Source organism: Segatella salivae F0493 (genome assembly GCF_000477535.1).
Classification (GTDB): domain Bacteria; phylum Bacteroidota; class Bacteroidia; order Bacteroidales; family Bacteroidaceae; genus Prevotella; species Prevotella salivae.
This window is the reverse complement of the sequence record NZ_AWGW01000030.1, coordinates 1-115,343: the sequence shown is the minus strand read 5'-3', so window position 1 is coordinate 115,343 and position 115,343 is coordinate 1. Positions and strand designations below refer to the sequence as shown.

General features: G+C 39.5%; 89 protein-coding genes, 2 tRNA genes and 1 pseudogene (1 of these 92 running past the window's edge). 46 read left to right on the top strand and 46 right to left on the bottom strand.

The window, feature by feature from the left end; translation table 11 throughout:
• The 4 genes in view from HMPREF9145_RS11160 to HMPREF9145_RS11145 are tightly spaced (at most 31 nt apart) and all read left to right on the top strand, a layout consistent with a single transcriptional unit that may run on beyond the window.
• Nucleotides 1-1,734 carry the final stretch of an efflux RND transporter permease subunit gene (locus HMPREF9145_RS11160; RefSeq protein WP_021826436.1) on the top strand. It extends 1,827 nt beyond the left edge of the window, so the window shows 1,734 of its 3,561 coding nt (coding positions 1,828-3,561); its start codon lies off the left edge, out of view; its stop codon occupies nucleotides 1,732-1,734.
• Nucleotides 1,724-2,998: a TolC family protein gene (locus HMPREF9145_RS11155; protein ID WP_021826409.1), complete on the top strand. Its 1,275-nt coding sequence runs from the start codon at nucleotides 1,724-1,726 to the stop codon at nucleotides 2,996-2,998. The genes HMPREF9145_RS11160 and HMPREF9145_RS11155 overlap by 11 nt, the downstream gene beginning before the upstream one ends.
• Nucleotides 2,999-3,026: 28 nt before the next feature.
• The gene (locus tag HMPREF9145_RS11150; RefSeq protein WP_036907640.1) at nucleotides 3,027-4,274 is read left to right on the top strand and encodes an efflux RND transporter periplasmic adaptor subunit; all 1,248 of its coding nucleotides are present in this window, start codon (nucleotides 3,027-3,029) and stop codon (nucleotides 4,272-4,274) included.
• A 31-nt stretch (nucleotides 4,275-4,305) separates the two neighbouring features.
• Nucleotides 4,306-4,635, top strand: coding sequence for a heavy-metal-associated domain-containing protein (locus HMPREF9145_RS11145; protein WP_021826579.1), 330 nt, complete (start codon nucleotides 4,306-4,308; stop codon nucleotides 4,633-4,635).
• Nucleotides 4,636-5,038: 403 nt separating this feature from the next.
• On the opposite strand, the gene HMPREF9145_RS11140 is transcribed toward HMPREF9145_RS11145, so the two are convergent.
• The 9 genes from HMPREF9145_RS11140 to HMPREF9145_RS11100 all read right to left on the bottom strand — a co-directional run bounded on the left by HMPREF9145_RS11140 (nucleotide 5,039) and on the right by HMPREF9145_RS11100 (nucleotide 18,656).
• A complete protein-coding gene (locus HMPREF9145_RS11140; RefSeq protein WP_021826510.1) occupies nucleotides 5,039-5,929 on the bottom strand; it encodes a 4-hydroxy-3-methylbut-2-enyl diphosphate reductase in 891 nt (296 codons plus the stop codon).
• Complete coding sequence (locus HMPREF9145_RS11135) at nucleotides 5,930-6,991, bottom strand: DUF1573 domain-containing protein (RefSeq protein WP_021826451.1); 1,062 nt, start codon at nucleotides 6,989-6,991, stop codon at nucleotides 5,930-5,932. It lies immediately after the preceding gene.
• Complete coding sequence (locus HMPREF9145_RS11130) at nucleotides 6,981-12,347, bottom strand: alpha-2-macroglobulin family protein (RefSeq protein ID WP_021826578.1); 5,367 nt, start codon at nucleotides 12,345-12,347, stop codon at nucleotides 6,981-6,983. Before HMPREF9145_RS11130 ends, HMPREF9145_RS11135 begins: the two co-directional genes overlap by 11 nt.
• Nucleotides 12,348-12,847: 500 nt before the next feature.
• Nucleotides 12,848-14,116 carry an NADH:ubiquinone reductase (Na(+)-transporting) subunit F gene (nqrF, locus tag HMPREF9145_RS11125; protein WP_021826472.1) on the bottom strand — a complete coding sequence of 423 codons (1,269 nt, stop codon included), beginning with the start codon at nucleotides 14,114-14,116 and terminating at the stop codon, nucleotides 12,848-12,850.
• Between the two features lie 8 nt (nucleotides 14,117-14,124).
• On the bottom strand, nucleotides 14,125-14,751 hold the full coding sequence (gene nqrE / locus HMPREF9145_RS11120) for an NADH:ubiquinone reductase (Na(+)-transporting) subunit E (RefSeq protein ID WP_021826561.1): 627 nt from the start codon (nucleotides 14,749-14,751) through the stop codon (nucleotides 14,125-14,127).
• A 14-nt stretch (nucleotides 14,752-14,765) separates the two neighbouring features.
• Nucleotides 14,766-15,389 (bottom strand): NADH:ubiquinone reductase (Na(+)-transporting) subunit D, encoded by a 624-nt coding sequence (locus HMPREF9145_RS11115; RefSeq protein ID WP_021826535.1) that lies wholly within the window; start codon nucleotides 15,387-15,389, stop codon nucleotides 14,766-14,768.
• A 20-nt stretch (nucleotides 15,390-15,409) separates the two neighbouring features.
• On the bottom strand, nucleotides 15,410-16,111 hold the full coding sequence (gene nqrC, locus HMPREF9145_RS11110; protein WP_021826439.1) for an NADH:ubiquinone reductase (Na(+)-transporting) subunit C: 702 nt from the start codon (nucleotides 16,109-16,111) through the stop codon (nucleotides 15,410-15,412).
• Nucleotides 16,112-16,125: 14 nt separating this feature from the next.
• The gene (locus HMPREF9145_RS11105) at nucleotides 16,126-17,286 is read right to left on the bottom strand and encodes an NADH:ubiquinone reductase (Na(+)-transporting) subunit B (RefSeq protein WP_021826468.1); all 1,161 of its coding nucleotides are present in this window, start codon (nucleotides 17,284-17,286) and stop codon (nucleotides 16,126-16,128) included.
• Nucleotides 17,287-17,306: 20 nt separating this feature from the next.
• On the bottom strand, nucleotides 17,307-18,656 hold the full coding sequence (locus HMPREF9145_RS11100) for a Na(+)-translocating NADH-quinone reductase subunit A (RefSeq protein WP_021826456.1): 1,350 nt from the start codon (nucleotides 18,654-18,656) through the stop codon (nucleotides 17,307-17,309).
• Between the two features lie 208 nt (nucleotides 18,657-18,864).
• Here HMPREF9145_RS11100 and HMPREF9145_RS11095 point away from each other — a divergent pair, with 208 nt between their 5' ends.
• A complete protein-coding gene (locus tag HMPREF9145_RS11095) occupies nucleotides 18,865-23,271 on the top strand; it encodes a translocation/assembly module TamB domain-containing protein (RefSeq protein WP_021826524.1) in 4,407 nt (1,468 codons plus the stop codon).
• Nucleotides 23,272-24,004: 733 nt separating this feature from the next.
• Here the strand turns inward: HMPREF9145_RS11095 and HMPREF9145_RS11090 are convergent.
• Both HMPREF9145_RS11090 and HMPREF9145_RS11085 read right to left on the bottom strand, forming a co-directional pair.
• On the bottom strand, nucleotides 24,005-24,865 hold the full coding sequence (locus HMPREF9145_RS11090; RefSeq protein WP_036907557.1) for a glycoside hydrolase family 25 protein: 861 nt from the start codon (nucleotides 24,863-24,865) through the stop codon (nucleotides 24,005-24,007).
• Between the two features lie 88 nt (nucleotides 24,866-24,953).
• Complete coding sequence (locus HMPREF9145_RS11085) at nucleotides 24,954-26,594, bottom strand: diphosphate--fructose-6-phosphate 1-phosphotransferase (RefSeq protein ID WP_007133749.1); 1,641 nt, start codon at nucleotides 26,592-26,594, stop codon at nucleotides 24,954-24,956.
• Nucleotides 26,595-26,787: 193 nt separating this feature from the next.
• Here HMPREF9145_RS11085 and HMPREF9145_RS11075 point away from each other — a divergent pair, with 193 nt between their 5' ends.
• From HMPREF9145_RS11075 to HMPREF9145_RS11015, 13 genes are all read left to right on the top strand, one after another.
• Nucleotides 26,788-27,057: a hypothetical protein gene (locus tag HMPREF9145_RS11075; protein ID WP_036907552.1), complete on the top strand. Its 270-nt coding sequence runs from the start codon at nucleotides 26,788-26,790 to the stop codon at nucleotides 27,055-27,057.
• A gap of 7 nt (nucleotides 27,058-27,064) precedes the next feature.
• Entirely contained in the window at nucleotides 27,065-27,610 is a 546-nt protein-coding gene (locus HMPREF9145_RS11070) for a 1-acyl-sn-glycerol-3-phosphate acyltransferase (RefSeq protein ID WP_021826526.1), read from the top strand.
• A gap of 12 nt (nucleotides 27,611-27,622) precedes the next feature.
• The gene (locus HMPREF9145_RS11065; protein WP_021826558.1) at nucleotides 27,623-30,514 is read left to right on the top strand and encodes a golvesin C-terminal-like domain-containing protein; all 2,892 of its coding nucleotides are present in this window, start codon (nucleotides 27,623-27,625) and stop codon (nucleotides 30,512-30,514) included.
• 28 nt (nucleotides 30,515-30,542) lie between these two features.
• Nucleotides 30,543-30,848 (top strand): hypothetical protein, encoded by a 306-nt coding sequence (locus tag HMPREF9145_RS11060; protein WP_021826508.1) that lies wholly within the window; start codon nucleotides 30,543-30,545, stop codon nucleotides 30,846-30,848.
• Between the two features lie 73 nt (nucleotides 30,849-30,921).
• The gene (locus tag HMPREF9145_RS11055; protein WP_021826552.1) at nucleotides 30,922-32,976 is read left to right on the top strand and encodes a YgiQ family radical SAM protein; all 2,055 of its coding nucleotides are present in this window, start codon (nucleotides 30,922-30,924) and stop codon (nucleotides 32,974-32,976) included.
• Between the two features lie 112 nt (nucleotides 32,977-33,088).
• Nucleotides 33,089-35,560 (top strand): ferrous iron transport protein B, encoded by a 2,472-nt coding sequence (gene feoB, locus HMPREF9145_RS11050; protein ID WP_021826480.1) that lies wholly within the window; start codon nucleotides 33,089-33,091, stop codon nucleotides 35,558-35,560.
• Between the two features lie 17 nt (nucleotides 35,561-35,577).
• Nucleotides 35,578-36,810: a type IX secretion system plug protein gene (locus HMPREF9145_RS11045; RefSeq protein ID WP_021826452.1), complete on the top strand. Its 1,233-nt coding sequence runs from the start codon at nucleotides 35,578-35,580 to the stop codon at nucleotides 36,808-36,810.
• A gap of 44 nt (nucleotides 36,811-36,854) precedes the next feature.
• Nucleotides 36,855-37,802: an alpha-hydroxy-acid oxidizing protein gene (locus tag HMPREF9145_RS11040; protein ID WP_036907637.1), complete on the top strand. Its 948-nt coding sequence runs from the start codon at nucleotides 36,855-36,857 to the stop codon at nucleotides 37,800-37,802.
• A 402-nt stretch (nucleotides 37,803-38,204) separates the two neighbouring features.
• The gene (lpxD, locus tag HMPREF9145_RS11035) at nucleotides 38,205-39,245 is read left to right on the top strand and encodes a UDP-3-O-(3-hydroxymyristoyl)glucosamine N-acyltransferase (RefSeq protein WP_021826425.1); all 1,041 of its coding nucleotides are present in this window, start codon (nucleotides 38,205-38,207) and stop codon (nucleotides 39,243-39,245) included.
• 7 nt (nucleotides 39,246-39,252) lie between these two features.
• Nucleotides 39,253-40,644 carry a bifunctional UDP-3-O-[3-hydroxymyristoyl] N-acetylglucosamine deacetylase/3-hydroxyacyl-ACP dehydratase gene (locus HMPREF9145_RS11030; RefSeq protein ID WP_007133759.1) on the top strand — a complete coding sequence of 464 codons (1,392 nt, stop codon included), beginning with the start codon at nucleotides 39,253-39,255 and terminating at the stop codon, nucleotides 40,642-40,644.
• A gap of 17 nt (nucleotides 40,645-40,661) precedes the next feature.
• Entirely contained in the window at nucleotides 40,662-41,432 is a 771-nt protein-coding gene (lpxA, locus tag HMPREF9145_RS11025; RefSeq protein ID WP_021826415.1) for an acyl-ACP--UDP-N-acetylglucosamine O-acyltransferase, read from the top strand.
• Complete coding sequence (miaA, locus tag HMPREF9145_RS11020) at nucleotides 41,432-42,331, top strand: tRNA (adenosine(37)-N6)-dimethylallyltransferase MiaA (RefSeq protein WP_021826507.1); 900 nt, start codon at nucleotides 41,432-41,434, stop codon at nucleotides 42,329-42,331. Before lpxA ends, miaA begins: the two co-directional genes overlap by 1 nt.
• 54 nt (nucleotides 42,332-42,385) lie before the next feature.
• Complete coding sequence (locus tag HMPREF9145_RS11015; protein ID WP_021826481.1) at nucleotides 42,386-44,938, top strand: transglycosylase domain-containing protein; 2,553 nt, start codon at nucleotides 42,386-42,388, stop codon at nucleotides 44,936-44,938.
• Between the two features lie 110 nt (nucleotides 44,939-45,048).
• Here the strand turns inward: HMPREF9145_RS11015 and HMPREF9145_RS11010 are convergent, their stop codons facing one another.
• Nucleotides 45,049-45,777 (bottom strand): YebC/PmpR family DNA-binding transcriptional regulator, encoded by a 729-nt coding sequence (locus HMPREF9145_RS11010; RefSeq protein ID WP_021826441.1) that lies wholly within the window; start codon nucleotides 45,775-45,777, stop codon nucleotides 45,049-45,051.
• A gap of 44 nt (nucleotides 45,778-45,821) precedes the next feature.
• Nucleotides 45,822-48,290, bottom strand: a complete 2,469-nt coding sequence (gene pheT, locus HMPREF9145_RS11005; protein WP_021826534.1) for a phenylalanine--tRNA ligase subunit beta — start codon at nucleotides 48,288-48,290, stop codon at nucleotides 45,822-45,824.
• Nucleotides 48,291-48,942: 652 nt separating this feature from the next.
• Here pheT and HMPREF9145_RS11000 point away from each other — a divergent pair.
• From HMPREF9145_RS11000 to HMPREF9145_RS10980, 5 genes are all read left to right on the top strand, one after another.
• Entirely contained in the window at nucleotides 48,943-50,214 is a 1,272-nt protein-coding gene (locus HMPREF9145_RS11000) for a DUF3078 domain-containing protein (RefSeq protein ID WP_036907545.1), read from the top strand.
• 67 nt (nucleotides 50,215-50,281) lie between these two features.
• Nucleotides 50,282-51,889, top strand: coding sequence for a CTP synthase (locus HMPREF9145_RS10995; RefSeq protein ID WP_021826490.1), 1,608 nt, complete (start codon nucleotides 50,282-50,284; stop codon nucleotides 51,887-51,889).
• The gene (gene yidC / locus HMPREF9145_RS10990; protein ID WP_021826559.1) at nucleotides 51,889-53,823 is read left to right on the top strand and encodes a membrane protein insertase YidC; all 1,935 of its coding nucleotides are present in this window, start codon (nucleotides 51,889-51,891) and stop codon (nucleotides 53,821-53,823) included. The genes HMPREF9145_RS10995 and yidC overlap by 1 nt, the downstream gene beginning before the upstream one ends.
• 124 nt (nucleotides 53,824-53,947) lie before the next feature.
• Complete coding sequence (locus HMPREF9145_RS10985; protein WP_021826515.1) at nucleotides 53,948-56,113, top strand: S9 family peptidase; 2,166 nt, start codon at nucleotides 53,948-53,950, stop codon at nucleotides 56,111-56,113.
• A gap of 20 nt (nucleotides 56,114-56,133) precedes the next feature.
• Nucleotides 56,134-57,501, top strand: coding sequence for an MFS transporter (locus HMPREF9145_RS10980; protein ID WP_021826502.1), 1,368 nt, complete (start codon nucleotides 56,134-56,136; stop codon nucleotides 57,499-57,501).
• 130 nt (nucleotides 57,502-57,631) lie between these two features.
• Here the strand turns inward: HMPREF9145_RS10980 and HMPREF9145_RS10975 are convergent, their stop codons facing one another.
• The 7 genes from HMPREF9145_RS10975 to HMPREF9145_RS10945 all read right to left on the bottom strand — a co-directional run bounded on the left by HMPREF9145_RS10975 (nucleotide 57,632) and on the right by HMPREF9145_RS10945 (nucleotide 65,340).
• A complete protein-coding gene (locus tag HMPREF9145_RS10975; RefSeq protein ID WP_021826464.1) occupies nucleotides 57,632-58,627 on the bottom strand; it encodes a rhamnogalacturonan acetylesterase in 996 nt (331 codons plus the stop codon).
• Nucleotides 58,628-58,703: 76 nt separating this feature from the next.
• Nucleotides 58,704-60,068, bottom strand: coding sequence for a histidine--tRNA ligase (hisS, locus tag HMPREF9145_RS10970; protein WP_021826501.1), 1,365 nt, complete (start codon nucleotides 60,066-60,068; stop codon nucleotides 58,704-58,706).
• Nucleotides 60,069-60,079: 11 nt separating this feature from the next.
• On the bottom strand, nucleotides 60,080-61,357 hold the full coding sequence (locus HMPREF9145_RS10965; protein WP_021826411.1) for an adenylosuccinate synthase: 1,278 nt from the start codon (nucleotides 61,355-61,357) through the stop codon (nucleotides 60,080-60,082).
• 5 nt (nucleotides 61,358-61,362) lie between these two features.
• Entirely contained in the window at nucleotides 61,363-61,857 is a 495-nt protein-coding gene (locus tag HMPREF9145_RS10960; RefSeq protein ID WP_021826447.1) for a Fur family transcriptional regulator, read from the bottom strand.
• A gap of 81 nt (nucleotides 61,858-61,938) precedes the next feature.
• Nucleotides 61,939-62,547: a DNA alkylation repair protein gene (locus tag HMPREF9145_RS10955; RefSeq protein WP_021826571.1), complete on the bottom strand. Its 609-nt coding sequence runs from the start codon at nucleotides 62,545-62,547 to the stop codon at nucleotides 61,939-61,941.
• 17 nt (nucleotides 62,548-62,564) lie between these two features.
• Nucleotides 62,565-64,499 (bottom strand): dipeptidyl-peptidase 3 family protein, encoded by a 1,935-nt coding sequence (locus HMPREF9145_RS10950; protein ID WP_021826467.1) that lies wholly within the window; start codon nucleotides 64,497-64,499, stop codon nucleotides 62,565-62,567.
• A 346-nt stretch (nucleotides 64,500-64,845) separates the two neighbouring features.
• Entirely contained in the window at nucleotides 64,846-65,340 is a 495-nt protein-coding gene (locus HMPREF9145_RS10945; protein ID WP_007133785.1) for a helix-turn-helix domain-containing protein, read from the bottom strand.
• Between the two features lie 136 nt (nucleotides 65,341-65,476).
• Between HMPREF9145_RS10945 and HMPREF9145_RS10940 the strand changes: the two genes are divergently transcribed.
• The 7 genes from HMPREF9145_RS10940 (at nucleotide 65,477) to HMPREF9145_RS10910 (ending at nucleotide 74,420) form a co-directional block, all read left to right on the top strand.
• Nucleotides 65,477-66,652 carry an alkaline phosphatase family protein gene (locus HMPREF9145_RS10940; RefSeq protein ID WP_021826489.1) on the top strand — a complete coding sequence of 392 codons (1,176 nt, stop codon included), beginning with the start codon at nucleotides 65,477-65,479 and terminating at the stop codon, nucleotides 66,650-66,652.
• Between the two features lie 577 nt (nucleotides 66,653-67,229).
• A complete protein-coding gene (locus tag HMPREF9145_RS10935; RefSeq protein WP_021826565.1) occupies nucleotides 67,230-67,967 on the top strand; it encodes a cell division ATP-binding protein FtsE in 738 nt (245 codons plus the stop codon).
• 20 nt (nucleotides 67,968-67,987) lie between these two features.
• Nucleotides 67,988-69,310 (top strand): aspartate kinase, encoded by a 1,323-nt coding sequence (locus HMPREF9145_RS10930; RefSeq protein ID WP_021826519.1) that lies wholly within the window; start codon nucleotides 67,988-67,990, stop codon nucleotides 69,308-69,310.
• A gap of 7 nt (nucleotides 69,311-69,317) precedes the next feature.
• Nucleotides 69,318-70,475 (top strand): diaminopimelate decarboxylase, encoded by a 1,158-nt coding sequence (gene lysA, locus HMPREF9145_RS10925; protein WP_021826421.1) that lies wholly within the window; start codon nucleotides 69,318-69,320, stop codon nucleotides 70,473-70,475.
• Entirely contained in the window at nucleotides 70,408-71,646 is a 1,239-nt protein-coding gene (locus HMPREF9145_RS10920; protein ID WP_231369796.1) for a glycosyltransferase family 2 protein, read from the top strand. The genes lysA and HMPREF9145_RS10920 overlap by 68 nt, the downstream gene beginning before the upstream one ends.
• Nucleotides 71,647-71,652: 6 nt before the next feature.
• Nucleotides 71,653-72,432, top strand: coding sequence for a hypothetical protein (locus HMPREF9145_RS10915; RefSeq protein WP_021826412.1), 780 nt, complete (start codon nucleotides 71,653-71,655; stop codon nucleotides 72,430-72,432).
• Nucleotides 72,429-74,420 carry a fructose-bisphosphatase class III gene (locus tag HMPREF9145_RS10910; protein WP_021826486.1) on the top strand — a complete coding sequence of 664 codons (1,992 nt, stop codon included), beginning with the start codon at nucleotides 72,429-72,431 and terminating at the stop codon, nucleotides 74,418-74,420. Before HMPREF9145_RS10915 ends, HMPREF9145_RS10910 begins: the two co-directional genes overlap by 4 nt.
• Nucleotides 74,421-74,549: 129 nt before the next feature.
• On the opposite strand, the gene HMPREF9145_RS10905 is transcribed toward HMPREF9145_RS10910, so the two are convergent.
• Nucleotides 74,550-75,743, bottom strand: a complete 1,194-nt coding sequence (locus tag HMPREF9145_RS10905; protein WP_036907631.1) for an MltF family protein — start codon at nucleotides 75,741-75,743, stop codon at nucleotides 74,550-74,552.
• 228 nt (nucleotides 75,744-75,971) lie between these two features.
• Here HMPREF9145_RS10905 and hisC point away from each other — a divergent pair, with 228 nt between their 5' ends.
• Nucleotides 75,972-77,009: a histidinol-phosphate transaminase gene (gene hisC / locus HMPREF9145_RS10900; protein ID WP_021826492.1), complete on the top strand. Its 1,038-nt coding sequence runs from the start codon at nucleotides 75,972-75,974 to the stop codon at nucleotides 77,007-77,009.
• 303 nt (nucleotides 77,010-77,312) lie between these two features.
• On the opposite strand, the gene HMPREF9145_RS14055 is transcribed toward hisC, so the two are convergent.
• The 8 genes and pseudogenes from HMPREF9145_RS14055 to HMPREF9145_RS13565 all read right to left on the bottom strand — a co-directional run bounded on the left by HMPREF9145_RS14055 (nucleotide 77,313) and on the right by HMPREF9145_RS13565 (nucleotide 83,930).
• Nucleotides 77,313-77,927: a hypothetical protein gene (locus HMPREF9145_RS14055; RefSeq protein WP_021826483.1), complete on the bottom strand. Its 615-nt coding sequence runs from the start codon at nucleotides 77,925-77,927 to the stop codon at nucleotides 77,313-77,315.
• Between the two features lie 566 nt (nucleotides 77,928-78,493).
• Nucleotides 78,494-79,854, bottom strand: a pseudogene (locus HMPREF9145_RS14365) (IS3 family transposase).
• Between the two features lie 333 nt (nucleotides 79,855-80,187).
• The gene (locus HMPREF9145_RS10880) at nucleotides 80,188-81,060 is read right to left on the bottom strand and encodes a helix-turn-helix transcriptional regulator (protein ID WP_231369795.1); all 873 of its coding nucleotides are present in this window, start codon (nucleotides 81,058-81,060) and stop codon (nucleotides 80,188-80,190) included.
• 43 nt (nucleotides 81,061-81,103) lie between these two features.
• Complete coding sequence (locus tag HMPREF9145_RS10875) at nucleotides 81,104-81,991, bottom strand: GIY-YIG nuclease family protein (protein ID WP_021826563.1); 888 nt, start codon at nucleotides 81,989-81,991, stop codon at nucleotides 81,104-81,106.
• 9 nt (nucleotides 81,992-82,000) lie between these two features.
• Nucleotides 82,001-82,747 carry a hypothetical protein gene (locus tag HMPREF9145_RS10870; protein ID WP_021826499.1) on the bottom strand — a complete coding sequence of 249 codons (747 nt, stop codon included), beginning with the start codon at nucleotides 82,745-82,747 and terminating at the stop codon, nucleotides 82,001-82,003.
• A 94-nt stretch (nucleotides 82,748-82,841) separates the two neighbouring features.
• Nucleotides 82,842-83,183: a hypothetical protein gene (locus tag HMPREF9145_RS10865; RefSeq protein ID WP_021826410.1), complete on the bottom strand. Its 342-nt coding sequence runs from the start codon at nucleotides 83,181-83,183 to the stop codon at nucleotides 82,842-82,844.
• Between the two features lie 63 nt (nucleotides 83,184-83,246).
• On the bottom strand, nucleotides 83,247-83,768 hold the full coding sequence (locus tag HMPREF9145_RS13240; RefSeq protein ID WP_081697766.1) for an integrase core domain-containing protein: 522 nt from the start codon (nucleotides 83,766-83,768) through the stop codon (nucleotides 83,247-83,249).
• 24 nt (nucleotides 83,769-83,792) lie between these two features.
• Nucleotides 83,793-83,930 carry a hypothetical protein gene (locus tag HMPREF9145_RS13565; RefSeq protein WP_155945312.1) on the bottom strand — a complete coding sequence of 46 codons (138 nt, stop codon included), beginning with the start codon at nucleotides 83,928-83,930 and terminating at the stop codon, nucleotides 83,793-83,795.
• A gap of 513 nt (nucleotides 83,931-84,443) precedes the next feature.
• Between HMPREF9145_RS13565 and HMPREF9145_RS10850 the strand changes: the two genes are divergently transcribed.
• Genes HMPREF9145_RS10850 through HMPREF9145_RS10845 form a run of 3 tightly spaced genes read left to right on the top strand, consistent with a single transcriptional unit; the run spans nucleotide 84,444 to nucleotide 86,627 of the window.
• A complete protein-coding gene (locus tag HMPREF9145_RS10850; protein WP_007133823.1) occupies nucleotides 84,444-86,009 on the top strand; it encodes an acyl-CoA carboxylase subunit beta in 1,566 nt (521 codons plus the stop codon).
• Nucleotides 86,010-86,045: 36 nt separating this feature from the next.
• Nucleotides 86,046-86,198 (top strand): hypothetical protein, encoded by a 153-nt coding sequence (locus HMPREF9145_RS13850; protein WP_007133824.1) that lies wholly within the window; start codon nucleotides 86,046-86,048, stop codon nucleotides 86,196-86,198.
• Nucleotides 86,199-86,201: 3 nt separating this feature from the next.
• On the top strand, nucleotides 86,202-86,627 hold the full coding sequence (locus HMPREF9145_RS10845) for an acetyl-CoA carboxylase biotin carboxyl carrier protein (RefSeq protein ID WP_021826523.1): 426 nt from the start codon (nucleotides 86,202-86,204) through the stop codon (nucleotides 86,625-86,627).
• Nucleotides 86,628-87,480: 853 nt separating this feature from the next.
• On the opposite strand, the gene HMPREF9145_RS10835 is transcribed toward HMPREF9145_RS10845, so the two are convergent.
• Entirely contained in the window at nucleotides 87,481-88,398 is a 918-nt protein-coding gene (locus HMPREF9145_RS10835; RefSeq protein ID WP_021826449.1) for a TIGR01212 family radical SAM protein, read from the bottom strand.
• 93 nt (nucleotides 88,399-88,491) lie between these two features.
• Between HMPREF9145_RS10835 and HMPREF9145_RS10830 the strand changes: the two genes are divergently transcribed.
• The 4 genes from HMPREF9145_RS10830 to HMPREF9145_RS10815 all read left to right on the top strand — a co-directional run bounded on the left by HMPREF9145_RS10830 (nucleotide 88,492) and on the right by HMPREF9145_RS10815 (nucleotide 92,429).
• Nucleotides 88,492-90,696 (top strand): S9 family peptidase, encoded by a 2,205-nt coding sequence (locus HMPREF9145_RS10830; RefSeq protein WP_036907620.1) that lies wholly within the window; start codon nucleotides 88,492-88,494, stop codon nucleotides 90,694-90,696.
• Between the two features lie 272 nt (nucleotides 90,697-90,968).
• Nucleotides 90,969-91,055: transfer RNA gene (locus tag HMPREF9145_RS10825), tRNA-Ser, on the top strand.
• Nucleotides 91,056-91,087: 32 nt separating this feature from the next.
• Nucleotides 91,088-91,159 (top strand) — tRNA-Glu (locus HMPREF9145_RS10820).
• A gap of 58 nt (nucleotides 91,160-91,217) precedes the next feature.
• On the top strand, nucleotides 91,218-92,429 hold the full coding sequence (locus tag HMPREF9145_RS10815) for an L-serine ammonia-lyase (RefSeq protein WP_036907537.1): 1,212 nt from the start codon (nucleotides 91,218-91,220) through the stop codon (nucleotides 92,427-92,429).
• Nucleotides 92,430-92,545: 116 nt separating this feature from the next.
• Here the strand turns inward: HMPREF9145_RS10815 and HMPREF9145_RS10810 are convergent, their stop codons facing one another.
• From HMPREF9145_RS10810 to HMPREF9145_RS10770, 9 genes are all read right to left on the bottom strand, one after another.
• Nucleotides 92,546-93,973 carry a hypothetical protein gene (locus tag HMPREF9145_RS10810; RefSeq protein ID WP_021826576.1) on the bottom strand — a complete coding sequence of 476 codons (1,428 nt, stop codon included), beginning with the start codon at nucleotides 93,971-93,973 and terminating at the stop codon, nucleotides 92,546-92,548.
• 17 nt (nucleotides 93,974-93,990) lie between these two features.
• Nucleotides 93,991-95,166 (bottom strand): MFS transporter, encoded by a 1,176-nt coding sequence (locus HMPREF9145_RS10805; RefSeq protein ID WP_021826450.1) that lies wholly within the window; start codon nucleotides 95,164-95,166, stop codon nucleotides 93,991-93,993.
• 4 nt (nucleotides 95,167-95,170) lie between these two features.
• The gene (panB, locus tag HMPREF9145_RS10800; RefSeq protein ID WP_021826555.1) at nucleotides 95,171-95,989 is read right to left on the bottom strand and encodes a 3-methyl-2-oxobutanoate hydroxymethyltransferase; all 819 of its coding nucleotides are present in this window, start codon (nucleotides 95,987-95,989) and stop codon (nucleotides 95,171-95,173) included.
• A gap of 53 nt (nucleotides 95,990-96,042) precedes the next feature.
• Nucleotides 96,043-96,696, bottom strand: coding sequence for an HAD family hydrolase (locus HMPREF9145_RS10795; protein WP_021826417.1), 654 nt, complete (start codon nucleotides 96,694-96,696; stop codon nucleotides 96,043-96,045).
• Between the two features lie 47 nt (nucleotides 96,697-96,743).
• Complete coding sequence (gene ruvC / locus HMPREF9145_RS10790) at nucleotides 96,744-97,355, bottom strand: crossover junction endodeoxyribonuclease RuvC (RefSeq protein ID WP_007133834.1); 612 nt, start codon at nucleotides 97,353-97,355, stop codon at nucleotides 96,744-96,746.
• A 3-nt stretch (nucleotides 97,356-97,358) separates the two neighbouring features.
• A complete protein-coding gene (locus HMPREF9145_RS10785) occupies nucleotides 97,359-98,003 on the bottom strand; it encodes an MBL fold metallo-hydrolase (protein ID WP_021826407.1) in 645 nt (214 codons plus the stop codon).
• Between the two features lies 1 nt (nucleotide 98,004).
• Nucleotides 98,005-98,634 carry a 16S rRNA (guanine(527)-N(7))-methyltransferase RsmG gene (gene rsmG, locus HMPREF9145_RS10780; protein ID WP_021826575.1) on the bottom strand — a complete coding sequence of 210 codons (630 nt, stop codon included), beginning with the start codon at nucleotides 98,632-98,634 and terminating at the stop codon, nucleotides 98,005-98,007.
• A gap of 804 nt (nucleotides 98,635-99,438) precedes the next feature.
• The gene (locus HMPREF9145_RS10775; RefSeq protein ID WP_007133839.1) at nucleotides 99,439-100,062 is read right to left on the bottom strand and encodes an HAD family hydrolase; all 624 of its coding nucleotides are present in this window, start codon (nucleotides 100,060-100,062) and stop codon (nucleotides 99,439-99,441) included.
• The gene (locus tag HMPREF9145_RS10770) at nucleotides 100,059-101,156 is read right to left on the bottom strand and encodes an FMN-binding protein (protein WP_021826572.1); all 1,098 of its coding nucleotides are present in this window, start codon (nucleotides 101,154-101,156) and stop codon (nucleotides 100,059-100,061) included. Before HMPREF9145_RS10770 ends, HMPREF9145_RS10775 begins: the two co-directional genes overlap by 4 nt.
• A gap of 95 nt (nucleotides 101,157-101,251) precedes the next feature.
• On the opposite strand from HMPREF9145_RS10770, the gene HMPREF9145_RS10765 reads away from it, so the two are divergent.
• Complete coding sequence (locus HMPREF9145_RS10765) at nucleotides 101,252-101,623, top strand: DUF488 domain-containing protein (protein ID WP_021826470.1); 372 nt, start codon at nucleotides 101,252-101,254, stop codon at nucleotides 101,621-101,623.
• On the opposite strand, the gene HMPREF9145_RS10760 is transcribed toward HMPREF9145_RS10765, so the two are convergent.
• The 7 genes from HMPREF9145_RS10760 to panC all read right to left on the bottom strand — a co-directional run bounded on the left by HMPREF9145_RS10760 (nucleotide 101,609) and on the right by panC (nucleotide 107,335).
• Complete coding sequence (locus tag HMPREF9145_RS10760) at nucleotides 101,609-102,235, bottom strand: LysO family transporter (RefSeq protein ID WP_021826533.1); 627 nt, start codon at nucleotides 102,233-102,235, stop codon at nucleotides 101,609-101,611. The two genes, HMPREF9145_RS10765 and HMPREF9145_RS10760, sit on opposite strands and share 15 nt — an antisense overlap.
• Entirely contained in the window at nucleotides 102,225-102,512 is a 288-nt protein-coding gene (locus HMPREF9145_RS10755; protein ID WP_021826550.1) for a LysO family transporter, read from the bottom strand. The genes HMPREF9145_RS10760 and HMPREF9145_RS10755 overlap by 11 nt, the downstream gene beginning before the upstream one ends.
• Nucleotides 102,513-102,832: 320 nt before the next feature.
• Nucleotides 102,833-104,191, bottom strand: a complete 1,359-nt coding sequence (locus HMPREF9145_RS10750) for a hypothetical protein (protein ID WP_021826482.1) — start codon at nucleotides 104,189-104,191, stop codon at nucleotides 102,833-102,835.
• A 7-nt stretch (nucleotides 104,192-104,198) separates the two neighbouring features.
• Entirely contained in the window at nucleotides 104,199-104,537 is a 339-nt protein-coding gene (locus HMPREF9145_RS10745; protein ID WP_007133845.1) for a hypothetical protein, read from the bottom strand.
• The gene (locus HMPREF9145_RS10740; RefSeq protein ID WP_021826573.1) at nucleotides 104,534-105,544 is read right to left on the bottom strand and encodes an SPFH domain-containing protein; all 1,011 of its coding nucleotides are present in this window, start codon (nucleotides 105,542-105,544) and stop codon (nucleotides 104,534-104,536) included. The genes HMPREF9145_RS10745 and HMPREF9145_RS10740 overlap by 4 nt, the downstream gene beginning before the upstream one ends.
• Nucleotides 105,545-106,131: 587 nt before the next feature.
• Nucleotides 106,132-106,476, bottom strand: coding sequence for an aspartate 1-decarboxylase (panD, locus tag HMPREF9145_RS10735; RefSeq protein ID WP_007133847.1), 345 nt, complete (start codon nucleotides 106,474-106,476; stop codon nucleotides 106,132-106,134).
• A 1-nt stretch (nucleotide 106,477) separates the two neighbouring features.
• Nucleotides 106,478-107,335 (bottom strand): pantoate--beta-alanine ligase, encoded by an 858-nt coding sequence (panC, locus tag HMPREF9145_RS10730; RefSeq protein WP_021826505.1) that lies wholly within the window; start codon nucleotides 107,333-107,335, stop codon nucleotides 106,478-106,480.
• A 166-nt stretch (nucleotides 107,336-107,501) separates the two neighbouring features.
• Here panC and HMPREF9145_RS10725 point away from each other — a divergent pair, with 166 nt between their 5' ends.
• The 7 genes from HMPREF9145_RS10725 (at nucleotide 107,502) to HMPREF9145_RS10695 (ending at nucleotide 114,699) form a co-directional block, all read left to right on the top strand.
• Nucleotides 107,502-108,317 (top strand): glycogen/starch synthase, encoded by an 816-nt coding sequence (locus HMPREF9145_RS10725; protein ID WP_036907531.1) that lies wholly within the window; start codon nucleotides 107,502-107,504, stop codon nucleotides 108,315-108,317.
• A gap of 19 nt (nucleotides 108,318-108,336) precedes the next feature.
• Nucleotides 108,337-109,758 (top strand): DUF4270 domain-containing protein, encoded by a 1,422-nt coding sequence (locus tag HMPREF9145_RS10720; protein WP_021826582.1) that lies wholly within the window; start codon nucleotides 108,337-108,339, stop codon nucleotides 109,756-109,758.
• A gap of 10 nt (nucleotides 109,759-109,768) precedes the next feature.
• Entirely contained in the window at nucleotides 109,769-109,900 is a 132-nt protein-coding gene (locus HMPREF9145_RS10715) for a hypothetical protein (RefSeq protein ID WP_021826476.1), read from the top strand.
• Nucleotides 109,901-109,968: 68 nt separating this feature from the next.
• On the top strand, nucleotides 109,969-111,720 hold the full coding sequence (locus tag HMPREF9145_RS10710; protein ID WP_021826497.1) for a bifunctional metallophosphatase/5'-nucleotidase: 1,752 nt from the start codon (nucleotides 109,969-109,971) through the stop codon (nucleotides 111,718-111,720).
• Nucleotides 111,720-112,493, top strand: coding sequence for an NAD(+) diphosphatase (gene nudC / locus HMPREF9145_RS10705; RefSeq protein ID WP_021826473.1), 774 nt, complete (start codon nucleotides 111,720-111,722; stop codon nucleotides 112,491-112,493). Before HMPREF9145_RS10710 ends, nudC begins: the two co-directional genes overlap by 1 nt.
• Nucleotides 112,494-112,866: 373 nt before the next feature.
• A complete protein-coding gene (locus HMPREF9145_RS10700; RefSeq protein WP_021826541.1) occupies nucleotides 112,867-113,067 on the top strand; it encodes a hypothetical protein in 201 nt (66 codons plus the stop codon).
• 33 nt (nucleotides 113,068-113,100) lie between these two features.
• Nucleotides 113,101-114,699, top strand: coding sequence for a hypothetical protein (locus tag HMPREF9145_RS10695; RefSeq protein ID WP_036907617.1), 1,599 nt, complete (start codon nucleotides 113,101-113,103; stop codon nucleotides 114,697-114,699).
• The last annotated feature ends 644 nt before the right edge of the window (nucleotides 114,700-115,343 follow it).

Here is a 115,343-nt window from a genome sequence, read left to right as displayed (position 1 = left end):
CAAATCCTTCGCTGGTGTTTAAACCACCGATGGAAGTTTATGTCCATCCCCATATTGACCCTGATTGCCGGCGGAATAATTTGGACGAAGACGGGAAGTGAGTTTATGCCCACCTTAGATGAAGGCACTTTCATGCTCATGCCCACAAGTATGCCGCACAGTGGCGTTGAAGAAAACATACAGAATTGCAAGATTTTGGACCAGCGTATAAAGGCCATTCCCGAAGTAGAATCGGTTGTTGGCAAATGGGGACGTGTGGAAAGTGCTCTCGACCCGGCACCAATTCAAATGTATGAGATAACCATCAACTACAAACCTGAATACCAATTGGACGATGATGGTAAACGCATTCGCGACAAGAATGGCGACTATATACGTCTGTGGAGAGACGAGATTAAAAACGAAGACGACATTTGGAAAGAGATTGTTAAGGCCGCTAATCTCCCGGGATTGACGGGAAGTCCGAAACTACAACCCATTGCAACCCGGCAAGTGATGCTGTCAACGGGGATGAAAGCCCCTATGGGATTAAAGATATATGGTCCTGATTTGGCTTCGATTGAGCAGGCAGGCTTGCAAATGGAGAAGGCTTTGAAAGCAATACCCGACATCAACTCATCCTCTGTGTATTACGATCGTGCTGAAGGAGCACCTTATATTGAGATTCATCTCGACAGAGAAAAACTCGGACGTTATGGCATTCAAGTGGGGACTGTGCAAAGCGTTATCGAAACAGCTATCGGTGGAATGGCAGAAGGAAGCACCGTTGAAGGGCGCGAACGTTTTCCCATTCGTGTGCGTTATGCACGTGAATTGCGAGACGACCCTGAGGTGTTAAACGGAATTCTCGTTCCAACAGCCGACGGAACACAAATTCCTTTGGGCGAACTGGCAACCTTTCATTTCGTCAAAGGTGCGACGATGATTCAGAGTGAAAACACGTTTTTAGTGGGCTATGTCACGTTTGATAAGGTGGGAAATAAGGCAGAAGTGGATGTTGTTCATGCGGCTCAAAAACACATTGACGAGCTTGTAGCTCATGGAAAGATTAAACTTTCTAAGGGTGTCACGTATAAATTTACGGGCACTTACGAGCAACAGATTCATGCTGCAGAACGCCTTCAGGTGGTCATTCCTATTGCGTTGATTCTCATTTTCTTGGTCCTTTTCTTCCAATTTAAAAGCGTCACGGCCTCAATGATACACTTCTCGGGTGTTTTTGTAGCCTTTGCGGGCGGCTTTATCCTGATTTGGCTCTACGGACAAGACTGGTTTTTAAACTTCGATATCGCGGGAGTGAATATGCGAACCCTCTTTGGTATGGGGCAAATCAACCTCAGTGTTGCCGTTTGGGTAGGCTTTATCGCACTCTTTGGAGTCGCTACAGACGATGGTGTTTTGATGGGAACCTACATCCATCAGGTGTTCTTAAAACGACAACCTCATAGTCCTTTAGAGATTCGCGAGGCTGTTGTTGAAGCCGGAATGAAGCGTATTCGCCCAGCAGCAATGACCACTGCGACAACACTTATTGCGCTATTGCCCGTGCTTTCATCCACAGGAAAGGGCTCAGATATTATGGTTCCGATGAGCATTCCTACCTTTGGCGGCATGTTAATACAGACCATGACAATGTTTGTTGTGCCAGTTTTCCAATGCTGGTGGCGTGAATCGGCCTTGAAACGTGAACAAAAGAAAAGTATGATTGCAAACAAAAATGAGCATGAAGAATAAGATTTTATATTTCCTATGCATAGGACTATTCGCCTGCTATGGCAGTGCTTATGCGACAGGAATAGACAATAAAGAAGATAGTTTGGCCGTGTATATTGCCGAAGCAATACGCAACAATCCCGGTCTGAGGAGTGAATATCAGGCCTATCAGGCGCAAATGGCCAATGCGCAAGGTGCGGGTGTCTTGAGCGATCCACAGCTAAGTGTCGCCCTTTTCCCACAAGCGATGCACCATGTCAATGGAAAACAGCTTGCAACTATAACCATTATGCAGATGTTTCCATGGTTTGGCACACTGAAAGCAGGTCGCGAACAAATGGAATATAAAGCGCAAGAGGCCTACCAGAAGTTTCGCGAAAAAAGCTTATCGACAGCTTTCGACGTTGAGAAACAATGGTATTCCATACTCGCAACGCAAGAAAAGGTGAAAGCTGTAAAACGGAAACGCGCGCTTTTAAACGATATTAAAAAGGTGGCTATCTATCTTTATAAGAACTATACTTCAGGGCGTGACACGAAAATGAGCGACCAATTACGCCTCGATGCAGAAGAGGAGCGATTGAAAGAACAAACGGAAAGTCTTGAAACCCAACTGACTTTACAAAAACAGCAGTTCAACATCACGATGCATCGGCAGCCAAATGCAGCTTTGTCCCTACCCGATTCCATCCCATTACGGCAGATGCCCACCTTTAATTGGACAGAGATTGAACAAAACAATCCCAAACTCGCACAGTATTCGGCTATCCAAAAGGCGTTTAAATCACAAGAAGAGCAGACTAGAGCAAAAGGTATGCCCATGATAGGTGTGGGACTTCAATATATGCTCAATGGGAAAGTTGACATGCCAATGATGCCCAACATGAACGGAAAAGACATGGTGATGCCCATGGTGAGCGTCACAATCCCCATTTATCGTAAAAAGATTACGTCGGCTATCCATAGTGCACAACTCATGGAACGTAGCGCAGCCTACAATTATCAAAGTCAGTTGGATGCACTTCAAAGCACATATCTCAGCATTGAACAGCGTGCTGACGATATAAAACGCAAATTGAATCTTTATGAGAGTGAGGTGAGTTTGCTCAACAGAACGCTCGAACTGATGCAAAAAGAATATGCTACGGGGGCGACATCGCTCACCGATATTCTTCAAACGACACGCGAAAGCATCGACTACGACCTCTTAAAAGCCGAAGCCAATGCGCAATATAACACCATCACGGCGGAGGCTATCCAGCTCCTTGCACGCGATGTGAAGTAAAAGAATGTATAACCAAAAGAAGCAAAAGATGATGAAAGATTTCATAAAAAAACATATCCAGCTATCGTTTGCCGCTGCGCTGACGATAGGACTCCTATTAGGGTGGCTCCTCTTCCGCACCACTCACACAACAGATGTACACCAACATTCGGAAGGAAAAACGATGTACACCTGCTCCATGCACCCACAAGTGAGACAAGATCACCCCGGGAAATGCCCCATTTGTGGAATGGGTCTTATCCCTGTCAACGATGAAAAGCAAAGCACAACAACAACCGATTCCAATGCTGTTGTGATGAGTGATGAGGCCGTTGCATTGGCAAATATCGAGACAGAGGTTGTTGGCAGCGGAGCAACCAACAAAGAAGTGCGCCTATTCGGAAAGATATTGCCCGATCAGCGCTTAGAACAAACGCAGTCATCTTACGTGGAAGGACGCATCGAGAAACTATTGATCAATGCGCCAGGCGACCGTGTTAGTCGTGGACAAACATTGGCTGTGATCTATTCTCCGACGCTATACGCCATTGAACAAGAACTGATTGCAGCGGTGAACTTCCCTGCATCGCCCCAAAAGAAACCGCTGATTGACGCAGCTATTGAGAAGCTTAGACTGCTGAATATCACGCAAGCACAGATCAATCAGCTGATTCACACACGTAAAGCATCCCCCTACACCACACTGAAGGCTAATACTTCGGGCACTGTGATTGAAAAGAATATCAATCCAGGCGATTATGTTAAACAAGGACAAGCGTTGCTGAAGATTGCAAATCTCGGTAAGGTTTGGGCCATGTTCCAAGCGTATGAGAGCGACTTACCATTTATTCATGTTGGTGAAAAGATTCACTTTACAGCCGAAGCGATGCCTGGAAAAGTGTTCACGGGCAGCGTAAGTTTCGTCGATCCCGTGATTGACTCTTCCAGTAGAACGGCCGGTGTGCGCGTCGAAATGAATAATGCCAGTGGATGGTTTAAGCCCGAAATGACCTTGACGGGCAACATTGTGGCCAACATGAAGCAATACCACGGTGAGATTGTCGTGCCGAAGAGTGCCGTGATGTGGACAGGAAAACGAAGTATCGTCTATGTAAAAGACACGGGAGAAACACAACCTACTTTCAGATTACGACGCGTAACATTAGGTCCTTCGCTATCCAATGGCTATGTCATCACAGATGGTTTGGCCGAAGGCGAAGAGATTGTGACGAATGGAACCTTTGCTGTTGATGCCAGTGCACAGCTGGCTGGCAAAGAAAGTATGATGGATCAATAACATTATTTTATTTATTTAATATAACAAGAAAATGAAAAAAGTGATTTTAACAATGCTTGCTGTTGCAGCCATGGGCGCAACCATGCAGGCCAAAACAGTGAAAACAGAAATCCCTGTAAACGGGAAATGTAACGAAATGTGTAAGCCACGCATAGAGAAAGCGGCTAAATCAGTTTCTGGAGTTCTATCAGCTACCTGGAACCTTAAAGCGCAAAAACTCACCCTTGTGTACGACAACACCAAGACTGACACAAAGAAAGTGCAGAAAGCGGTAGCTGCTTCAGGTCACGATAGTGGTAATATAAAAGCCTCACAAGCCACTTATAATAAACTTCCTGGATGCTGCAAATATCGTAAGTAAGCAGTAAATATCAGACCAACTGGCGCATAAAGGAACGATTATCATCGGCCTCTATCCGATGGTTGGTCTGTTCTTATACCAACATTTACTATAAAATAAACACGAAATTAATAGGAAAAACAACTGAGAATCAATGTTATGACAAGACATTCTACCAATTCCTCTACCCTATCAAAATGCAAACGACAAACTTTCATCATCCATTTCATAGTTTGAAATGAATAACATTAAATTATCGTTTGCTGCATTTTACCAAACAAAATGATTCAAATTATTCGGTAAAAAGGCTCCGTTTACCACGTAAAATAATGCAGTTTGCAAAACAATCTAACCAAAACTTAAAAACACACTGATTCACAATAACTTACCATGTGATTACAAATAACATCAAGCAGGGGTGTAATCAAACTTTATACCAACGCTTAATATAATCTCTACACTCTTCCATCAACCACTTTGGAGTGCTTGTTGCACCACAGATTCCTACGGTATTAGCTCCATGAAACCATTGCATATCAATCTCATCTGCACTTTCTATCTGATAACTATTGGAGTTTACAGTTAAACATTCCTTAAAAAGCACTTTCCCATTTGAGCTCTTTTTACCAGCAACGAAAATCACAACATCATGTCTACTTGCAAAACTTGCGATGTTAGGCATACGATTTGCCACCTGTCTGCATATCGTATCAAAGCTCTTAAACTCTGCATCTGGAGAAATATGTGATTGAATATAATCGATGATATGATGAAACTCATCCAAGCTTTTCGTAGTCTGCGAATAGAGATATATACTGCGATTGAAATCAAGCTTTTTCACATCATCGAACTTTTCGATTACAATCGCCTTGCTGTTGGTCTGCCCCACTAATCCCAGAACCTCTGCATGACCATTCTTTCCGAAAATAACAATCTGACGGTTAACATACGTTTGCTGTACTAATTCATCTTCAACATCTTCGTATTGCCTCTTGATTCGTCTCTGAAGTTGCAATACAACAGGACATGTTGCATCAATAATCTCAATGTTGTTCTTACGTGCTAATGCATAAGTTTCAGGCGGTTCACCATGTGCTCTCAGCAAAACCTTCACATTATGCAATTCTCTTAATTGCTCATGATTAATCGTAATAAGACCATTTTCATGGAGTCTTTCAACCTCCATGCTATTATGTACAATGTCGCCAAGGCAGTAAAGGGTTCCCCCTTTGGCTAACTCTTCTTCGGCTTTCTTTATTGCTGTCGTTACTCCAAAGCAGAAACCACTGCCATTATCAATTTCAATCTGTAGCATTTACTTAACATGTATTTTAATAACCACCTTTCCTTTGTCAGGATCATTAGTTATCATTAGGATTCTCAATGCCCGGTTTGGCTCTTTGATTTGATCGCGAACAGCCGTTATTTTAAGCTTCGCTTGCCCATTAGGAGCAATCTTTGTCTTATTCAAGGCTATTTCTAAACCATTAGAGAACATTTGTAAGTTGCGCACTTCAAGCGTTGAATGCCCTGTATTTGTAAGTTCAATTTCTCCCTTAATTTGCTTTCTTCCATTAAAGTTTCCAAGGTTAAGACTATCTGTCGACAGCTTTAACTTAGGAGCATTTGTTATTTGTTGGGGGGTCATTTGTTGGAAAGCAGGCAGCAAAATAGTTGAAACCTGAATCTGCTTTTGCTCAGAAACCTTATCACCAGGAGCAAAACCAAGATACACATTGGTTTGTGTTAGTCCAAAATCACGTAGCTTCCGAGAGTCAAGCGAAAGCGTTGCAGTTCCCGAATGATGAGGAGCGATACGTGAAGGAGACACTTCTGCTGTAAGATAATTAGGCAAATGCATGAACACAGGCTGTGCAATCTCGTTAGAATTATTAAAGATATGAATCTTCATCGAAGGTTGATCGCCACGATTAACATCATCAAATTCAACCTCATTCACGTCAACCTTCAAATCACCAAGACTATAAGTATAGTTTCCTATGAAATCTTTTATCTCATTGACAACCACACCCTTCATTGTCAACATAACAGGTTCTTTACTTGCATTGCTATAAATAGCCACCTGTTTATAGAAGTTTCCAAGTGTTTGTGCATTGTAAATAGCGCTCACAGTAAACTCCTTTCCAGCGTTAACAACCTCTGGGAATGACACTGTTGTACATCCGCAACTGGTCTTAACCTCCTTTATTCGTAAGGTTTTTAAGCTTTTATTCTTTAGTATAAACTCTGCTTTTACAGGCTGTTTGAAGAGCACTTGCCCTACATTTACAACCGGTTGATCAGTATTAATGCGTTGTGCTTGTGCAGAAAGTGTAGCACATAATAACATGCTTCCTATCAAGATATTACTTTTCATTATTCAATTTAATTGCTTTATCATGTCCACTAAACTCAGGACTATACGTGCATCGTGCAGTACAAATGCCACTCATATAAGCGCCTTCGCGGTCAATATAATATTCTGTTTCTATCACATGAGTTCCTTTTGAAAGACAATCGAAGTAGTAATTTGTAGTGTAATCTCCAGGAGAATAATAGTATTGCCAGTTGAAACCACTCATTTGATCAACAGGTTCAAGGCATGCCGGACGCTTATCTACTACTTCTACAAAGTCATAATCACGGTCTGCTTTAAGTGTAATGCGCACTCTTAGCTTGTCACCCACTTTGAATTTGTCTGTTGTTACAACCTTTCCATCGGCATCTATGAGCTGACGAGTTACACTAAGTTGGGTAGATTGTTGACTAACATCTTTGATATCCTGATCATATCCAGCATAAACAGCCCCCCAACTAATATTGTTTGAAGTCTTTTCGACTGTTAAAACACCAAATCTTTTACCTGTCTTTTCAGCCTCAACCATAGCACGTCCTACAGAAGTTTCTTTTGTTTTAAGCTCTGTACCATTAAGTTTCAACACCGTATTAGCACCATAGTTCGTAAGACTTTCCTTTGTTTGCCCTTGCATAAAGGCATAAATAGCATTGACAGCGTTAATCGGAGTGTCCCAACTTTGAGTGCGCTTGCTTTGCAACAACCATCGTTGCATTTCACTAACTGTCTTTTTATCTTCAGGAGTTACCATCTTTATAGCTTCTATTGCAGCCACTTCAGTCGGTATTCGATAATCAAACCAAGAATAAGAAGCACGTTTTGTATCAAAATAACGGCCCATTTCATCCGTATAAACCATATATTGCTTAAGACTTTCAAGGTGTTCTTTCGCCAACTTCACATTACCATTACGCGCCAAAATAACACTCATCATTGCCTTACCATATATAGTAAACAAGGTAGGACGTTTCTCTACAAGTCCTAAAAGATATTTATTATCAGGGTGATTTAGTCCTTCTTTGCGCATAGCACAAATGTAAAGATACTGCATATCTGCTTCAGAAGGTAGCAAATTATCACATTTCTTAGCCTCTAAATGCTCAAGAACTTCGACATGTTTACTTACCTCTCCTGCCATAAACTTCATGCTGCTGGTCAACAATTTCTTTGTAGATGTCTGCTCACCTAACATCATATTTAGACGTTGAAGCATTTCAGTTACTGCCACTGTTACATAGAAAGAACCTCGCATTCCAGGCCACCATGCAAACGAACCATCAGCAAGTTGTAATTGACGAAGCGCGAAAAGGGATTCTTCTTTATAGACATTCATCACAGATAAAGAATCATTCTGTCCTGCAATCTGCATCAAGTGAGCCGACAAACAGTTTGCATAATATTTGGCAGCAAGGCCGATAGCATCCTTTGTTGAAGCGTGAGCAATCGTTGGAAGAGCCTCAACCATCATCCAAGCAGGGTTATTTGTATAGGTAACCTTTAACTTATTGTCATTCTTCTTAACAGGGAACAGCTTATCAACAGCTATCGTTTCAGTTTCTAGTTCATATTGACTGAAAGCCAAAGTCGTTACGATATGTTCCTTATCTGAAAGGATTGGCAGCAAGTGTTGTTCTCCATCACTGAATGATTCTCCATTAACAGTCATGCGACAAACTACAGCATCAAGGTCATAACCCATCGAACGAAGTTGTGAAGGAACGAAAGTGAAGTCACAATTTGAAGTTGAATTAGCTGCAAGCGTTATCTTTTTAGATGAAGATAACAATTGTTTCTCAGTCTTAGGATCAAGTATTTGCATTTCAACTTGTGCTGTTTGAGCAACATTTGTAGTATTAACAATGCGATTGGATAACACAGATTCGTCTCCCATTCGAATAAAACGAGGCATATTCGGCATAATCATTACGCTCTTCTTTGCTACAGTTATAGCTTCAACCAGCGCATTATTCATGTGTTTATCATGTGCAAGCCCCATGAAACGCCATGTTGTTACACTCTCCGGTAACGTGAATTTTATACTCACATTGCCTTTATTGTCTGTCTGAAGTGCAGGGAAGAAGAACGCTGTTTCATTGAAATTCTTACGTAATGGGACCTGCTCCTGCTTCGGTTTTGGCACTTCTGTGCGAGTCTTTGACCCTGAATAAGATAATGTAACAACCTCATGGAGTTCGGGAATTCTTGACCCATACAGAGAGCTTTCAGCTGAATCATAAACCTTATTGCTTCCAGTTGCCATGCTCTTCTGTACCATTGCCACTGCTCCCTGTACCATACCAGCAAGTCGAATACCATCATTCAACACGTAATGTGTAAAGTCAAAGGGACGCACATAGAGTTGTTTCAGTGGCATTTCTCCATAAAGACTCTGCGTTGAAAACCTGTTTCCAGACCATTGAAAGTAAGGAAGTGACCAGCGAAAATCTACAAATAAGTTCCACCGATGACTATAAATGTCATCAAGACTCATGTCATACATTGTTGCCATGAGTTGCGAACGGGCTGGTTTTCCGTCTTTATCTGTAATCTGAAGTGTCCAAGTTTCTTGCTGACCCGGTGTGAGTTTATCACGGAAAGTAATCCACTTGGTATTTAGTTTCAACACTGGAATCGGCCGCTCTATCTTGACATTATGTACAAAGAGCTCACCATCTTTCACCCAAGCATAAGCTAATCTAATACCATCATGATACTCTTCTTTATATTTAAAAGTACGAGTTCTCAACTCATCATTAATGACAAAGCTTCCATTCTCAAGTATTTTGCTTCCTGAAAGAATAGTATAATATACCTTGACATCTTTCAAACTTGAACCTAACTGCACATAAATAGGCTTTCCATCTTCCTTGAAAGATTTACCGCTTACATAAAACCAATCTTTCATTTCGGCTGCAGGCTTCTTGTCTTTCAACGAGAAAACTGTGAATGAACGACGCAAAGTATCTTCATTACAAATGGCTTCCAAGAGATGAACTCCCGTCTTAAACTTCTGAAGATTCAATGCAATTGGCTCATTTGTATTGGCTTGATAGGTTGTATTATCTATCTTATAATTTACTTTTCCAGCAATATTTTCACTTTGAAGATTCTTATATTCAAAAGCAAAATGCAACATACTATCACGCTCTATGCGTTCTGGTATTTGACAATTAAAATAACTTGAGCGATTACTTAGTAATATATTTGTTATACCTTCATGACTTTCTCCCGCACCATCTGTTACAGTTGCACTCACTTCTACAAAGTAATAACGTGGTAGATTATTATTTGTTTCAGGCATAATAAGCTTTACAGGCACACTGAATTGTCCCGATTCATCTGTCTTAATCGTATCACTACCAAGCGTCATTTGCGACTCATTAGTAGCTCGCCACCATGTCCAAAGTGGACGACGCGTAACCGTATACACCACTTTTGCATGCTGAACAGGAGCGCCTACATAGGTTTTGGCTTTTCCCTCTACGTGGATAGTATCCCCATTCTGATATGCTTTTTTGTATGGAGTGAAATCAACCGTGAATGTAGGACGCTTATATTCTTCTACATGAAACGCTATTTCATCATCCTCATTGGCTTCAATTGAAAATGCACCAGTCTTGCATGATTTAGGAAGATCAAACGTTGCAGAAGCCGTTCCAAATTCATCGGTGACGACTTTCTTCGTTGCTATCTCATTATCATCAACGTCATTAAGAACCAAAGTAACACTATCAGCTACATTGACTGTAGCTTTCTTCGTACGACTATCGGTCTTATAGTTGATTAAACTCACTTTTACTTGCTGACCAGGTCGGTAAAGACTTCTATCAGTATAAAGCTGAATATGATCCTCTATGAAATCATCTTCATCTTCTTTTGTATATTCGTCTCCCGCAGAATAGTAAGAACCAGGACTTGTACTCAAACAAAACTTATCATCAGATGTGTAAGCTTGATAATAAATACCATAAGCATCTTTCACTTGTTTGAAAGTAACCTCACCCTGTTTATCAGTAAGAAGTGTAGTAGTATGTTTAGGTTCCTTAGATTTTAGAACACGATACTGCACATTAATCTTTGCATTCGGAATGGGCTTTCCTGTTGTAGCACTCAGCACTATAAGTTTACTTTTTTCTTCAGGAAGTTGCTCTTGCAACAAATATATATCTGAAATATGCAGCAAAGCACGTTTTGGCGTGATTTCTTTATTGTCAGTTGAGAACTCAATGAGATATACTCCTTTTTGTAAAGGAGCTATTCTCATCGAATCACTACTCACTTGATATGCAGGAAGTCCTACATAACGATGTGTCAACGATACAGCAGTTGGAGCCAATAATAACTTTCCTAATTTATCAAAATCATACGTTCCATTCTGATTAGGCAATACACATTCGCGTACATTCAAGCGTGTTACCGTCATCGTTAGACTTTGAATATTTGTCAGTTGACGAATTCTTACGATGATTTCTTTGTTTGGCAACTGCACAGAAGGACCGAAATCAGCAATAAAACTCGGTAGTGTTAGTCGGCTTTGCGCATTACGAAGGATGTTCATACGAGGCCAATTTCCCCACTTTGAGAGTGCATAGTTAAGGTAATTCATTTTCTCTACAGCCGTAACATCGTTGGCCTGATCCATAAATTCATAACGAGCGATGGCCAATTCTCCTGCAATTGGTAAGTCCTGATAACATGAAATAAGGGAGTCAAGACGCTGCAGATATTTCGAATGTTTCATCTCATTACGAGATGACTTGTGTTGTTCTTCAAGTAGTTTAAAGGCACAATAGCAGGCAGCACTACGATTATTATGTGAAGAATACCATTGATAAAGCGTGTGATAATCCCCTGCCACGATACCCAAAACATGCAAAAGATCATCATTAAAGATACGGCTATCAATGCCAGTAACCATCAACGGCGTATATTTATCAACTTTTACAGCAGCTAATAAGGCTGGCTCTTGCATCGAACGCTCAAAGAAACGTTTGCAAACAACGATTGAATCAGCATTATAAACGAAATGTGATTGATAGAGACGACCAAGCACATTGTTATAGATTGCATATACAACAGGTTCAGTTTTCTTTGTTTTTTCAGCAACAACACGTAGTCGTTCTAACTGAGGCTGCAATGAATCACCTGATAAATCCTGTAAGGTTGCAAGCTGTTCAAGTTCAGACTTAATGAGATTGCCATAGGATTTTCCTTCACGTGCCTTTGTTATAATCTCTTTAAGTACGTTTAATGCAGAACGCGGCTGATTCTTTTTTTGTAATTGTTCATAACGTTTCCACAAAGAACTATAGCTATCTGCCAACGTAACTATAGGTAAAGTGAAAAACAATACCAGTACAAATATTACCTTCTTCATAGTCTATATGATTATGGCGAGTGTAAAACGATAGTTATAAACACCACCTTTCATTTATTGCAAAGATAGTAATTTTTTTATCAGCTATACGGAAATCATCTGTTTTTTTAGCTTAAAAACATGACTACAATTAATAATTCAAAAAAGAAGTATAGGTAACTTGAGTTATGATTTGATGCAGATTACTTGATAAAATGGTACAAATGAGCGTATAAAATGACGCTCATTAAGAGATGAAATGACACAAATAACAATACGAATCCACGTTATCTTAAGTGATGATATAAATCAAACCTTTTACCAATTTGAATATCAAAACATTACAAAGCATGACTAAGCTGAATCATATTAATATTAATCAAAAGCGCTATCAGCTTCAAATTAAACATTTAAAATATTGGAATTAAAATAACAATCAAAAGAAATCAAAAGGTTTAATCATAAAAAAGGACATGCAAAATCATTATTAGCATGTCCTTTCTTTACAGATATCTTAAAACTTATCCAAAGTTATCATACATGATTGCATCTTGATCTACACCAAGACTATCAAGATAATCCGTAACAGTTTTAATGAGCATAGGAGGACCACAAAGGTAATATTCGCAGTCTTCTGGTGCATCATGATTTTTAAGATAAGTGTCACGGATGCAATTAACAGCAAAGCCTGCATAGTATTTCACACCAGCTGCATCAGCCTTTGGGTCCGGTTGATCAAGTGAAAGATGGAAATGGAAGTTAGGAAACTCCTTTTCTAACTCCCAGAAGTCCTCGAGGAAGAAGGCTTCTGACAAAGCACGTGCGCCATAGAAGAAATGCATTTCACGATCAGTGGTATGCAAAGTCTTTGTCATGTGCATGATTTGCGAACGTAAAGGAGCCATACCTGCACCACCACCAATCCATATCATCTCCTTACCCGAAGTGAAATTAGGGTGGAAATCGCCATAAGGGCCACTCATCATCACCTTATCTCCTGGTTTAAGAGAGAAGATATAAGAAGACCCTATACCTGTAGGAACATCTTGGAAACCTACTTGAGGACGTGGCAAGAAAGGCGTTGTTGCGATACGAACTGTAAGCATAATGATATCGCCTTCAGCCGGATAATTAGCCATTGAATAGGCACGAATGGTAGGTTCTGGGTTATGTGCCTTCAAAGAGAATAGGTTAAACTTCTCCCATCCACCAAGATACTCATCACCAATAAGTGCCTTATCAAAGTCTTTATTATAGTCGATACAATCATAAGCGGGGATTTTGATCTGCGCATATGAGCCAGGAATGAAGTCCATGTGCTCTCCTGGGGGCAATGCTACCTTAAATTCCTTGATAAAAGAACTAACATTTTGATTGGAAATAACAGTGCACTCCCATTCTTTAACACCCATAACACTCTCGGGAACCTTTATCTTTAAGTCTCCCTTTACCTTGCATTGGCATCCTAAACGCCAATGATCCTTTATCTGTTTTCGTGTGAAATGAGGCTTCTCTGAGTCAAGAATCTCACCACCACCCTCAAGTACTTGTAGTTTACATTGACCACAACTGGCCTTACCACCACAAGCAGAAGGTAAGAAGATTCCATTCTCATTGAGCGTTGTCATCACACTACTTCCCTGTGGTACTTCAAGGGTTTCATCTCCATTTATCTCTATTTTCACGTTACCACTTGGACTAAGATATTTCTTAGCAACAAGCAACATAACGACAAGGAGGAGTATAATGATGAGGAATACTCCAATACTTAATATAATGAATTGTTCCATATACCTTATTATATTTTAAGTCCACTGAAGACCATCATAGCCATAGCCATAAGTCCAACAGTGATAAACGTGATACCTAAACCTTGAAGGGGCTTTGGAACATCACTGTACTGAAGCTTCTCTCTAATAGCACCCATGAGCACAATCGCTAAGGTCCAGCCAAGTCCTGAACCCACAGCATAGACTATTGCATCTACAACATTGCCTATATATTGTGTGTTAGTAGGGTCCAAATTAATACGTTGCTGCATGAAAAGTGACGCTCCCATGATAGCACAGTTAACGGCAATCAAAGGCAAGAAGATACCCAAAGCAGAATAGAGCGAAGGAGAATACTTCTCAACTGTCATCTCAACAAGTTGTGTAATACCAGCAATAACTGCAATAAACAGAATAAAACTTAAATAGGAAAGGTCTACTCCATCTATCAAACAATTGAGACCAAGGACCTTTGTCTGTAATAAGTAGTCAATAGGAACCGTTACAAGCAACACGAAAGTAACCGCGATGCCAAGTCCAAAGGATGTTTTTACGTTCTTACTTACGGCAAGGAATGAGCACATGCCTAAGAAGAAAGCAAAGATCATGTTATCAACAAATATCGAACGGAAAAACAATGATATGATATGTTCCATCTTATTTCAATTTATTATTTCTCTTTATAAAAGTAAGAACGATGTATCCAAATGACACAACCCAATAGAATCAGAGCCATAGCAGGCATTGTCATCATGCCATTATTCATATATCCTGCGTCATAAACAGACTGAGGTATCAACTGGAATCCAAGCAGACTACCACGTCCTAAGAGTTCACGAACAGCACCGACAATAACTAATATCATAGCATATCCAAGTCCGTTACCTAATCCATCAAGGAAACTTGGCCATGGTTTATTCATCATTGCAAAGGCTTCGAGACGTCCCATGAGAATACAATTGGTAATAATCAGACCAACATAGACTGATAATTGAACACTGACATCATAGGCAACCGCTTTTAAAATCTGACTAACGATGGTCACTAAGGCTGCAACAACCACCAATTGAACAATGATTCGGATTCGCATTGGAATTGTTTTACGAATTAGAGCGATAATAACATTAGAGAAAGCAGTAATGATGGTTACAGCAAGTCCCATGACAATCGCCGGTTTTAGTTGTGAAGTTACAGCTAAAGCACTACATATACCAAGCACTTGAACCATGATGGGATTATCAAGATTCAATGGATTGATAAATGCTTCTTTATTTTGTTTACTAAACAAACTCATCTTTTATCTTTATTAATGAATTATTTTTGATTTATAAAAACAAGATACTTACCCAATGCTTCATGTAACATATCACGCACACCATTACTGGTTAACGTTGCACCTGTAACGGCATCAACCTGCGTAGTTGGGTCTTCAACCTTCTTTTCAACACTCAAAGCTATTGTCTTATCATCTCCGTTCTTAAACAATTTCTTGCCTTGGAACTTCTCTTGCCAAGCTTTATTGTCTTTGATTTCTGCTCCAAGACCTGCTGTTTCGCTTTCATGATTGAAATAAACTCCATATACAGTCGACTTATCTGCATTCAAAGCAATGTATCCACTAATTGGTCCCCAAAGCCCCATGCCGTATACAGGAACCACATACTTAGTCTCTCCATTAACTCTACATATATATAAAGCCAACTTACCTTCCTTATAATCCTTACTATCAAGCTTGAAACCAGCATTCTCTCCACCAGTAGTTCCCGAAAGAAGCACCTTTCCTTTTTCGTCTATTACTCTATCTGCTACAACGACTTCCTTATATTTAGCATCGGCTTGTGCATCATTTAAATCACGAATATTTAACGAATTAAGAATCTGTTTCTTCTTATCGAGTGCAACATTAGCATCTTGCATGGGCTTCAAAGCCTGGAATACAAAAGCTAAAAGGAATGCAACAATAACAACAATGATGACTGAATATATGATGGTATATGAATTTGAATTTGTCTTCATAATCTACTTCTTTATTATTGTACTTTCGAAATACGTTTCGCTCTGTGTGAAATGTTGCGTTGAACCACGCAATAATCAATCAATGGAGCTATCATATTTCCGAAGAATATAGCCAACATCATACCCTCAGGGAAGCCTGGATTCATCACACGAACAATCACTGCAAGCGCTCCAATGAAGAATCCATAGTAGTATTTTCCAGTCTCTGTGCGTGCTGATGTAACTGGATCGGTAGCCATAAATACAGCACCAAAGCAGAAACCTCCTAAGACAATATGCTCATACCATTGCATAGGCGTCAGTCCTAATGCGTGAAACAATACAGCCATTACTATTCCTCCCGCAAATACAGAGCCCATAGTTCTCCAACTTGCAATACCAGTCCACAATAGGATTACAGCCCCTATAGCTATGGCTATAACACTTGTTTCCCCAATAGATCCAGGTATAAGACCTATTATTATGTCTGCCATTGAAGCATTAGGAATAGTTCCTGATGCCAATTGTCCAAGAGGAGTAGCAGCTGTAAAAGCATCAGGCAGCGTGTTGCCCAAGCCACATATAGAACTGGTTGCTACCCACACGCGGTCTCCAGTCATCGCACTTGAATAAGAAAAGAACAAGAACATACGTGCAGCTATAGCCACATTAAAAACATTCATGCCTGTTCCACCAAAAATTTCCTTAACGAAAATAACTGAGAAAGCACACGCTAAAGCCAACATCCACAAAGGACAACCAACAGGAACTATCATTGGAATAATGATGCCTGAAACCAAATAGCCTTCTTGAATCTCTTCGCCCTTCCATTGAGCCCAAGCAAATTCAATCCCCAAACCAACTACATAGCTAACAACTATTTTGGGAAGAACAGCTAAAAAGCCAAAAAGAAACATGTCACAGAATGATGCTTCTGCCAACTTTCCAGCCGCTTCATAATTCTGATAGCCTATATTATACATTCCAAAAAGCAAAGCTGGGAGCAAAGCTATAACTACAAAACTCATGATTCGCTTTGAATCTATTGCATCATGAATGTTAGTTCCGCTCTGAGATGTTGCATTTGGAACATACAAGAACGTTTCCAAGCCTTCAAACACACTTTGAAACGCATGGAGTTTACCTCCCTTTTCAAAGTTAGGTTTAATTGTATCAAGATATCTTCTTAAACTCATAATTCTTTTATCCTTAATAATTAAGCATTCTCTTTGCGGAGCATGTCAAGACCATTGCGCACAATCTTTTGTAATTCTAACTTGGAAGAATCAACAAACTCGGCTACTGCAAAGTCGTCAGGACTTACTTCATAGATTCCCAATTGTTCCATTTTATCAATATCTTCAGCTATAATAGCTTTTATAAGATATTCACCATAGATATCCATTGGTAGCACTTTATCATATTCTCCACTCATAATCATATGACGTTCTCCCCCTTTTATTCGTGCATCGAGGTTATAAGTCTTCTTTCCCATGAGCCATGAGAAATAGCTTTTTGAAATGGAGAATAAATTCGTTCTGGGAAGAATCCATCCTAAGAACTCATTAACATCATCACCTTCTGGAATTACTGTTACCTCAGATGTATGCGCTCCAACAAAATCTTCAAGTGTTGTTTTGCGCCCTGTAAGAGGATTTCCATTAATAATTCGAACATGTTCAGTAGACTTCAACTGCCCATTGAGAACCTTAGATAAAGGGGTTCCAATAAGTATTTCAGCGTAAGAAGGATTCTTTACCTCACTACCAGCAACAGCAATCACCCTTCTTAAATCAACTTTTCCTGTATTAAATAATCGTCCAAAGAATATAACAGCAGCAGGATCTATAGTCCAAACCACCTCACCTTTATTGATTGGATCTATATGATTGACTTGAACACCCACATTACCTGCAGGACATTTGCCATCAAAAACATTGATTTCAACATCCTTTGCATTTACAAGTGCCGATGCAGTCTGATGCACAGAAAGTCCTAAATAAGTCTTTTGTATTTTAGATAATGCCGTTAATCCTGTTTGAAAATCCTTTTCATTACCCTTTAATTCCACTTCAAAGTCTGAAGCTAAAGGCATATCTCGAAAAGCAGAAACAAAGATTGCTTTCGGCATTGTATCAGGAGTCGTTGTCACAGCATAAGGCAATTGTTGGATAAAACTAAACAATCCACTCGCGAGTAAAGCTTCTTTGATTGCCCTACCATCCAACTTCTCTATATCTTTTATACCAAAATCAACGAATTGCTGCGTCTCATCAGCCTTTACCTTAACGTAAAGAACCTTACGACGATCACCTCTCACCACCGCTTTTACAGTTCCACTGATTGGTGAAGCAAATTTCATCTCTGGATATTTCTTATCCACAAACAAGGCATCCCCAGCCTTAACACAGTCGCCTTCACGCACAATAACCTTTGGCATAACACCTCCGAAACTATCAGGAACAAGTGCTATCTCAGAACTATCTATCCTTCTAATTGTTTCAAAATTGGCCTTACCTTTTAGGTTAATGTCTAAGCCCTTACGCAACTTAATTACATTTGCCATAATTATATTTATATATGAATATTCCTTTTACCTTAATATAACAGAGTAAAATAACCGATGCAAATTTAAGGAAAAATAAGCATAAAAGAAAGAAAAAAGTTCAAATAATTCTCCTATCAATCAAAATTACTGTATTTTTGCAATACAATTATATCACAGACACAAACTGAAGAAACTCAAACATATTGTCAATGCCTTAATATGGACCTTGACAGGACTATATTTTGCGCTTATAATATTGCTACATATACCAGCAATAAAGAGTTGTATTGGCACTGAAGTGAGCCATGTTCTGGCAGAGAAGATTGGCACAAAAGTTAATATTGGCTCTATAAATTTAGGTTTTTTGAATCGTGTTATCATTGATGACATCCTCATCTATGACCAAAATGGTCAAAAACTTCTAACCTCTTCACGTGCATCAGTCAAAATAGATTTGATACCACTACTTGAAGGTCGCGTCTCAATTTCATCCGCACAATTGTTTGGTGCCACAATAAAAGCCTACAAGCTTACAGCTGAATCAAACTCCAACTACCAATTTATCCTTGACTCGTTAGCATCAAAAGAATCTACTCAAAAAAGTGAACTTAACTTCCGAATTGGTTCACTTATCATTAGGAACGGACAACTAAAATACGACCAAAAAGATATAAAAGCTACTCCAAACAAATTGGACTTGAAGCATCTTAACGTATCAGATATCAGTGCGCACATTATTCTTAACGAACTAACAAACGACAGTCTTAATCTCGCAATCAAGAAACTCTCCTTCAAAGATGCTTGTGGTTTGAACCTTGTTTCACTCTCTTTGAAGTTTGAAGCAAACAGACAACAGGCACATTTGCGAAACTTTAACTTACAATTACCAGGAACCAAGCTCTATATTAAAGATGGAATAGCGAGTTATTCATTTGAATCAGATGAACTCCAACTACCTTCTTTACAGTATTCCTTAGCCCTTGAGCCCTCCGTTATACGTCCCGCAGATCTGTCTTTTATAATTCCTGAACTGCACAACTTTAAGAACAAGATTGATCTTTCGTTAGCTGTTAGTGGAACAAGTACTTCTACTCGCATCACCAATCTACGAGTTAGTGGACGCAGTATTTATCTTTCAGCAAATGGTTCTGTTAGTAATTGGCAGTCAAAAGCACGTTGGATTGCTGATATTAACAGCCTTACTATGCAGGCGGATGGCATCAAATTTATCAGTGAAAACTTAGGGCATAGAATGAACATCCCTATTGAAATTACGCGTTTAGGAAACATAAAGTTTAAGGGAAGCATTGGAGGTTATGGCAAAGATATAGCCATGAAAGGTGCACTCTATACTGATAACGGAGCTGCAAAACTAACGGTCGGCCTACATAAGAATAGTTTTAATGGACGTATTGAGACCTCCGGAATAAACTTAGGTAAGATTATAGATAACGCCCAATTAGGCATAATTGCTGCGAAACTCGATGCAAGTGGTAACGCTGAAACAGGAAATCTTAAGATAAAGGCAAACGGAAAGATTGATAGATTGGATTATAACCAATATAGTTATCACAATATCAACATCAATGGGGTTATTCAAAAACAAAACAAACAAATGAGTTTCAATGGTAAACTCAATATCAATGATCCCAATGGCAAACTACAACTTAATGGTGATTTCAGTAATATTGGACGCTATCCCAAAATGAATCTCACTGCAAGTATAGTTAAATTTAATCCTCATGCTTTAAAACTGACCAGCAAATATCCATCGACTACGTTTTCATTAGATGTCAAAGCTAACATCAGTGGACGAAACCTTAACACAGCAAATGGAATTATTGTGCTGAACAATTTTAAGATGTTGTCTCCTAACAACAATTATGAGCTCAAAGAATTAAAGCTTGAAGCTGGTCAGGAAAACCATAAACATGTTGTTACTTTGCAAAGCGATTTCGCACAAATGCAGCTCGTTGGGCACTATAGCTATGCCACTTTACCCAATAGTATTGCAAATATTATAGCCAGCAAACTCCCTACTCTTCCTGGACTTCCACACATGAAACCTACAAAAGATAATGAGTTTGTTTTGCAAGGAGAAATCAACAAAAGCGATTGGTTACAGAAATTATTTGGTGTATCATTAGATTTAGAGCAACCAGCAAAGCTTTCTGTATCTGTTAATGACCACCAACGACAGATGAATCTTAAAGCGGTTCTACCATCATTTACTTATGATGGCAATCATTTTGAACAAGGCTTTATCAGCCTTTCTTCACCTTCTGATACGCTAAAAGCAAACATTCGAGCACATAAAATCTCTGAAAATGGGAAAGGAATCTATTGGGATATACAAGCTAAAGCAGCTGACAACAAGCTGAATTCTGTGCTTACTTGGAATAATCTTAACGGCAAAAAGATTTATGGTTCCTTAGATACTGAGACCAACTTCTTTAAGAAAGAAGGTCATGATGCAGCACATATCAATGTACACTCTTCTAAGATTTTTATTGATGGAACGACATGGACTGTCCAACCTTCAGATATCATCTATCAAGCGAAAGACCTCACTATCGACCATTTTGCTATTACTCATGGTGATGAACATATTATCATTGGAGGACGTGCTACGCCGTATTTGAAAGACTCTGTTACAACAGAACTCAAGAATGTTGATATCGCATATATTCTTAATCTCGTTAATTTCCACTCAGTTGAATTTAGTGGGAAGGCAACAGGAAAAGCCAATATAGCGGCTGCTTTCGGTAAACTCGCTGCCTCAGCAAAGCTTGAAGTCAATGATTTTCGATTCGAAGAAGGTCGAATGGGCACGCTATTCGCTGATGCTAAATGGAATGAAAAGGAAGGTCAAATCGATATTGACGCGCTGGCAAAAGATACAACTTCAAACCTTCTTACAAACATATTGACGCCCATAGAGACAAAGATTACAGGCTATATATCCCCAAAGAAAGATTATATCGAACTGAATATAGGAGCTAATGGCACACGCGTTGAATTCTTAAAAACATTCTGTAGCAGCTTCATTGATCGTGCCGACGTGTTTGCAAATGGCAATATTCAAGTAGCAGGTCCACTCAGTTATATCAATCTTACGGGTGATGTTACGGCAAACGGGAGCCTACATCTCAGTGCATTAAATACCACATACACACTTAAAGACGTACATATTCACGCCATTCCCAATGAGATTCACCTTGTCAATGACACAGTAAATGACCGAGACGGCCATTTAGGAATTGTAAATGGAGTGTTATATCATCAGCATCTTACAAAGATGAGTTATGATATTCACATAGCAGCAAATAACTTATTAGCCTATGATACGCATTCATTTGGCGACAATACGTTTTATGGAACCGCTTATGCCACAGGAAAATGTGACATCCGTGGCAAAAGTGGTGAAGTCACAATAGACGTCAATGCAACAGCAAATGAAGGTAGTCAGATTGTCTATAATGTAGCCAGTCCGACTGCTATCACTAAACAAGAATTTATCCATTGGAATGATCGCGATAGCTTAATTATGCGTGCTCTTCATCCAAAAGAACAGCGACAAGAAGCACCTGAAGCTGATATTCCTTCCGACATGCACATTAATTTCTTGGTTAATGTCACCCCTGATGCCACACTGAAGCTGATTATGGATCCCTCAAGTGGCGATTATATAGCCCTAAATGGCAGTGGAGGTCTACGAGCTACCTACTATAATAAAGGCAACTTTGATCTCTATGGCAATTATCTCATCGATCATGGCATATATAAACTAACAATACAAAATGCCATAAAGAAAGACTTCCAATTTATCCCTGGAGGGTCAATTAGCTTTGGTGGTGATCCCTATGCAGCTGCTTTGAAACTCAAAGCACAATATACGGTACAAGGAGTAAGTTTGAGTGATCTCAATCTTGGACGCAGTTTCTCGAACAATAACATTCGAGTGAATTGCCTAATGGATATTACAGGAACTCCTGCTTCGCCTAAAATTGACTTTGGATTAGACCTACCAACAGTAAACAACGACGCTAAACAGATGATATTAAGTCTCATCAACAGCGAAGAAGAGATGAACCAACAAGTGATTTATCTCTTGGCTATTGGGCGATTCTATATGCAAGGTAATAACAACGCTGCAGCCGAAACAGGTCAAAGCCAAACAAGTTTAGCGATGCAAAGTTTGCTTAGTGGTACGGTAAGTCAACAGATAAACAATGTTCTCAGCAATGTTGTTAACAACTCAAACTGGAACTTTGGTGCCAATATTTCTACGGGAGATGAAGGTTGGAACAATGCAGAATATGAAGGAATACTTAGTGGTCGCCTGCTAAACAATCGCCTTTTGTTCAATGGTCAGTTTGGTTATCGGGACAATGCAAATGCAACAACAAGCTTTATTGGTGACTTTGACCTCCGTTATCTACTCTTCCCCAATGGTAACTTCGCTATACGCATGTATAATCAAACCAATGATCGCTACTTCACTCACAATAGTTTGAATACTCAAGGAATCGGACTGATTCTTAAAAAGGACTTTAATAACTTGAAAGACCTGTTTAGAAGAGAACGAAATAAGATTATCATTAATGAGACAAATAATCATAAACATCCCTAACTATAAGGTTATTGGCCATATAATTCTATAAAAATATCATGATTAAAAAACTATTCCTGACTCAACAAGACTCTTGATTGACTTGCAAATAACAGAGCAAATCATTGAAAACAACATTTTATTTGTGGTGCAAAATCTAATCAATAACAACTTAAAAAGAATGATGAAATATATCAACAAAGCACCTCTGCATTCACGACTAACTTATATTCTGTTCAGAATATGCCATAAAAAACAAGACATAGTAACTACATATATATCAAGAGTTTATGGATTTTATCAAAGAATATTGCACCGAATAGAGAATGAAACGCCCCATTTTGCTGCATAAAACCTATCAGATTATCTTCTAAAAGCAATGCTATCATTACCTCTTTTACATCAAATATAAGCATGATTAGGCAGTAATTAACTCAAAAAGCTTATGAACAAAGTAGATAAAAGCCCAAAATAAGAATCTAAACTATATTTCTCACGGCTTATATTCTCCTATATCAGACATTATTAGGAGTGTTTTTTTAAGAGATTTTCTTACAAGAATCAGTAATAATACAGCTTCGCTATACCGGACAGAAGGATACCAATACACATTCTATTATAAGTGAACGTTATCACATTTGACAGAAATACAAAAAGAAAATTATTGGAGATTACTTAGAACTCACATTTAATTCTAATGAGAAACACTTTATCTCACGCCTCAAACATGTAGGAAATAATACTGTCAAAAGACTTACCACTTGTTACGACCAATAGTCATTTGTTTAAGATCGTAATAGCTTCCGTTATATATATTGAAGTCAACATATCCTTTTATTCCAGGAAGTCGTCCTGCATCTGTATGCTGCCAAAACTTCCAAGGCCCTTTATACTCCACCTTATCTACATAATAATGTGCTATCCAATAAGGATAATCATTGAACACTGGCGCTGAAAGATAATTCTGTTTGAACTTATAGTATGTGTAGATAATAGGCTTTACATGATATTTATCCTCTACAATGTGAAGCCAAGTGAGTACATCACGCTGAAACTCTTCAACGCTCTTATCTTTTGGTTTATGCTCAATATCAAGCACAGGTGGTAAATCTCCATCATTGAGATGTACCTTATTTAAAAAGAAATGAGCTTGATCGCGCGCAGAAGACTTATTACTCCAGAAGTGATATGCACCTCGAATAAACCCATAATCGCCTGCACTTTGGTAGTTTTTATAAAAGTTTTTATCAAGCTTTCCAGCCCCTTCAGTACTTTTTATAATAATAAACCTGACGGGACATCCCTCTATCATTGCATTAGATAGACGTTCCCAATCAATATCAGCTTGGTAATGAGAGATATCGATACCATGATTTTCATAGCCATCCGGATATTTAGCATCACCATAAAGAGCTCTCCATCGGAAACCTGTTGGGCTTACAAAGAAATAATAGAAACACCAAACATAGAGTGCAACCATACCCACTGCCCCCAATATGACAGCCCATTTGGGATAACGTCGAAAGAAAGAACGACGCGAACGCCTACACCTCCGCTTACTTTTCGTATGCAAGGTTTGAGTAGTTTTCTTATTGGAGGTTCGCCTCGTACCCATGTTTATTAAGAAACATATAGGGGATAAAATCTATCTTTCAAAGATTTTATCACCCTATATGATTATTTTTGTTGTCAATCAGGATTGATTATTCCTGCTCAAGTTTCAATGTTTTGGTTGGCTGATCACACACTTCAGCTGGTCCCCAATATTGAATTGGACCAGGATAAACATATTCTGTATTCATAGCCCATTGGTCACGGTTTGCAGCAAAAGCCTTGAATGGCTTACCATCAAGTTCAACCAATGCCTTACGAATAACTGGTTTCATCTCACCATTGCGTCTTTCCATGTTCATCATCATAGTGATTGGCACACCACCAGCTCTCCATTCGTCAGTCTTTGCTGTGGTATTCTTGATGATTGCCATATAACCAGTCTTACCATTTGCAACAAGTTGAGCTGCACTTGTTCCCAAAGCATAGCAGTAATCTGCATCAAAATTAGAAGGCGCGGCACATCTACCTTCATAACCAAAGAAGTGATGTTGAGGTGCAAAAGAGCCTTTATACTTACCTTCTTTAGCCCACTTTTCAAGCTTAGCTCCTACCATTTCAGAGAGCAACTTCTCTGTTTCTATCAATGAAACCTGTACATTTCCATGAGGATCACGGTCAAGACTCAACTGACGAGCAACTCCTTCAGGAAGGGTTTCAAATGTAGCTGCATTCTCTTTTGAAAGATGTTCAAGGATATATGCCCGCTGTGCGTCTTTATCAAGGTCCTTATAATCAGAACCATGAGCAGCAAGAAGGTCGTTTAACTCTTGAATCAAGCGGCCAATAGCAGGGATAAACTCTATCAATCCCTCTGGAATTAGAACTACACCAAAGTTATTTCCTTGCTCTGCACGATGTGCAACAGCCTTAGCAATGTTTTCAACAACATCGTTTAATGTCAAGTCTTTAGCTTCTATTTCCTCAGAAATAAGACAAATATTTGGTTGGGTTTGGAGTGCACATTCAAGAGCAATATGAGATGCAGAACGTCCCATTAACTTAATGAAATGCCAATATTTGCGAGCAGAATTGCAATCGCGCTCAATGTTACCGATAAGCTCTGAATAAGTCTTTGTTGCGGTATCGAAACCAAAAGAAGTCTCAATTTGGTCATTCTTTAAGTCACCATCAATAGTCTTTGGACAACCGATAACTTGTACACCATATTTCTTTGCAGCATAATATTCTGCCAAAACACAAGCATTTGTGTTAGAGTCATCACCACCGATAATAACAATTGCCGAGATATCTAACTTGCGAATGATCTCAAGACCCTTTTCAAATTGGTCTTCCTTTTCTAACTTTGTACGACCTGAACCAATCATATCGAAGCCACCAGTATTGCGGTATTGATCAATAAAATCTGATGTTATTTCAATATATTCATGATCAACGAGACCACCAGGACCCATCAAAAAGCCATAAAGACGATTCTCTGGATTCAACTTCTTCAGTGTATCAAAGAGACCACTGATTACGTTGTGTCCACCAGGAGCTTGACCTCCTGAGAGAATAACACCCAGATTAAGTTTCTTGTTGTTGGCTTTTTCACCTGGTACGAACTCAATCAGAGGCATACCATAAGTGTTTGGGAATAACTTTTTAATTTCTTCTTGATTGTCAACACTCTTTGTTGGAGCACCCTCAACAATCTTTACTGCACCTTGAAGAGCTTTAGGTAGCTTTGGTTGATACGCAGCTCTTTCCTTTTGCAATGCACTAATTTCCATAATTTGTTAGTTTTTTATTTTTTGAATAACTAATTTTCTCCATTTGAACAGCTGCAAAAATACGGCTTTTCCATGAATTATGGAAATAAAAAAGCATAAAACGAGAATGGAACAAAACTTTTTCTGCATTATATGCACTACTTATCTTATTTTTAATTATCTTTGGCATGTAGAAATATCAAATAAGAGTAATATGGCAAATAAACGTACATTGAAAAGGTCTATCAATTATATTTGTGGAGACTTGTTTGCAGAAGTTGCAGCAACATCTTTGTATAATAAAGATGTAAAACAAGAAAATGTTGATGCATTACTAACATCTATCCTCAGAGTTCATAATGACTTTATACGCCGTGTATCTCATCCTGAGCCAGGATTAGCACCAAAAGCTTATTATAAAGCAATTATTGAAGACTTCAATAAACAAGCAATTGAGATTGTAGACCACATTCAGAATTTATAGAAAAAGAATGATTCAGGGATTCTGTAGATGGCTTTTATATAAGAAATTGGGATGGACTAAGTGTGTAACTGTGGCTCATCCTGATAAGTTTATCATCTGTTTAGCGCCACATACAAGCAATTGGGACTTTATTATCGGACAACTCTATGCTCAAGCTGAGGGTTTTAAAATTAACTTCCTAATGAAAAGAGAATGGTTTTTCTGGCCGTTGGGTGTCATTTTCAGAAGCTTAGGAGGCATTCCTGTGTGGAGATCGAAGCACACAAGCATGACAGATAACTTGGCAGAAACTGCTAAAACAAAGGACTCTTTCAAACTATGTATCACTCCAGAAGGTACGCGTTCACCAAATACTGAATGGAAAAAAGGGTTCTATTTTATTGCACTAAAGGCGGAGATTCCAATCCTCTTATATGGTGTTGACTATGAGAAAAAGAAGATAGTCTGTACAGATAGTTTCACTCCTTCAGGCAATATTGATGAAGAGATGCCTAAAATCAAAAGCTATTTCAAGGATTTTAAGGGGAAAAAGCCTGAGAATTTTGCATACTAAATAATCACTTTTATGAGAAGAATATTAGTTGCAATTGGTTTCTTTTTAACTCTATCACTGCCATCTTTGGCACAAACAACAAAGGATAATACATCTATCACAAATGCGATTGAAAGTTTTCTGTTTAATTATTGTATAGAAAAGAAACATTCTTCAGAGTCAATACACATTAATAAACTTCAGATAGATAACTCTAAAAAAACAATCAACATCTCTATAAGTAATAGCTTTGCTAATATAGAATTTACGTCCAAAGAGGTTAAAAAGATATTCAAAGGGATAAAGAAAAAACTTCCTTCATGGTATAAAGATTATCAGTTAGTTGTTCAAACGTGTGGTATTCCATTGCAATATCTTCCTGATGACAGCAAAATTCCTGATGATGAAGGGAATCGTTTTTGGGGAGATATAGAATACAATGGCCTACCTTGGACAAGCAATGTATCGCGTCCATTTAATATTTCGCATGGACTATATAACAAACATGTAACGATTTGGGCTAGTCATGGCAGCTATTATGATTCTGAAAAAGGGGTATGGAAGTGGCAACGACCAAATCTTTTCGGAACAACAGAAGACTTGTTTACTCAAACTATAGTAGTCCCCTACCTTATTCCCATGCTTCAAAATGCGGGAGCGGTTGTGTTTACACCACGTGAAAGAGACTGGCAAAACGAAGAACTAATTATAGATAATGATGTATCTAAACAACCTTCATATCTTGAAGTAAATGTAAAAGGCAATTGGGAAACAACACCCCAGAAAGGATTCTCATACCATTCTGGCACTTATGAAAATGGAGAGAATCCCTTTATTGCCGGTACTGCTCGCATGATTAAAGCGACAAAAAGTAACCGTTACTCTTTAGTTTCCTATCAACCACAATTCAACAAAGAAGGTAGATATGCCGTTTATGTCAGTTATCAAACATTAGAGAAAAGTGTTCCTGATGCTGAATATATCATATATCATAAAGGAGAAGCAACCCGCTTTAATGTTAATCAAACCATGGGTGGAGGCACATGGGTATATCTTGGAACTTTTGATTTCGCACAAGGTAATAGTCAAGACAACAGAGTTGTAATCACAAATCACTCTAAACACCATGGTATTGTCACGTCAGATGCTGTAAGATTCGGTGGCGGTATGGGCAACATTGAACGTGGAGGAATAGTTAGTGGTTATCCAAGATGCCTTGAAGGAGCACGCTATTATGCACAATGGGCGGGCGCACCTTCATCCGTTTATAATAGCAAATTGGGGCAAAATGACTATGCAGATGACATTAATTCGCGTCCTTATATGAGCAATTGGCTAGGTGGAGGATCATGTTTTGAGCCAAGCATTGAAGGCAAAAAGGTCCCTATCGAACTTTCACTTGCTGTTCATAGTGATGCTGGTTATGATAAAGATGGAGGCTTAATAGGTTCGTTAGCAATATGTACAACCAACTTTAATGAAGGCAAATTAAATGCTGGAATATCACGTTTGACATCAAAAGATTTAGCCAATCAACTCTTAAATGGATTTGATAGGGATTTACCTTCAATAGCAAATCATTGGATAAGACGATATCTATGGGATCGTAACTATTCTGAAACACGAAACCCAGAAGTACCCTCTGCTATCATCGAAACGCTTTCTCATCAAAATTTTCCAGATGTTCTTTTGGGGCAAGATCCTAACTTTAAGTTTACAATGGCACGCTCATTATATAAGACTATTACTCGTTTTATTAACGAAGGTCATGGGAATCCTACTATAATACAACCACTTGCACCTGGTAATTTCAAAATAGAATTCACGGGTATTGATAATATCAAGTTGTCATGGACACCCACTGAAGATAATTTAGAACCTTCTGCACACCCCACAGCTTATGTTGTTTACACGGCTATTGAAAACTCAGGATATGATAACGGCACTGTAGTAAAAGAACCATTCTACAATATTAAAACAGTACCTGGAGTGCAATATAGCTTTAAGATAACAGGAATCAATCGTGGAGGTGAAAGCTTTCCTACAGAAGAATTGTCTGCTTATCGCCAAGAAGGAGCATCTAAAACGATTCTTGTTGTTAATGGATTTGATCGTCTTTCAGGACCATCAGTTATAGATGATGACGAAAAACAAGGAATAGAATTAGATAAAGATCCAGGCGTTTCGTATGGATTAACTGCAGGATGGAATGGAAGACAGCTAAACTTTGACAAGGCTAAGATGGGTATTGAAGGTCCAGGAGGATTAGGATACAGTGGTAATGAACTCGCAGGAAAATTCATTATGGGGAATGATTTCTCTGCAGTAAAATCACATACAGAAGCAATTGCAAGTGCAAAAAAATATAATGTTGTGAGTTGTTCGATGCAAACATTTGAAACATCAAACATAGATCTCTCTAAATATCAAGCGATAGATCTCATTTATGGCCTGCAAAAATATAACAAATATGCATTGAAAAATTATCAAGTTCTTTCTAAAACATCACAAGATCTTTTACGGAACTATACTAAAAATCATGGTAATTTAATTGTTAGTGGCAGTTATATAGGGAGTGAGATGCAAGACAGCGAAAAAAATACATTCTTAAATGATGTTTTGAAAGCTATCTACCAGCAAAATGATTCAAGTCAAATTGGAGAACAAATTAATGGACTTGGCACAACGTTTTGCATCTATCGACAAGGTAATTCAAGGCATTATGCTGCAACATCAGTAGACAGACTATCTCCCACTATGAATGCAATCTGCGCAATGCAATATAGTGATGGCTCAAGCGCTGCAGTTGGATATCAAGGCAGTGACTATCATTGCTTCACCATAGGATTTCCACTTGAATGTATAAAATCAAATAAGGAAAGAAACGAAATCATGCGGGGTATACTTCAATATATAATGAAATAAATAAAATAACAATCTAAAACATAATACAATGTATAAAATACAAGCAAACCAATCAGGTACGCGCTCAATAGAGATCAGCGACAAACATTTAGAAACCATAGACAAATATCAACTCATGCGCAACCTTGTTGACAGCAATGGAATCATTGATGAGGTAGTACTTGATAAGCTAAAATTCAATGTTCGTTCTCTTTTAGAAAGTGAAACAGGCAATGATAAAGACCTCTTAGACTTGTGCTTGGATGTTATTTACAATCCAAATATGAAAGCCATCGGCCTTCATAATCTTGTAATGCTTTATGCAGATTGGAGAAATAAGCAAGAAAAAGTATAATAAGCTTAAATGTTATTGAACAAAATTAGCATGGTATAATTGCTCATTTTCACTTATTACAAACAATAAAAGATTGAATATAGAACAATATAAATTAACAGATTTCCTTCCAACAACCAAGAAAGAATGTGAACTTAGAGGTTGGAAGGAACTCGACATCATATTATTTTCAGGGGACGCTTATATTGATCACCCTTCTTTTGGAGCTGCCGTTGTGGGACGTTCTCTTGAGGCTGCAGGCTATCGTGTGGCTGTAGTTCCCCAACCAGATTGGCATGGTGATTACCGAGACTTTAAGAAATTAGGACGTCCACGGTTATTCTTTGGAATCTCTCCGGGCTGTATGGACTCTATGGTTAATAAATATACGGCGAACCGTAGACTACGTTCAGTGGATGAATACAGTCCTGACGGGCGACATGATTGCCGTCCGGAATACCCTACTATCGTATATTCTAAGATATTAAGAAGCCTATATCCTGATGTTCCTATAGTCTTAGGAGGAATAGAAGCATCAATGCGTCGTCTTACACATTACGATTATTGGCAAGATTGTTTGCGTCGATGCATCCTTTGTGATAGTGGGGCTGACCTTGTATTATATGGCTCAGGAACAAAATCTATCATTCAACTTTGTAAAGAGTTAGAGGCAGGATTGTCTATAAAACACATTCATCAAATTCCTCAAACAGTTTATTTAGCGAAAGAACAAGACGTTGAAGGTGGGATAACAGACAATGATATTATACTTCACTCACATGAGGAATGTCTACAAAACAAACGTGCAGAAGCCGAAAATTATCGTCATATTGAAGAAGAATCAAACAAAATTCATGCGCAAAGACTCCTACAAAAGGTTGGTGATGTTTATGCCGTCGTCAATCCTCCTTACCCTACCATGACGACAAAAGAATTGGATGAGATCTTCGATTTGCCTTATACTCGTTTACCACACCCTAAATATAAGGGGAAAAAGTTATTGGCTTATGAGATGATTAAGTTCTCTATCAATATGCATCAAGGGTGTTTTGGTGGCTGCGCTTTTTGCACAATATCAGCCCATCAGGGCAAATTTGTAGCATGTAGAAGTAAAGAAAGCATCGTCAAAGAAGCCAAGAAAGTAATCAGTATGCCTGATTTCAAAGGGTACATCTCTGATTTAGGTGGCCCATCTGCTAACATGTATGGTATGCATGGACGTAATTTAAAGGCATGTGAACATTGTAAACGTCCATCATGCATTAATCCTCAGGTATGTCCAAACCTTGATACTGATCACACAAAGCTATTGGATATTTACCATGCTGTTGACAAGTTACCTGGTCTAAAGAAGAGTTTTATTGGTAGTGGTGTACGTTATGACCTGCTATTACATAAGAGTAAAGACGAGAAAGCAAACGCTTCCGCGCAACAATATACTCGAGAACTCATTAAAAATCATGTTAGTGGACGCTTAAAAATTGCACCAGAACATACTCAAAGTGATGTTTTGAGACTAATGAGAAAGCCATCTTTCACACAATTTTATGACTTCAAAAAAGTTTTCGATCAAGTCAATAAAGAGGCTGGACTCAAACAACAAATCATCCCATACTTTATAAGTTCCCACCCAGGATGCCACGAAGAAGATATGGCTGAGCTTGCTGTTATCACTAAAGACCTTGATTTCCATTTGGAACAAGTGCAGGATTTCACCCCTACTCCAATGACTATATCAACAGAAACATGGTACACGGGCTATGACCCCTACACACTTGAGCCTGTTTATAGTGCTAAAACACCAAAAGAAAAATTAGCACAGCGACAATTCTTCTTTTGGTATAAACCCGAAGAACGAAAAAATATAGAAAGGGAACTTAAACGGATTGGACGCGAAGATTTAATCAAACGCCTATTTCCTAAAGGTGAATTTCCCAAGAGATCGTTCCAACGTGAGACAAGATATAGCAACCGTCCTGTTGGAAGTACATTTGAAAAAGTTCCAAACGACCCCGTAAATAGCGATAATGCAAATAGGAAAAATGGAACAAAATCAAGAAAAGACAATCGCCAAAACAACTATTCTAAAGTAAAAACTTCAAAGAGTTTCAATCCCAACTTTTATAAAACAAACCATAAAAAAAGATAACTTGAATGTTAAAAGCATCATCATTAGTGAGTATTTTTTTAAATGAATAACCTTGTTAAACTATAATATGTATTGATTTTAGTACATTTGCAATAGTAAAGTATATTTTATTATGAAATTATCAGAACTGAAAACAGGCGAACATGGTGTCATTGTGAAGGTTATTGGGCACGGAAGCTTCAGGAAACGTATTGTTGAAATGGGGTTTATAAAGGGTAAGATGGTAGAGGTTTTACTTAATGCTCCGCTCATGGATCCCGTGAAATATAGAATTATGGGCTATGAAGTTTCATTACGAAGAAGCGAAGCTGAGATGATAGAAGTTGTCTCTGAATCGGAAATTAAAACTATAAAAGCCTCACTATCACACGAGAATAAAGAGATAAATACACAAGAAAAAGACTTATCAATAGACGACATTCCTACCGAAAAGCAATTAGAAAAAATTGCTCAAGAACGGCACAAGATTATTAATGTTGCATTGGTTGGCAATCCAAATTGTGGGAAAACATCACTATTCAACTTTGCATCTGGAGCACATGAACACGTTGGAAATTACTCTGGAGTGACTGTAGATGCAAAAGTAGGACATGCAGAATTTGAAGGATATACATTCAATCTCGTCGATTTACCAGGCACTTATAGTCTCTCAGCCTATTCACCTGAAGAACTATATGTACGCAAACAAATCATTGATAAGACTCCCGACATTGTGATAAATGTTATTGATGCAAGTAATCTTGAGCGCAATCTTTATCTCACAACACAACTCATTGACATGAACCTAAACATGGTTTGTGCTCTTAATATGTTTGATGAAACGAAAAAACGAGGGGACAAAATTGATCTCAACAAATTGTCTACACTCTTTGGAGTGCCTATGATTCCAACAGTCTTCAAGACTGGTGAAGGCGTTAAAGAACTCTTTCACCAAGTTATAAAGCTATATGAGAACAATGGAGAAGAGCATCCTTATGTCAGACATATCCACATAAATCATGGTCATGAGATTGAAAATGGTATCCAAAATATCCAAAAACATCTCAAGAACGACGTCAATGTACGACAAAAATACTCGACTCGTTATCTGGCCATTAAACTTCTTGAGAATGATGCAGACACCATAAAGTACATTCAAACACTATCAAATGCAGAAGCCATATTTAAGGCAAGAGAATATGCAGAGGCTCGAGTGAAAGAAGAAACTGGTGAGGATTGTGAAACAACAATCATGGATGCGAAGTATGGTTTCATACATGGCGCCTTAGAAGAAGCATTGTACGAAACAGGAAAAAACAAAGATATCTATCAGATGACCCAGTCAATAGACCGCGTCATTACTAATCGATATCTTGGCTTTCCCATATTTATCTTGGTTCTGTTCATCATGTTTTCAGCGACCTTTATCATAGGACAAATACCTATGGATTGGATTGATGCGGCCGTAGCTTGGTTTGGAAAGATGATTTCTCAGAACCTACCTGATGGTCCAATTAAAGCTATGCTTGTAGATGGAGTAATTGGAGGTGTAGGAGCAGTTATTGTGTTCCTTCCACAAATCTTAATTCTTTATTTCTTCATTAGCTTTATGGAAGACTCCGGATACATGGCTCGTGCAGCGTTCATCATGGACAAATTGATGCACAAAATGGGACTCCATGGCAAATCGTTCATTCCTTTAATCATGGGATTTGGCTGCAATGTACCAGCTGTTATGTCAACAAGGACCATTGAAAGTAGACGTTCTCGCCTCATCACTATGCTCATTTTACCCCTCATGAGTTGCTCTGCTCGTCTACCAATATACATCATGATAACGGGTTCTTTCTTTGCTTTGAAGTATCAATCTCTTGTGATGCTCTCCCTCTATGTCATTGGAATTACTATTTCGATTATATTGAGTCGTATTTTCTCTAAATTCGTTGTCAAAGGTGAAGATACACCCTTTGTAATGGAACTTCCCCCCTATCGTTTCCCAACCTGGAAGGCTATGGGGCGCCATACATGGGAAAAGGGCAAGCAATATCTAAAGAAAATGGGAGGAATCATCCTTGTTGCCAGTATTATTGTATGGGCATTAGGTTATTTTCCACATGATGATAGTCTGTCTCCTCAACAACAACAGGAACAAAGTTACATCGGAAAGATAGGAAAAACCGTTGAACCAATCTTCCTTGCACAGGGATTTGATTGGAAAATTGATGTTGGATTGCTCTCTGGTGTTGGGGCAAAAGAGATTGTAGCCAGCACGATGGGAGTTCTTTACAGCAATGATTCGAGCTTTAGTGAAGACAATAAATTCAATGATGCTGGGGGCAAATACCAGGCTTTACGCCGACAAATGACACACGATATCGCCAGACTTCATGGCATCAGTGATATCGAAGCAGCTCCAATAGCAACGCTTACAGCCTATTGTTTCTTACTTTTTGTACTACTTTATTTCCCTTGTATAGCAACAATTGCGGCTATAAAAGGAGAAACAGGAAGTTGGAAATGGGCCCTTTTTGCAGCAGGTTATACAACCATGTTAGCTTGGGGAGTCAGTGCCGTGGTATATCAAATCGGTAGATTATTTATATAAATTAAGGCTGAAATAGAATGATAAGAGGTTATAAGTACATTTCTACCCTCCTACTATTGTGCTTTACAACTACTATAACGGCACAAAGAAATGAAGTCATATCGCCAGATATTGCGACATTGCAAGTAAAGAATGCCAACCAGCCTCTATCGATGTTACCCATCATTCAACTAAATTCTAACGAACAGATACAAATTTCTTTCGACCGATTTGGACATGAATATCATCGTTATACCTATAAGATTACCCATTGCGAAGCTGATTGGTCGCCATCCACCCAACTCTTTAGTACAGATTATTTAGATGGATTTCACGATAATCTTCTAATTAATCAAGTGCAAGAATCAGTCAACACGAATGTGATTTACACGCATTATACCCTTAACTTACCCAATGATCAATGTCGTATAACCATGAGCGGCAACTATAAAGTTGAGGTATATGACGAGGAAGAAAATAAGTTATTAACAGCTTATTTCATGGTTGTAGAACCCTTGATGAAAGTTGAATTGACTTATACTTCGAATACAGACATCGACGTAAATCAAGCACATCAACAAGTTGGAATGATGCTAAAATTTGGAAACTTAATGGTTACTAATCCTGCCACTCAAGTTAAAACAGTAATACTTCAGAATGCAAGATGGGATGATGCGCGTGTGAATATACAGCCCCAACTCATATCACATGATGGATTACAATGGCAACATTGTCGGCAATTTATTTTCGATGCAGGAAACAATTATCGTAAGTTTGAATGTCTATCTGTAGATCATCCCACTATGGGAATAGAAAGAATAAACTGGGACGGGCATAATTATCAGGCATATTTATGGCCAGATCTTCCACGAAGAAACTACGTCTTTGACGAAAGTGGCCAAGGAATTTTTATCATACGAAATAGCGATAATAATGGTAATGACTATCTTTCAGATTATGTTTATGTGAATTTCACCTTACAAACAGATACTTCCGACGACACCATATATTTCAGTGGTGGACTGACTAATCATCGCTTAAGTCCTCAATATAAAATGAAATATGATGAAACTCAACATCTATACACCCTATCTTTACTCTTAAAACAAGGTTATTATTCGTATGAATACGTAAAAATAAAACCAGATGGTACCACACAAATACTGCCATCAGAGGGAAACTTCTATCAAACTAAAAATCATTATCAAGCTTTAGTCTATTTCAAAGGCGTCAATGACCGAACTGACAGACTTGTGGCAGTAAGTCAATAGGACTAATTTCACGATTATAAATATAAACAAATATACGGATGATTATGGATAACCAAGCAAAACAACAATGGCCGGGACCCGCAGGATTAATCCCTGTTACAAGCGGAAAAGCGGAAGATGCCAACATACATAACCGCAATTTCCTTGATCATATCTTAGTGGAAATGAGAGTGATTGACGCTATTGAACCAGATTTGACAACAGAAATCTTTGGCCAAAAGTTTAGTTCTCCCATCATGATGCCAGCGTTTTCGCATCTAAACAAGATTAAAAATAAGGATGTAAAGCCTATGGAAGAATATGCAATGGCTGCTAAAGAAGAAAATCTTTTGAACTGGGTTGGTATGGAAAGTGATGATGATTTTGGTAATATATTGGCTGTAAACTCAAAAACAGTAAGGATTATTAAGCCTTTTGCTGACCATGATATCATTCTCAAGCAAATAGCATTTGCAGAACAACATGGCGCTATTGCTGTGGGTATAGACATTGATCACATTGCAGGAACTAATGGAAAATATGACGTTGTTGATGGTTATCCTATGGGACCTATCACCCTTAAAGATTTGAAAACTATTGTCGAGAAGACTCGCCTTCCCTTTGTAGCAAAAGGTGTTCTCTCTGTTAGTGATGCACTAAAAGCTCGCGAAGCGGGTTGCAAAGCTATTGTTGTTTCCCACCATCATGGCCGCATTCCATTTGGCATTCCCCCAGCTTATGCTCTTCCGAAGATTAAAGATGCACTGGCAGGAAGCAACATAAAAATCTTTGCTGACTGTGGCATTGAGTCTGGATATGACGCATATAAACTCTTAGCGCTTGGCGCAGATGCCGTCTCTGTAGGCCGAGCTATCCTTTCACCTCTATTGAAAGAAGGTAAGGATGGTGTCATCAAACAAATTAAAAAGATGCATGCAGAATTGTCTGAGCTTATGATGTATACTGGCATTAAAGACACTCGAACTTTTGATGCGAATGTACTTCATTATTAAGGATATAGCAATCTGATAATCAACGCATTATAAAGACTTCTTAAAACAGGTCGTTTCACGGCACTATATGCCTCACTTTGCACTGCTATTTGAGCCAAATAGTGTCGTAAAATGGCTGAAAAAGAAATCCAAAAGGATATCTATCTCACTTTATTATGTCCCTCAACCCTGTATCCTTATTCTAAATTCATTTTATAAATTCACCTTTATGATAAAGAATACAGATTAATAACGTTTCATAAAATCTTTTTATCTCTTTCCAAAAATCCGTTTAATTTACAATAAAGAATAAAGGAAATAAATGGTTTGCACGCAAAAAACGTGAAATAATACCATTCAAATCATTCAGTATGGATTAATTTTGTTATATTTGCAGAAATATAATTGAAGATACAATTTAATATGGAATTTTCAGCAAAGCAAATCGCCCAGTTTATCCAAGGACGTATTGAGGGAAATGAGAATGCAACAGTTAACACCTTTGCTAAAATTGAAGAAGGTGTTAAAGGGGCAATATCTTTCTTGGCTAACCCTAAATATATTCACTATCTTTACGACACTAAGTCGACTATTGTGCTTGTCGATGAACAGATAGAAATAGAGAAACCCGTGCATACCACTATCATAAGAGTTGCAAATGCACGTGATTGTGTAGCAAAACTCCTACAAATGTATGAGGCTTCCATGCGTCAGAAGAAGACTGGAATTGATTCATTAGCCTTTGTTTCTCCAAGTGCAAAGATTGGTAAAGATGTATATATTGGTGCATTTGCCTACATAGGCGACAACGTTGTTATAGGCGATGAATGTCAGATTTATCCTAATGTTGTCATGAATGAGAACATTAGTTTGGGAAAAGATTGTATCATTTATCCGAATGTAACCATTTATATGGGATGTAAAATCGGTAATCGTGTAATTATACATGCAGGCAGTGTTATCGGTGCAGACGGCTTTGGCTTTGCTCCAAATGGACAAGATGGATACGACAAAATCCCTCAAATAGGCATTGTAGAAATTGCTGATGATGTGGAAATTGGTGCAAATTCATGTGTCGATCGTTCAACTATGGGCAGTACAAAGATTAAAAAAGGAGTAAAACTTGATAATCTTGTGCAGATAGCTCATAATGTAGAAGTAGGTGAAAACACGGTAATGTCGGCTCAAGTTGGTATTGCAGGAAGTACGAAAATCGGTCAATGGTGTATGTTTGGCGGGCAAGTTGGTGTAGCAGGTCACATCGAAATTGGAGATAAAGTGTTCTTAGGTGCGCAGAGTGGTGTACCAGGAAGTCTTAAGAGTAACCAGATTTTAATAGGTACTCCCCCAATGGAAAAGCTCCCTTACTTTAAGTCTCAGGCTATATTCCAGCGTTTACCAGAGATTTATAAGGAACTGAATGCATTGAAAAAAGAAATAGAAAAACTAAAGAAACAAAGATAAACATTATATGGAAGCAAAAAAACAGACAACTCTTAAAGGTAGTTTTTCGCTTTTTGGAAAAGGATTACATACAGGATTGAACCTCACTGTAACATTCAATCCCGCACCGGAGAATACGGGATATAAAATACAAAGAATAGACGTTGAAGGTCAACCAATCATCGATGCAGTAGCAGAGAACGTAGTAGATACACAGCGTGGGACCGTGATTGCAAAAGGAGACGTGCGTGTTTCTACGATAGAACATGGTATGGCTGCACTCTATGCATCGGGAGTTGACAATTGTCTTATCCAGGTAAATGGCCCCGAATTTCCTATACTTGACGGCTCTGCTGCACTCTATATTGAGAAGTTTAAGGAGATTGGTATAGTCGAACAGAATGCTACAAAGGACTATTACATCATTAGACATAAGATTGAAGTAAAAGACAAAGAGACTGGATCTGTCATCACTATCCTACCTGATGACCAATTCAGTATTACTGCAATGTGTTCTTTTAACTCTAAATTTATCAATAGCCAATTTGCTACTTTGGAAGACATGTCTACCTTTGACACACAGATTGCGCCTGCAAGAACCTTTGTGTTTGTAAGAGATATTGTGCCATTGTTAGAGGCTAACCTTATAAAAGGAGGTGATCTCGATAATGCAATTGTTATCTACGAGCGCGAGGTTAGTCAGGAAAAATTAGACCAGTTGGCTGATGTTTTGAAAGTTCCACGCATTGATGCTAAGAAGATTGGATATATTCAACATAAACCTTTGATGTGGGAAAACGAATGTACTCGACATAAATTACTTGATATTATTGGTGACATGGCACTCATTGGCAAGCCTATCAAGGGTAGAATTATAGCCACTCGACCAGGGCATACCATAAATAACAAGTTTGCAAGACTAATGAGAAAAGAGATTCGCAAACATGAAGTTCAAGCCCCAGTCTACGATCCAAATGAGGCTCCTATCATGGATAATAAGCGTATTCGCGAACTTCTTCCTCATCGATATCCCATGCAACTGGTAGACAAAATCACCGCAATGGGTCCAACAAGTATTGTAGGTGTGAAGAACGTTACAGCCAATGAACCTTTTTTCCAAGGGCATTTCCCGAACGAACCTGTTATGCCTGGAGTACTTCAAATAGAGGCAATGGCTCAGTGTGGTGGCCTGCTTGTGCTTGGGCAACTTGAGGAACCAGAGAAGTATTCAACGTACTTCCTGAAAATAGATGACGTAAAATTCCGTCAAAAGGTAGTTCCTGGAGATTCTCTTCTCTTTAAGGTTGAGCTTTTAGCTCCTGTGCGTCATGGAATAAGTTCCATGAAAGGATATATGTTTGTAGGTGATCAAGTAGTTTCAGAAGCTACATTTACCGCTCAGATTGTAAAGAACAAATAACTTAGTATAAAACAAATATGAACCAGATTAGTCCGTTAGCCTATGTCCATCCCGAGGCAATCCTTGGGGATAATAATATCATTGGCCCATTTTGTTATATTGATCGAGACACAGTTATAGGTGATAACAATGTATTACAAAACAGTGTTACAATCAATGTTGGTGCACGAATTGGCAACGGAAATGAGATCTTTCCCGGTGCCAGTCTATCCACAAAGCCACAAGATCTGAAATTCAAAGGTGAGACAACGACCTGTCAAATTGGCGATGGAAATAGTATTCGAGAGAATGTAACAATATCACGCGGGACAGCATCCAAAGGGAAAACGATTGTTGGCAATAACAATTTGCTAATGGAAAATATGCATATTGCACATGATTGTGTGGTTGGAAATAATTGCATTGTTGGCAATTCTACAAAATTTGCTGGTGAAGTTACCATTGATGATAATGCTATTATCAGTGCAACTGTTTTAACACATCAATTTTGTAAAATAGGAAGTTATGTAATGATTCAAGGAGGTTGCCGTTTTAGTCAAGACATTCCACCTTATATTATAGCAGGTAAGGAGCCAACAAAGTATTGTGGAATAAATCTTATTGGACTACGTAGACGAGGTTTTAGCAATGAATTGATTGACTCTATTCATGAAGCTTATCGACTACTTTATTCAAAAGGTGTACTTAAAGAAGGAATCGAAGAGATAAAAAAGAACCTTCAAATTACTCCTGAAATCCAATATATCATTGATTTCGTAGAATCGTCTAAACGAGGCATTATTCGCTGATGAAGACACTTGTTGTTGTTCTTGGCCCGACAGGGGTTGGCAAAACAGAACTTTGTATCAAGATTGCTCAACACCTAAATACACCTATTATAAATGCAGACTCCCGCCAGATTTATGCAGAAATTCCAATAGGTACAGCTGCGCCAAACCAAGAACAACAACATCAAATTCGTCATTATTTCGTAGGAAATCATACCGTAACTGATTATTATAGCGCTGCTAAATATGAGTCAGATGTCCTATTTTTGATAGAAAATCTTTTCAATAAGGGACACAATACACTACTTTTGACAGGAGGAAGTATGATGTATATTGATGCCGTATGTAACGGAATAGATAACATCCCAACTGTTGATCAAGAGACACGTGAACTATTAAAAGAGAAGTTAGCAAACGAAGGCTTGGATTCTCTTGTGAAAGAATTAAAACAATTAGATCCAGAACACTATCAGATTGTAGACAAAAAAAACCCTCGACGTGTAGTACATGCTCTTGAAATTTGTTACATGACAGGGAAAACTTACACATCATTTCGTAAACAAACTGTAAAGCAAAGACCTTTTAATATATTAAAGATTGGATTAAACAGAGATAGAGACGAACTCTACACAAGAATCAACTCACGTGTAATTGAGATGTTTAATCATGGACTGATTGAAGAGTGTGAACAAGTATATGACTATCGAAACCATAACGCATTAAATACTGTTGGTTATAAAGAAACATTTAATTTCCTTGATGGTTTACTAACAAAAGAGGAGACGATTAGACAAATCCAATCAAACACTCGCCAATATATGAGGAAACAACTCACTTGGTTTAAGCGTGATAAACAAATTAAATGGTTTCAACCAATGAACTTTGAAGAAATTATAAAATATATTGATGATAATATATAAATGCCGATATATTTTGTACATTTGTACTATTCAAGATACGCAAAAATTAAAAATATGAAGATAAAAAGAGTTTTTAAATGGTGCGTCAACCTTTTACGTAACTTCTGGCCTTGGTATAAAAAGTTATACAAAGGACGTGCATGGTATACCAAAACTATGATAGGTTTTGTTTCTTGTATAGTTGCTTTCTTTATCTATCTCGGTATGGTAGATATGAACTTCCTATGGCTTTTTGGTAAATCTCCAGGCTATTTTTCTGGTATTTTAGATCCCCAGACAAGCGAAGCTTCAGAGATTTATAGCGCTGATGGAAAACTCATTGGAAAGTATTTTAATGAGAATAGAACACCTGTTAAATACGAAGAAGTTAATCCTATGTTCTTCCGAGCATTGATAGATACGGAAGATGAGCGTTTCTACAAGCATTTTGGAATAGATCCGATTGGTTTATTTGGTGCAATGAAAGATGCCATACTACGTCATGATGGACGTGGGGCTTCAACGATTACTCAGCAATTAGCTAAGAATATGTTCCGCGTTCGGTCACAATATTCCACGGGACTATTAGGAAAGATCCCTGGCTTAAAGATGTTAATTATCAAAAGCAAGGAATGGATTATTGCAACTAAGCTCGAAACGGTTTATTCCAAAAAAGAAATTATAACGATGTATGCCAATACCGTTGATTTCGGCAATAATTCATATGGGATAAAAACAGCTGCAAAGACATATTTCAACACTTCACCAGCGAAACTTACCACAGAGCAAGCTGCTGTACTTGTAGGCATGCTAAAGGCTACGTCTTACTACAACCCAAAAACTAACATAAAGAACTCTTTAGCACGCCGAAACACCGTATTAACTAATATGTATAATCATGGTGATTTAAGTCGTATTGCGTGTGATTCCTTAAAAGAAATTCCGATAAAGTTAGACTTTAAAGTAGAAGAAAACTATGATGGACAAGCTAAATACTTCCGTGAAGCAATTGCAAACTATCTGAAAGATTGGTGTGAAGAGAATGGTTACGATCTATATTCAAGTGGATTAAAGATCTACACTACTATTGATACACGAATGCAAAAGTATGCTGAAGATGCTGCTAAGAAGCAAATGAAGCAAGTACAACAGAACTTTAATAACCATTGGGGTATTTATAGAAATCAAACGAGTAATTGGCTTCGTCAAGACCCTTGGCAAGACGAAAATCATCAAGTTATTCCTAACTTTATTCAACAAATTGCAGAACGTCAGCCTTTCTATAAAGCTTTATTAGCACGTTTCCCCAACAATCCAGACTCTGTTAATTATTATTATAAGGAATGGAAGCATCCAGTTAAAGTCTTTGATTATGATAAAGGAACCATCACAAAAGAGATGACATCTGAAGATTCTATCAAATATATGACGACATTCATGCATTGTGCTTTTGTAGCTATGGAGCCTCAAACTGGTGCAGTGAAAGCATGGGTTGGGGATATAGACTTTAATTCTTGGAAATATGATAAGGTTACAGCAATGCGTCAGCCTGGTTCTACATTCAAATTATTTGTTTATACTGAAGCTATGAACCAGGGATTGACGCCTTGTGACAAACGACGTGATGAATATATCTCAATGCAGGTATATGATAAAAAACAACATAAAGAAGTTACTTGGACACCAAGAAATGCCAATGGCTCATTTAGTGGAGACTCTATCCCTTTGAAAAGTGCCTTTGCAAAGAGTATCAATTCAGTTGCAGTTCGCCTTGGCCAGGAAATGGGAATTAAAAGAATTATAGAAACAGCTAAGAAGATGGGTATTACAAGTCCTTTGGATGATGAACCTTCTTTGGCTTTAGGTTCCAGTGATGTAACCTTATTACAGATGGTAAATGCCTATTGTGTAATTGCTGATAATGGTAAACATCATGACCCAGTCTTAGTAACTCGAATATTGGATAAAGATGGAAATGAAGTCTATGTAGGCTCAACAAAGTCCGAACAAGTTATTCCTTATAAGAGCGCTTTCTTAATGCAACAGATGCTTCAAGGTGGACTTCGTGAACCAGGAGGTACATCTCAATCTCTATTAGGATATGTAGGAAATTATCGTGATACAGAGTTTGGTGGTAAAACAGGAACAACAAATAATCACTCAGATGCTTGGTTCATGGGAGTTAGTCCTCGTTTGGTAGTTGGAGCTTGGGTAGGTGGCGAGTATAGAAGTATACACTTCAGGACTGGTGCATTAGGACAAGGAGCACGAACAGCCTTACCTATTTGTGGTTATTTCCTGCAATCCTTATTCAAAGACCCAGAATTCAAACAATATCATGCCAAGTTTGATAAACCACATGATGATGATATTACCAATGATATGTATCTTTGTGCAAGCTATAGTCCACAAGCTAAACGTGACACTACACGCCGAGATAGCATCATTAGCGAAGAAGAGGTTTACTTAGATGAGGATGGTAACCCTATATCTACCCCCTCTGAAGAATCTGAAGAAAATTCAAAGAAGGGCTCAGATAATTTTAGAAACAATAAGAATACAGGTGAGTCTAAGAAAGAGAAAAAGAAGAAGGCCTCTGAACAACAAGTTAACTTAGATGACCTTTGATAAGGTATAAACTCAAATAAAAAACTATTGCTGTTAAATAAAACATATTCTCACAACGAGAAGTTTTATAAAACAGCAATAGTTTTTTTGTAATATATAATATAAAAAGCTTACTCTTCTGGTTTCATGTTTGTATAAACAGTTTGTACATCATCAAACTCTTCAAGCTTTTCAACCATCTTATCAATAGTTTCCCGCTCTTCTGGAGTTACATCTTTGAGGTCATTCGGAATATAAGTAAACTCTGCTCCTGTTACTTCAAAACCCTCCGACTCTAAATGTTTCTGAATATCTCCGAAGCTTTTTGGGTCACCATATATTGTGATTTCATTCTCTTCTTCATCTTCATCGTATTCATCTTCTACACCATAGTCTATCAAATCAAGAATCATTTCGTCCATATCAAGACCATCTTTCTTCTTGAATGTGAAAACACTTTTATGGTCAAACAAGAATGAAAGGCTACCAGTCGTACCCATATTACCACTAAACTTGTTGAATATAGAACGTACATCAGCCACCGTACGAGTAGTATTATCGGTCAATGTATCAACCAAAACAGCTACTCCATGAGGACCATATCCCTCATAAGTTACTTCTTTGTATTCACTCTGGTCTTTGCCCATTGCGTTTTTAATCGCGCGCTCAATGTTATCCTTAGGCATGTTTTCACGCTTACAGTTAGCGATCAAAGCACGTAAAGTAGGATTATTTTCTGGCTCTGGACCACCTGCCTTTACTGCAATAGCAATCTGTTTACCTAATTTTGTAAATACACGGGCCATGTGACCCCATCGTTTAAGCTTTGTAGCTTTACGATATTCAAATGCTCTTCCCATTTTTATTATTCTTTTATATATGTATTCTTATCTCTTCATTACAATTATCTGAGTTCTGCCCCCAATTGTGTTGTGAGCTGCTTTATCAGTTTTTGCATAATTGCTTCTATAGCTTTATCATTCAAAGTCTTATTGGCATCTTGCAGAATAAAGTTGACAGCATAACTCTTTTTCCCTTCTGGAAGATTTTTTCCCTCATAAACATCAAAGAGTTCTACACGCTTTAAGAGTTTCTTTTCTGTCTGGAATGCAATCTGTTCAACTTGTTCAAAAGAGACTTTCTTATCAAGAAGTAAAGCCAAATCACGACTAACTGCAGGATACTTACATATTTCTTCAAACTCAAATTCGTTATTTCTTACCGCCTTAAGTAATGCATCAAAATCAATCTCTGCATAGTAGACAGGCTGCTCTATACCCATCTTTTTAAGAAGTTTCGTATTAAGAATACCTACTTCAGCAAAGAGTTTACCACCTCTATTCTTATAGGAAAGTGCTTTAGAGAAGATGTTATTATCACTCTCAGAAACAACCAATGCACCAGCACTAACCCCTACTCGGGTAAAAATATTCTGCACATAAGCTTCCAACTCATAGATACTTGAATCTTCATCTGCATGAATCCACGAACCTTCTATATGTTTACCTGTAAGCCAAAGTGCCAAGTGGCGGTCTTCACTATAAGCCTTATAGGGAGCTTCTTCCTGCCATTTCTCCTTATTATATTTATAGACATTGCCCACCTCAAAGAAACGTATATTTCCATTTCGGCGATTTACATTGCGCATAATACTTTCCAAGCCACCGAACAATAAAGTTTGACGCATCACACCAAGGTCTGCACTTAATGGATTCATCAGCTTCACTGTAGCACTCTCTGGATATGCATTTAACTCCAAATCTGTATAATAATATAGCTTAGAAAGGGAGTTATTCAATATTTCATTAAAGCCACAGCCCACCAACTGCTCACCGATAAGATTTGTCAATCGATATTTCTTATCTTCATCACCTGCAACAGTGAGCGAACTATTCAAGCGCGTTGGAATCTCTACATTATTATATCCATAGATACGAAGAATATCTTCCACTACATCAGATGGACGCTGTACATCATAACGATAAGGAGGAACTATTAACTTTAGACCATCTTCTGTTTCTTCGATTATCTTCATTTCTAAAGAAGAAACAATATTTTTTATCGTCTCCCTCCCTATCTCCTTTCCAATCAGGCGATGCACATAATCAAATGAAAGTTCAACATTGAAACCTTCTATTGGTTCTGGATAGACATCTTTTATTTGCATTGAAATCTTTCCTCCTGCCAATTCCTTGCATAAGATAGCAGCTTGTTTCAATGCATAAACTACGCCATTAGGATCTATTCCACGTTCAAAGCGATAGCTTGAATCTGTACTTAACCCATGACGGCGTGCACTCTTACGAATCCATGTGGGATGGAACACAGCACTTTCAAGTACTACATTTCTCGTTGTATCATACGTTCCACTTCCTTTTCCACCGAAAACGCCAGCAATACACATGGGTTCTTCTGCATTACAAATGCTCAAATCACGATCACTCAACGTATGTTCTTCACCATCAAGTGTGACGAACTTTGTTCCATCGGCCTGCGTACGAACTACTATTTTGTGGCCTTTCACCATGTCTGCATCAAAACAATGCATGGGTTGTCCATAGGCCATCATCACATAATTAGTGATATCTACAATGTTATTAATTGGGCGTAAGCCTATCACTCGTAGTTTATTCTGAAGCCAAGCTGGGCTTTCTTTAACTTCGCAATCCGTGATACTTACACATGCATAACGTTTACATGCATCCGAGTTTTGCACTTCTACGTCAATCGGTAGGTCTTCGTTATCAACCTTAAATTCATCACATGAAGGACGATGAAGTGTTGTTTGGTAGTTATTTTGCTTCAGCCAAGCATATAAATCACGTGCAACACCATAATGAGAAAGGGCATCTCCACGATTGGCTGTAATGTCTATTTCAATCAGCCAATCACTTTCTAAATGATAATATTCAGCTGCCGGTGTGCCCACAATAGCATCATCTGGCAATACTATGATTCCATCATGACTATTGCCCACCCCTATTTCGTCTTCGGCGCAAATCATTCCAAATGACTCAACACCACGAAGCTTGCTTTTCTTGATTGTAAACGAGTCTTCACCATCATAGAGCACACAACCTAAATCTGCAACGATGACTTTCTGACCTGCAGCTACATTAGGAGCACCACAAACTATTTGTTGCGGTTCATCCTTACCCAAATCAACCGTTGTAACATGAAGATGATCACTATTTGGATGGTCAACACAAGTCAATACTTTTCCAACATAAAGGCCTTTCAATCCTCCTTTGATGGTTTGTACTTCCTCCAAAGCATCAACTTCCAATCCTATTGAGGTCAACGCATCAGCTGTTTGTTGTGGTGTAAGGTCGAAATCAACGTACTCCTTAAGCCATTTATACGAAATATTCATATATTGTTTTTTTATATTTTCAAAACGATGCAAAAATACAAAAAATGAATCAAATACACAAGTACACAAATAAAAAAACACAAGTAGAGGCTATACAACCTCTACTTGGATAGCAACAAAACGGAAAATAACTGAAAAAAGAGGACTATTAGCGTGCAACACAATGTAAAATCGATTCAAAGCATCTATGCTTCTCTTTCAATCATTTATAACATACTTACAAAGAGATTTAGAGATAAATAAAAACACTTCTATTATATGAATTTTACAGCATAACATCATGACTTATAGCATCATACAAAACGACACACTTTGGCCTGCAAAATAGCCTATATTAAAGTATAAAATGCCCCATATAACATCTTAAAACAACCCAGTTTAAAATCCGCTTTCGCTGCTTTAGAGAAAGAATTAATAAGGAACAACCCTTAGCACTTACTCATTCTACTATATACAAAGCTTTTATTGTAAGCTATTTTGATAGAATTTAGGACATTATTTATGAAGAAACAGCATGCAAAAATGGACATCATAAAACCTAACTTATTGCAATCTTAAAAGTGAATATTGTGATGAAAGCACATGTTCATATCGCTTTTCTCAACCATAGACTTTGGTTTTCTGCTTTTTTTGCATTACCTTTGCCTTCATTATGAAACGACTTAAGACAATATCCATATTTATTTTTGCCTGTGCAATGACTATACACGCACAGACAACTCCTATGCGCACACTCCTACCGGCTAAGCCACGTACACTATATGAGCGCTATATTGATAGTCTACAAACTATGCGTCAGAATCTTGCTAACGTTCAAACGTCTTCAATTAAAGCAGACTATGCCCCACTCTTTCTACCTACAACATTCTATAAAGGAGTGAGTCATAGAATCTTTTCTTATGCAAAGACAGATTCAATCTCATTGACGAGCCAACTCGATGAAGCACTTTTGAACATCTATCTTCATAGACCTGACCTTGTGAGGACTACCGAAAGTCAACTTGACAACATTGGACCTGCACTTGAAGTAAATAATGCTATAAAGCCTAAGAACCAAGAACTTACAGACAAAGTAGCACCCAAAACGGCTGAACCAGAATATGTTGATGCTAACATCGAAATTTATAAACCAAATTTTTGGAATTATAGTGGAGACTATTACCTTCAGTTCCTGCAGAATTATGTTTCAAACAATTGGTATAAAGGTGGCGAAAGCAATTACAGTATGGTAGGTTCGGTCACCTTGCAAGCCAATTATAATAACAAGCAAAAGGTGAAGTGGGACAATAAACTCGAAATGAAGCTTGGCTTCCAAACGTCTCAAAGTGATCAACTTCATAAGTTGAAAACAAGTGAGGACATGTTGCGTTATACAGGAAAAATAGGTTTCCAGGCTACAAAAAAATGGTATTATACAGCCCAGCTTATTGCATATACCCAGTTCATGAAAGGCTATAAGAACAATGATCCATTTGTATATAGCGACTTCATCAATCCATTGAATGTCAACCTTTCCGTCGGTATGGATTATGAGGTATCATGGTTTAACAAACAATTGACAGGTAATATACATTTAGCTCCGGCTGCTTACAACTTCAAATATGTTAGCCGTCTCGATTTAAGTAAACGCTATGGACTGAAAGAAGGCAACCACACCTTGCATGACATTGGTTCAGAGTGTACGATAGACTTATTGTGGAAGATGAGCGATATGATAAAATGGAGAACTCGACTTTATGGATATACCACATATAGGCGAGGCGAAATAGACTGGGAGAATACATTTACATTCCAGTTCAATCGATACATTAGCAGTAACCTTTTCATCTTCCCTCGCTTTGATGATGGCGCTGAACGCGATGGAAAATACGGCTATTGGCAACTTAAAGAATATGCAAGCCTTGGATTTTCATATTCTTTCTAAGGAAAGGTTTGTACATATCAAAGAAAAAAATTAAATTTGCATACTGAATTTATAAATTAAGAATATTGTGGCTGAAACAAAGTATATCTTCGTCACCGGTGGCGTTGTTTCTTCACTTGGTAAAGGAATTATTAGTGCATCCATCGGAAAGCTTCTGCAAGCCAGAGGCTACAACATCACAATTCAAAAGTTTGATCCCTATATCAACATTGATCCTGGGACGCTAAATCCTTATGAACATGGTGAATGCTATGTGACAGCAGATGGTATGGAGACCGACCTTGACTTGGGGCATTATGAGCGTTTCACAGGTATTCAGACCACTAAAGCAAATAGTATGACTACGGGCCGCATCTATAAAGCGGTTATCGATAAAGAAAGACGTGGAGATTACTTAGGCAAAACTATTCAAGTGGTACCCCATATTACCGACGAAATCAAACGTAACATCAAGCTTCTTGGGCAGAAATATCATTATGATTTCGTAATTACGGAAATTGGAGGAACGATTGGTGACATTGAAAGTGCACCATTCATGGAAGCTATCCGACAGATGAAATGGGAGTTAGGAAAACGTGCACTCAGTATCCATCTGACCTACGTTCCCTATCTAAAAGCAGCAGGAGAACTAAAAACAAAGCCTACACAACATAGTGTAAAAGAGCTACAGAGCATTGGTATACAACCTGATATCCTTGTACTTCGAACAGAGATGCATCTTAGTGACGCTGTCCGAAAGAAAGTAGCTGCATTCTGTAATGTGGACTTTGATTGTGTTGTTCAAAGTGAAGACCTCCCTTCTATCTATGAAGTTCCAGTAAACATGCAGAACCAAAAGCTTGACGAAGCTATTTTACGAAAGACAGGAGAACCTATAGGTAAGACACCAACACTTGGTCCTTGGAAGGAGTTTATTGAGAGAAGAAAGAATGCAAAGGAGACTGTTAACATCGGACTTGTTGGTAAATACGACTTGCAAGATGCCTATAAGAGTATTCGTGAAAGTCTTTCTCATGCAGGAACATACAATGATTACAAGGTTAATATCACTTTTATTAGTTCTGAAGAAATAACAGAACAAAATGTAAAAGAGAAGCTTGCAGGACAGGATGGAATTGTAATTTGTCCAGGATTTGGGCAACGTGGTATCGAAGGTAAAATCACAACAGCTCACTATACACGTACACATAACATTCCAACTTTTGGTATCTGTTTGGGAATGCAGATGATGGTTATTGAATTTGCACGTAATGTGTTGGGCTATAAAGATGCTAACAGCCGTGAGATTAACGAAAAAACTCCACATAATGTTATTGACATCATGGAGGAACAAAAAAACATCTCCAACATGGGCGGTACCATGCGTTTGGGCGCTTATGAATGTATCTTAAAGCAAGGAAGCCACGTTTTCAATATCTATAAGAAAGAAAATATCCAAGAACGCCATCGTCATCGCTATGAGTTTAATAACGAATTCCAGAAAGAATTTGAGAAACATGGCATGATATGCGTAGGTAAGAATCCAGAAAGCGACTTAGTTGAAATCGTTGAAATTCCTACTCTTAAATGGTATATTGGAACACAATATCACCCCGAATATCAATCAACAGTACTTAAACCACACCCACTTTTTGTGGATTTTGTTAAAACAGCAATAGAAAATAAAAAGAAATAATGGATAAAAACAACATTATCGGATTCCTACTTATCGCAGCCGTTCTGATTGGTTTTAGTTGGTATAATCAACCATCTGCTGAAGAACAGCGTGCTGCTTTTGTGAAGGACTCCATTGAACAGGTAAACAAAAGCCAGTCTGAGAAGGCTGCGCAGATGGAAAAGAACAAGAGACAACAAGCAGAAAAACAAAAAGTTCTTTCCGATACTACTTCACTTTTCCATAAGGCACTTACTGGGAATGTCGAACGAATTGTATTGAAAAACAAGAAAGTAGAATTGACATTCAGTTCTAAAGGTGCTTATGTTGAACAAGCAATCATTAAAGGTTATGTTGGTCATAACATTAAAGTAAAGAATGGTTCAGCAGATAAAAAGAATCTGACCCTATTTAGTGGTGCAGACCAAAGCATTAGTTATCTGCTTAATGCCAAAGAAACAAATATCAATACTGCCGAACTTTATTTCGTTCCGTCAGAGGTAAGTGATTCAACTGTGACCTTCATAGCTGATGCAGGTGAAGGAAAATCACTAACCTTAAAATATGAATTGGGGCAAGATTATATGCTCCACATGCAGATGAGTGTACAAGGGATGGCTGGTCTTTTCGCCCCTGGTACACAGACTATGGATGTAAATTGGAAAGACAAAGCACGCCAACAAGAGAGAGGTTTCTCGTTTGAGAATCGCTATGCAACCCTCACCTATCATAAAAAGGATGGTGGAACAGACTATTTAAACGAGACCAAAGAAGAAATAGACAAGTCTATTGAAGAGCAGATTGACTGGGTAGCGTTCAAGAATCAGTTCTTTAGTGCTGTTATGATAGCCAAGAACAATTTTCAAAGCAATGCCTTAATGACTTCTATTCCTCAAGAAAAGGGAAGCGGTTATCTCAAACAATATGAGGCTAAGATGAAGACTTTCTTTGACCCAACTGGTAAGAAGGCTTCAGAATTTGAATTCTATTATGGTCCAAATGATTTCCGTCTGCTCCAGAAAATGGAAAAAGAAAGTCAGTTCCACAAAGACCTTCAGATGCAACGCTTGGTTTATCTTGGCTGGCCTCTCTTCCGCATTATCAACAGATGGTTTACACTCTATGTGTTTGACTTCTTGACAAGCATGAATATCAACATGGGTATCGTGCTCATATTGATTACACTTCTCTTAAAACTTCTCACCTATCCTATGGTCAAGAAGAGTTATATGAGTAGTGCGAAAATGCGCGTATTAAAGCCAAAATTGGATGAGGCTACAAAGCAATTTGACAAGCCTGAAGACCAAATGCAGAAGCAACAAGCCATGATGGCTGAGTATGCAAAATATGGTGTAAGTCCTTTGTCAGGCTGTCTACCTATGCTTATTCAAGCACCGATTTGGATTGCAATGTTCAACTTCGTTCCTAATGCAATTCAACTTCGTGGAGAAAGTTTCCTATGGATAAAAGATCTCAGCACATACGACCCCATTTGGGAATGGAATCACAATTTATGGCTCATTGGTGATCACTTGAGTCTCACATGTATTCTCTTCTGTGTAGCTAATGTACTCTATACAATGATGACAATGCGCCAGCAAAAGGATCAAATGGTAGGCCAGCAAGCAGACCAAATGAAGATGATGCAATGGATGATGTTCCTCATGCCTATAATGTTCTTCTTCATGTTCAACGATTATAGTGCAGGATTGAACTTCTATTATTTTGTGAGTCTCTTCTTTAGTGCTGCTATTATGTGGGCACTTCGTAAAACAACAAATGACGAAAAACTTCTTGCTATTCTTGAAAAGCGTTACCAAGAGAATAAGGCCAATCCTAAGAAGCAAAGTGGACTGGCAGCTCGCTTACAAGCTATACAAGAGATGCAACAGAAGCAACAAGAAGAACTCAAACAAAAGAAACAAGAATTGAATAAGAGAAAGAAAGAACTTTAATTAATAGTCAACTACAACTCTGTAAAAAATCCTTTACTACAATTCACTACCTAATTATTAGTGAAGAGGAAGAAAATAAAGAAAAAAGGATTTTACAGAGTTTGTGGTTTTTATTTTTCATTCGATGAATAAAAGTATTGCCATTGCGATGATGGCTGGTATGATAGCCACATCTTCACAAACGAATGCTCAAACCACAATTGGCCCAAGCAACATTAAACTTCAGAGTGATCTCATGACCCCAGAAGCTCTTTGGGCTATGGGACGAATAGGAGCAAGTACTGCTTCTCCCGATGGAAAGCAGATTGTCTATCAAGTAACCTATTATAGTGTGGCCCAAAACAAAAGCCATACTATCCTCTATATCCAAGATATCAATGGAAAGAATAAACGTCAACTGACATCCGACAATAAAAGTGAAAGTGATGCCACTTGGATAGAATCTGGAAGACGAATTGCTTTTCTACGTGATGGAGAGATATGGGTAATGAATCCTGATGGAAACAATCGAAAACAGCTCTCTTACACAGAAGGTGCTATCGAAGGGTTTTCATTCTCACCTGATGGGAAAAAAGTAGTATATATCAAGAGTATTCCTTATCATGGAACTATTCGTGAAACTCCATCTGATCTTCCAAAGGCAACAGGACTTCTAATTACAGATATGAATTATCGCCATTGGGACCATTATGTGCAGACCATTGCACACCCCTTTGTTGCTAATATTACTCAAGAGGGCATACAAGAGGGTAAAGATATCATGCAAGGCCAGCCTTTTGAGGCTCCAGTTGCTCCCTTTGGAGGTATTGAGCAAATTGCTTGGAGCACAGATTCTAAATATATCGCTTATACCAGCCGTAAAAAAGAAGGTACACAATATGCCATCTCCACGGATACCGATATCTATTTGTATGATATTAATAATGGTTCAACAATAAACCTTTGTAAACCAGCTAATTATCAAGAGCCCGAAATAGATGCCACTAAAACAATGAAGGACCAAGCAGTGAATCATCAACAGGGTGATATGCAGGTTGGATATGATACCAATCCTAAATTCTCACCTGATGGTAAATACATTGCATGGCAAAGTATGAAGCATGATGGTTATGAGAGTGATCTCAATCGTCTTTGCATTATGGAACTTTCTACGGGCAAAAAGTATTACCTTATTGATAAAGGCAATTTTGATAGCAACGTAGAACAATATGTTTGGGCAAATGATAGTAAGAGTGTTTATTTTTTAGGTTGCTGGCACGCGTGCATCAATGTATACCAAGCATCATTAACAGGTAAAATAAAACAGCTTACTGATGGATGGTATGATTTTGGTAGTGTGAACACTTTAGGCAATACAAAAAACTTATTGGTTACACGCCACTCCATGCTCCAGCCTGATGATATCTACCAACTTGCACCATCAAAAGTAGAGAAAAAAAGCAACCTTACACAATTGACTTTCGAAAACAAGGATATCCTTAACCAATTGGCTACACCTAAACTCCAACAACGATGGGTGAAGACCACAGATGGCAAAGAAGAACTCGTTTGGATTGTACTTCCTCCTCACTTCGATGCCAATAAAAAATATCCTGCATTGCTCTTTTGTGAAGGAGGCCCCCAAAGTCCAGTAAGCCAATTCTGGAGTTATCGATGGAACTTTTTTATTATGGCATCAAAAGGCTATGTTGTCGTAGCTCCTAACCGACGTGGGTTACCAGGATTTGGAAGTGCATGGAACGAAGAAGTAAGCGGAGACTGGACAGGTCAATGTATGGATGATTATCTCAGTGCCATTGATGATGCATCAAACTTACCATTCGTTGATAAAAATCGATTGGGATGTGTAGGTGCCAGTTTTGGAGGTTTTTCTGTTTATTACCTTGCTGGCCATCATAACAGACGTTTCAAGGCCTTTATTGCTCACGATGGTGCATTTAATCTCGAAAGCATATACACTGATACAGAAGAAGCATGGTTCAGCAATTGGGAATATGATGATGCTTATTGGAATAAAGACCAAAGCCAACGTGCAAAGAACACTTACGCCAATAGTCCTCATCGATTTGTTGATAAATGGGACACCCCTATTCTCGTAATCCATGGAGAAAAAGATTATCGAATTAATGCAAATCAAGGAATGGGTGCCTTTAATGCTGCTCGCTTGAGGGGTATTCCGGCTGAAATGTTATTGTTCCCTGATGAGAACCATTGGGTCTTAAAACCACAGAATGGTATTTTATGGCAACGTACATTCTTTGATTGGCTTGACAGATGGCTTAAGAAATAACAAAACAAATAAATAAAAAGATGACAGAAATCATTAGAAAAAAGCTTAGTGACAGTGCGGGAGCGCGCTGGACCGCCCTACTCATCGTTGCATTTACCATGATGATGGGCTATTTTATCACCGACGTGATGTCGCCTCTCGAAGTAATTCTTGAAACGTCAAAGGAACAAGGCGGACTTGGATGGTCCTCGAGTGACTATGGTTTCTTTGCTGGAAGCTATGGGCTGATTAATGTATTTATGCTTATGCTTTTCTTTGGTGGGATTATTCTTGACAAGATGGGCATACGCTTTACCGGTGTTATGGCAAGTGGATTAATGGTCGTTGGTGTAATCATTAAATATTTTGGTATGACAACGGATTTTGGTGATAGTAAATTTACCCTTGATTTTGTTAATTTCTCACTTCCAATGTCAGCAGCTATTGCCTCGTTGGGATTTGCCATTTTTGGTGTAGGATGTGAGATATGTGGTATTACTATATCTAAAATTATAACGAAATGGTTCACAGGACATGAACTTGCACTTGCTATGGGCGTACAAGTCGGCTTGGCACGCCTTGGTACAACAGCGGCTATGGCTGGTTCCCTGCCTCTTGCAAAAGCATTCGGAAATCACGTTAGTGCACCTATACTCCTTGGACTTGTGTTGCTTATAGCCGGTTTCTTGGCATTTATTGTTTATACTGTAATGGATAAGAAACTTGACGCTTCTACTGGAGAGGTTACAGGAAATGTATCTGATGAAGATGAAGGCTTTCATTTTGCCGACCTTAAGTTTATCTTCACCAATCCAGGTTTTTGGTGCATCACCTTACTTTGCCTAATGTTCTATAGTGGTGTGTTCCCTTTCCTTAAATTTGCCACAAAACTGATGGTTGATAACTATAATGTTCCTCAAGACCTTGCAGGTTCTCTTCCTGGAGCTATCCCTTTGGGTACAATTATTCTTACTCCACTCTTCGGTACCATCTATGACCGTATAGGTAAAGGTGCTACTCTTATGCTCATTGGAAGCGTTATGCTTACATTCGTACACTTTATCTTCATGATTCATATCCTACCTGTAGGATGGTTTGCTATCATTATGATGATTATTCTTGGCATTGCTTTCTCATTGGTACCCTCTGCTATGTGGCCAAGTGTTCCCAAGATAATCCCTATGAAATTACTGGGTTCGGCTTATGCCATTATCTTCTATATTCAAAATATTGGACTTAGTCTCGTACCAATGGCAATTGGCAAAATCAACAAAGCTGACCCTTCCTTTACCGGGATGGAAACCTTCTTTATTGGATGTGGAATAGCAGCTATCATTATAGCTTTTGTACTCATGTTGATTGACCGGAAAAAACATTATGGTCTCCAACAGGCTAATGTCAAGAAATAAACTTATTCATTTCTTGGTATAACAGCCTATATTAAAGATAAAAACCCCTGAGTTAGATAAAAAACTCAGGGGTTTTTATTTATAACCTACCCACTTTAGATATTAATTCCACCTACTTTTATCACATATATCAGTCAACTTGTTCAGCATATCTACCCCAAGTGATTTTTACATTACGATTAAGTTTTGCTTTTGAAAGCCTCCATCGTCCGTCTAATACAAGGATATGATATTTACCCTTCTTGGGCATCTGAGACAAAGCACTGTCCAATGACAGATAATTTCCATGTCCCTGTGAAGATACCACGGCATCATAATGCCTTACAAATGGCCTTAAATCTTTTATCTTACGCCCCAAGGCATCTGCAAAGGCGTTTGCCATGGTAAAAGCTCCATATACATTATAATGTGTATTGTCTTTTCTACCTTTGGGAATACTTGATAACTCACCAGGCTTTAGCCATACATGCAAGTTCCGACTTCCTAACACTCCATGTTTTTGTTCAATCTGAGCAGATATTTTGTTTGCATCTACAAAAAAGACATTTAATTTTTGTGCCACATCTTGTGCTATATGTCTATATGCTCCATGAGTATCTATCAACGTGTCACTATTTATTTTTTCTTCATCATAGGCCACATCTCTCAGCTTTTCATCATCAATAAGACTATCGGCCATCTTTTTATAAAAACACCTTCGTGCAACAGGACTCATCAGTACAGGTATAGCTCCTTTACTTCTCGTTTCAAGAACATAACGTTCTAAATTCCTGAAAAATGTTGTTTTTGGATCTGTATGGCGTGCTTCATCAAGCTTTGAATCATTATGTCCAAATTGAATAATAACATAGTCACCCGGCTTAAGACTTTCAAGCACATTCTTCCACCTTCCCTCATCAAGAAAGCTTTTACTCGAACGACCATTCACGGCATAGTTTCTTATCAAGACATTATCTGAAAAACATCCTTGGAGCATCATTCCCCAACCTCGTTCTGGGTTATTCTGTGGGTCTTTCTTTTCAGCTGCTGTTGAGTCCCCAATAATATAGATAGTTGTTTGAGGACGTTTAAGAGAGGAAAGAAGAATCAAAAAACAAAAAAGGATAAATCCTAATCTACATCTCATAAATTAAATTATTAAGTTATTCTTTGAGATAAAAAGAAAAGAAGTAAGTTTTTGCTTACTTCTTTCTTTATCATCCTCATTTTAAGACCGAAGCAATCAATTCTTTTGCTGTGACCAACTTTTGTTCACCCGACTGCATGTCCTTCAACATGAGTTTTCCTTTCTCAATTTCATCTTCACCTGCAAAGACAACATATGGTATATTCTTTGCATTCGCATAATTCATCTGCCGTTTCATCTTTGCTTTATCGGGGAATATTTCTGCACGAATCCCGTTTTTACGGATTTCGGCGATGAAAGGAAGACAATAGGCTGTTTCTTTTTCTCCAAAATTGATGAATAAAACCTGTGTTGAACTCAGCATTTCTTTGGGATAGAGTTCTAAGGTATTCAGCACATCATAAATACGATCAGCACCAAATGAAATTCCTACACCACTCAAGCCAGGCATACCAAATATTCCTGTAAGATTATCATAACGTCCACCTCCAGTAATACTCCCCATGGGCGTATCGAGGGCTTTCACTTCAAAGATGGCACCAGTATAATAATTCAATCCACGAGCAAGTGTAAGGTCTAATTGTATTTCATTGTTCAAACCAACCGAATTGAGTGTATCAAGAATAAACCTCGTTTCTTCAACACCCTTCAAGCCTACCTCTGAGCTTTCAAGTACCTTCTCTATGGTTTTCAGCTTGTCTTCATTAGAGCCCTGCATAGTCAATATTGGCTGAAGTTTCTCGATTGCTTCATCTGTAATGCCTCCAGTTTTTAATTCTACATTGACATTTTCTAAACCAATCTTTTCTAATTTGTCAATAGCTACAGTAATATCTACAATCTTATCTGCTTCATCAAGAACCTCAGCAATACCCGAAAGAATCTTTCGATTATTGATTTTAATCTGAATTCTTATCCCAAACTTCGTAAAGACTGTATCAACAATTTGCATCAGTTCTACCTCATTCAGCAATGAATCAGAGCCGACAACATCTGCGTCACATTGATAAAACTCACGATATCTACCTTTTTGAGGACGATCTGCACGCCACACAGGTTGAATCTGATAACGTTTGAAAGGCAACTGGAGTTCATCTCTATGCATGACAACATATCGTGCAAAAGGAACTGTCAAATCATAACGTAGACCTTTCTCACATAATTTTGAAGCCAGGTGAAGGGAATTGCGTTCATTCAATTCTTCATCAGAGATTTTATTTAAATAATCTCCTGAATTCAATATCTTAAACAACAACTTATCTCCTTCTTCACCATACTTTCCCATCAATGTTTGTAGAGTCTCCATTGCTGGAGTCTCTATCTGTTCAAAGCCATAAAGTGCATAAACATCTTTTATGGTGTTGAAAATATAATTTCGTTTTGCCATTTCCTCAGGACCAAAATCACGGGTTCCCTTTGGAATGGAAGGTTTTTGTGCCATTTTATTTATTTTTATAAAACAATTGTTTGCTCTCTATCAGGGCCAATGGAAATAATCTTTATCGGTGTTTCTAAGAAGTCTTCCAAGAACTTGATATACTCACAGAATTCTTGTGGGAATTGCGTGGAGTCCTTAAACTTTGTCATGTCGGTTTTCCACCCCTTAAACTCTTTATAAATGGGCTCTACACCTTCTAATTCATAAGGCAATTCCTCAGTTACACTCCCATCTTTCAAGCGATATGCAACACAAGCCTTGATGGTTTCAAAACTATCAAGAACATCACTCTTCATGAGAATCAATTGTGTCACACCATCTAACATTATAGAATAACGCAATTGCACGAGGTCTATCCAGCCACAACGACGCTCACGCCCTGTTACGGCTCCATACTCATGTCCTTTGTCACGGATAGCTTTACCGGTTTCATCAAACAGCTCTGTAGGGAAAGGACCTGCACCCACACGTGTGCAATAAGCCTTCATGATGCCATAAACTTCTCCTATCTTGTTTGGACCGATACCCAAGCCTGTACATGCGCCTGCACAGATTGTATTGGATGAAGTAACAAAGGGATAAGACCCGAAGTCCACATCAAGCATCGTTCCTTGAGCACCTTCACAGAGAATGCTCTTACCTGAGCGCAGGATAGTATTCATCTCGTGTTCCGAATCAACGAGCTTAAACCTACGCATATAGGCTACACCTTCAAGCCAATTCTTTTCTATCTCATCAAAACCTTCAAAGTCTGTCCACCCCAATGCTGCCAGCATTTGGAGATGGCGAGCCTTGTGGGCTTCATATTTAGCTTCAAAATCTTCTAAGATATCTCCTACTCTCAGTCCGTTCCTGCTTATCTTATCGGTATAAGTTGGCCCTATGCCTTTCCCGGTGGTTCCTACTTTTGCCTTGCCCTTAGCAGCTTCATAAGCACGGTCGAGGATACGATGCGTTGGTAGAATCAGATGTGCTTTCTTAGAGATATGCAGACGCTCTTGCAATGGGTGACCGCTTTTTTCCAAGTCTTTTGCTTCTGCCATGAACAAATCAGGAGCAAGCACCACACCATTCCCTATGATGTTTATTTTGTTTCCTTGGAATATACCCGAGGGTATTGAGCGAAGCACATACTTTCGACCTTCAAACTCCAATGTATGACCTGCATTGGGGCCTCCTTGAAAACGTGCCACTACATCATAGTTTGGTGTCAACACATCAACTACTTTTCCTTTTCCTTCATCGCCCCACTGTAATCCGAGTAGGACATCAACTTTTCCTGTTGTATTCATTATATCTATAGATTGTTGTCATCTTGTTTTTTTGCAGACTTCCTCTTGCCTGGAGACAATCTCCTTGCATGGCAAGCCCCACACACGCCATATATATACAGCTTATAATTGTCTCTATGAAAACGCTTGAATTTGAGTTCTTCTATCATTTCTGTAAGCTGGGGATAACTCTGTTCGGTGATACGCCCACACTTACGGCAAATCTGCAAGATGGCGCCTTGCATCGTAGAAGTATTATAATAGGTGGTGCCGTCTTGTAGATGGACTCTAACAATGAATCCTAATTTCAAAAACAAATTCACACAATTATAAAGGGTAGCCCTACTAACCTTGAATTTCTTTTCCGTCAACACCTCATCCAAATGGTCTATCGTAAAACGATTATCCATGTTGCAGATAGCCTCCAACACAGCATAACGCTCTGGGGTTCTACGCCGCTTTGTTGACACTAAAAATTCATTGAGAATGTCATAAGCTCGTTGTGTGTCTGCTTTTACCATTGAATCATGTTTAAGACCTTTTGCCTTACAAAATTAAATATTTTAATTTAGATTAAAAAATATAATAACATTATTTTTATTTTAAATCTCAATAATCCCTTGCAGTGCTTTACGGGCAATATTTTCATAGTCCTGACCAAGTGCCGTAAAACTCATTACTGCATTTAAGGCGGCATGTTTCACGCCCAAGTTCTCAGTGCTAAAGGCTACAGACGCCTGATCCAAAAACTCATTTATCCCTCGTTCGTTGGGTTCCATTTGCTTGCCAAACAACCTGCTCAGAATGTTATAGCCACAAATCTGGCGGAGCACTTCCTCTGAGGCGATACACTCATAGGCAAGCACCGATGCGAAGTCGGCATATTGAAACACATTCATGGCAAGCATTTCGACAACCTCTTGCGTTTGGGCCTGTTCTAACCAAACATCTGCCAACTCGGCATCCATCCGGTCGATGGGCATCAACAGGGTAGCCAACAGCTTGCATTCTCTAACATTGTCTTTATACAAAGCTATGGCAAGCTCATAATTCTTGCCATACGTTTCGGCCATCTCACGCAAAGTGGGCAATGGAACACCCCAATTGACATGATAGTTCAACCCCTTCTCACGCATTGACATGGAGCCTGGCCCATTCATATAGAGTCTGAAACTTTGTTTTATCTCCTTTATCTGTTCCTCGATTGTCATAAGAATTATTTTTTTGTTTAATATTCACTTGAGTATCTTAACATCTGATGTGTATAACTCTCTGAATAGTCTAACTTTACGTCTATGATATCGCCCTGCTTGTCATATTCTGGCTTCATCCACGGATTCAAAAAGCCCTTATAGGGGGCTATATCCAGCTTGTCATAACGACTCAGCACTTCTTTGTGCAGACCACCATCAACATGAACGGCATATTGCTCAACCAACCGACGCGCCGCCACAAAGTCACCTTCACTCTTTATGCGCTGTATCTCCCTTAGCTGAGTGGCAAAGAGAGTGCGCAAACGCTCATAATCTTTCACCCGCACATAGTGCTTCCCCGCGCGTTCTTCAATGACAACAGCCTGCCCTTCTTGGTCCATATCCAGAGCCCAGCCCGCTATCAGTGCACGATTGCGCATGTGAGCCTCCTCTATCTTATCGCCTTCCTTGATTCTCACCAATTGGGTCAGCAAACCATTCATCATATAGGTGTAATATTGGCTCTTATAAGCCTCTGCATTGGGCGTAAGTCCCAGGTCAACAAGCTTTTTATCGGCAAGATAATACAGGCCAAACAAATCGGCACGTGCCTCTTCTATCGTATTCCCATAAGACTTTAAGGCGTCGGGGTCTGTATCCTTCAACAATTGCCCACTCCCATGACCCAGACACTCATGCAAATCTGTATGAAGATTATCACACAACTCGCCATATTGCTCAATCGCCTGGCGCGTAGCGTCATCTATCACAAACTCTTGCAAAAATCCATTGCCCAAAGAGGCGCGCTGATAGGCATCGGTGAGGTTTCCTATGGTCACACTCTTCGACCCATACTCGGCTCTAATCCAATCGGCATTCGGAAGATTTATCCCTATGGCTGTAGAAGGATATTCATCACCGCCAAGCATGGCTGCACAAACCACATTGGCCGTCACGCCTCTCACAGCTTTCTTCTTGAACGCTTTATCCACAGGGGAATGGTCTTCAAACCATTGCGCATGTTCACTGATAAGGCGTGTGCGCTTCGTGGCTTCGATGTCTTTATAGTGCACAATGCCTTCCCACGAACCTTTCAAACCCAATGGGTCGCCATAAACTTCTATGAAACCATTGATAAAATCTACCCTGCTATCCTGGTCTTCCAACCATTTAATTGAATATTCATCGAAACATCGTAAATCGCCTGTTTGATAATAGTTTATCAATAGCTGGATAATGTCTTTCTGCAGGTCATTTTCGGTATAGAAAGTGGTTTTTTTCAACCAATGAATGATTTGCCGGATTTTGTCTCCATACAATCCTTCGGCATGATAGCGCAACTCTTTAAGGCAGCCATCCCGCTTGACGAGTTTCGAGTTGAGCCCAAAAGAAATGGGATGCCCTTCACAGGCTTGCTTCATGCGAGCATAATAGTCTTCAACTTCTTGCTGACTGACATGCTCATAGAAATTGCATGCCGAAGTCTCAATCAAATCAACGCCATCGGCCTTGTTAACACGCTTCGGCAAACGACTGGCATCAAAAATCACGGGGAGAAGTTCATTGAGCAAAGCGCTCTTTTCATCCGCATCGGCCAATCCCAACTGGTCTACGGTCAGCTGATTGTAGGCCTCACAAAAGAACTCCTGAGTGAAACCAGGCACAAACTTGTCGCACGCATAATGGTGATAGATGCCATTTGAAAACCACATGCGTTTGAGATAAACCACAAAAGCATGGAAGTCTGCAGTGTCGCGTTTCCCTGTGTAGCACATGAAAATCTGTTCAAGCACCCTGCGAATAACAAGATTATATTTTCCAAACTGATCAAAGGTGATGTCTCTACCCGAAAGCACGGCTTTCGACAAATAATAGATGTATAACTTTTCACGCAGTGACAGCGTCTCAAATCCTTCTAACTTATACCTTAAAATCTGAATATCAGCAAATTTTTCATCTATATAGTTCATGAGTCTCTTTTTTATCCCTTCCCACCACCGCTTGATGATAGTCACACAACATCTTCTCTCACGACGGAGCCCCACAAGGCCTCCCCCCTATCAATCACACACTGACAGGTCTCGCGAATCTCTTTTAAATGATTAACCATGCAACCTCTCGCGCTGACAAGGGGTAGATGTGAAAGCTGCACAACAAAAAGCTATTTACAACTACACCTATCGCCTCGCGTTGACAAGGGTGGATGTGGAATGGGCAAACGTTACATGTAATATTGTAATATGTAATATTTTGCATAACAATAAAGCCCACAAAAAGATGTATCTTCTTTTGTGGACTTCATCATCTCAGGGGATATCACTCCGCATCAATTGCTCTGGCAGCATTCTTTGAGCCTGGTTTACGCCCTCTCTTCTTAGGCAACTCCGTTTGTACAGGCTGCTGCTGATAGCGGAGCTTGTAGTCGCGAGGCGTACAACCATTGAGCTTGTAGAACGATGCATAAAACGACTGACGATTAGAAAAACCAACCATGTCTGAAATATCCTCCATGTTCAGTTCTCTGTAGCGTTTGTCAGCCAAGAGTGTCATCGCCTCTTCAATTCGATACTTGTTTACGAACGAAGTGTAGTTCATGTGGAACTTGACATTCACAACGGCTGAGATATAACGCGTGTTTGTACCCAAATCGTCAGCAAGTTTCTTGGCAGAGTAATCCTTGTCCTTATACTTCTTCTGGATAAGAATGATGTCGAGAATCTTTTCTTTCAATTCATCCATTAATCCGGGTCTAACCAAAGCGCGGTATGCCGCGTCCTTCTCCCGTTTTTCTGTAATGTTATACTTTGCCATAATATTAAATAATAACTGAATTTCCTCCTTTCTGTTGCAAATTTAAATATAATAAATTAATTTATCAAGCCTTTGAATATTAATTTTATAAAAAAATAATATCTTTGTGATATCAAATCACTTAAACAGCAGAAAAATGAAGAAAATTTTCACCATCATGCTCGTCTTTATCTTTACATTGACTTGCACGGCACGAAAAGATTTTTACACCATCGTAGTCTCACTCGATGGGTGCAGATGGGATTACCCGCAATGGTACGATGCACCCTTTTTCAATTACATGGCCGAACAGGGCGTGAAATCGGGGCTCATCCCCTCCTATCCGTCCAAGACCTTTCCCAATCACTACACCTTGGCCACAGGGCTCTATCCTGATCACCATGGTATCATCGCCAATTCGTTTGTGAACAGAAAAGACGGACTGATTTTTTCGCTCAGTAATCCAAAGACCAAAACCGACAGCCGATTCTATGGCGGAGAACCCATATGGATTACGGCCAAGAAACAGGGCAAGAAAGTGTTCACCTACCATTGGCCAGGAAGTGACGTACGCGTGAAAGGCCAATACCCCGATGTGTGGTTCAACTACAACAAGAATCACCTCTCCGTCAGCGAACGAATCTCTATGGTCTCACAAGCTATCAACGCCAAGCAGGCACCCGACCTCATCATGGTTTATTTTGAAGAGCCCGACCACTCAGGACACAACTTCGGACCACAAGACCCACGCACAAGAGAGGCTTTCAGAAACATGGATGCACAGCTTCATGACCTATGGGACAACATTCAGCAAGGACCACGCAAAGATAGTGTCAATCTCATTGTCGTTTCAGACCATGGCATGACCTTCGTGACTCCCGAACGAAAAATTGAATGCAAACGCTATTTGAATCCAAAGTGGGTTGAACGCATAGAAGGCAACCTGCCCGCACAAATCTATTGCCACAAAGGATATGCCGACTCGGTATACAATGCCCTGAAGGCTATCCCACACATGCGCGTATGGCGAAAAAAAGATGTTCCAGCCTATCTCCACTACGGCACTCACGAAAACATTGGCGATGTCATTGCCGACCCGCAAGAGGGATGGCTCGTCACAGACGGCAAAGTGAAGGCTGGAGGCATGCATGGTTACGACCCCACATACAGCGACATGCAAGCCATTTTCAGAGCCATGGGACCAAGCTTCCGACACATCGACTATCCTCACTTCCCCAATGTTGATGTCTATGCGCTCCTATGCCACCTCATCGGCGTCACCCCTGCCCCAAACGACGGCAACCTCAATGACATCAGTGCTATACTAAAATAACCCTCCACATCTTCACACACTCCGTCTCCCTATGCTTGACCCTCTCAGGCATGAGGGAGACTTTTTTAACGATTCACATCGTCAACCCTCTATCCTTTGCACAAATGGCACACATCCTTTGCCACTCATTTTCCCAAAAATCTTCCAACTTATGTTTTGCACGGCTCACGCTTACAAAGATAATGAAATAATCGCAAAACACAAAGAAAATACCCATTCACGGCATGTTAATAAATGTTTAGTATATCAGAGCGCCCATTTAGAACCCCTAAACCACCCATTTACGCTATGCACAAAGAATCATAACACACATGCATCAATCCAAAATATTACATATTACAATATTACATGTAACGTTTACTCAAATCGGAGTAAAGACTACACAAAAAAGCGAGGCAATCTTTTCCTTTATAGATTAAATTTATTATCTTTGCATGATGAAAGTTGAACAACCGATTCTCATTGTCAAAACATGCACAAACAGCGGTTTATCAGACATCAAATCTTCTGACACCAACACCCCTGTCAGAGCGTCGGCAACAACAAAAGACAAGTGCAATTAAAACAGAAAATCATCATGAGTTTAATAGATTATAAGAATATTGACATCTATCAAGGTGAAAAACTCGTACTCCAAGACGTAAACTTTCACGTAGACGAGGGAGAGTTCATGTATATCATCGGCAGTGTGGGCTCAGGAAAATCAAGTTTACTGAAAACCTTCTATTGCGAGCTCGACATCTGGCACGAAGAAAACAAAGAAGAAGAGAAAGCCGAAGTCTTAGAACGAGATATTTTTAATCTCAAACGCAAAGAAGTGCCCGCCCTACGCAGAGAAATGGGAATCATCTTTCAAGATTTCAAACTCTTACATGAGATGACCGTCAGAAAGAACCTTCAGTTTGTGCTGAAATCCACAGGATGGAAAAGTCAGAAAGACATCAACGAGCGCATAGAAAGCGTGCTCACCGATGTGAGTATGCTCGACAAGATAGACAAGCTCCCCCACGAACTCTCAGGCGGTGAACAGCAACGCGTGGCCATTGCACGTGCCATCCTCAACAAACCCAAAATCATTATCGCCGATGAGCCCACCGGAAACCTCGACCCCGACACCGCCGGCAAGATTATCGGCCTGCTCAAAGACATCAGCACCACGGGCACGGCCGTAGTCATGACCACCCACAACATCCCAATGCTCGACCGCTTCCCCGGCATCGTCTACCGGTGTAAAGACGGAGCCATCAACGATGTGACTACAGAGTACAACAAGATGGATCTCAGCGAAGATACACAATACGACGCACAACCATAAAAATCAAATACACAACAATCATGAAGGTAATGAAATTCGGAGGCACCTCTGTTGGCACACCAGCCCGCATGAAAGAAGTGACCACCATCATCACAGAGAGCGGACAACCCACATTCATCGTCCTCTCAGCCATGAGTGGAACAACCAATTCGCTCATTGAAATCTCCAACTACCTCTACAAGAAAAACCCCGAGGGCGCAAACGAGATTATCAACAGGCTCGAAAACAAATACATGCAACATGTAGAGGAACTCTATACCACAGAGACCTATAAAAATAAAATCAAAAAGTTTCTTTCCGAAGAGTTCAACTACCTGCGCTCGTTCACCAAAGACCTTTTCACCAGCTTTGAAGAGAAAAACATTGTAGCCCAAGGAGAACTATTGAGCACCAACATGATGGTGAATTATCTGCAAGAGAAAGGCATTAAAGCCGTCTTAATCAATGCGCTCGACTTTATGCGCATAGACAAAAACGGAGAACCAGACCTGCAGGTGATTAAAGAAAAGCTTTCTCAACTCATGAAAGCCAACCAAGGCTATCAAATCTATCTCACCCAAGGCTTTATCTGTCGTAATGCCTATGGCGAAGTAGACAATCTGCAACGAGGAGGAAGCGATTACACCGCCTCACTCGTTGGCGCCGTGTTGCCCGCAGAAGAAATTCAGATATGGACAGACATCGACGGCATGCACAACAACGACCCACGCATCGTGGAACACACAGAAGCCATCCGGCAAATAAGCTTTGACGAAGCTGCAGAGTTGGCCTACTTCGGCGCAAAGATTCTTCACCCCACCTGTGTGCAACCTGCAAAATATGCAGGCATCCCTGTGAGGCTGAAAAACACCATGGACCCCGAAGCAGAAGGAACACTCATCAACAACAACATCGTCAAAGGAGGCTTCAAAGCCGTAGCAGCAAAAGACAATATCACGGCCGTAAAGATAAAAAGCAGCCGCATGCTCTTAGCAACAGGCTTTCTGAGAAAAGTTTTCGAAATCTTTGAAAGCTATCAAACCCCCATCGACATGATTACCACCAGCGAAGTTGGCGTATCGATGAGCATTGACAACAACAGCCATTTAGACGAAATCGTTGATGAGCTCAAAAAATATGGTACAGTGACCGTCGATACCGACATGTGTATCATCTGCGTTGTGGGAGACCTTGATTGGCAAAATCGTGGTTTTGAGGCCAAAGCCATAACAGCATTGGAAGACATCCCCGTGCGCATGATTTCCTATGGAGGAAGCAACCACAACATCTCCTTCCTCATTCAGGAAGCCGACAAAAAAAGAGCCTTACAACGTTTGAGTGCAAACCTCTTCAACTGCAAATAAGTTGTTCATGACAGAAAACAAGCCCACACACTCAGCTATCCCAGCCTACCCCACTCCCTTCTACTACTACGACACGAAGTTGCTTCAAGCAACACTTCACACGATTAGCACAGAAGCATTGAGACACAAAGGCTTTCATGTGCACTATGCAGTGAAAGCCAATGCCAATCCCACGCTACTCAGGATGATTCAAGAGGCAGGATTAGGAGCCGATTGCGTTAGTGGAGGAGAAATTAAAGCCTCGATAGCAGCAGGATTCAAGCCATCACAGATTGTATATGCAGGAGTTGGGAAAAACGATTGGGAAATAAATCTCGGCCTTGACCAAGATATTTTCTGTTTCAACGTAGAAAGTCTGCCAGAACTTGAAGTTATCAACCAACTGGCAGCCTGCAAATCGAAAATAGCACATATTGCACTCAGAATAAACCCCAACATTGGGGCACACACCCATTCGAACATTGTCACCGGCCTTGCCGAAAACAAGTTTGGCATAGCCATGCACGACATGCATGACCTCATAGAGCGTGCCACAAAGATGAAGTATGTGAAACTCATCGGACTACATTTCCACATCGGAAGCCAAATCCTCGACATGACCGACTTCGTCAAGCTTTGCAAGCGCATCAATGAACTGCAAGACCAATTGGCCGAGCAAGGCATAACATTAGAACACATCAACGTAGGAGGCGGATTGGGCATAGACTATGAACATCCTCAAGCGCATCCCATTCCCGATTTCAAAACCTATTTTGACACGTTTGACACACATCTGAAACACTATCCACAACAACAAATACACTTCGAATTAGGACGCTCCGTAGTAGGACAATGCGGAAGCCTCATCACACGCGTATTGTATGTGAAGAAAGGCACCAACAAGCAATTTGTCATTGTCGATGCAGGAATGACCGAACTCATTCGCCCAGCACTCTATCACGCAACCCACCATATAGAAAATCTCAACAGCACGAAGGAAGAAGAAACCTATGACGTTGTTGGACCAATATGCGAATCGAGTGATGTCTTTGCCAAAGATATCCAACTCAACAAAACCCAAAGAGGCGACCTTCTTGCCATCCGAAGCGCCGGAGCCTATGGCGAAATCATGGCCTCAGGATATAACTGCCGAGAACTCCCCAAGTCGTATTTCACAAACGACTGACATTCTCAATAAAAACACAATACAAATAATGATAATAGATACAATCACATTGATTATCGGCCTGTCAATCACGTTAACAACAATCCTTGCATTGCTGTTTACCCCCTTCTGGCACAAGACCAAGGCCCTCCCCGCCTCTCACTCAAACACCCCATTGCCCGAAGTGAGCATCCTCATCCCCACACACGACAATGCACCAGAGCTAAAACGCAATCTCCCAATCTTCCTCCAGCAAGAATATGCAGGAGAATACCGAGTAATCGTAGTGGCAGACAAAGGAGACCATGACACCGAAGACCTCATAAAACAACTCCAAGGCACCTATAAAAATCTCTATGCCACCTATTTACCCGACTCATCCCGCTATATGAGTAGGACAAAACTGGCCATTACGCTTGGCGTAAAAGCCGCCCACTCCGAATGGATAACCATTACCGACCCTACATGCAAACCCCAAAATGAACATTGGCTCGCCTCGTGGGCAGAAAACATGAACGACGATTCAGATTTCATCATGGGATATGTAGCTATGGATGAAACCTGTCCCGCTATATGGCGCTTTGAGCATGCATTGTTGGCAAACCAATGCCTAAGTTCGGCTCAACGTGGTAAAGCATGGTCTACCAACTGCCCCAACATCGCCCTTCGGAAAAGCCGTTTTATGAAAGAAGAAGGCTTTCGGGGTAACCTGCAACTTGTCAGAGGCGAATATGATTTCTTAGTCAACAAATATGCACGCCACCACCGCACACACGTTGACGCACGCACAAGCTCATGGCTCTATGAAGAGGCACCCAGCAAAAAGACATGGAACAACAGAAAAATGTATTTCCGTGCATCAAGACCTCAACTCAAAGGGTATAAGAGCCACAGACTATATGCCTTGCTCTCCAACTTCACCCTGCACGCAGGTGTACTCACCACGCTTGCAAGTGCCATTTATGCAGCTCTCAGCCATAATTGGATATTATTGGGAGTCTCTGTCTTCTATTTGCTCCTCATCATCATAGTCCACACACTTCTATGCCATAAGATCATCGTGTTTTTTGATGCACACCTTTCAAAAACAAAAATGTTTTTTTATGAAATGCGTATGGCCTGGCGAAGCTTCAAATACAAAGTAAACTTTATGCGTGCAGACAAGAACGACTTCACGAGTCATAAACTTTAAGAAGATATGCGCATCAAGATTTTTCATATCCTCAAACAAGACGACAAACTTCAGGAAGGCTTTATGAATGTTTTGCATAAAGCCTTTGAAGCCAGTGATATAGAAGAGGCCAAGGGTGAAGATTATGACCTCATACATGTCATAGGCATACCCACAAAAGAAATGACAAGGATGATTAGTCTGACGAAAAAAAAGCTGATTCCCATTATCTATTCGCCCTTAGCTGAGATTGTGCCATGGAACAAAGCACGCGTGGAACCTTCTTTGGCCAAAGATTTGGTGTTCCTAACCACGGGAAAGACCGAATACACATATATTCAGGAGAAATACCCCCAAGCCCACGTGCATCTAATCAAAAATCCCTTGATTACAACGGCCACCACACAAACCCTGTTCAACAATGAATTGGTGCAATTATACCACACGGTGATAGCACAACACGATGAACACATTAGAGAAGCAATAGAAAAGCGCATCGACAAACTAAAAAATAAAATAGAAGACAAGACGATTCGCAATGTGCTTAAAGGCTTTCTTTACTTGAATTATAAATACAAACGCCGACAAATCCTACAAAAGGATATAGACGAACAAAGCCTCTTGATGCAGTCTTCAGACTATGACGAAGATAAAATGAGCGATTTATTAGTAGAATGCAAACTCTTTGACTTTGTCTCAAGCTTGGAAAGCGTCATGGAAGAAAAGTCTTCACTCACCGAAGGCTTTATGCCCATCCCAACGAAAGACAACCATCTAACAAAAAAGATAAATACAACAATGATATGAGAAAATATAACATCGAAAAAGATATGCGCTACCTGCAATTGTTAGCCAATTCATTCCCAACAATAGCAGATGCAAGTACAGAGATTATCAATCTCCAGGCCATTCTCAATCTACCCAAAGGAACAGAACACTTTCTGGCAGACATACATGGCGAATATGAAGCATTCAGACATGTGCTGAAAAATGCGTCAGGAAATATTAAACGAAAAGTAAACGAACTCTTTGGCAACACCCTGCGTGAACAAGAAAAACGTGAATTGTGTTCACTCATATACTATCCAGAACAGAAACTCGAATTAGTTAAAGCCACAGAACAAGATATCAACGACTGGTATCACATTACACTTCATCAGCTTGTGGCTGTGTGCCGCACGGTGTCCAGCAAATACACACGCTCAAAGGTAAGAAAATCACTCCCCTCAGACTTTTCATACATTATCCAAGAGCTATTGCATGAACATACCGAAAACAACTCAAATAAGACAGCCTATGTCAATGTGATTGTCGATACCATCATCTCAACAGGGCGTGCAGACGACTTCATCATCGCCATGTGTAACGTCATACAACGCTTGGCAATAGACCAACTCCATATCCTTGGAGACATCTATGACCGTGGACCAGGGGCACATATCATCATGGATACAATGGCCGACTATCACAGCTGGGATATTCAATGGGGAAACCACGACATCCTGTGGATGGGAGCATGTGCAGGCAACGATGCTTGTATCTGTAATGTCATACGTCTTAGCCTGCGTTATGCAAATCTCACCACCCTTGAAGAGGGGTATGGCATAAATCTTGTTCCCTTAGCCACATTTGCCATGGAAGTCTATAAAGATGATCCATGCGAAGAATTTATTCCACGATTGAATGGAGGCACCAAGCATCTTGATGAGAAAACACTCCGACTAACGGCACAAATGCATAAGGCCATAGCCGTGATGCAATTCAAAGAAGAAGCGCAACTTTTTGAGGCTCATCCAGAATGGAACATGCAAGACAGAGAACTTTTTAAGATGATAGACTATGAGAAAAAGACTATCATGCTTGATGGAAAAGAATACCCGTTGACAAGTTGCAATTTCCCAACCATCGACCCCAAGCATCCCTGTGCACTGACCTTCGAAGAGAAAACACTGATGGGAAAACTCCATCATTCTTTCCGTGTCAGCGAGAAACTACATAAACACATCAGACTCATGCTCCAACATGGATGCATGTATGCCATTCGGAATGACAATCTGCTCTTCCACGCTTCAATTCCACTCAATGAAGACGGAACACTGAAAGAAGTTGAAATTGAACCGGGCAAGAAATATAAAGGAAGAGAGCTAATGCAACAAACAGGTATGCTCATCCGAACAGCCTTCCAAGATGATAGTACGCCTGAAGAAAAGAAATATGCCATCGACTATTTCATTTATTTATGGTGTGGCCCCAATAGCCCACTCTTTGACAAAAGCAAGATGGCTACATTTGAACGATATTTCATAGCCGATAAGGATACACACAAAGAAATAAAAGGCAACTATTTCCTCTTGCGTGATGATGAAAAAATTGTAGACCACATCCTTGATGCTTTCGGAGTAAAGGGTTCTAACCGACATATCATCAATGGCCATGTACCCGTTCATGTGGCAAATGGCGAAAATCCAATAAAAGCCTCAGGAAAGCTCATGGTCATTGACGGAGGTTTCTCAGAAGCCTATCATAAAGAAACTGGTATAGCGGGCTACACCCTGGTTTACCATAGCCGAGGCTTCCAACTCGTTCAACACGAGCCTTTTACAAGTGCGGCTGATGCCATCCTACGTGGAACAGACATTAAGTCAACAACACAAATTGTTGAAATGAGTAGCCATAGGATGCTTGTAGCTAACACCGACAAAGGTATTGAATTGAAAAAACAGATTGAAGACCTTGAGGAACTGCTCTATGCATATCGTCACGGACTGATTGGAGAAAAGGAACGAAAGAAATAAAAATCACACATAAACAAATATCCCATTTCAAATAATATCCGGCAAATCCTAACACAGGGCTTGCCGGATATCTTTTTTATTCTCTAATCCTTCTATATAAAACTTAAGAGAATCATCGAGCATGCACGCTCAAATCTTAAACCTATTGTGATGCTTTGCACGTGAGGGAGACATATTGTCAAAGCCTCCGCCAAACCCTTTGAAATGGTCTGAAGGAAAACCATTATCCTTAGACCTTACCACACCACGATATTGTGCCCAACGGTCCAATATCCGATTGACATAGTTAACCGTCTCTTGCCCACGCATATATCCGTGCTTCACCACAGGATCATTGTAATATGCGGGTGTGCTCAAACGCAAAACAAACTCTTGAACCTCATTCCAGGAATAAGGATTACGCCCATATTTACGTGCTAAAGCCATGGCATCACGTATATGAAAAGAACCTCCATTATAGCCAGCAAGCACATAACAACTCCGTTCGGCAGGGTTGGGCACGTCTGCAAAGTGTCCCGACAATTGTCGAATATACTTAGCTGCTGCTGCTATATTAAGTTCTGGGTCATAAATATCCTCCCGAGCTATTCCCAGATGGTCTGCCGTTCTCGGCATGATTTGCATCAGTCCACAAGCCCCTGCCCATGAATGTGCGCGAGGGTCGAACGTCGATTCCTGATAGCATTGTGCGACCATCAGGCGCCAATCCCATCCTGCCATAGGTGCATATTGCTGGAAATAAGAATCCCATTGAGAAATCTGGCCACGCGCTCTGTTCAACATGGGTGAGTAGACATGACGTGTCACACTACGTGCCGACAAAAGGAAATTCTCCTCTTTCTTCAACGAAACTATCATTGATGGACGATACCAATGGTTCAAAGAGTCGGCTAACTCCACATTATTCTCTTGAACTGCCCATTGTGCATGAAGGGAATCAATCTTCACTCCACAATATCTTATGCCTTTATAGGTTTGAGGTAAAGGAAAGGCAATCAAATCTCCATCACCCGACTTCAACTTCCTTACCATCTCCATCGTGTCTCTACATACTTCAACACGAAGAGAAACACCTAAACTTTGTGCAAACTTCTCAGCCAAAAGATATTGTAACCCCATACCTCTACCATGATAATCATAATAGGTTTCAGGCCCCGACATCGTGAGCATAATTAGTTCTCCATTGTTCTGTATATCAGAAAGAGTAAATGCCTTCTGTGTGCTTACAGAATCATCTCCACCCACCTCTTCACCCCAGGGCGTTAGCATCTTTTCCTTTTTCTCCTTACATGATGCTAACAAACCAAGTGTCAGCAATCCCATAAGACATACAATATATAAACGGTGCATAAGCATTATTATATTCTCAACAAACAGAGGAGTTTCTTCTTGTGGCCACAAAATTACAACATAATTTGGAAATATCCATTTAAATCCATATTTTTGCAAAGCAAATAGCATCATTAAAATATATTATTCATACGCCTTTGGAAGTAAATACTATCCAAACAATGTCTTTCTTCAAAGGCATCTTCATAAGAATACAATTCTATGAGAGAACTGAAAACTTTATGCCGTCAAAATATATGGGCGTTATCGTTAAAAAGAAACACAGAAAAAGCCCCATCCCAACACAAGGAAATCATTGCGTTAGACAAGAATGAGAATCCATATAACAAGCCATTCAATACCTATCCAGATTCTTATCAAGAAGAATTGAGACAAAAAGTGGCTGACGTAAAAGGCATTTCTAAAGATAATATCATCCTAAGCAATGGTTCAAATGAGGCTATTGACAGGATAATCAGAACCTTTTGCGAACCTCACATTGACCATATTGTGACCTTGTCTCCTTCTTACGATATGTATACATATTGTGCAGAAATAAATGGTGTAGACTATAAATCCATAACGCTCAATAGTGAATTCCAAACTACAGCAGACGAGTTGCTCAATGCCTGTGAAGAAAATACGAAGTTGATTTTTATATGTTCACCCAATACTCCTTCGGGAAACATCATTAATCCAGAAGTTATCGAACAAGTACTTCACTCTTTCGAAGGTATTGTTATCATTGATGAAGCCTATATAGACTTTGCAAACCATCCCTCATTTCTAAGAATTCTCCACCAGAATCCTAATCTCATCATCCTTCAAACCATGAGTCATGCATGGGCTTCTGCCGCCATCCGCTTGGGCATGACCTTTGCATCCGAATCCATTATAGATTTACTACATACGATTTGTATGCCTTATAGCCTCAATATACTAACACAAAAGCATGCTTTAGAGGCACTAAACGACCCATTTGAAACCGACAAACGGGTAAAATTGATTAAGCAAGAACGCAATAGAATGATGCAAGCCTTCTTAGATTTACCTTGTTGTGAAAAGGTTTTCCCTACAGAAACCAATTTCTTTCTGGCAAAGATGAAAAAGGCAGAGGATATCTATAATTATCTTATCCAACATAGAATAAAAGTCTATGATTGCAAAAATTTAGAACAATGTGATAATTGTCTACGCATAACGATTGGTACAAAAACTGATAATGGGGCACTATTAGCGGCATTAAGGAGTTATCAATAGAGATTATACCCGCAAAAAGGCTCATAATTAACCATTTTGATGTGTAAAATGAGAAAAGAGTTCTGCCGGTGATAGTACAAAAGGTAAAGATGCAAAAAGAGAATGCTTCCTCGATATTATGAAAAGTATTCATTAAATCAGGCACTCTTTTATAATCTCATCACTTATTCCTTTTTCCTTAAGACGTTTGGCAATCTCTCTCTTATAATTGAACTGTTCGTGAAAATGGAAAATCATTTTATCAAATGTATCCAAGGCTGCACTTTTGTTTGACAACGTACATATTCCTATTGGTTGGTTATTCTATTTTTCGATAATTTTACCGTCATCCCTAATTATATAAGTTTTAACTTTCTGAGAAGAATCTATAAATGTAGTTTTAACCTTAATAGAAAAGTTTTTGTCAATTCTAAAGGATGTAATCTCCTTAGACTCATCACTGTCTGGTTCAAACCAAATTCCTTCAACATAGAGGTTTGATATGATGGTATTATTCTTGATAGATAGTAAATAAAATCGATAGTCAAAATCCCCACAATCCATTGGAACCAAAATCAAATATATATCGCCTTTATTGGGCAACGGTAGGTACCTGAGTTTGTTCCCTGTATCACAAAGAAATTCAGAAACACCTTTCAGGTACTTACTTTCTATCAAATTGTATTTTACTGTCTTTATGTCAATACGCTTATCGTATGGCAATGTTTCGTTACTCTTCGCCAAGAGATTCTTATTCGTAATTGCCCTAAGGGATTTATTGTGCATATCCTCCATATTGGAATAAAATCCACTTTGGGGATTCTTATAATGTAAGACAAATTCTCTTTTATATATCAAGAACAGATCTTTCCCATTACAAGGTATTGTTTGCCATAAAGTATAATCCTCCCAATCAAAAGCACCATTCTTTTTATCCAAATATCTTTCTATTTGTAAATATGGTATTGAATCTTTAATATTTAATGAAAACTCTTTATTGGCTTTAATGAAATAGTTATGTAAATCTTTTATGTAATATCGGTATCATACATAAAATAGGATTTGGGTATCTCTTTATGTTGGCTAAAAAGAATCTTTTGTTTTCCATTAATAATAAGCGTGTCCTTGTTTGTCTCTACTTTTGGAGGAACTGAGAGTCTCGTTAATAAGGAGGAAGCTGCTTGTGAGTCTGAATTATATATTATCTAATGATATAAATTGCCAGTTAATACGTTCTCCTACACAAGAAGACTTCACTTCTTGTTCTGAATAAATTCCTCTTTGCTCAGATACATACACTTTCTTTGAAGGCGCTTTACACGCACATAGAACTGATAAAAGTAAAATAATAACATACCTCATATCTAATTGTTTATGTAGTTGCTGTTGTTAAAGATGTCAACTTCTTTAAGTTTTCTGTTTCTTAAACCTTTTTCTGATGCCGTTCCTCTATTGATTGTACGCTGTCAAACAAAAGTGCACAACTGCAAATATAGTTATTTACTCTAATATTTCATTGTTTTATTATCAAAAATTCTTTTGTTGATTGATTTTTGCTTTATAATTTCTCTTATCTTTTTAATTTTCTCCCCTTGTCCTAAATATACGTCTTAGGGTGTGAGATTATCCAATGATTCATGAAATCTTTTTTCATTATAATAGTCTACCCACTCATCGATAGCCTTTTCCAATTCAGAGGGACAAAAATAATGATTTAGCTTAATTACATTTTTCATCGATCTGTGATATCTTTCCTTGCGTCTGCGGATGTAAGGGTTTGCCATGGATATGCTTGATATTATATTCCTTACAGAGATACTGTTTGAGAGAGGAAGTAATATAACATGGTCCATTATCAGATAAAAGACAAGGAGGGTTCTAGAATGTAACTCCAGCCTTTTCAATTGCTTTATCTATTGTTCTATATACATCATCAGAAGTCATACTCGAACATAACTCCCAATGGATAATATACCTGCTGTAGTCATCAATTACCGTAGAGAGATAATACCAGCCCCAAACCTTGACTTTGAAATAGGTAAAATCGGTCTGCCACATTTCATTAGCGAATTTAGTCTTATGATGGAACTCATCAGCTGCAAAGATAAAATCATGCTCCATACGTTCCAATAGACCTCTTTCGTGCAAAATACGATAAAAGCTTGACTCCGAAACAAATATCTGACTCTCTTCCAATAAAAGAACTGATAATTCCCTGGGGGTGAGCTCAGGATGCTCTAAAGAAAGTTCAACCACTATTTGTCGAATATTATCAGGTATGCGGTTCCACGTTGTAGGTGCTCTGTAATGTGTTGCTCTGAGAGCATTCAAACCTCCTATAGCATATTTCTTATACCAATTATAAAAGGTACGTTTAGGGATTCCTAAACGCTTAAGTGCCTGAACAATACTCAGGCTCTGAACGCTTTACTGTTAGAACGATGCTCTCTTTCTCTTCCGCACTATAACGTATATACGATTCATGCATAGGACTTATTCGATGAGTTTCAAGTTTTTTTACAACGTCATATCTAACTACCAAATCGGCAAGGGCTTCTTTTAAGCGAATATTTTCATGACGAAGTTCCTTTACCTCATCACTCGTTGCTTCACGGACAGTATCACCATCAAGGCGAGCTTTGCGAGCCTCAATAAATTCCTTATTCCATTTGTAGTAAGTGCTATCGGATATACTATATTTACGACAGAGTTCAGCAATACTCTGTTCTCCACGGATTCCTTCCATTACTATCAAAACCTTTTGTTCAGAAGTGAAAATACGTTTAGTGTTACGACGAATATCCTTTAATAAGGATTCTGAAGAACCATGCTGAGAACTTACTGGAAAATTCTTTTTTGTTGTCATTGTGCAAATATACTTTTTTATTAATAATTCTAACTAAAACCCCAAACTTAATTGGAGCTCAAGTTGTGCACTTTTGTTTGACAACGTACACTCAATCGTCCTGAACTCTTGGGAGTAAGGCTTGACAATAATGGACACGACCTACGTGGAGTTCTTTTCGTTGGTATCGATAAGGATTGTCGAGGCAGAGAAGGTGTTCTTCCGCTTCGCTATAGCCGCTCATCCAAAACAATTTGGGAGGACGACAACATGCCGTGGCCACTTGAGTTATAGCCCCTAAAATGCAGAAAGGTTTGAGAGGCACCCACGTTTCCCAAACCTTTCTATCATTTCTTATTCGTACACTTCCATTGTCTTGCGCAGCCACTTACGCAACTCATCCTGCAAGGACTGAGGTTCAAGTACTTTTATCATGTTGCCCCAACTCATCAGCCGCATGTAGAAGTCGTATGTGGGCCGCAAGGTCAGTTCAAAGTCGGCATAGTCATCGCAGGAGAAGAGTTCCCGTTGGGAATAGTGCATCGGCAGCGTGCGCATATAGTACTGGTGGTACTTGTCCGCACGGAGCACAATCCGTTGCAGCGGCACATTCTCGTCTATCACGATGCCAAAGAAGTCTGCAAAGTAATCCTTGGCGACGAAATCCCTGGGCAATTCGAACTTCTGTTCCGTAGTACGGACATGCTCCAAGCGGTCGAATGAGTACAATAGCAAGCGGCCTTTTTCCACGCTCCTCGCCAACATATACCAGCGTCCGCCTGACAACTTCACGCAGTAAGGCTCCACCAGATACGTCTTTGCCTCGTTCACGGTAAAGGCACGATGTGTGATTTCTAGGACACGGTTCTCCTTCATGGCTTCCAATACCATGGTGAGAAAGTCCTGACTCGAAGGGATGTCCTCCGTAAGGATGCGGTCATGTATGGCAAGGTTGTTGGACAGAGCTTCTGCCGTACCATAGGTATCGAGCAGCCATGTGCGTAGTTCTCCTCTATCCATTACCGACGGATTGGCTATATAATAATGGTGGCCGCCCTTGGCTTCGCACTCAATGACGATGCCAAACATATCGAGGATGCCGCCCTTCCATCTGTCGAAGGTCTGTCGTGGCAAATCCTCGCCACGACTCAAATCCACGTTGTTCCTCCATTTTTCATTGAGTTTTTTCAACGTGATGCGACCCGCCCGGTGAATGGTTTTCACCACCCAAATGTACTTTTGTATGAGTGACATGATGCGTTATGCCTTACTAATTGTTGTTGTAGCCAAATTCCCTGGTGCCGAACTTTCGTTTGTATAGAGACTCGCGGTCAATGGCATGTTCCTCCAATATCTTCAGAGGCAGGGTCTCGAGGATGCACCACTGAAAGTATTTCTTCTCATACGCTTCGTCATTTTCCAGAAGTGGCTTCAGGTCTTTGTCACCGCCGTGTCCGGTCTTGGCATATTCTGTCCATCTGCCCCAAATACCTCGGGTATTGTAGGTCGAGCCTACATATTGCTTGCCGGTCTTCTTATCCAATATCAGGTAGATGCCGTTACAACTTTCCAACTTTGCTTTCCACTCGGCGTGGTTTGTCTCAATGATGAGCTTCAACTGGTTATAGTCAAGCACAACATCCTCGAAACGAGTGAAGATAGGGATGTTATTCTCCTTTATGCCTCGGTCTATTCTGGTCACAGGCATCTGATTTACATAGTTCTGCAGCCAGCTTACTGGGTTCTTCCAGTCAATAATCACTTTCTCTTTGAGTAGTTCAAAACCATCAAGTTCAATAAAACCGAACTTGGCAAATTCTTCGCCTTCATAGTCTCCAAGCGGATTTATGATGCCTTCGTTCCTATAAACACCAACGAAACGTGAGCTGCAACTTTCTTCACCTATGAAAGCTACAATATAGTCCACCTCTTTGAAGCGCTTCACCACTTGTTCACTCTGATAACTAAGGAAAACAGAATGCTCGTTCAGATACAGGTCATACAATGAGTTGAAGTATGACTTGCCGTCAATAACCTTTTCCTTTCGATTGTCTTTATGACGTATGAGTCTGACACGCTTCTTGTCGGCGTTGTCGAACTCTTCGTTACGACCTGCCAGCAGGTCTTGTACCATGATGATATAATCCTTTGTCTGCATAATTGTCTATTATTTGATCTTGTCCCATTCAAACTCGGCACCAAGTATTTCGAGGCCGAGGTATTTCCATTCTTCCTTGTCGAAGTTGGGTGTATAACGCGCCATGACGAGATGGTTGCTTCGTTCTTCCTTCGTCCAGTAGTTCCAGTTGAAGCCCAAAGCCTTATGCCATATTGGCTCAGGCTCATCGCATGGGTCAAGCTGGTAGAAGATGGTACCGATGCGTTTCAAGAAGTAATCTCCTCCAGTACACATATCTAACCGAAGACTATGATTGTCCAGCGGAAAACCATAGAAACCGTCATCACATCTACCTGGCCATGCAGCCAGGCACAAAGCTCCCAACTCATAACCACCGCGTTCCCTTGCCACAACGATGTCACCTGTAAACATGCGTTTCCCCTCACTGTCATCATAACCTGTATCGATACCTGCAAAGATGTGACGGCATGTGTAGCCCCGTCCTTCACATGGATGTCCAAAGAAGTCCTCCACAACGTCTGGATTGTGATCTTCCTCATACTCTTTCTCCTTGTGCCAGACGTACAGTCCATCATCTACCGCAAAGAAATAGTCGCCGAAGTTGGCATAGCCAAACTGGTCTCTGCCGATGACATAACGTATGCGTGGATAGGCAGTACCTTTGATGGTACCACGACCTATCTCGTCACGATACTTCTCGCACAGCTGCACTAGCTGTTTCTCGTTTATCACGTCAGGGAATTGTCCCAAATGCTTGTTCTTCTTAACGTCCATAGTCCTTGTTGTTTTAATTCGAGGGCAAAGTTACGAGCAAGGTGTCTCATTCCGCGTTACAGGTTTAAACTATCTTCTCTTTCTGCTTGATATTTCAACTACAGCACCAGACGAAGAACATGACAATGGCCGCTACAACGACAATGGCGCAACCATTCAATATGCAGCTGTCCATCTTCTTGTCCCATTCTGTGGCAGGAACACTTTGTGGTGCTACACTCTGCCCCCTATGTTGCGCTTGTTGTTGCCGACGCTTGCCCGCAGCCTTCTTTATAGCCGCATGTACTAGAGCCGCACCGGCGGCTCCCAACATGATATGGTGAGGGTCTATGCCAGAAGAGTACTCCACCTTCTTATGGTGTCCTTGATGTTGCTCTTCATAGAAAGCATCATAGTCGCCATCATCGATATAGTCATCGACATACTCCTCTTCCACGTCCTCGTAGCCATCGGCATATCCTGTACGTTGTCAAACAAAAGTGCACAACTGCAAATATAGTTATTTACTCTGATATTTCATTGTTTTATTATCATAAATTCTTTTGTTGATTGATTTTTGCTTTATAATTTCTCTTATCTTTTTAATTTTCTCCCCTTGTCCTAAATATACGTCTTTGGGTGTGAGATTATCCAACGATTCATGAAATCTTTTTTCATTATAATAGTCTACCCACTCATCGATAGCCTTTTCCAATTCAGAGGGACAAAAATAATGATTTAGCTTAATTACATTTTTCATCGATCTGTGATATCTTTCTATCTTTCCTTGCGTCTGCGGATGTAAGGGTTTGCCATGGATATGCTTGATGTTATATACCTTACCAAGATACTCCTTGAGCGAGGAAGCAATATAACATGGTCCATTATCTGATAAAAGACAAGGAGGGTTCTGGAATGTAACTCCAGCCTTTTCAATTGCTTTATCTATTGTTCTATATACATCATCAGAAGTCATACTCGAACATAACTCCCAATGGATAATATATCTGCTGTAGTCATCAATTACCGTAGAGAAATAAATGCCAAACCTTTCGGGAAATGACTTTCAACAACCGCGGAAATGCCAAACCTTTCGGGAAATGACTTTCGCCATGCGCGGAAACTCCAAACCATTCGGGAAATGACTTTCAACAACCGCGGAAATGCCAAACCTTTTGCGGAATGATTTGCGGGAGGCCCGCAAGCTCCAAAACCTTTTAAAAGTGATTTGCGGGAGGCCCGCAAGCTCCAAAACCTTTAAAAAGTGATTTGCGGGAGGCCCGCAAGCGCCAAAACCTTTAAAAAGTGATTTGCGGGAAGCCCGCAAGCTTCAAATCCTTTAAAAAGTGATTTGCGGGAGGCCCGCAAGCAACAAAACCTTTTAAAAACGATTTACAGATAAAGATACTGCTTTTACACCAAAAAAGATAAACTCAAAAAAATAAAACAGGACCACTTTAAATGACTCTATAGGGCCACTTTGCACGATTACAACAGGGTCAGCTTAAATGAGCCAAAGGGGAACCGCTTTAGACGAGTATTTCCACCCTCAAGAAGTAAATGACATCCAACAAAGTTCGTATTTTTTGCTTTTTAACCATTTTCCATTCCCCACTTTTTCATTTTTTTACTATCTTTGCATCCGAAACTATAGTGTAATCATAAATGGGTTACTAATTGACATTAGGACAACAAAAGATTTAATTGATAAAAACTTATGAGTAAGCAAGTAGAAAAGATCAAACAGCTTATTGCAAAACGCGAAGAAGCTCGCCTGGGAGGTGGTCAGAAAGCTATCGACAAGCAGCACGAACGTGGTAAGTACACGGCACGCGAACGTATTGAAATGTTAGTGGATGAAGGTAGTTTCGAAGAATATGATATGTTCAAATTGCATCGTTGTCATAACTTCGGCATGGAGAAAAAACAATACTTAGGTGATGGAGTTGTAGCTGGTTCGGCAACTATTGATGGTCGCTTAGTATACCTTTATGCACAGGATTTCACCGTTAATGGTGGCTCTTTGTCTGAGACTATGGCACAAAAGATTTGCAAGGTTATGGACATGGCAATGCGCATGGGAGCTCCCGTCATCGGCATGAATGACTCAGGTGGTGCACGTATTCAAGAAGGAATTTCGGCACTTGCTGGCTTTGGTGAGATTTTCGAACGCAACATTCTTGCCAGTGGAGTTGTTCCACAAATCAGTGCAATCATGGGGCCTTGTGCCGGTGGTGCAGTCTATTCACCCGCACTAACAGACTTTACTATTATGACCGAAGGCACTTCTTACATGTTCCTTACAGGTCCGAAGGTTGTTAAAACCGTTACGGGTGAAGAGATTGATGCAGAACATTTAGGTGGTGCAAGCGTACATGCGAGCAAGAGTGGTGTTACTCATTTCACGGCAAAGACCGAAGAGGAGTGCATGGAACTCATTAAAACATTACTCTCATATATCCCATCTAATAACACAGAAACAGCTCCCCGTGTAGAATGTACCGACCCGATTGATCGTAAAGAAGACCTTCTCAACGAGATAATTCCAGAAGATCCTAATCAAGCTTACGACATGTATAAAGTCATCGGTGCAGTCGTTGACAATGGAGAATTCTTTGAAATCCAACCAAAATTTGCAAAGAACATCATCACTGGCTTTGCTCGTTTCAATGGTCAAAGCGTAGGTATTGTAGCCAACCAACCAGCTGCTTATGCAGGCGTTCTTGATGTAAATGCAAGTAGAAAGGGTGCACGCTTCGTGCGTTTCTGTGATGCCTTCAATATTCCAATCGTTAGTTTGGTAGATGTACCAGGTTTCTTGCCAGGAACAGGTCAGGAATATAATGCTGTCATCCTTCACGGAGCACAACTTCTTTACGCTTATGGTGAGGCAACAGTACCTAAGATTACGATCAACCTTCGTAAGAGTTATGGTGGTTCTCACATCGTTATGGGTTGTAAACAACTTCGTTCTGACCTCAACTTTGCATGGCCTTCAGCCGAGATTGCAGTAATGGGTGCAAGCGGAGCTGTTGCTATTCTTTGTGGAAAAGAAGCTAAAAAGATTAAGGAAGAAGGTGGAGATGTTAGAGCATTCCTCGCAGAAAAGGAAGAGGACTACACCGAAACATTTGCCAATCCTTATCAAGCTGCACAATATGGTTACATTGATGATGTTATTGAACCACGCAACACACGTTTCCGTATTTGTCGCGGATTGGCTCAACTTGCAACCAAGCGCCAGGATATTCCTGCTAAGAAGCATGCCTGCATGCCTATGTAATCCAAGTTGAAAACGAGAAATAATAACGTAAAAACAATGGATAAAAATATATATGCAGCTATTGCCATGGCACTCTATGAGTTTGAAGGCAATAACGTTCACGACAATGAACCTGGAAAAATCACAATTGCTTTGCGTCCAACGCTATGGAATGCCAAGTTCTTGTCATTAACAAAGAAACCAAAATAGAGTATGAAAGAGTTTAAATATACAATTGATGGCAAAGAATATAAGGTTGCTATCGGTGAAATTGACGAGAATAACATTGCATCTGTAAATGTAAACGGCGAGGACTTCAAAGTCCAAATGGAGAAAGAAGAAGAACCCGAGAAGAAAAAAGTTGTGCTTGGTAAGCCTGCACAAACTGAGGAAACAGAAGCTACTCCATCAGCTAATGTCAATACAAACAATGCTGTTAAGGCTCCTCTCCCTGGCACAATCACAGCTATCAACGTTGAAGTTGGACAAGAGGTTAAGGCTGGAGATGCTGTTGTAGTACTTGAAGCAATGAAAATGGCCAATAATATTGAAGCAGAAAAAAATGGTAAGATTACAGCCATCTGCGTGAAAGTTGGTCAAACAGTTCTTGAAGAAGACCCACTTGTTGTGATTGAATAACAAGTGATAACTACATTATAAGGAAAAGGATATGCTTCATTTAAAGCATATCCTTTTTTATATTCTCATCTTCTTTGATTTAATAAGGAAATGAAAGACTGACAACATGAACTTCTATTTGATTAAAATCATAAGATAATGCATATCAGAACATTATGCGCTTATAATTAAATCATAATATCAAGTGAAAGTAAGATGAAAATTATATGTATCAAATTACTCAGTAAAATGCTTTATATTGATGCATAAACCGATAGAAATCATTCGATAATCTATAGCTATTTACTTCATCCAGCTTGGCTCGTTATAAAAAAAAAGCAGAAGATTCACGCTATTATTCCCCCACCCTTATAAGATAACTCTATGCTAAAGGCAAATTTAATGCGTTCCTCTCAACACCCAAATACCTCCAAAGAATATGAATAATGACCAGAGTGTGAGCAGCGCAAAACATAAAATTATAAAACCAAGTAACACTTTTGCCAACATATTTCGTCGTGACACTTCAACCAAAAAAATAATCATTGAGGCAATAAACCAAAAGTAACCACCGAAGATTGTAAATAACCAAACAAAAGGAATCGCCTCCATCCAGCTTGCAGAATAAGGCTGACCAACGGGATGTCTGTCTATAAACACATAACAAACCACAGCTGTTATTAGGCATAAAACATTACCCAAATAGATATATTTGAACAGCTGTCGTTTATGAATATACATCATTATAGCCAACAGAATGATAAAAATGATTGGCAAAAAAAAGCAAGATAAAACATTACTATCGTGTAACATAAGATTGATTATTATTAATTTCATTCAGACAACTCACTCATGGTGGAGAGTTTTTTCAACTTCAATCATCCATGAAATGAGCTCCTTGCCTTATACCATGAGCTTGCATGTAACGGCAAAGCAAGTTAGTAAACTCATAATTCTTCAATCCCCATTTTGGTGCAATCAAAAGATTGGCAGGAGATTGGCTAACGAAACGCTCTAAAACAAGTGTTGGCCGGAGATAAGAAATATAGTCTGCAACCAGCCGAATGTACTCTTCTACCGAATAAACATGAAAGGGAGTAGCCCGAAATTCAGCTGCTAACCGCGTGCCACGTATAATCTGCATTTGATGAATCTTAAGGATATCAAGAGGTAAAGAAGAGATAATCTTTGCCTGTCTTATGCTTTCTGCTGCATCTTCTCCAGGCAAACCAAGAATGATATGCCCACCACAAAGGAGTCCACATGCGTGAGTTTTCACAATCGCTTGTTGGCAACATGCAAAATCATGACCACGATTTATACGCTTAAGCGTATCATCATTGACACTCTCTATACCATATTCCACCAACACAAACGCATGCTTTTGTAGTTCAACAAGATAGTCAAGCAATTCATCATTGACGCAATCTGGGCGTGTACCAATAACAATTCCTACAACATCTTCTACTTGAAGGGCTTCTTCATAGAGGGCCTTTAAATGCTGAAGTGAAGCATAAGTATTTGAATAGGCCTGGAAATAAGCTAAGTATTTCATGTCAGGATACTTATGAGAAAAGAAACTTTTACCCACTTCCAATTGTTCCGTTACAGACTTATGCCGGTCACAATAATTAGGATTGAAAGTCTGATTATTACAATAAGTACATCCTCCTATACCGACATTTCCATCACGATTCGGACAGGAAAAGCCTGCATCAATACTTATTTTCTGTACTCTGAAAGGGAATTTTTTCCTTATCCACGAAGAGAAATCATTGTAAAAACCATCCATTGCATGCAAAGTTATGAAAAAAGCAGGTAAACAACAAATGATTATCAAGGCTTTTTTGTAACTTTGTAAACATAAAACAAAATGGTAATCAATATGAAAAAACTTTTTTTTCTATGTGTAACAATACTTTTAATGACGTCAGGAATGAGGGCTGACAATAAGATTACACTGAAAGATGTCACTGGACAAACCTTTTCACCTCAATATATTTCAGGGGTTGATCCCATACAAGGAACAGACTTATATGCCAGTATCAGTAAGGATGGCAAACAGATTATAGAATATGCTTTCAAATCGGGAAAACCAACACGTGTGTTATTTGACATAGCCAACACACAGGGAGAAAGCCTCAAACAGTTTGATGGTTACAGTCTTTCTCCTGACGGAAAGCGAATGTTGATACAGACAAATACACATAAAATCTATCGTCGTTCGTCTACGGCAGACTATTATATCTATACCATTCAAAGTCGGAAATTAGAGAAACTCTCGTCTGGTGGGCCTCAACAAATACCGACTTGGTCTCCAGATGGAAATCAAATTGCCTTTGTAAGAGACAATAACATCTTCTTAGTTAAACTGCTTTACGACAATGCTGAAAGTCAAATCACAAAGGATGGTAAGTTTAATGAGATTATCAATGGTGTGCCAGATTGGGTTAATGAAGAAGAGTTTTCGACCAATCGGTCCCTCTGTTTCACAGCAGACAGCCGCATGATATGTTGGATTAAATATGATGAGAGAAAGGTAAAAGAGTATTCTCTACAAATGTTTATGGGCAGTCATCCAGCAATGAAGGCTTATGAAGTTTATCCTGGAGCATATACTTACAAGTATCCTAAAGCCGGAGAAGACAATGCTATCGTGTCGGTTTGGGCCTATGATATACAAAGTCATAAAACAAACAGACTGCAAGTACCCCTTGATGCTGATGGCTATATACCACGGATTAAATCTACAAATGATCCAAATAAAGTCATTGTGTACACCATGAACCGTCACCAAGATGTATTAAATCTATACGCAGTGAATCCTCATTCAACGCTTTCCCAATTAATTATCAAGGAAAGTGCTGACAAATATGTAAAAGAGGAAGCTATGGAAGGTATCAAAATCGGACAGAACAGCATTCTCCTACCAAGCGATCGCGATGGATTTATGCACCTCTACCTATATAATATGAATGGTAGTTTGATTCGTAAAATTGGTGAAGGGAACTATGATATAACCAATGTTTATGGTTATGATGAAACTTCTGGAGATGTATATTATCAAGCAGCTTCAGTCAATCCACACGACAGACAGATTTTTGTCAGCCATAAAAATGGCAAAACTGAACGCTTAACTGATGCAAATGGCTGGAATACGGCTATGTTCTCAGGGGATTATAAGTATTTCTTGAATACATGGAGCAACTATAATACTCCTTATGTTTTTACGATTCGTGATAACAAAGGGAAAGTGCTTTCAACTCCTGTTGACAACAAGGAACTAAAAGAGAAAATCAAATCATTTGGTTTTCATGGTAGGGAAACATTCTCTTTTACAACATCAGAAGGTATAAAACTTGATGGTTGGATGGTTAAACCGGCTGATTTCAGCCCACAAAAGAAATACCCAGTAATTCTCTTTCAATACAGTGGACCTGGTAGCCAGCAAGTAACTGACGCATGGAGTGCTGGTTCTATGGGCAACGGAGGAGCCTTTGATTATTATCTTTCTCAGCAAGGTTACATCGTGGTTTGTGTTGATGGACGAGGAACAGGAGGCCGAGGTGCAATGTTTGAGAAGTGTACTTATCTGAAACTTGGTGAATTAGAATCACGTGACCAAGTAGAGACCGCCCTTTGGTTAGGCAGTCAAAGCTATGTTGATAAAAATAGAATTGGTATTTGGGGATGGAGTTTTGGTGGCTTCAATACATTGATGAGCATGAGCGAAGGCCGTCCAGTATTCAAAGCCGGCGTTGCGGTTGCCCCACCAACTAACTGGAGATATTATGACACCATATACACAGAACGTTATATGCGCACACCAAAGGAGAATGGAAGTGGCTATGCAACAAACCCAATTCAACGTGCAAATAATCTTCATGGAGCACTATTGATTTGTCATGGTATGGCAGATGACAATGTACAACCACAAAATACGATGGAGTATTCAGAAGCTTTGGTGCAAGCAGATAAGGACTTTAAGGAGAACTTCTATACGAATCGAAATCATAGTATCTATGGAGGAAATACGAGAACACATTTGCTTCGACAGATTACCAATTGGTTTAATAATAATCTTAAATAAAGAAATAACAACATCATAAAACGTTATTATTCTATCATCATAAATAGATGATATAGACAAAAGCAGGGATAAATTGTAGAAAACAATACTCCCTGCTTTTCTTTTCTACACATAACAAGATTCATTGTCAAGTATCTTTTGAATAAATTTGATGCAAAAAATAAAATGTTTCGAAAAAAAGAATGAAAAAGTCTTGGACAAATCAAAATGTTTTTATACCTTTGCACCGCATTTAAGAATAATGCTTGGCGAATCGGATACAATCCATCAATGGAAGGATGGGTGAGTGGCTGAAACCAGCAGTTTGCTAAACTGCCGTGCGAGTTCTCGTACCGGGGGTTCGAATCCCCCTCCTTCCGCAGGCAATATTCTAAGAGAATATTAGCCAACTGGTCGGTTCATCTAACGGTTAGGATACAAGATTCTCAATCTTGGCATACGAGTTCGATTCTCGTACCGACTACAAAAGAGTCCTACAAATCATTGATTTGTGGGGCTTTTTACTTTATAATAGGATATATATGGAATCGATTAAAGAGATATTCAAGATTGGAAAAGGTCCTTCAAGCAGTCACACAATGGGACCACAAAAGGCAGCAAAAATCTTCACGGAGCGCCATCCAAACGCCACCTCCTTTCAAGTAATCTTGTATGGCTCGCTGGCTGCCACAGGAAAGGGACACATGACAGACACCGCAATAGAAGAAGTTATGCAACCAACGGCACCTGTTGAGATTATCTGGCAACCTCAAACGTTTCTTCCTTTCCATCCAAACGGCATGAAATTTATAGCTTTGGATGATAAAGAAGAACCCACAGAAGAATGGACTGTCTATAGCATTGGAGGTGGAGCACTGTCTGAAGGCAAGGCTTCTGATGACTTCTTTTCTACTAAAGAGGTCTATCCTCTTAACTCACTCCATGATATTATGCGGTGGTGTAATGACAATGGACGCAGTTATTGGGAATATGTTGAGACATACGAAGATGAAGATATATGGGAATATCTGTATCAAGTATGGGACGTTATGAAACAAGCCGTGAGATCAGGCTTAGCACATGAAGGCGTACTTCCTGGACCATTACACCTTCCAAGAAAGGCCGCCACATACTATGTAAAGGCTACTGGATACAAACCTTCATTACAAAGTAGAGGCTTAGTTTATTCATATGCCTTAGCAGTAAGTGAGGAAAATGCATCAGGGGGAACAATCGTTACGGCACCAACTTGTGGAGCCTGTGGTGTAGTTCCAGCCGTTTTATACCACCTTTATAAAGCACATAACTTCAGTAATGAACGTATTATCCGAGCACTTGCTACTGCAGGACTATTCGGAAATATCGTAAAGAAGAATGCATCTATTAGTGGTGCCGAGGTTGGATGCCAAGGAGAAGTTGGTGTTGCCTGTGCTATGGCATCAGCAGCCAGCTGTCAACTCTTTGGTGGAAGCCCCACTCAGATTGAATATTCCGCAGAGATGGGATTAGAACATCACTTGGGTATGACGTGCGATCCAGTCTGTGGATTAGTTCAAATCCCTTGCATTGAGCGTAACGCCTTTGCCGCCACACGCGCACTTGATGCTCAACTCTACGCATCTTTTGGTGATGGAAGTCATCGTGTGAGTTTCGATAGAGTGGTAAACGTAATGAAACAGACTGGGCATGATTTGCCTTCACTCTACAAAGAGACCAGCGAAGGAGGCTTAGCCAAAGGGTATAATCTGGAATAAAAAATCTGCTTGTAAGCTAATTAGCGTCATAATCTGTTGATGAATAAATGAGAGAAAGTTGTTCTTATAAAGACTTTACTTTCTCTTTTTTATTTAATCATATTCAATTTATCTTGTCAATGATGCTCAAAAGCCCCCATATCTGGAACCGACTTCCGTCTTATTCCATCATGATCTATCTGAGGGCATGAATTTTTATCTGCCTTTCCGATAACAAAAGCCTTATTTTTGAGATGAAAATCATAGTCTAATGCCTCATTATCCACCTTTATAAATAAGTTTGCCCCTATATTAATAGTGTCTTTGGCTGATTCAAAAATAACATCCTTATAATGTATCTGGTCTTTTTCTTTGGGTTTTGTTGTGCGCAACAGACTATTCAAAAATTGATAGGATAGATTTGAACTACCCTTAGATGGCAATTTTATCTGCTCATCAGCAAAACCAGTTACAATACTATTTAGAACCGACAAATGAGTTGGTTGATATCGAGATGAAATATGGAGTGCTTCTCCCCTACTACTATCAAAAGGATAATATTGTGCCAATGTACAAGCATTCAAAAGCACATCTGCCCCTTCCACTGACAAACAATTATGCAAGGTATTAGATAATTGCGTATTAATTAGTTCGGCTTTACAATTTACTAACCTAACGCCATAGCCCTGACAATTATGTATAGTAGCTTGTTCGAGCTTCATTTTTGCTCTATTTATATCACTACTATCACAGACAATGCCATTAAAACAACCACGAATATCAACATACGACAAGGTATTTTGATAAGAAGAACCATAGAAATGTAGGCCTTGCCACTGACCACTTACACGGTCATAAGGCAGATTTGAAAACATCTTATCCAATCTACTACCACGCAAAAGTACTCTTTTTTTAGATTCACCTTCTATAGATAGCCTTCCCAAAACATCTATTCCGGCATCATGATTAAAGTAAATGGTCGTACCACCTTTTATCGTTAATGTTGCACCTTCATGTATTTTGATTTCTCGTGAGCATAATATTGGGCGCTGAGGACTATCTATAATGGTATCATTCGTCACCTCTAAACGATCAATAGGTGTAGCTTGCCAAGACCAAGCCCTTAACTTCACCCGTTGCTCTACCCCACTTTCTAAAGTAAACACCACCTCATCATCAAATTCTTGTGGTTTAATCACATCCAAAGATGGTGCAGTTGCTTCAACAAACACACATAAACTATCTCCATGATAGACAGGAATATCATTCACACGGAACCCATTATTATTACTAAGTGGAATCCCATTCACATTAACTCTAAAACCTTTCTGATTGCCATTTGCTAACTTTACACTCGCCAGTCTCACACCCTTTGTGTTCCTATTATAAAGCCAGAGCTCATACGTTGAAGACGAAGTATTAGAAAAAAGCGTATCTAAACTGAGGGTATCTGTAGAAAATACCAACCGATTATCCTTAGACAAAGAGAATGATTCTTCATTGTTGCAGGAAGAAAGTATAAGAAAAGCACCTGTTAAAAGGATGCCAATAAAAAATCGTTTCATTAATATTATAACGTAAATCAACGATTTTTATTTTCCATATACCAATGATGTACAAAACAATTATAATAGAGGAATGCCATTAAAACTAATGCAAACATAACCCACAATGCCATAAATTCTGTGTTAAAGAGGTATGACCAACCTAACGACAAACCTATTGATAGTCCTAACTCTGAGGCAAGGAAATAACTACTTTGTGAGGTTCCACGTTGACAATGCTTACTTAACTTAATAAAAAACAATTGGAAACGCGAAGCTATTAAACTCACTCCAAAACCTATAAAAGCAGGAATCAGTAGATGGACTGACGAATCCTTACGTGTTAAAAACATAAGGATTGCCATAGCAATTGTAAGAAGTCCCGTAATGGTCTCACTCTTTAAGTTAGCATTAGCAAAGGCAAACTTCTGCGCCAATAGCGCTACAAAGAACCCCACAGCCATCATTCCATAGAATGTGATTGAATGGACAAGCGACAGAAAGATCCCTAAAACCATAGAAACCAAAATGAGATTCACAAACAAATATTTACCTTGTGGAAGGAAAAACCTGTCTAAACTAAATATGGATAGGCCTTCTTCAGGGGCTTTGAAAGGGAATTTCACCATATAAATCAAAACCATCGAAACCAAACAACACAATGCAGAACCAATGACAAAGCCCTTCAGCCCGAATAAGTTACTGATAAACAATCCAAAAATTGGCCCAAAAGTCAATGCAAAGCGAGAAAACCAAGAGGCTGCATAATTTGCTTCCGTTCGACGAAATGACTCACAGACATCAATAATCAATGTGCTTGAGAGAATCATTTGAGATAATCCGAACATAGCACCGAGTAGAAAACACAGGCCAATTATTATCCAAAATAACCATCCACTTTCATACTTCTCGACAAAACTCAAAGCATAAATACAAACCATAACTATACCTATACATAGCATACAGACACGATTGCGGCGATATTTCTCAACAAGATATCGACAAACTCCACCCAAAGAAAACAGTCCTACACCAAAAGAAACAAAGGCAAGTGCCACATGCCAATGTGTAATATGCTGTACTTTGATTAACCATCCAGGCACAACTGGAATCAACATATATACAGCCATACACAGAAAGAGATTGGATAGCGACAGCATCCAAAACTCACGATGCCACAGATTAATATGTACAGGCGTATTCTGAGTATCCATTCAATCAATAACTTTCGTCTATATTAGGGAAAGAACAAGTTTTAACTTCGCGAATATAGGCCTGAACACCAGCCGTCATACACTTGTTCACATCTGCAAAATGACGCAAGAACTTAGGCTTAAATCCTTGAGTCATCCCCAAAGCATCAGCATAAACCAAAATCTGTCCATCTGTTCCACAACCAGCACCAATACCTATCGTGGCACAACAAACATTGCGTGTCACCTCTTCTGCAAGTTTAGCAGGCACTTTTTCCAATGTAATACAAAAACATCCAGCCTCATCTAACAGCCTAGCATCATTGAGAAGTTTCTCTGCTTCAGCCTCCTCCTTGGCACGAAGTCCGTAACCTCCAAACTTATGTACACTCTGCGGAGTTAATCCTAAATGTCCCATTACAGGAATTCCGGCATCAATAATACCTTTAACGGTAGCAATAATCTCTGCTCCTCCCTCCATCTTTAGTGCATCAACACCTGTTTCTTTCATTATCCTTATGGCGTTCTTAACCCCTTCTTCACGACTAACTTGATAACTTCCAAAAGGCATATCACAGACCACCAAACAATGACTACATGCGCGAACAACACTCCGAGCATAATAAATCATTTCATCTATGGTGATGGGGAGAGTATCTGAATTTCCTGCCATGACATTAGACGCTGAGTCCCCCACAAGGATTCCATCAATGCCTGCATTGTCTATAATAGATGCTGTGGTGTAATCATAAGCAGTGAGCATTGTTATTTTCTCACCAGCTGCTTTCATTTCCGCAAATGTTCTTGAAGTAATCTTTTTCTTCTCTGTAGATAAGTATCCCATGATTATTTATTTTTCAGCTTGCAAAAGTACATCAAAAACACGACATGTCAAAATTAATGTTTATTAAATTCGACGTTTAACCATTGATAATTGCAACCTACATAATTAGGTATTACAATATCAGCATAAGCGCTTATGGCTGTTTCTGGATTGGTTGTAGATAGTCCAACAGTGAACTCTCCTGCCCTACGAACAGCTTTTAAGCCATTGAAACTGTCTTCAAAGCCTACGCACTGGGATGGTATTAAACCAAAAACTTCAGCACCTTTCAAATAAGGTGCAGGATTAGGCTTACCATCTGTGAAGTCTTCGCTCGTCAAAATACGATCAAACAAATTCTTAAATGTAGGAACTTTAGCATAGACATTCTCCATCTTTTGCCTATTACTACTGGTTACAACGGCTGTCTTCACCCCATTGTTCCTAAGATCTGTTACGAAATCAACAAAGCCTTCTATGAATTCGAAATGCATATTGACTTCAAATTCATTTAATTTTGCAGTAATTTTTGATTGTTCTTCCAACCTGCCTGCAAAATACTTATCATATATTTCCACGAGTGTCATCCCCTTTATTTGATTCTCTATTCCTGGGAGTTCAGGATGATACATACTAAATTGTGACTTCCAGAATATCGTATATTGGGGCTCTGTATTAAACACAACACCATCTAAATCAAACAAAGCTGCTTTTAGTTCTCTTACCATTTTTATTCTATTATTCGTTCACAATAGTTATATCATTGTGCCTATCCCTATTTTTGCGTCTCCAATTGGTTAGCAATCGCTTGAGAAGGCTTTGTTACAGACTGCTTATTCTTCATTACAAAGTCTTTCCAACTACTATAATGTCGCGCATTACTCTCGGGTTTTCCCATCTGAAGAAAATGGCAATAAGCAGCAGCAAGCGCATCGGTTGCATCCATAAATCGTGGCATCTCCTCTTTCTTGAGATTCAAAACACGCTGCAACATTCCAGCCACTTGCTCCTTAGAAGATTGTCCTTGTCCCGTGATAGCCATCTTAATTTTTAATGGGGCATATTCATGAATAGGGATATCTCGGTGGATTGCAGCTGCAATAGCCACTCCCTGAGCACGTCCAAGCTTTAGCATTGATTGCACATTCTTACCAAAAAAAGGAGCTTCTATAGCTAATTCATCAGGAAGATAAGATTCTATTATCCCCGTGACACGTTCAAAGATATGACCAAGACGCAAATAAGGGTCTGGCATTTTTCGAAGATCAATTACCCCCATTGCCTCCATTTTCGCCCTATTTCCTTGTACACGAAGTACTCCATAGCCCATAAGATTCGTGCCAGGGTCTATGCCTAAGATAATCTTTTCTGTCTTTTGAATCGTCATAGGCTAACGATCTAAATAAGGATTACTTGCAAGTTCGGCTCCAATTGTTGTCTCTGGACCATGTCCGGGATATACTCTTGTTGTATCAGGAAGCTGACAAATCATGCGAAGGCTTTGAATCATCTGGAACATTGAGCCCCCTTCAAAGTCTGTTCTGCCTATAGAACGCTGAAAAAGGGTATCACCAGAGAAGGCCACATGCTCTTCTTCGTCATAAAAAAAGATACTACCACGTGAATGACCGGGAGTCTCTATCACTGTAAAGGCATGAGAACCAAAAGACACTTTATCGTTATCATGAAGATATTTACCAACAGAAGGAAAATCATCTTGAAGCTTAACACCTGCCATTTGAAGTGCCTGCTGTACCAACTTAGCCATTAAAGACTTGTCATTCTCATGCACTTCAACTTTCAGTCCATATTCCTTATAAACCATTGCATTGCCAAAATTATGATCAATATGACCATGTGTAGCCAGCAAATGAACAGGAGTTAATTCCTCACTAACAATATAATCCCGAATAAGAGAGAACTCTTCTTCATCCATTGCACCACAATCTATGATGACACATTCATTGGTTTCATCGCTAACAACATAACAGTTTTCCTGCAACATGTTGCATATAAATCGTTTGATTCTAAGCATATTATCCTATTGGAACATAAATAATTTTCTTATTTTCACGATACCATTCTTCATCAAAGAAATCATTTAAAGGATAAACTTCAACGATATTCTTAAATGGTTTGAGCTCTTCATGAAGATCACCTCCCTTTAAACACAGCAATCCATTGGGCAAAGCATTGTGTTGTTCCTTACGAATGTTCTTGCGAATTAACTTCATTAAATCAGGTAAAGGCATCACTGCACGACTCACAACAAAATCAAATTTACGTGTTTCCTCCTCTCCCCTACGCTGTAACGCCTCTACATTCGTAAGACCGATTGCCTTAGAAATCTCGGTTGCAACACGTATTTTCTTCCCTATGCCATCAATTAAATGGAACCTACATTGAGGGAACATGATTGCTAATGGAATACCAGGAAACCCACCACCTGTACCAAAATCCAAAATCTCTGTACTTGGTTTAAAGCGTAAAACCTTTGCAATTGCTAAGGAATGTAACACGTGATGTTCATACAAATTGTCGATATCTTTACGCGAAATCACATTTATCTTGCTGTTCCAATCACGATAAAGTGCATCAAGCATCTCATATTGTTGGCACTGTAAATCAGTGAGATTGGGGAAATACTTCGTGATAATATCTATCATTTTTGTTATTGATTTGATAATGCAAAAGTACGAATTTTCTTTGTAAGTCTATGGAATAAAACACTAAATGTTTTCAAATCACGAAGGGAAAAGAAATTAGTTGCAAATGAATTACAAGTCTTTAATATTAAGAGTTAACGCAAAACATAATCTATTTCAATATTGTTATAAGTAACTAATAATCAATACATAAAACATTATCCTATAAATTATTAAAAGAAAGTAAATTAACCTGTTTATAAAACGACTTAAATCACGCTATAAACTGACTGGTTTTACCTCTTGAAATGCATGGTTTTACAGAGCAAAATGGCTGTGTTTATCACAAAGAGTGCGCCTTACTACAAATTAATGCAATCTAAAACTCCACATAAGAACAAAAGAAAGATAAACAGAAGGCTAAGAATGAAACTTCTACTCTCCATTAAATAAAAGCATGGAACAACAGAAAATATATTGTTTACGCTATAAAAGAACGTTAAGATTAAACCTTTATCATGGCAAAACAACAATGATAAGGGATAAGAAAAAAGCAGTCCCGGAATCACTTCCAAAACTGCATTATCTTATGATTTGAAATTTCATTGTTGAGTGATTACTCACTCTTTGTTATCCACAATCTTTAATTTTACCTAAAAACTAATACTTTTCAAAATCACAATCTTTAAACCTAATAACTAAAAACCTAAACAATCTATTAACCTTTTGTGAGTGCAAAGTTAAACAAGATGTGAGGAACATCCAAACGATTGAATATTTATTATCAACAAATTCCGTTTTTATTGATTTATATCAAAATAGGTCTTATAAGATAGATTGCATCACTTCTTGTGTCCAATCTTGTCCATTTATAGCTAAGATTGTATGAATGCCTAATTTGTTTGCAGCTTCTACATTGCGTGGGCTGTCATCGATGAACAATACTTCATTGCCATTTATCCCCTCCTTTTCAAGGATATATTCGAAAAATTTCAATGAAGGTTTCAAGGTTTTCATTTGATAACTCACATAAAGTTCATCCAAATAGTGACGTATACCATTGCCTTTTCCATCGAAATCGCTACTGTCAACCCACGACATCATGAATGAGTTTGTATTGCTTGCTAAGGCTGTTCGTATCTTCATTTGACGCAAATGCAACAATAAATCAAGATTACGTTGAGGTAAAAATGTGGCATATCCTAACCAAGCATGCCTACATTCATTCCAGGAAATAGGTCTTTTTGCCTCTTCAGAAAGCTGAATCAGGAACTCTTTATCACTAATTTCTCCCTCTTCTAACGCACCAAAATAGCCCGTTTGTGTATACATATTAAGACGTTCTTCAGCATCCTTGAGTCCTAAATGTGAAAAGCGTTTCACAGCTTCTAAACGATTACTGGTGTAGATAACGCCACCTAAATCAAACAAAATCAAACGTAGTTTCATGCTTTTGGATTTTGAACTATTTTAAATAATGTACCTGTTGGGCAAACAAATCTGCAATAAGGATGAGGAACAAAGACGGAAAGAATGACCACTATCACGCCTAATACCAATACAACAGCAGAGGCGCTATGCAATATAAACGCAGAGAACACCTCGTAATCCATCCATTGGAATCCGATTCCGAGTAACATCATCATTGTTAAAACAGCCCACAAGATATCACGAAAACGCTCCAAACTCTTTACTGTTTCGGCCTTCATCTTCCATTTTCTACGTTTATTGGTTTTGCCAAGTAATTCTTGAAGCGACCCACAAGGGCAGATATGGTTGCAATAATAGTTTTTCTTTCCGAAGAAAGGATAAATGAAAGCCGTAATTAACATAATCACCGGAGTCACAGATACCCATAAGTTTATGCCATTAGACATGTATCCTACCATAAGAGAATAAGAGATAAAAGTGCCACACCAAAAGCCAAGTACACCAACGTTCAATATCATTTGAATCGTTCGATAGGTCTTATTATGATAAAATAAAGGCACAATAGCAGCCATAAGTACCACAATTAATCCTGCAATAGTTTCCAAATTGAGATTCATTTTCTCGATAAAACTCTTCTCATATACATGCTTAGAAGCATATTGAAGACCTCGTTCCACGTTACCAATAATACCTCTCGAGGAGAAGGTTGCACCACTAACAGCGTCAACTTTCAACTGTTGTGCCTGATCAATTGTCTTGCCATTCCAAGCTGAAAGCAGTCTACTTGCCTCACTAAAGAAGTCGGGGGTCTCATGGTTTTTCAGTGCAATGATACGCTGAATCCTGTTATTTTTAATATAGATCTCTAAGGGAACGTTTCCACCATAGCCTGTAACATCTTTGGCAAGTGACGTAGTATTGACCACTGTAAAGCCATCAACAGTATGACGAATCACGTCATCATTCATGCTTTTAACTATGGAATCATTTGGTAAAGTACGAACTTTATGCCCAAAAACCTGACCATCTCGCACCACAGCTATTACCGCCATAGCAATAAAACAAACGATGAATGATGCAACTTGTCTAAGCTTCTTATTTTCTATTCTCATTGTTATCACACTTAACAATGTGTAAAATTACAAATTAAAATAAATTTTGGAAGATAAAAAACTCCTTTTTAATATTAATTAGTATCTTTGCTTTTATGAAAGAATTAAGGATAAAACGTATTTATGAAGCCATCGAAGAACAAGATGGTTATCGTGTTTTAACAGACAGATTGTGGCCGAGAGGCATAGCAAAAGCTAAGGCAGCTATCGACCTTTGGGAGAAAACTGTGGCTCCTTCAACAGAACTTAGGGAATGGTTTGGGCATATTCCTGAGAGGTTTCCAGAGTTCACAGAACGCTATTTGAAAGAACTTGAAGATAATTCTGACGCAACCAAGTTTGTTGAACTATGTCAAAAACAACTCGAAAAGAGTAATGTTACCTTATTATATGGTGCCAAAGATGAAGTTCATAACCAAGCCGTTGTGTTGCAAAACTTCATTAACAAGCATCTAAGAACAAAATAAAGCTATCAACATGGGAATGCTAACTTCAAGTATTAACCCATGAAATATGGCGACGGGTATTATTCGTTTATCGCCTGAAGCATTAAGAATTGAAGGCAAACAAACATCCATTGAACTGATACCTGCTGTCGAAATAGCCGCTAAACTCCCTCCTTTTAGGGTAAAGAAACGGCATCCAAACAAAGAAAGTAGCTCGCGAGCAACGTTCGTAAGCAATGCAATTGTAGCCAATTGTGTTGCTTGTGTAGCCCCTACTGTTATTGTTTTTAGCTGTGCAATCAATACAGATGACAACGAATAATAACCGAAACCACTTCCTATTGCCATTATATCTGAGAGCTCATGAGTATTGAAAAGGAAGAAAGCTAAAGCCGTAAAGACTAATGTTCCAACTATAGTACAGGCGGGTAATAGGAACATTTTCAAGTTAATTGAACGTAACATCTTCCCTAAATTATCCATAGATCCCACGCCAATTCCAACCTGAATGATTAGCGCAGACAATACAATCATAGGCAAAGATGGATTGAGTAACCACTCCGGAGCTATATCAAAAGTTCCAACTCCGATTCCAACAATCAATGCAAACAATAGGGAGAGATTATCTTTCATTGTTATTTTGTTCTTTATTATTAATGAAGCGATTAAACACATAAGCTGTTCCAAAACTGCCAATCATACCTAAAACAGCTATGACAAAAGCCTGCCAACCAAAATAACCAATATTAGAAATGAGGTCATGATTAGCACCTATCGAAACACCAAAGATGAAAAGAAGGATTATTATGGTATAATGTGCAGTGTGATCTACCTTTTGTATTCCACGAATATTACGCATTAAATACCCTATTCCAACACCAAGCAACAGCAGAAAAAGTATCTTGAACATGTCTATTTAATCTGTTTGTTTGATGCAAAGGTATTAAATTACGCCCTAATCTAACATTATATTTATGCATTTTTTAATCATATTACTACTTAATTGATTTGAATCAATTACATAAACGAGTTAAAATCTATAAGTTATATACTTTATTTCGCATTAAGGTTACTATTACACAAAAAGGAGATACACACAAAATGTATCTCCTTTTAATATAATATTACAGCTTGATAGACTATCAAACGCAATATGGATGCTTCTTTATGATTGAATTCTCACTTACATTTTATACCACCTTATAATACAAAGCATGATACGCATTGCAATTATTCAATAGTATATTCAGTTGATAATTCAGCGCCTTTTTCCCATTTTCCTGTTGAAATATCGAAGCCATAAGCATGCATATCATCATAGGTGTTACGACGATTACGCTTTCCTATAATCCAAATCACATTGCCTACACGCTCTCCTCCAACCACTTCAGAGAAGCGATCTAACACTTGAGTCCAGAGGATTTTCCCCGTTTTATCATACAATCTGAACATAGACCGAGCGTCAGATGCCAAAGAAGGATTAAAATATATCAATGCATAATGTGCATCTTGATAAATAAACTGCCCATTAAATCCAACAAACCAACCGGTCATTGGGGTTGCACTTACAAACCTTCCACCACGATCTGAAGAGAAAGTACCATAAAACCAATCATAAAAAACAAAGTCTTGAGGGTCTCCTAAGTGATATTTGGCATGAATATTCCATAATCTCAGCAGTCCTTTTCGGTCTGTATTATTGTTTGGCGACTTACTAATCAGCTGCCAATACAATGTATCTCGCACTTCTCCATTTAGTTGAGAAGGAGATAATTGCCTTGCATAATTAAAGGCTTCTTCGGTATATAAACGGTTCGTTGCAGGGAAATAATAGTAGCTTTCCGCTATATTATTCTCCACCTTAAAGCCTTCTCCATCAGCTGGATAAATGAATTTTATCGATGCTATGCCGGTATTCATAGCCTGCTTACCCTTAAAGAATGACTGAGAAACATCTGTTATTGTCAACGTTGCAGGATTAACCTCATAAACAAAGCGGCCTGCTAAGACTAAATACCAATGCTTAGCTTGCTTTAAATAGCTTAGTTCTGTGTCTGAACTTGGACTAATAGACTGTTTATCTGCATCGTCTTCAGACATAAAAAGCTGTTCTTTGAGCACCTTACCAGTAATTGCATCGCGGAACCCCATATAGTAACCATTTACATACTTCGACCCCGTTGAGCTATAATTTGTATTAAAATTGCGCTCAACAAGATAGAAAACACAAGGTTTTCCTTTATTATTCATCGGTGAAACGAGAGTATACAAGTCACGAACAGTCGTTGAAGAGCTGCTATCCGATGAGCTTCCACTACTTGAAGTCGTAAGGAAGATTGCGATAACAAAGACTACTATCAACGGCACCACTACTGCACCGATTGCAAGTTTGATGCCTGTGGATAAGTCATTATTCAAAAAATTGGATGACTGAAAATCGTAATGGTGATTCACATTAACGTTAATATCGTCATCATCAAGGAAGAATTCAGTCCCACAATTTAAGCATCTATATCGCTTTTCGTCTAATTGTTCATGCTTCTCACTACCACATTGTGGACATTTTACAGCCTTTATTCGTGTTGCCATAAGTGCTTTAAGCCTTCTTTGAGTAATAAATTGCCAAGAACAACAATATAGCTTGAACAGCTGTTAGAATGACAACACTCAACAACCACCAGTTATTTTCCCATTGTTCTGGGGCAAAGAATCCTGTGATGAACTCTAAAGCGCCAACACCTGCAAAGATAAAACCTAAAGTTAAACGATGAGTACTCTCTGCATTTCCTACAAATGAGCCAGCAAGCAGCAATCCATTAAGAATAATTGCCAAGCTCGTAAAGAGAAAATTCGTTGGAGAATAAGCTGTTATCAGTAATCCCGCAAGAAGATTGGCGACTAATATTATAACAGAAATAACTAAAATTCTTTTCATAACTTCTCTAATATTTCATTCTTTTTCTTTGTAAATTCCTCTTCAGAAATTAACTGAGCATCAAAAAGTTGCTTTAATTGTGTCAGGCGAGTTGCAGCATCAGGCATAGCAACCTCTTGCGAAACATTAGCATCACTCTTTGTGTTGAAGAACTCTTTCGCCAACTGAACCCCTGCACCTACTTGCAAACCAGCTCCTGCAAGACCACCTTCTGTGCGCACAGCATCACGCAAAGCAGCCAACTTTTGAACGCCAGCATAATCTAAATCAACTTCAGACGCAGCACGTTTCTCTGCTGTCATATCTGCAATCTTACCGATTCGCTCAAGTGTATTCTCATCAAATGTAACTGAATCAATACGGAAATCTGTCAGCACAAAACCCAAACGTTCTAACTCTTCGGTTGTACGCGCTTTCAAATCTGCCGATAATTCAAGCAAATGTTTATCTACTTCAGTATAAGGATAGCTTTTCTCGGCTAAGAAAGAAGTTAGTGGTGCAACGATACGTGAAGACACTAATTCGCGTACATCGCGTGCAGTATAGTTAGAAACCGACCCCAACAACGTTGTGAACATTGTCTCAGCGTCACCAATTTTAACAGAGAAGTTACCACAAGCTCCCAGTGCAACAGGAATATTATAGTTGGGTTCCATGTATTTTACAGGTGTAGCTGTGCCCCAAAGTACATTTACCAATTCAGCTGTGCGGAAGAAATAGAACCGCATTTTATGCTCACTCTCAAAGTTTTGTGCCAGATTGAGCAACGTGGTGATAAACGGATGGTTATCTGATTGAAGTTCATACGTGCCTTGTTCTGTTAGTACTGACTTCACCTTTCCATCATAAACTAAAAGACAACCTTGGCCTGGTGCAACAATAAGTTTACTTGAGTTTTTGATTTCATCGGTAGTAGTTGTCATTCGATGGAACAGGATATTCATGTCTTGTTCTTTCCACTCAATGACTGAACGCAATTGCTTTCTAAAAGGATTCCTTATATTCATAGGTGTTAGCTTTAATCTATGTGCACACAAAATGCGTGCACTGTATTCTTAAAAGTTTTCGACAAAGTTAAGTAAATATTCTTAAACCTAAAGAAATATCATTCATTTTTTTTCATTTTATATGAAAGAATATAACTCTTTCTCGTTTGATTTATGAGAACAAAACACTTAAAACATGATGCACTTGAGTATAAATAAGACCATAAAACCAGTAAACATCGTATCTAATTGCACATACTTTATTACGACATAAAAGAGGTAGAGCGATTAGATTCAATTGTAGGATTTCAGCCTTTCCATAGCCTTATTCATCTCATTTTAAGGCTTTGGTAGTTTAATAGCTATCAGTTAGCATTGTGTTTTGTATCATTTTACCACACAATATGCGTCATTTCATCGTGTAAAACAAGTTTAATTACACGACAATTTGCCTCAAAAGTATAGCTCAAGCAAAAGAGCTACGCTTTTATATGAATAGAAAAGAAAAGAGCTTATTAAACGCTCCGATGCTCAAGGCCCCATCTTTCACGGGCTACAACATCACAACCCTGCGTATGGTATCCCCCTCTTTAAAGAAAGGAAAAAGGTTAAAGCTTATTCCCTTCTTTGGGAAATACAACAATGGGACTATAGTTTTTGGCTTCTTCGAAATCCATAAGTGCATAAGCAATGATAATCACCACGTCACCAACTTGAACTTTACGTGCCGCAGCTCCATTCAAACAAACACACCCCGAGCCTCGTTTGCCTTTAATGATATACGTTTCAAAGCGCTCACCATTATTGTTATTGACAATCTGAACCTTTTCCCCCGCAATGAGATTTGCTGCATCCATCAGATCTTCGTCTATCGTAATGCTCCCCATATAGTTTAGATTTGCCTCTGTAACCGTGGCACAATGGAGTTTACTTTTCAACACTTCGATCATCATTTCATTTTCCCTTTCTATATCTTATATGGTCAATGAGACGTATAGGAGTCATTCCGCAATAGACTGTTATACATCCAACAACCCCATGTTCTGACGTCCAATCATCAACCGCCAATAACGTTTTACCATCTACAATCTCAAAATATTCAACCTCAAGTCCGTCAATCGCATTTATTTCGGCTACCACTTTATCATGCGTTTCCTCAACAGAATGAGTCTTGGAATAATCCAAACTATCTTTTAATGCTTGATAAATTGCTGGAGCAATAGCCCGTTCTTCCTTCGTCAGCAGCTTGTTACGGCTACTCATTGCCAAGCCATCCGCTTCACGAATTATCGGACATTCAACAATCGTTATATTGCTATTCATATAATCTACAAGTTGTTTGATGACCGCAATCTGCTGCCAATCTTTCTCTCCAAAATAGGCGTTATCAGGAGCTACGATAGTAAATAAGCGACTAACAACCTGACACACCCCATTGAAATGTCCAGGACGACGCGCTCCTTCCATCACCGTTGTAACGGGAGGGAACTCAAACACACGTGTGTCGGGCTCGGGATAAATCTCTTCTACGGCAGGTGCAAAAACATAATCTGCACCACAAGCTTCAGCCAAACGAACGTCTCCATCCAATGTTTTGGGGTAACGTTCAAGGTCAGCCTTATCATTAAACTGAGTAGGATTAAGGAACACCGAGACAACAGTAATGTCATTGTCTTGTACACTGCGTTTAATCAGCGAGGCATGTCCCTCGTGTAAAGCCCCCATCGTGGGCACAAAACCTATACTCTTGCCTGCATTTCGTGCGGCATTGAGTTCGTTTTGAAGTTCAACAATCTTTTTTTCAACTTTCATTTTCTTTATCCAAATCGGGCCACAAAATAACAACTTTTTTCTTAAATAAGAAAGAATAATTATAAAAATATGCGAATTAATAAGCGCATTTGAGCCTTTATAGACAATTTTCTAATTTATTTCGTGTTTTTTTATACCTTTGTGGCACTCAAATTTGAAAAAAGACATGGCAAAGAAAGTATTATTCATCAATCAAGAGATTACCCCATATGTCCCCGAGACGAATATGTCTGTCATGGGAAGAGACTTGCCACAGAAGGTGCAAGAGGCTGGTCTCGAAATCAGAACGTTTATGCCTAAGTGGGGAAATATCAATGAACGGCGCGGCCAACTGCATGAAGTCATCCGACTATCAGGTATGAATCTCATCATTGATGATACCGACCACCCTCTCATTATCAAGGTTGCTTCAATCCCACAATCAAGGATTCAGGTTTACTTTATAGACAATGATGACTACTTTACCAAGCGACAAATGACAACAGATGAGGCAGGTGAAGAGTATGCTGACAACGGAGAGCGTGCTATCTTCTTTGCTCGAGGAGTCTTAGAGACTGTAAAGAAATTAAGATGGACGCCAGATATCATCCATTGTCAAGGCTGGATGAGTGCTGTTGTGCCTTTCTACGTCAAGAAAGCTTACCACGAAGAGCCTTCATTTGCAAACACAAAGATTGTAACCTCACTCTTTTCAGAGCAACTCAAAGGGGATTTGGGAAGCAAATTCAAGTCTATTGTTGCTTTCAGAGATGCCAAGAAAGAACTTGTTTCTGGCTACAACGAAAAGTTTGATTTCGTTGAATTAGGAAAGCTTGCACTTGATTATAGTGATGGAGTCATTGAGGCTCGCCCAACAGTAAACAAGGAATTATTAGACTATGCAGCTGAAAAGAAGTTGCCGATTCTTAAATATCCAGGAGAAGACTTTATCGAATCGTATGTAGATTTCTATGATAAGATTTATCCAACAAGTGAAGAATAATCACAAAATCAATTATTACATGAAACTAAAAACTCTTGCAAGTGCACTACTTGTAACCCTAATGATATCGTCATGTGACGACTCTACCGGAACCATTGGTACGTCAATTACGAGCGACATGGATAAGTTGGAGATTAAAACCGACTCTTTTAATGTCATGACAAAATCGATTGCAGCTGGCAATGTCCTTTCAAGAAACATCAACGGATATCTTGGTAAGTTCAAAGACCCTGAGACAGGCTCGTATATCACGGCAGACTTCATGACACAGTTTGGCGTGCTTGAAGACTTCAATCTTCCTAATGAGAGAGACATTGTGTCGAAGGATAATGGCAAAGTCATTGCTGACTCTTGTGAAATCAGACTTTATTATGACGATGTTGTTGGTGATTCTACGGCATTGATGCATTTGAAGATGTATGAATTAAGCAAGCCTGTAACAGATGCTGCAGCATTATATACAAACTCAAACGATATTGAAAGCAACTATCTCCGTAGCAGAGGATTTGAAGTTGAGAAGGCATATACGCTGGCAGATCTGACAACTGATGCGAAAGAAAAGGCTGAAAAGAATTATAGTCCGAGTATCAAAATCTCAATGAATAAGCCTTACACCGATAAAGATGGAGTGACATACAAGAACTATGGCACGTATCTGTTGCAGAAGTATTACAGCAAACCATCTGACTTTAGCAATTCATACACACTGATAAATAACGTCATTCCTGGCTTCTATTTCAAGTCGGTTGGAGGCTCAGGCTCTATCGGAAGGGTTTTCAATACTATCATGTTTGTTTACTTCCGCATTCAATATAATGGCAAAGTCTATAACAGAATCGCATCCTTCAGCGGTACGCAAGAAGTGTTGCAAGCCACACACATTGTCAATGACCAACAGGCTTTACAACAATTGATAAATCAAAACTCTGGAACCTATCTCAAAACACCAGCTGGAATATTCACAGAGATGACACTTCCTGTAGATAACATTGTTGCAGGCCACGAGAAAGACAGCATCAACAGTGCAAAGATTACGTTACAACGAATCAACAACGTTTCGACAAGCCCTTATGCATTGCAAGCGCCAAAGCAGGTATTGATGATTCCAAAAGACAGCATTCAAGCCTTCTTTGCACATCATAACATCATGAATTATAAGAATTCTTTCGTGGCAAACTTCAGCCAAAATGGTTACACTTTCAATAATATTAGTTCGTTGATTCGCTCAATGTATGAGAACAAAAAGAATGGAACTACATCGGCTGATTGGAATAAGGTTGTCATTGTTCCTGTGACTACAACGAGCATGACCATTCAAAACGGAAGCTATTCTTCAACCTATTCAACGGGAGTATACAATGACATGTCGGTGAGAAGCGTGAAATTGTTAGGCGGAAACACGCCTCTCAAGCTCTCAGTCATCTATAGCAAGTTCAAGTAACTCTATTCTTATGGCAGACAACTTCCTTGAACGCCAGCGCGAGAGTTACGAAGAGCGTAAGCAACAATGGCTGCAAAATAAAAAACACCTCACTAAGATTAAGAGGTCGCGACCCGAAAAACCCGAAGACGAAACATTATAAAAACAATTCTATAAAGCCGAGACCACATCAGATGTCTCGGCTTTTTTCCACTGATAAACATTATATTTATGAAAAGACTCATTTCTTTTATGCTTTTAACAGCATTGATGCTTTCGGCCAATGCAACTGAAAAGAAAGTCACACTCCGCTTTATTGAAACAAGCGATGTGCACGGAAGTTTCTTCCCCTACGATTTCACGAACCGCAAACCAAGGGTCGGTTCAATGGCACGTATCAGCAGTTATGTAAAACAACTGCGCAAACAATATGGCAACAACGTTGTCTTGCTTGACAATGGAGATATACTTCAAGGACAGCCCACAAGCTATTTCTATAATTATGTGGCTACAAACGAGCCCAACATTGCAGCCCAAGTAATCAATTATTTAGGCTATGATGCTGAAACAATCGGCAATCATGACATCGAACCCGGCCATGCTGTTTACGACAAGTGGATAAAAGAGGTGAAATGCCCCGTGCTTGCGTGCAACGTTGTTAACGTAAAGACCGGACAACCTTACACGCACCCTTATGCAATCATCAAGCGCAATGGCATCAAGATTGCCGTGTTGGGCATGCTCACCCCAGCTATTCCCAACTGGCTGACAGAGAATATTTGGGAGGGACTCCGCTTTGACGACATGGTGAAATCGGCAAAGAAATGGATGAAAATCATTCAAGAGAAAGAACACCCCGATGTTGTCGTTGGACTTTTCCACAGCGGACGTGAAGGCGGCATCACAACGAAAGACTATGAAGAAGATGCAAGTTGTGTCGTTGCTCAACAAGTGCCAGGCTTCGACATCATCATGTTTGGCCACGATCACACACGCTTCAATCAGAAAATCAAGAATATCGAAGGCAAAGAAGTGCTTTGCATAGACCCTGCAAACAATGCAATGACGGTAGCACAGGCCGACCTCACGCTTACGCTCAAGAATGGCAAAGTTGCTGACAAGCAAGTTACGGGAACGCTTGTGGATGTCACCAAACTTCCGATTGACGAGGAGTATATGGCTCACTTCAAACCCGAAATCGAGAAAGTAAATCAATATGTCGACCGCATCATCGGCAACATTGAGAACACCATATACACGCGTGACAGTTATTTCGGCTCAAGCGCATTCAATGACTTCATTCTCAATCTTGAATTGCAAATCACAAAGGCCGACATTGCCTTTAATGCCCCACTCCAGTTTGATGCATCAATCAAAGCTGGCCCTGTGAGAGTGGCCGACATGTTCAATCTTTATCGATTTGAAAATCAGCTCTACGTCATGCGTATGACTGGCGAGGAAATCAGAAAACATCTTGAAATGAGCTACGATCAATGGGTCAACACAATGAAGTCGCCCGACGATCATCTGTTGCTCTTGGCCGACACTCGCGGTGATGCACAGCGTTTGGGATTCAAAAACTTCACATTCAACTTTGACTCTGCTGCTGGCATTGATTATGTGGTCGATGTGACCAAACCCGACGGACAGAAGGTGAAAATCCTACGCATGTCAAACGGACAGCCCTTCGATGAGCATAAATGGTACACTGTAGCCATCAACAGCTATCGTGGAAACGGCGGCGGCGAGCTACTCACAAAGGGGGCAGGCATCCCCAAAGAAAGTCTGAACAGCCGAATCATCTATCGCAGCCCACGCGACCAGCGTTATTACCTCATGCAGGAAATCGAAAAGATGGGGACGGTAGCGCCGAAAGCTAACAACAACTGGAAATTCATTCCCGAAAACTGGACAAAACCTGCTGCAACGCGCGACAGCCTGCTATTGTTCAGCCACCAACGCAATCCTAAAGACGAAAAATAATGAAACACCTTTGGTTTATCTTTTGCAAAGGCGACCTCATGCTCGAGAAGCTTCCTAACGGGAGCTTTTCGATTCCCGAAGGCAACCAACCGCCTATTGCTACGAAGGATTGGACGCATGTGCTCAATGTCTCACCCATGGACAATGGCGATGAGGTAAAAACTTTCCTCATCGACGAACCCGTCACCGACAATCCACGCTATGAAATGTGTGGCCTCCGAAAAAGTTTCTATCATCTTCCCACCGACCTCTATCTCAAAGCGGGCAAATGTCACGAGCTAATCTACTGGGATCAGAACACAAAATATTGCGGCGTGTGTGGCTTTCCGATGAAGATGCACACCGACATCAGCAAACGTTGTCCCAATTGTGGCAAGGAGGTGTGGCCCACCGTAGCCACCGCCATTATCGTGCTCATTCATCGTGGCGACGAGGTGTTGCTCGTTCATGCGCGCAATTTCAAAGGCAATTTCTATGGTCTTGTGGCTGGCTTTGTTGAAACCGGTGAGACTTTAGAAGAGGCTGTGCATCGAGAGGTGATGGAAGAAACCGGACTCACTATCACCAACCTACGCTATTTCGGCAGTCAACCCTGGCCCTATCCGAGTGGCCTGATGGTGGGCTTCACGGCCGACTATGTCAGTGGCGACATCCAGCTGCAACGCGAAGAACTCTCACGTGGCGCATGGTTTACAAAGGATAATTTGCCCGAAATACCCGAAAAACTCAGCATTGCAAGACAAATTCTTGACGACTGGCTCACAAAAGCATAGAAAAACATTTTCCGGCTTATTTATTTGCTCCTTTAATTTTTTCTTCTTACCTTTGCCGCCGTGAAACAATTGGCAATGACATATCAAGTGAACGAAGTACTGCAAAGAATCTCTCAATTCTTTGCATCTTTTTGCACGTTATCTTTGGTCAATCCAAATAATTTGCTAACACACACACACACACACACACACACTCGCACCTAGCGTCACTAAGACATTTTTTCTTCTCGCATACGCGCGCGCGAAGCGTGCCATAACCCCTGCAAACAAAGGACTTCTCGGAGTTTCCTTTGTTCGCTTTTTTATGCCCTTTTGCGAACTCAATTTTAAGCAAAATAAGAACGAAATAACAGCTATTTTAATCAAGAAAGTTATGAGTAAAAAGCAAGTAAAGAAGAGTTATTCTGCACCAGAGTGTACGATAATTCAAGTCAACGAAATAACTTATCTCATGGATACGTCCTTCCCCAGTCAGCACAGACCAGGTCATCATGGTGGTACCATCTCAAGTGCAAAGGCTTCAATGTCATGGGATGAAGACGAGGACGAAGAGAACCCATCATGGGACAACTAACAGCGAGTAATGAACAAAATGAACAAAGTAAAGATGAAGCAAACAATGAAACAACATTCATTCACCACACGTCTAAAGTCTTTGGCTGTTGTATTTGGCATGGCCTTGGCTTTTGCATCCTGTGCTAATGAGGATGTGCCCCAGAACCCAACGAAATCCAATGAGGATAACGACAAGAACCTCACAACTTTCATGGCAGGTGGCGAGACACGTACGTCGCTGAATTACAATAGTGGTGACTTCTATTGGGAGGATGGCGACTATATCTACGTAAAGGATGACGATGGCGTATTACAGAAGAGCACGAACGCTCCAACAGGGAAGGTGGCTGCATTTAAGTATAAAGTTCCTGGTAAGTTTACTGCAAGTAGCAGTTATAAGGTTTATTACTTAGGCAAGAACAGCGATGGTACTTCTGTAAGTATCTCAACCGCCCAGAGCCAGACAGCTCCAGATGATACTGAGCACTTCGGCACAGCAGGCGATTACGGTACAGCTACTGCAAATAAGGTGACAGGAAAAAATCAGTTCGAGTTCGAATTGGAGCATCAGCCAGCTTACTTAGTTTTCCAGCCTTACACAAGTAACCCAGTTCTACAGAACTGTTACTTAACAAAGGTAGAAGTTACTTCCGACAACGATATAGCGGAGAAATACACTGTTAACCTAACTAATAACACATTAGACGCTTCTGCAGTAACAGACGGCAAACAGATAGTCTTAACGACACAAGACCCAACAAGTGGTAGCAGCTACAACAACGGTTTCCCACTGACCAACAGCGCAGCTAACGTAACAACAAACGGAGCTTACATGGTGATTAAGCCTGGCACTCATACTTTAAAGGTGCGTTACTGGGTAAAGGACTTAGTAACAGATGTAGAGGGTACTATAACCAGAACTCTATCCTCAGAAACGTACAAGTCCAACACCTACTACGACATGACCGCTAACCTTGACGCACGCGACTACGATGGCGACCATTATTACATGTGGGATGCCCAGGAACAATACTGGAAGGGTCACGAATGGTGGTCAAGCAATAAAGACCAGCCAGCGTTGAACTATGGCATGAATGGAAACTTCCCCAAGAGCAACGCTGACCCACGTTACCACAACGAAGCATATACTTATGGCGTAAATAACCCAGCTACCCATACACCATGTAAAGACCTTCCTAATGCTAACGAGCTGACGTGGTACTGTGCCTATGGCGATCCTCGTTGGGACGAAGACGAAGTATGGACAACTATGGGTCATTTATATAAAGGTGGAATGTGGTTTAAGAAGAAGTCAGTATTGCTAGCCAAAGGTCATTACAACAGTAACACCGCCTTCGACGGCGCTGATTGGCGAAGATTAAATAAATCCCAAACCTGGTTCTCATCTCTGACTCCTCCTTCCGCTGCAGACGCAGGCAATTACTTTTACCTGCCCGCCTTGGGTTCCTACGACATTTTCTCCAACTCTAGTCAGCTGAACCATGTTGGCGAGATAGGTGACTATTGGTCGTCTAGTGCTTACCCGTGGGACAGCCGCTACGCGTACAAGCTGAATTTCTTCAGAGGTAGCATCCAGGTGTTCAGCTGGAGCAGCCGCAAGAACGGGTACAGGGTCGGCACATTCGAGTAGCCCTCGCGATTGCCCTGTACAGGTGTCGCCCTCTAAGAAATCCCTCCCCGAACCAACGGTCACTGACCGAAGGGAAGTAAAGGGGAGGGGGTTCCTAACGGGATAAGGGAGGGTGAGAGATAAGGGGAAATCTAAGCCGCTGGAAGAAAAAGCCGCCCCCTGCCTAAAGAGGTGAGACCGACAACGCAAAAGGCTATGAAGCTTACCAAAAGATTAAATTATACATCAAAAAAGCGAATGATTGTTTCTTTTTAATCAACAAATTCATTATCTTTGCAAGTAACTGATAACCTTTAAACAATAAAAACCACAAATCATGAACAACACCACATAAAAAACATATTATCTCACGCAGAAAAATAAATCACACACTGATTTTTCATGCTTCTGAGTGACTCAGAAAGACCAAATGGAGAAAAAACACGCTTCTGAGTGACTCAGAAAGACCAAATGGAGAAAAAATGCGCTTCTGAGCGACTCAGAAAGACCAAATGGAGGAAAAATACGCTTCTGAGCGACTCAGAAAGACCAAATGGAGAAAAAATGACGCTTCTGAGCGACTCAGAAAGATCAAATGGAGAAAAATCACGCTTCTGAGTGACTCAGAAAGGCCAAATGGAGAAAAAAATGCGCTTCTGAGTGAC

Bases quoted from the DNA above. Each gene is read 5' to 3' on its own strand.
- HMPREF9145_RS11045 (WP_021826452.1), top strand. From the start codon at position 35,578: ATGATAAGAGGTTATAAGTACATTTCTACCCTCCTACTATTGTGCTTT.
- HMPREF9145_RS10695 (WP_036907617.1), top strand. From the start codon at position 113,101: ATGAAGCAAACAATGAAACAACATTCATTCACCACACGTCTAAAGTCT.
- panB (WP_021826555.1), bottom strand. From the start codon at position 95,989: ATGGGATACTTATCTACAGAGAAGAAAAAGATTACTTCAAGAACATTT.
- lpxA (WP_021826415.1), top strand. From the start codon at position 40,662: ATGAACCAGATTAGTCCGTTAGCCTATGTCCATCCCGAGGCAATCCTT.
- hisC (WP_021826492.1), top strand. From the start codon at position 75,972: ATGAGAGAACTGAAAACTTTATGCCGTCAAAATATATGGGCGTTATCG.
- miaA (WP_021826507.1), top strand. From the start codon at position 41,432: ATGAAGACACTTGTTGTTGTTCTTGGCCCGACAGGGGTTGGCAAAACA.
- HMPREF9145_RS10710 (WP_021826497.1), top strand. From the start codon at position 109,969: ATGAAAAGACTCATTTCTTTTATGCTTTTAACAGCATTGATGCTTTCG.
- HMPREF9145_RS10845 (WP_021826523.1), top strand. From the start codon at position 86,202: ATGAAAGAGTTTAAATATACAATTGATGGCAAAGAATATAAGGTTGCT.
- HMPREF9145_RS10930 (WP_021826519.1), top strand. From the start codon at position 67,988: ATGAAGGTAATGAAATTCGGAGGCACCTCTGTTGGCACACCAGCCCGC.
- HMPREF9145_RS11145 (WP_021826579.1), top strand. From the start codon at position 4,306: ATGAAAAAAGTGATTTTAACAATGCTTGCTGTTGCAGCCATGGGCGCA.
- HMPREF9145_RS11140 (WP_021826510.1), bottom strand. From the start codon at position 5,929: ATGCTACAGATTGAAATTGATAATGGCAGTGGTTTCTGCTTTGGAGTA.
- HMPREF9145_RS10815 (WP_036907537.1), top strand. From the start codon at position 91,218: ATGGAATCGATTAAAGAGATATTCAAGATTGGAAAAGGTCCTTCAAGC.
- HMPREF9145_RS10870 (WP_021826499.1), bottom strand. From the start codon at position 82,747: ATGGACGTTAAGAAGAACAAGCATTTGGGACAATTCCCTGACGTGATA.
- lysA (WP_021826421.1), top strand. From the start codon at position 69,318: ATGACAGAAAACAAGCCCACACACTCAGCTATCCCAGCCTACCCCACT.
- HMPREF9145_RS11085 (WP_007133749.1), bottom strand. From the start codon at position 26,594: ATGGAAATTAGTGCATTGCAAAAGGAAAGAGCTGCGTATCAACCAAAG.
- HMPREF9145_RS11065 (WP_021826558.1), top strand. From the start codon at position 27,623: ATGAGAAGAATATTAGTTGCAATTGGTTTCTTTTTAACTCTATCACTG.
- HMPREF9145_RS10875 (WP_021826563.1), bottom strand. From the start codon at position 81,991: ATGCAGACAAAGGATTATATCATCATGGTACAAGACCTGCTGGCAGGT.
- HMPREF9145_RS10940 (WP_021826489.1), top strand. From the start codon at position 65,477: ATGAAGAAAATTTTCACCATCATGCTCGTCTTTATCTTTACATTGACT.
- HMPREF9145_RS10745 (WP_007133845.1), bottom strand. From the start codon at position 104,537: ATGAAAAGAATTTTAGTTATTTCTGTTATAATATTAGTCGCCAATCTT.
- HMPREF9145_RS11030 (WP_007133759.1), top strand. From the start codon at position 39,253: ATGGAAGCAAAAAAACAGACAACTCTTAAAGGTAGTTTTTCGCTTTTT.
- HMPREF9145_RS10915 (WP_021826412.1), top strand. From the start codon at position 71,653: ATGCGCATCAAGATTTTTCATATCCTCAAACAAGACGACAAACTTCAG.
- HMPREF9145_RS11100 (WP_021826456.1), bottom strand. From the start codon at position 18,656: ATGGCAAATGTAATTAAGTTGCGTAAGGGCTTAGACATTAACCTAAAA.
- HMPREF9145_RS11015 (WP_021826481.1), top strand. From the start codon at position 42,386: ATGAAGATAAAAAGAGTTTTTAAATGGTGCGTCAACCTTTTACGTAAC.
- HMPREF9145_RS11115 (WP_021826535.1), bottom strand. From the start codon at position 15,389: ATGAGTTTGTTTAGTAAACAAAATAAAGAAGCATTTATCAATCCATTG.
- HMPREF9145_RS10975 (WP_021826464.1), bottom strand. From the start codon at position 58,627: ATGAGATGTAGATTAGGATTTATCCTTTTTTGTTTTTTGATTCTTCTT.
- panC (WP_021826505.1), bottom strand. From the start codon at position 107,335: ATGAAAGTTGAAAAAAAGATTGTTGAACTTCAAAACGAACTCAATGCC.
- HMPREF9145_RS10960 (WP_021826447.1), bottom strand. From the start codon at position 61,857: ATGGTAAAAGCAGACACACAACGAGCTTATGACATTCTCAATGAATTT.
- pheT (WP_021826534.1), bottom strand. From the start codon at position 48,290: ATGAATATTTCGTATAAATGGCTTAAGGAGTACGTTGATTTCGACCTT.
- HMPREF9145_RS10835 (WP_021826449.1), bottom strand. From the start codon at position 88,398: ATGGATGGTTTTTACAATGATTTCTCTTCGTGGATAAGGAAAAAATTC.
- HMPREF9145_RS10750 (WP_021826482.1), bottom strand. From the start codon at position 104,191: ATGGCAACACGAATAAAGGCTGTAAAATGTCCACAATGTGGTAGTGAG.
- nudC (WP_021826473.1), top strand. From the start codon at position 111,720: ATGAAACACCTTTGGTTTATCTTTTGCAAAGGCGACCTCATGCTCGAG.
- HMPREF9145_RS10700 (WP_021826541.1), top strand. From the start codon at position 112,867: ATGAGTAAAAAGCAAGTAAAGAAGAGTTATTCTGCACCAGAGTGTACG.
- HMPREF9145_RS10740 (WP_021826573.1), bottom strand. From the start codon at position 105,544: ATGAATATAAGGAATCCTTTTAGAAAGCAATTGCGTTCAGTCATTGAG.
- hisS (WP_021826501.1), bottom strand. From the start codon at position 60,068: ATGGCACAAAAACCTTCCATTCCAAAGGGAACCCGTGATTTTGGTCCT.
- HMPREF9145_RS10765 (WP_021826470.1), top strand. From the start codon at position 101,252: ATGAAAGAATTAAGGATAAAACGTATTTATGAAGCCATCGAAGAACAA.
- HMPREF9145_RS10715 (WP_021826476.1), top strand. From the start codon at position 109,769: ATGGCAGACAACTTCCTTGAACGCCAGCGCGAGAGTTACGAAGAGCGT.
- nqrC (WP_021826439.1), bottom strand. From the start codon at position 16,111: ATGAAGACAAATTCAAATTCATATACCATCATATATTCAGTCATCATT.
- HMPREF9145_RS10935 (WP_021826565.1), top strand. From the start codon at position 67,230: ATGAGTTTAATAGATTATAAGAATATTGACATCTATCAAGGTGAAAAA.
- HMPREF9145_RS10775 (WP_007133839.1), bottom strand. From the start codon at position 100,062: ATGAAACTACGTTTGATTTTGTTTGATTTAGGTGGCGTTATCTACACC.
- HMPREF9145_RS10810 (WP_021826576.1), bottom strand. From the start codon at position 93,973: ATGAAACGATTTTTTATTGGCATCCTTTTAACAGGTGCTTTTCTTATA.
- HMPREF9145_RS10795 (WP_021826417.1), bottom strand. From the start codon at position 96,696: ATGGTAAGAGAACTAAAAGCAGCTTTGTTTGATTTAGATGGTGTTGTG.
- HMPREF9145_RS10980 (WP_021826502.1), top strand. From the start codon at position 56,134: ATGACAGAAATCATTAGAAAAAAGCTTAGTGACAGTGCGGGAGCGCGC.
- HMPREF9145_RS10910 (WP_021826486.1), top strand. From the start codon at position 72,429: ATGAGAAAATATAACATCGAAAAAGATATGCGCTACCTGCAATTGTTA.
- HMPREF9145_RS11135 (WP_021826451.1), bottom strand. From the start codon at position 6,991: ATGAAAAGTAATATCTTGATAGGAAGCATGTTATTATGTGCTACACTT.
- HMPREF9145_RS10785 (WP_021826407.1), bottom strand. From the start codon at position 98,003: ATGCTTAGAATCAAACGATTTATATGCAACATGTTGCAGGAAAACTGT.
- HMPREF9145_RS11090 (WP_036907557.1), bottom strand. From the start codon at position 24,865: ATGGGTACGAGGCGAACCTCCAATAAGAAAACTACTCAAACCTTGCAT.
- HMPREF9145_RS10850 (WP_007133823.1), top strand. From the start codon at position 84,444: ATGAGTAAGCAAGTAGAAAAGATCAAACAGCTTATTGCAAAACGCGAA.
- ruvC (WP_007133834.1), bottom strand. From the start codon at position 97,355: ATGACGATTCAAAAGACAGAAAAGATTATCTTAGGCATAGACCCTGGC.
- nqrF (WP_021826472.1), bottom strand. From the start codon at position 14,116: ATGGAACAATTCATTATATTAAGTATTGGAGTATTCCTCATCATTATA.
- HMPREF9145_RS11130 (WP_021826578.1), bottom strand. From the start codon at position 12,347: ATGAAGAAGGTAATATTTGTACTGGTATTGTTTTTCACTTTACCTATA.
- HMPREF9145_RS11105 (WP_021826468.1), bottom strand. From the start codon at position 17,286: ATGAGTTTAAGAAGATATCTTGATACAATTAAACCTAACTTTGAAAAG.
- rsmG (WP_021826575.1), bottom strand. From the start codon at position 98,634: ATGATAGATATTATCACGAAGTATTTCCCCAATCTCACTGATTTACAG.
- panD (WP_007133847.1), bottom strand. From the start codon at position 106,476: ATGATGATCGAAGTGTTGAAAAGTAAACTCCATTGTGCCACGGTTACA.
- feoB (WP_021826480.1), top strand. From the start codon at position 33,089: ATGAAATTATCAGAACTGAAAACAGGCGAACATGGTGTCATTGTGAAG.
- HMPREF9145_RS10755 (WP_021826550.1), bottom strand. From the start codon at position 102,512: ATGTTCAAGATACTTTTTCTGCTGTTGCTTGGTGTTGGAATAGGGTAT.
- HMPREF9145_RS10805 (WP_021826450.1), bottom strand. From the start codon at position 95,166: ATGGATACTCAGAATACGCCTGTACATATTAATCTGTGGCATCGTGAG.
- HMPREF9145_RS10770 (WP_021826572.1), bottom strand. From the start codon at position 101,156: ATGAGAATAGAAAATAAGAAGCTTAGACAAGTTGCATCATTCATCGTT.
- HMPREF9145_RS10945 (WP_007133785.1), bottom strand. From the start codon at position 65,340: ATGGCAAAGTATAACATTACAGAAAAACGGGAGAAGGACGCGGCATAC.
- HMPREF9145_RS11155 (WP_021826409.1), top strand. From the start codon at position 1,724: ATGAAGAATAAGATTTTATATTTCCTATGCATAGGACTATTCGCCTGC.
- HMPREF9145_RS11150 (WP_036907640.1), top strand. From the start codon at position 3,027: ATGATGAAAGATTTCATAAAAAAACATATCCAGCTATCGTTTGCCGCT.
- HMPREF9145_RS10830 (WP_036907620.1), top strand. From the start codon at position 88,492: ATGAAAAAACTTTTTTTTCTATGTGTAACAATACTTTTAATGACGTCA.
- HMPREF9145_RS10985 (WP_021826515.1), top strand. From the start codon at position 53,948: ATGAATAAAAGTATTGCCATTGCGATGATGGCTGGTATGATAGCCACA.
- lpxD (WP_021826425.1), top strand. From the start codon at position 38,205: ATGGAATTTTCAGCAAAGCAAATCGCCCAGTTTATCCAAGGACGTATT.
- yidC (WP_021826559.1), top strand. From the start codon at position 51,889: ATGGATAAAAACAACATTATCGGATTCCTACTTATCGCAGCCGTTCTG.
- HMPREF9145_RS10920 (WP_231369796.1), top strand. From the start codon at position 70,408: ATGGCGAAATCATGGCCTCAGGATATAACTGCCGAGAACTCCCCAAGT.
- HMPREF9145_RS10760 (WP_021826533.1), bottom strand. From the start codon at position 102,235: ATGAAAGATAATCTCTCCCTATTGTTTGCATTGATTGTTGGAATCGGA.
- HMPREF9145_RS11075 (WP_036907552.1), top strand. From the start codon at position 26,788: ATGGCAAATAAACGTACATTGAAAAGGTCTATCAATTATATTTGTGGA.
- HMPREF9145_RS11010 (WP_021826441.1), bottom strand. From the start codon at position 45,777: ATGGGAAGAGCATTTGAATATCGTAAAGCTACAAAGCTTAAACGATGG.
- HMPREF9145_RS10905 (WP_036907631.1), bottom strand. From the start codon at position 75,743: ATGGGATTGCTGACACTTGGTTTGTTAGCATCATGTAAGGAGAAAAAG.
- HMPREF9145_RS10725 (WP_036907531.1), top strand. From the start codon at position 107,502: ATGGCAAAGAAAGTATTATTCATCAATCAAGAGATTACCCCATATGTC.
- HMPREF9145_RS10965 (WP_021826411.1), bottom strand. From the start codon at position 61,357: ATGAATACAACAGGAAAAGTTGATGTCCTACTCGGATTACAGTGGGGC.
- HMPREF9145_RS10955 (WP_021826571.1), bottom strand. From the start codon at position 62,547: ATGACAATCGAGGAACAGATAAAGGAGATAAAACAAAGTTTCAGACTC.
- HMPREF9145_RS11040 (WP_036907637.1), top strand. From the start codon at position 36,855: ATGGATAACCAAGCAAAACAACAATGGCCGGGACCCGCAGGATTAATC.
- HMPREF9145_RS11060 (WP_021826508.1), top strand. From the start codon at position 30,543: ATGTATAAAATACAAGCAAACCAATCAGGTACGCGCTCAATAGAGATC.
- HMPREF9145_RS10950 (WP_021826467.1), bottom strand. From the start codon at position 64,499: ATGAACTATATAGATGAAAAATTTGCTGATATTCAGATTTTAAGGTAT.
- HMPREF9145_RS11000 (WP_036907545.1), top strand. From the start codon at position 48,943: ATGAAACGACTTAAGACAATATCCATATTTATTTTTGCCTGTGCAATG.
- HMPREF9145_RS10720 (WP_021826582.1), top strand. From the start codon at position 108,337: ATGAAACTAAAAACTCTTGCAAGTGCACTACTTGTAACCCTAATGATA.
- HMPREF9145_RS11070 (WP_021826526.1), top strand. From the start codon at position 27,065: ATGATTCAGGGATTCTGTAGATGGCTTTTATATAAGAAATTGGGATGG.
- nqrE (WP_021826561.1), bottom strand. From the start codon at position 14,751: ATGGAACATATCATATCATTGTTTTTCCGTTCGATATTTGTTGATAAC.
- HMPREF9145_RS13850 (WP_007133824.1), top strand. From the start codon at position 86,046: ATGGATAAAAATATATATGCAGCTATTGCCATGGCACTCTATGAGTTT.